Genomic DNA, 115,343 nt, shown 5'->3' on the forward strand with positions numbered 1-115,343 from the left:
AGATCCATTGGATTCTACTTCTCGTATCCTGTCTGCTGCTATCGTTGGTGATGCACACTATGATTGTGCTGAGCGTGTAAAACGTATCTTACAACGTTATAAAGAATTACAAGATATCATCGCGATCCTGGGTATGGATGAGCTGAGCGAAGAAGATAAACTGACTGTATCTCGTGCACGTCGTGTACAACGTTTCTTATCTCAACCGTTCCACGTAGCAGAGCAGTTTACCGGTCTGGCTGGTGTACTGGTTCCAATCGAAGAAACTATCCGTGGTTTCAACATGATCATGGACGGTGAAGTGGATGAGTATCCTGAAGCTGCATTCAACCTGGTAGGTACTATCGATGATGCAATCGCTAAAGGTAAAAAACTGTTAGAGCAAGCTAAAGCTTAATTGTACAGTAAAAGGTCATTGTAATATTGGCTTTTGAAATTTTAAACTTGATCAAATGCAATTAGACATATTAACGCCAGAGCAAAAAATCTATAGTGGTGAAGTGTACGGTGTACAACTTCCCGGCGTAGAAGGTTCTTTCGAAATTCTGGAAAACCACGCAGCAATGGTTGCCGCGCTGGGAGAAGGAAAAATGAAAATTCTGAAAGATAAAACGAATACAGAATTATATACGATCAAAGGCGGCTTTGTAGAAGTACTGAATAACAAAGCAACTGTTTTGGTGGAAGGTGCAGCTACTGCTTAATTTTCACTATCGTAAACAATACAAAGAGAGGAAATCCTGTTAAAGGATATCCTCTCTTTCTTTTTTTAAGGAAAATTAGCTTACTTACTAAGCAAAGTGCTGCATTATCCGTCTTTATTAATACGGGAGCAGGAAGCAGTCCCGATCCCATAATAGTAATCAAATCATGAAGAAAACAGGTATAATATTTTTATGTATAGCAACATCCTTACTTTCCTGTAGTAAGGATATGTTCCGGGACCCCGCAGCTATTATGCTGAGCGACGGGACTTATGTTGGTACTTTTCAGCGTCAGACATTAGCTTCAAGCTTACCGTCAGCAGTAAGCCTTACCTTATCCAATGGTAACTGGACCGGAAACGCTTCCATGGAGCGCTATCCTGCACTTTGCTCCGGTACGTATAGCATCGGCAACAACCAGGTACAATTTGAAGATACCTGCACATGGAGCGCCAATTTTGACTGGACATTGATCCTGGATGGGACTTATGAAATAACCCAGTATGATGATACCGTAGTGCTTACCCGCCAGCAGGGAAATAGTACTGTTGATATCTACAAATTGAAAAAGCAATAAACACCAAACCATATTGTCACACACATCTAAATAGTATCATCATGAAAATTTCTAAAAAAGTACTGGGAGCCCTGGTGGTTGGGCTGGCTGTACAAGCAAGCAGCAGTTCCTGCGACAAGGTGCAAACCAAGCCGGAAAAGGCGAAAAAGGTTGGGACTGAAAACCCCGCCAATCAACAGCCGGATACAGCATATAACTGCCCGGCCTGTGGAATGGGATAAAAAATTACTATGAGCAGAACGATTTTACCCACTATTGCTTGTAACCTGGATGCCGATATCTTGTCGGCATCCTTACCTTTATTAGAAGAGGGTGTAGTAGATGCATTGGAATGGTCTTTTGATGCCCTGTTCCGGCAAGATCATGTGATACCGGAATGGTTTCATGATCTGCTGACTGCATACAGCAATGAAGGCCGGCTTATTGGGCATGGGGTATTCTTTTCTCTGTTCTCCGGAAGACTGCTGCCGGAGCAGGCTGCATGGCTGCAGCGCTTGAAGCAGCTGAGCAGACAATATCGTTTTGATCATATTACAGAACATTTCGGTTTCATGACCGGCAGTGATTTTCATAAAGGAGCACCAATGAGTGTTCCCTATACCTCAGGCACAGTAGCCATAGGCCGCGATCGCCTGCAACGTATACAGGATGCCGCACAATGCCCGGTAGGGCTGGAGAATCTGGCATTTGCCTACAGCCTTGATGAGGTAAAGCGACAAGGAGCATTCCTGGAGCAGTTAATAGAACCCGTAAACGGATTCATTATCCTTGACCTCCACAATGTCTATTGCCAGTTACACAATTTCAATATACCATTTGAAGTCCTGATACAAGCCTATCCGCTGGATCGGGTCAGAGAAATCCATATCTCCGGAGGCAGCTGGGAAACCGCTGTGACCGACCAAAGTCGTAGCATACGCAGAGATACGCATGATGGCAGGGTGCCGGAATCAGTATTTGAGCTGCTGGAGCATACTTTGCCTTTGTGCCCGCAGGTAAAGTATGTGGTGATGGAGCAGCTGGGTACCGGCCTGCAAACTGAAGCAGCTAAGATCAGCTTCAGAAAGGATTTTCAGCAGATGCAAAAGATCACAGAACAATTCCTGGAGCACCATTCTCGAATGGATGCAGTACCTAATAATTTTCTGCCGGAATATAGTCTGCCTCCGGGACAAGTTATCGAAGATGAATACCTGTACGGAGAACAGCAGATCCTATCGTACATCCTCGAACACGCAGCAGGACATGCAGAGGCAATGGAGCAGCTGCAACATACCGCTTTACGCAACAGCGTTTGGGGTATAGAAAAATGGCAGCCCGATATGCTCGAAACTGCCATTCGTATAGCCCAGAAATGGAAATAATTAAAGCCTGGTCAGGATCACAAAATCAGCCAGTGGTTGATGTTCTGCTGGGGTATACTTATCTGCCCTGAAGCAGGAAATCGTGTATACTTTCTTCTTTTTATGCTGCTGGATTACCCGGTATGCAGTACCCAGGTAGCGGTCACTGTGAAAGCGCCCGTTCAGGTGCAGTACTACTTTATTTTTCATAGCACGGGTAATGGAATAAGACATGGTCGCATCCCATAAATTCTGAGATTGATACAATTGCATATTAGGCACCGTATGCCCACCCATTACTTCCAGGAACTGATCATAATAAGCACCCGTCAAAGTGTCTACAGGCATTGGTGGAAGGTATGCTTTTTGCGTAGCCTTAGGCAGCTGCAATAATGCCGTAAGCCCGTTACGGGTCACCATATTGGTATACCGTGCCGGAGCATTGGCACAGACTACCTGCAGATGCTTTTCCTGCGCATATTGTATCAGTGGACGGTAATCATTATAATTGTTCCATGACCTGCTTTCTTTTTTGAAATTCTTCTCACTGATCCATCCGGCCAGGTATTCATCCATAATGCCCTGTACATCGGTTTCGAACATCTCCAGCGATAAGGCCAGCTTATCTCCGTGCTGGAACTGCATGTGCTGCAACACATCCAGTTCCAGCATATGCCCGATACTGTCATTATGCTCTTCGCCAAACAGTACTGCATCTGCATTGCTCAATGATTGCATCATGTCAGCAAAGGAAACTTCCACACCCGTTTTAGTATTGAAGATTGTGTAGTTGGCCGTCGGGGCTTGAGCCTGTACCAGTGCACTAATGCTCAGCAGACAGGCAAATAATATATAACGAAGCATAGTATAATTGTTTGGATGCAAATATACTATGCCTTTTGTCAACACCCTGTAATATTCAGCAGCTATAAGGTATCCAATGCCTGTGATATCGTTTGGTAAATGTAACTGAGGTCCTCATTACTGATGCAGTACGGAGGCACCAGGTATAAGATATTGCCCAGTGGCCGTATCAGAATGCCCCGCTCCCAGAAATACCGGTACAGTGCAGCAGCAAACTGGTTAAAGTAAGAGGTATCCTCACCTGTATTCCATTCAATAGCCAGTATTGTGCCCGTATGTCTTAACGTTTTAACCTTCGGATGCTCTGTTATGCTTTGGGCAAATACAATGTGCTGCTCCGTGATGGATTGTATCCGTTGCAGTGTTTCTTCCTGTAACAGTAAGTCCATACTGGCCAGGGCCGCAGCACAAGCGAGCGGATTAGCTGTAAAAGAATGCCCGTGAAACAGCGCTTTATAGCGATCTTCAGACAGGAATGACTGGTATACCTGTTCTGTACAAGTAGTAATGCCCATAGGCATAGTGCCACCGGTCAACCCTTTGGAGAAGCACATAATATCCGGTTGGGTATGCAGGTGATTGGCTGCAAATAATTTGCCCGTTCTGCCAAAACCCACAAAGACCTCATCCTGTATTAAAGTAATGTTCAGCGCACGGCAGAAAGATAACAACTCATCCAACTCTTCGGCCCGGTGCATGAGCATACCCGCAGCGCCCTGTATCAGCGGTTCATATACAAAACAGGCAAGCTCCTGCGCATACTGACTGATCATATTCTTAATGGCCGGGAGATTATCTGCATTCGGCGGATCGATAAACAATACATCAAACAATTGGTCCTTAAACGGGGCGGTCCACACACTGCGGCCGCTTACCGACATAGCCCCGAAGGTATCGCCATGATACGCATCTGTGAACGCCAGTATCTTCGTTTTCGGCAGGCCTTTATTATATGACTGTTGCAGACACATCTTTAAGGCCACTTCTACCGCAGTAGAACCATTGTCAGAATAGAAAACCTTGCTTTGATTTTCGGGCAGTAGCTCCAATAACCGCTCCGATAATACTATGGCGGGTTCATGGGTAAAACCCGCAAAGATCACCTGCTCCAGCGTATGCAATTGCTCCGAAACTTTCCGGGCAATGTAGGGGTTTGCATGACCATGCAGGGTTACCCACCAGGAGGAAATCGCATCTATATAGCGATTTTCTTTATCATCATAGAGGTAAGCCCCCTCGCCACGAACAATAGGAACAGCCGCTGCCGCAGTCTGCATTTGCGTGTACGGGTGCCAGTTTACCTTCCGGTCCCGTTCACTTAATGTGCACATGTTGCCGCCTCTTTTTGCAGTGGTTTCAGACCCAGGTTTTGCAGCATGAGCATGTCTTCTGAAATGCCCGGATTGGGTGTAACCAGGAGCGTCTCTCTTTCACCCGTAAAGATAGAGTTGGCCCCGGCCATAAAGCACCATGCCTGCTCCGTTTCAGTCATTTCGATACGGCCGGCACTCAGTCTTACTGTTGCAGCTGGCATAATGATGCGGGCAGTTGCGATCATGCGCACCATTTCCCAGGTATCCACTTTAGGATTATCTTCCAGTGGGGTGCCTTTTACACGGGCCAGTGCATTTACCGGAACAGATTCAGGATGTTTAGGCATAGTAGCCAGGGTGAGCAGCATCGCAATACGGTCCTGGTGCGTTTCTCCCAGACCTATGATACCACCGGAGCATACGGTAATGCCTGCCTTGCGTACATTGTTAATCGTATTGATGCGGTTGTCGAAAGTACGGGTAGAGATGATTTCGTTATAATACGCTTCTGAGGTGTCAAGATTATGATTGTAAGCATGTAAGCCGGCTTCTTTCAATCTTTCTGCCTGGTCTTCTGTAAGCATACCCAGGGTACAGCATACTTCCATACCCATTTCATTTACCCCTTTTACCATATCAATAATGCGGTCAAAGTCCCGGTTGTTGCGCACTTCACGCCATGCAGCAGCCATACAGAAGCGGGTCGATCCGTTATCCTTCGCCTTTTGGGCATGCTCCAGTACTTTTTCCGTAGGCAGCAGTGCCTGTACTGTAATATCAGTATGATAACGGGCAGCTTGTCCGCAGTAAGAACAATCTTCTGGGCAGCCACCAGTTTTTACAGACAGCAGTGTACATACCTGTACGGCAGCTGCATCATGCCATTGACGGTGAACAGTTGCTGCCTGGTAGATCAGTTCCATCAGCGGTTGGTGATAGATAGCGTGGACTTCTTCTTTGGTCCAGTCGTTACGAATTGAGGTACTTTGTATCATGTTAGTTTAAAAGAATTTGATTTGTTGTGCAGCAGCAGCAATCGTTTCAGGATTGATGTCTGCCAGTTCTGGTATGTGAATCGCACGGGCACTCCGCGGCAGGTGCTTGTACAGGACCCTGAACGTATCGGGATCAAAATTGCCGTTGAATACCATATAGTCCAGCGGAATATTGCGCTGCTTCAGCGTTTCAATAGATAGTAAAGTATGGTTGATGCAACCCAGGTAATCCCTTGCCACCAGTGCCACCGGTGCATTGCATAATTGTATGAGGTCGATCATAAAATGATCATCGGACAATGGAACCCAGAGTCCACCAGCACCCTCGATCAGCAGTTGTTTCCGGCAATCCGGTACGGTAAAGTCCGAAAGCTTTATACTTATATTTTCCGCTGCAGCTGCATTATGTGGTGATGCTGCTTTTTGCAGGCGGTACCTTTCTGGATGTGTATGTATTTTGCCCGAACAAAGGGCGGATACCGTTATGCTGTCGGAGCAGTGCAGATCGCCTGCCTGTACCGGCTTCCAGTATTCCGCTTCAAAATGCAGGGCCAGTATCGCGGAGCAAATAGTCTTTCCTACGCCGGTACCGATACCACTGACGAATAAGGTCTCTCGTGTCATGTACATATTTTATAAGAAAGCTGACACCGTTGTAGCCAGCAGCTCAATTTCATGGGGTAGGTTATAGCTGTGCAGGCATATCCTTAATCGCTCAGTACCTACCTGCACCGTAGGGCTGCATACGGCATAGCAGTTTATTCCCTCTTTCTGTAATGTTTGTTTCATTTTTTTGACTTCCTGCACGCCGGGGCAGTTAATAGTTTGTATTGGTCCCACCTGGTTTTGAGCACTTAGCTGATACCCTTTCCAATGCAGTATATTATCTTGTAATTGTTGTTGTGCTATGGCATCCGAAGACAAGAATGCATAAGCAGCCTTTATCGCGAGCCACTGGCTGTCAGGCGCAGCAGTGGTATAGATCAGCGGACTGGCTTTGTTGATCAGGTATTGTTTCACCGGTTCGGGACACAATACCGCAGCACCATGACAGCCCATAGCCTTTCCATAAGTAATAGTAGTAGCCAGTACCCGCTCCTGTAAGGCAAGCTGGTGTACGAGTCCCAGGCCGAATATGCCCATCGCATGTGCCTCATCTACAAGCAGAGCAGCTCCATACCGGGTACATAACTCCGCTATGTCCTGCAAGGGAGCCAGATCGCCATCCATAGAATACAGGCTTTCGATACCTACAAAGCAATTACCGGAGGTCTTCTTAAGTTTGGATTCCAGGTCGTTGCAGTCATTATGCCGGAACTTCCATCGGGTGGCAGGTGAGAGGCGGCAGCCATCATGCACCGAACGGTGTATATACTCGTCCATGATAAGGGTGTCGCCCCGCTGCGGCAAGGCCGACCATAAGGCCAGGTTAGCCATATAGCCCGATGGAAATAATAATGCCGCAGCACTTTTGTGCTGCGCCGCAATGAAGGTCTCTGTATGCTCAGCCAGTAAAGAGTTGCCGCTGATCAGCCTGGAGCCTGTACTGCCGTAAAGTATTGCCGGGTTTGTTTGTATACATTGCACCAGCTGTTCGTGCAACTTGCTGTTCCGGGCAAAACCCAGGTAATCATTAGAGCAAAAATCTATACCCGTTGCCGGTTGCTGCAGGCTTCTTAATGTCTGCAGACTGGCCGCGGTATCAAGATATTGGTCTATATGCCGGAGAATATTATGCATATGCCGGTTTTACCTCCTGTTGCAGGCACTCTGTCCATTGATTGAACAGCGTCTGTTCTATAGCGGCAACCGCGGCTGCATGTTCCTCCCATACAGGAGAGAATCGCTGCAATTGCTGGATCATTTCTTCAAGATGCCCCGCTTCTTCCAGGATAATGGACTTTACCATTACCTTATGTCCTTGTTCAGTCAGTACCTGCTGGTAGACCGGATATAATTCATCTGCACGAACTTCTATGGCATAAGTCACAAACAGGTAAGCCGCATATTTAAGCGCTTTTCGGTCCAGTTGGAAATGTTGCAAGAGATATTTACAGGCCAGAATGTCTAGGCGATGCAGGTATTGGCGGGTAGCCACCGGAGCCAGTAAATGATCGGCATGATAGTCCGGGCAAAGTGCCGGATCTATCTTGTTAATCTGCTTTTTGAGATAATAAGCATGACGATGCTCTTCTGCAGCGTGTTTCAGCTGAATGATGTCTACCTCCGTTTCATGCTCACAGGCCGATATTTTACGCGCACCGGCATTCTCCATGAAGGAAAGCGTGTTCAGCCAACGTGCGTGTAACTCCGGATTTGACGTGATCTGTTGCAGCAGTTCATAAAAGCTCATAAGCGTATTTTGCGCCAAAAGTAGTATATTGCCGGTCTGTCTCGATGTGCCAGTTTTTATATTATGAGTAGTCCGGTTGAAATACCATATAAGAGTTTTATACAAATCGTTCGTGACCTGGAGACCCCGATCTATATGCAGGTGACCCATCAGTTGATACAGGCGATACAGCGGGGCTACCTGCCTGCCAACACCCGACTGCCGGGCACCAGGGCCCTGAGCGCTTTGCTGGATCTGCACCGGAATACCGTTGTGGCGGCTTATGAAGAACTGCTGACCCAGGGTTGGGTAGAGGCAAGACCCAATAAAGGAACCTTTGTTATAGGTATACCAGCCGGTAAGGGGCAGAAATTGTCCGGACTATCTGGTAGTGTCATTCCCTGGTCCGGATATCCACAGGAAACCGGCTTCACATTTCAGAAGACCAACCTGCTGGATAATCCTTTTGAGCATTCAGCATGCACCCATGTCTTTAATGATGGTATACCCGATATCCGTTTATCGCATATCGATCAGCACTCCCGCTGGTACAGCGCACAGTTAAAACGGAGAAGCACTAAGAAAATGCTGGGGCACTATAACCAGGACGGTAGTGAATTTTTTAAAAAGCATCTGGCCAATTACCTGAACCTGTCCAGGGGGCTGCATATCTCCCGTGAGAACCTGCTGATCACCCGCAGCACAGAAATGAGTATCTATATAGCTTCGGAAATATTGCTGAACAAAGGAGATATTGTACTGGTAGGGGAGTTGAGCTATTTTGCCAGCAATATGATTTTCCAAAAATCCGGTGCGGCGATCAAAACCGTATCCATAGATGAGGAAGGAATTGATGTGGCAGCAGTAAAAGCCATGTGTGAGCAATACCCTGTGCGTATGTTATACCTTACACCGCATCATCATTATCCCACGACGGTTACGCTTAGTGCTCAAAGGCGGCTTGCCTTGCTGGAGCTGGCTAAAACCTATGGCTTTATTATCCTGGAGGATGATTATGATTACGACTTCCACTATGATAAAAATCCGGTATTGCCGCTGGCCAGTGCTGATACACATGGCATGGTAATCTACGTAGGTTCGTTTGGTAAATCACTGGCACCGGGCTTTCGTACCGGTTTTATTGTAGCGCCGCAGAACCTGATGGTGGAGATGCGCAAACTGCTGGGCATTATAGACCGGCAGGGAGATATCGTGATGGAGCAGGCCCTGGGCGAAATGATTGCCGAAGGGGAGATACACCGCTATCTGAAGAAATCACTGAAGATATATGAGCAACGCCGTGATGATTGTGCTGCGCTGTTACAGCAGTATCTTGGAGGCCATATACGCTTTCAGAAGCCTTCCGGAGGCCTGGCGATCTGGGCTGAATGGGCCGCACCTGTCAACCTGAGCCATGTCAGTAAAATCTGTGCCCGCAGCGATTTATTTATTCCCAAAACGATATTGTACCAAAACCGTAATATTACCGCTATGAGGCTGGGTTTTGGAGACCTGAACGCGACCGAAATGGAAAAGGCAATCGCTATTCTGGCGAAGGCAGTAAGTGACCTGGCTCGATAGCTTATGGTTTTTTATCAATCCTGACATTTTAAAATCATTACCGTAATTGAATTATATGATCATTTTACCCCCACATTTTACCCGATTTCCTGATGTATCCCATGCCGACCCGGATGGTCTGCTCGCGATTGGCGGCAACCTGGAATGTGAAACCCTGAAAAAAGCCTATCAGCATGGGATATTTCCCTGGTATAGCGAAGGGGAGCCGATCTGCTGGTATGCTCCGCCCGAGCGTTGTGTGATTGTGCCGGAGCAGGTGAGGGTGAGTAAAAGTATGCAGAAATTGATCCGGAGTGGGCGTTTTCAGGTCACCTTTGACCAGGCCTTTGAGCAGGTGGTCAGCCAATGTGCGCAAATAGAGCGACCGGGACAGGATGGTACCTGGATCATACCGGAAATGCAGGCTGCATACCTCCGGCTGCACCAGGCTGGGCATGCGCATTCGGTAGAAGTATGGGAGCATGGATCGCTGGTAGGGGGCATGTATGGCGTGGTGGTTAAGAATGTTTTTTGTGGTGAAAGTATGTTTAGCAGTGTTAGCAATGCTTCCAAGATGGCATTGATCTGGCTCTGCCGGCAGGGGAAGTTTAGTTTGCTGGACTGCCAGATACCTAACGATCACCTGATGAGCCTTGGGGCCATTATGATACCACGGGACGAGTATAGACGATACCTGAAAAACTAAAGGCTGCTCCTGTGGGAGCAGCCTTTAGCAAATGAGGTACTATGTCTATTTTAATTCCAGCAGCACCACATTCTCTATATGGTGTGTATGCGGGAACATATCTACCGGCTGTATTTTGAGTACTGCATAAGCCTCATCCAGCAATTGCAGGTCACGGGCCTGTGTGGCAGGGTTACAACTTACATATACCACTCTTGGCGCGCGCATTTTCAGCAATTGCTGCACCAGCTTCTCATGCATACCGGCACGTGGAGGATCGGTAATGATCACATCCGGACGGCCATGTTCTGCAAAAAAGGCATCTGTAGCAATATCCGCCACATCACCGGCGAAGAAAGCGCAATGCTCCAGGTTGTTCCAGGCGGCATTGATCTTGGCATCTTCAATAGCATCCGCTACCACCTCAATACCCACTACTTTTTTCGCACCTTTAGAACAGAAGATACCGATACTTCCCGTACCGCAGTACAGGTCATACAACACCTCTTCTCCGGTCAGGCCGGCGAAATCGCGGGTGATCTGGTACAGTTTTTCTGCCTGTTTAGTATTGGTCTGGAAGAATGATTTCGGCGATATTTTGAAACGGAAGTCCTCCAGGTATTCCTCGATATAGGCCTTGCCATGATAATTGATCACTTCCAGGTCATAGATCGTATCGTTCTTTTTACCGTTAATAGTATAGTTCAGTGAGCTGATTTCCGGGAATTGATCCTTCAGCGCATCCAGCAGTATAAACAGCTCCGGGCGTTTATGGTGTACGATCAGGTTTACCATTACCTCTCCGGTAGTGGCTACCCTTACGATCATATTACGCAGCCAGCCTTCCTGTTTTTTGAAATCATAATAAGGAAGATCGTGCTCCTTCGCCAGCTGGCGCATCAGGTTTTTGATTTTATTAGAGGGCTCTGGTTGCAGATAGCAGGTTTCGATATCCACCACTTTATCAAACATACCCGGTGCGTGGAAACCAAGAGCTGGTTCCCGTTCGATCACCTCACCCTGGGCAGCATCAATCTGCTCCTGGGTCAGGTAATGCTGGGTAGAGAAAGTAAACTCCAGTTTATTGCGGTAAAATTCGGTGTGCTCACTACCACAGATGGTCATAATCTCCGGTAATTCTACATTGCCGATACGGCGCAGTTGATCGGCGACCTGTTGTTGTTTATATTCTGCCTGTTTATGATAAGGAAGCATTTGCCATTTACAGCCACCACATACTCCGAAATGCTTGCAAAAAGGCTCAACACGCTCCGTTGCAGGGCTTTCGATTTGCATCACTTTAGCCTCTGCATAACTTTTTTTATTTTTTAACACGATCAGCTTTACGGTGTCTCCCGGCACACCACCCTGTACCAGCAAGGTTTTCCCGTCTTCCAGGTGTGCTATGGATTTACCCTCGGCAGCATATCGTTCCAACCTTATGCCGCTGAGGATTGTCTTTTTATTTTTACGTCCCAATGTATATATTTGTAAGGTTAAACCTTTGCAAATTTAGGCTGATTTTTTCGATGGGAAAATTTAGTTTTTTAGATTTGAAGGATGTATGCTTAATACAGAAGACTCATAACAGTAATTTTCAACAATGAAGAAAATCTTATCCGTACTTACTGCCCTGGTGGCCATGACTGGCGCCGTTCAGGCACAAAAAAACGGTTATACCGTAAAAGTCAATTTTTCAGAACCGATCACTGACAAGTACGTTTACCTGGCACACTATTTCGGGAAAGGACTTCCTACCATTTATAAAACAGACTCCGCCCAGGTGCAGAATGGCACCAGTGCTACGTTTCAGCATAAAGATAGCATATTAGGCGGTATCTATGTGGTGATGTATAAAGAACGTGGGGCTTTCTTTCAGTTATTGCTGGACAATGGTTATGATGTAGAAGCTACCGTTGGAGCAGACCACAGAGCGCACTTTGCTAAAAACGAGATCAATAAAGATTTTGAAGCCCATGAAACCTTTATGGTAGGACAGGCGGCTAAGCGTAAAGCACTGCAGGATGAGGCCTCCAAAGCCAAAACAAAGGCCGATACCACTAAATTGCAGGAAAAGTATGAAAAGCTGAGCCAGGAAGATAAGGCCTACCGCAGAAAATACTTTGGCAGCCATCCGAAAAGCTTGCTGACACAGATCTTCAGAGCTATGGATGCTCCGGATATAGATAAGAAAAAGCACTACATGGCCGACGGTAAGACCGTAGATTCTATGTATGCACTGAATAATTACAAAGCCCACTTCTGGGATAATTTCGACTTTACTGATAACAGATTGGCCAAAACGCCTATTCTTGACGGCAGATTGAACGAATACTTCTCCCAGCTGGTATACCCGGTACCGGATACCATTAATATGGAGATGGACAAACTGCTGAAGAAGGCGGAACCCGCCCAGGAAGTATATAAATATATCCTGCACTGGCTGGGTAATTATACAGCCGAGAGCAAAATGATGGGTGTGGATGCCTCCTTTGTACACCTGGTAGAAAACTATTTTGGTAAAGGAAAGGCTTACTGGCTCGACACTGCCGGTGTAAACCGCTACCTGGACCGTGCGGCTAAAATTGCACCGAATGTATTGGGTAATCCGGCGCCGGATGTAACGCTGCAGGATTTGACAACCTTACAGGATGAGAGTATCCGTAGCGGAAGTTCACCGTATACCTTATTAATCTTCTGGTCTCCGCAATGCGGCCACTGTATGGAAGAGATGCCTAAGATCATTGACCTGTACAATACAGACCTGAAAAAATATGGTGTTCGCGTGGTATCTGTACCAACCGACGGCGATCGTTCTGAATTACTGAAGTTCAATGCAGATCATAAGATTACAGAATGGAAGACGCTGGTAGATGCAAAAAATAAGCTGGAATACAAACCACTTTATGATGTATACAGCACTCCGAAAATCTACCTGCTGGATAAGGATAAAAAACTGGTGGGCAAGAGCCTTTCGAGCGGTACTATCCTGAAAGTAGTAGAGTTTGAAGAGGAAAAGAAAGCCAGAGCAGCAAAAAAATCATAAACAATAAAAAAGCGAAGTCCACGGATTTCGCTTTTTATCGTTTATATAAGGTAAGATTACCTAAATTAGCACTGGATGAACTGGACATACTGGAAATATGGTTTAATAGCTACAGCAATGTGGTTGCTGTCGGTACCGGCAATGGGACAGAGTACCCTGGAGGCAGAGCGAAATGCACAGATGATGCTGAATAATAAAGAGTATGATAAAGCATTGCCCCTGCTAAAGGAGCTGTATGTATCCGCGCCTTTCGATAAACGATTCTACGACAATTACCTTTCTGCATTATTGCAGACGAAAAACTATGATACCGCAATAGCCCTGGGGCAATATATGAGCCGCATCCGCCGGGAAGACCTGAGTATTCTGGTCGATATCGGTAATGCATTTGAGTTGAAAGGAGATGCAAAATCGGCCCGACAGTATTACGAACAGAGCCTTACCATGCTGAATGGCAATGAGTTTCAGGCTACAGGTCTCGTGGGTGCTTTCCGGTTTTATAAGAATGCGGACTATGAGCTCAAAACAATGGAAGCCTTCCGGGACAAAGTGCGTAATCCATACATTTTTAGTTACGAACTGGCATTACTGTACGACCAGAAGGGAGAGACGGATAAGGCCGTGACACTGCTGCTGGAATCCATAGCAGCACAGCCATTCTCCATAGAAAATGCGAAGAACTCCATAGACCGTATCATACAGGGGAATCCTAAAAAGGTCAAAAAGTTTGAAACGGCTTTGTCGAAAAAGCTGAACCAGGAATCAAATAATTATTTGTGGAAAGAACTGTATACCTGGCTACAATCCGGTAAGGGAGATAAGTCTGAGCAGTTGAAAGAAATGATACAACTGGATGAAAACCAGCAAAGGCAGGGAGGACTGGTGATGAACTGGGCCAAAGAACAGTATCAGAAAGAGGAGCATGAGCTGGCACTCCAAGGTGTACGATATGTGATACAGCTGGGTAAGATCAGTCCGTCTTATATGCAGGCACGACAATTGTACCTGATCATTATGCAGGAAAAGCTGGAGCATAGCTATCCCATAAATACGGCCATGTTGCAGCAATTGCAGCAGGACTATAGCTCATTTATACAAGAGTATCCGCAGTACAGGAACAATGATCTTGTATTGGATTATACCGGAAACATGGCTTTATATGCCCATCAGCCAGAGGCCGCTATAGATACCCTGGAGCATATGCTGGAGCAGCCCTACCTGGCGCCCGATCTGCAGGGAAAGATGAAACTGGCCCTGGGCGATTATAACATCCTGACCGGCAAGATCTGGGATGCAGCACTGCTCTATGCACAGGTAGATAAAACCTTTAAAGAAGATTACCTCGGAGAGGAAGCCCGCTTTCGCAATGCCAAACTTTCTTATTACCGTGGAGACTTCGATTATGCGCAAGGGCAGTTATCTGTATTGAAAGCATCGACATCTGAACTCATTGCCAATGATGCCCTCTACCTTTCAGTGCTCATCACAGAGAATACACCGGAAGATAAAGATTTTACAGTGCTCAAACGCTTTGCCAAAGCAGATTTGCTGCTGTTTCAGCATAAATATGATGAGGCAGATGGATTGCTGGACAGCATTGCAAAAGCCTATCCCGATAATGACCTGCAGGATGATATAGCCATGCAAAGGGCTAAAATCGCTATGAAAAAACAGGATTATTACAAAGCAATCGACTATCTGCGCATCATACAGGATAAGTACAGTGATGATGTGCTGGGCGATGATGCCACGATGAAGCTGGCCGAGATATTTGAAGAACAGATAAAAGATAAGGGTAAAGCAAGGGAGCAATACGAGCACCTGATCACCACTTACCCGGGCAGTACCTACATACAACAGGCCCGCACCAGATATGATGCTTTGAAAGGCGATACACCTTAAACTAAACCATTGCGGTAAACATAGGTCTAAAAGGTCATATGAATGTTTGGAAGGAAAGAATGAAGAAAATACTGATCATTATTGTTTTGCTCCTTGGGTTTACGATCGGGGAAAGCAAGGCCCAAAATGTCTTTTGCGGCTTAAAGAACCGTGTTGTCAAATCCGGGGAGACGGTGAACTTTACGGTTTATTATAACCTGAGTGCGGTATGGGTGGCAGCAGCCAAAGCCAGCTTCAGTACCAAATTGGAGACCCTGGATGGACGTCCTGTTTTTCATGTAACCGGTCTGGGCAATACCATTAAGTCTTATGACTGGATATTCTCTGTAAAGGATAAATACGAGACCTATATTGACACGACAACTATGTTGCCGATGAAATTTGTCCGTGATATCCATGAAGATGGATACAAACTATACCAGTATGTACGGTTTAACCAGGCGCAGAAAAAGGCCTTTACACTTAATAATAAAGTCTTCGATGTGCCGGCCTGTGTCCAGGATGTACTCTCAGCGGTATATTATGCCCGTAATATAGATTACAGCCGTTATAAGCCCGGCGACAAGATTCCGTTTGATATGTTTCTTGACGATCAGGTATATCATCTGTATATCCGCTACATGGGTAAATTTCAGATCACAACAAAGTACGGAACCTTCAACACCATCAAGATTAAACCGTTGCTGGTAGAAGGTACGCTGTTCAAAGGTGGTGAGAAAATGGAGGTGTATGTAAGTGACGATGATAACCATATTCCGGTTCGGATCAGCAGTCCTATCCTGGTGGGTAGTATTAAGGTAGATATGATGAGCTACAGCGGACTGAAATATCCCTTATCCTCACTGGTGAAAAAGAAATAATAAAACAGTAAAGATTGGACGTAATAGACAAACATATTTTCGACAGGTATCCGATAGATCACTATGGCGCCATCTGGGACAAACTCGTTCCGGTGCATTTTAGCCGTAAGACTGTATTGCCTAAAGATATCCTGTGTTTCCTGCAGAAAGGTTTGATACGCAAAGCAATAGTGGATAGCACTTCAGATCCTGAAACGGATATTTCTGTTGATTTTTTTCTTGATGGAGATATTTTTACCGCAAAAGCCGATAATGAGGTCGAGCGCCAGTTTAGCTACCAACCGATCGGTAAGGGTATATTATGGTATGTTGCTATGGATGAAGTCCGTAAACTGTTTCTGGAATCGAAGTTGTGCAGTGCCACGCAAAAAGTATTTTTAGAAGAGCAGTTGCGGGCGAAAGTGCTTCGCGAAATCCAGTTGCTAAAATCAACTCCGGAGGAGATGTATCTGTTTCTCCTGAAACATAAGCCTCTTTTTGTACAATACGTCCCGCTTAAATACTTAGCCTCCTATATCGGTATAACGCCGCAGGCGCTGAGCCGCATTCGCAGGCGTATTTCTTAACCAGGGTTCATTGTTTGCTTATAGCATTTTACCGTTCTTCGTAGTAAAATCAGCTATATGAAAAAGCAGGAATTAATTGCGGTTTTTGTCGCGAATCATCAACAGGTAGTTCAATATATTGATGGCCTGGAGGACAGTAAATGCTCTTATCGCTATCAGGATAAATGGACAGCCGAGGAGCATTTAGTGCATATCTTACTGACCATAACCCCTTTTCCTAAGGTCTTATCCTCTAAAGAATTTATCAGCGCACAATTCGGGACGGTCGACCGGCAGACCTGGGATTATGAGACTGTTTTGCATCACTACGCACAAACCAGCTTAAAGGCACCAGAGGCATATCTGCCCAAAGGCGAGGTGCTGTATCAGCAAAAGGCAGCCATTATTTCGGGTATGCAGCAGCATCTTACCGATATAGAGAATCTGCTGGGCAATTATTCCGAAGAGGAACTGGATACCCTTAGTTTACCACATCCCCTGCTCGGAAAATTAACGATACGGGAAATGTTCTACCTAATGTCCTATCATCCAGTACATCACCAGAAGCAAATAGAACGAATACTGGAAATGTACTGATCCCTCAAATGCTAATTAGAGGGCATAGGCTTGATTTCGATTAAGGCGAAAAAGAAATAATCTATATCATTTCCTTTTGCGAAGGCTTATCTTTGCAGGATGGAAACTATTGTAAATAAAGTTGCCGAGAGTGGTATCCTTACCCTCAACCTGGAGCATTTATTACCTGCTGCAGATACACTGGCAATGTTTGATATAGCCCCTTATTTATTTAAAGGCATGATCCTGCGCGAAAAAGATTTCAGAACCGCATTGCAGGAAATGGATTGGGCTCCTTATGCTCATAAAAAAGTAGCTGTCTATTGCTCTGCAGAGGCCATTATACCTATGTGGGCTTATATGCTTATCTCCTCCTGGTTATACAAATGTGAGGCCGCGCCTTTTCATGGCAATGAAGCGCAGTTAAAAGAACAATTGCTGAACCAGGCCATTGATGCCCTGGACGTACAACCATATACTGATGGTCGTGTAGTCGTGAAAGGTTGTGGTGATGTACCCCTGCCGGAGAGTGCCTTCCTCAGAATAAGTGCACGCCTTTTGCCGGTGGTTAAAAGCCTTATGTATGGTGAGCCTTGCTCGACCGTACCCATTTACAAGAAAAAATAATTCAGCAGATTATACCGTTTTCAGCTTTCATGAAATATACATACCAGCATTTATACGATTTTGCTTATTCCGTATTTACAAAGATCGGTTGTCCGGAAGCCGATGCCCATACTGCAACCAAAGTATTACTCAGCGCCGATCTCAGGGGTGTAGACAGTCATGGCATTGCCCGGCTGATCGGGTATGTACGGCTTTGGGAAGTAGGCAGGGTAAATGCTACTCCAGAGATAAAGATCGTGCATGAAACACCCTCTACCGCAGTGGTAGACGGAGATCGGGGACTCGGTCTTGTTGTTGCACCATATGCCATGCAGGTTGCAATCGAAAAGTCGCGTAACGCCGGTACCGGATGGGTAGCGGTTAAGAACAGCAATCACTTTGGTATTGCCGGCATTCATGCAATGATGGCGCTGGAGCATCAGATGATCGGTATGGCTATGACCAATGCCAGTGCGCTGGTAGCCCCCACATTCTCTACAGAACGGATGCTGGGTACCAATCCTATCGCTTATGCGATTCCGGCAAAGGAACAGCCCCCTTTTGTAGCTGATTTTGCTACAACTACAGCGGCCAACGGCAAGCTGGAAATATTACAACGTAAGAAACAGGATACGCCTGCGGGCTGGGTGCAGGATGCAGATGGTAACCCTTCTGTAGATGCCAATATATTAAAACGACAGGGTGCATTATTACCCCTGGGCGGAGATCGGGTACATGGTAGTCATAAAGGTTATGCCCTGGGCAGTATTGTAGATATACTATCCGGTGTGCTGAGCGGCGCCTCTTATGGCCCCTGGGCACCACCATTCCCGGCCTATGTGCCTTTGCCGCAGCATATGCCCGGCGAGGGATTAGGACATTTCTTCGGCGCTATGCGCGTAGATGCATTCCGTCCTGAATCAGAATTCCTGGACCAGATGGATAACTGGATCAATCGTTTCCGTAATGCAGCAACCATACCGGGCGAAGAGCGGGTACTGATTCCCGGTGATCCGGAACGTGAAGCGGAAGCGGATCGACTGCAAAACGGTATACCTTTACATGAAGACGTAATCGCAGACCTGCAGCAGCTTTCAGATAAGTTTTCCGTAAGCATGATACAGGCCATATAAGCCTATTTATTCCAGCGTTTTAAGCCATAGACACTATGTTAACTGTTCAACAGAATATAAACTTACAAAGCCTGAACACCTTCGGGATGCCGGCGCATGCACCATTCTTTTCCGTGATCCGTTCTGCAGCAGATTGCGAGCAGATACAGCAGCTTATACCGGAAGGCTATCCTGTGCTGCCTTTGGGCGGTGGCAGTAATATGCTCTTTACACAAGATCCGCATGCTTTCATCCTCAAAAATGAGATTAAGGGCATAACGCTGGTTAAAGAAGATGAAGGATCAGTATGGCTGGAAGCCGGTGCCGGAGAGGTCTGGCATGACTTTGTATTGTACTGTGTGGAGCATGGCTATGCCGGTATAGAGAACCTGTCTTTAATACCGGGCACCGTAGGAGCCGCACCCATACAGAATATCGGTGCATATGGCGTAGAAGTAAAGCAGGTAATAGAATCTGTTACCTACTGGAACTTTGACAAGCAGGTGTTTGAAACCCTGAATAATGAAGCCTGTAATTTTGGTTACAGAGACAGTATATTTAAAGGAGCACTTAAGGGAAAATTCCTGGTTACAACAGTATTATTCCGTTTATCCAAGGTGCCGCACTTTAATATTTCATATGGTAATATAAAAGAAGAACTAGAACAGCAGGGCATTACAGACCTCAGTCTGAAGGCTGTTTCTGATGTGGTGATCCATATACGCCGTACCAAACTGCCCGATCCGGCAGTGATCGGTAATGCGGGTAGCTTCTTTAAAAATCCGGAAGTACCCAAAGCAACTTATGAAGCCCTGAAAGCCAATTATCCGGCGATTCCGGGATATGTAGTCTCTGATACAGTTACGAAAATACCGGCGGCCTGGCTCATTGAGCAATGCGGCTGGAAAGGCTTCCGCGAAGGTGATTATGGTGTACATCAGCGTCAGCCGCTGGTGCTGGTCAATTACGGACAGGCAAAGGGTGAGGATATTTACCGCTTATCTGAGCGCGTGATCGCATCAGTAAAAGATAAGTTTGGCATCAGCCTCGAGCGTGAGGTACAGATCATATAATATTCAGCATATCTGACAATAAATAAGGGGCTTCATATGAAGCCCCTTATTTATTATTGTTGGGTAGTCATTAATACTGCAATCTTGCAAAAGATAGTTTCTTGTTTGATTTTACAACCGGTATCACCAGTTCTTTATTGTCGGTCTGTACACTCATCTTAGGCAGCCACAGGCCATTTCCTTTCATGGTAGCAGCGATATCTTTTTCCTGTAGCTGGCCATCCATATCCAGTGCAGATACCTGCAACTTGATACTGTTGCGCTGAATGTCATTGTATGTAAATACCAGCTGGGCGCCACTGTTCAGCATATTGTAAGAAGAGTAGGTGCCGTAATCGTCAATTGTACGCTGCTGTTTGCTGATGGCATTATACCAGTTATTGACGAAGGTATTATTGAAATCCATGATCAGGATATCACCGTAATTGTATTCTGTATAGCTGGTGCTGGCCATGCCCATTCCTCCGAATCCCATACTGTAAAAACCACCGTTGTACATACCATTATTGGTGGTACGCGTAATGCTATAAGAGGCCTCTGCAGTGAGTATGCAGCCACCATCGTTTTTGATCACGATATCTTTAACGCGGTATTCATTCAGCAGGCGGCGGTCGCGGCCTTTGTAATTGCGCAGCATACTGGTATCAAATGCGGTCAATGTTGCCGATACCGCATCTGTGCCGGATTGCAGACCCACTGTACCCATATAGGTACCTTCAATCACGCCATTACTGTTGCTTTTATAAAAGCCGGCAAAGTACAGCTGATCGCTGTGCGCCAGGTCTTCTTTAAGAAATATGCCGCTCAGGAACTGGTTTTTAAGTTCAAATGGCTTGATGCTTACCTCGTTCTTTCCTTCATTTTTACGGATGGTATAGATTGCTGCGGAAGAGATAGACTGGTCGCGGCCCGAGCTCAGATCGCTTATGTTCAGTACTATGGTTCCGTTGTCCTGCAGCAGGATCTGCTCTATATCCATATTGTTTTTACATTCCGCTTTGCCCGAAAGGCTTTGTGTTGCCAGGTTCGGGTCAATGAGCATGATATGGTACTGCAATTTATTATCCCTTACCTGGTATCCTACAAGAGCCATTTTCTGCCGGTTCTCAGAAATTACAAACTGGTAGCGGGTTTTACTGACCCCGAAAAAGTTTTGTTGCTGCTCATCCAGGTTTTTAGGTTTGCCGATAAGGCGGGCCTGTCCGTCCAGCTGGGCGGCATAATAATGTTCAGTGCTTCCGGACATGGCACTGTATAACAGGATGATCTTATTCTCCAGGGGTACTACCGAGATCTGTTTCGGTTTTTCCGGCATAAAACTCAGCGAGACAATCGCCTTACGATTCATCTGCTCATCATACAGGTCAATGAATGATTCGTTCTTCTGCGTGTAAAAAATAGCCAGGCGGTCACCGCTCCATCCGCCGATTTCAAACAGGTCTTTAGCCACATTAAAATCCTGTGGGTTGGAGTAAAAAATAGTCTGTGCCTGAACCCCGTTGAGGGAGCCGATTAACCAAAAGCAAAGTGCTAATATTCTTTTCATAACCAATCTGTCGATTTAATTAAAAGTAATGAACTATTCACAAAAGTAATGATGTTGTTTAAATTAATCCCATGTCTATGACCATGCATATCCATTGATTTTGTTATTTTTACCCAAATATTCTCTTCATGGTACCTCAATTATTACAAGGGAAGAAAGGCATCATCTTCGGTGCACTGGATGAGCGTTCTATTGCCTGGCAGGTGGCGCTTAAAGCAGTGGCGCATGGAGCAGACATTGTTCTGACCAATGCCCCGATTGCCCTGCGCATGGGCAAAATCCATGAACTGGCTGCTTTATGTAACGATGCTCCGGTGATCGGTGCTGATGCAACCAGTACGGAAGACCTTACTGCACTGTATCAGCAGGCTGTGGACCATTTTGGAGGGAAAATTGATTTCGTGCTGCATTCTATAGGTATGTCTCCTAATGTGCGCAAAGGCTTTCCTTATGAAGCCACCAATTATGATAATTTTCTGAAGACACTTGATGTCTCCGCATTATCCTTTCATAAGCTGCTGCAATCGGCCCTGCAGCAGGATGCGATTAATGAATGGGGATCGGTGGTAGGATTGAGTTATATTGCCGCTCAGAGAGCATTTCCGGGGTATAACGATATGGCAGATGCCAAATCCATGCTGGAAAGCATTGCCCGCAGCTTTGGTTATATCTACGGTAAGCAGAAGAAAGTAAGGGTCAACACCATCTCTCAATCGCCAACGGTGACGACAGCCGGCAGCGGAGTGACTGGTTTTGATAAATTCTTTAATTATGCAGCAAAAATGGCACCTTTGGGTAATGCTACTGCTGATGCCTGTGCCGATTATTGTATTACCCTGTTCAGTGACCTTACCCGGTACGTAACCATGCAGAACCTGTTTCATGACGGCGGATTCTCCTTTACCGGTGTGAGTACCGATATTATTGATGCTTTGTATCCATAAATTTCAGCTTTTGTTTATCAGTCGGGCGTATACACTTTACAGCCTGTTTTTCGTTTCCTTATTATGAATATTAAATACTGTACATATATCTCTCTTGCCTTACTAACCGGACTGAGCACTGTTGAAGCCTCGGCCCAGGTAGTTGGAGGGGCGAGGGCATTTGAATTTTTGAATATGTCCAACAGTCCGCACGTCTCTGCATTAGGCGGTCTAGCGCCGGCCAATCCGGAGGCTGATGTCTCTCTGGCAATGCAGAATCCATCTTTGTACAGACCGGGTATTCACAACCAGCTGTCGGCAAATCATAACCTTTATTATGCAGATATCGGGATCACCAATCTGCAATACGCATATCATTCCCCTAAACTGCAGACCACCTTTGGGGTGGGGGTGCAGAGCATCAACTACGGCACCTTTCAGGCAACAGATATTTACGGAAGCTACCTGGGTACGGTGAGGGCCAGCGATTTTGCCTTAAATCTGTCTGCTGCCCGCCAGTATAAAGAGCACTGGCGTTATGGAGTTACCCTTAAATGGGCACATTCCACACTTGCCGACCGTTCGGCCAGTGCGCTGCTCGGAGATGTTGGGGTTACCTATTTTGATACAGCCAGAGGCATTACGCTGGGTATTGTGGCCAAAAATATGGGAGTTACCCTGAAACGGTACAATCCGAATAATCCGGCAGAACCATTGCCGTTTGATCTGCAAATAGGGCTGACCAAATCACTGAAAAATGTACCGCTGAGGCTATTTGTGGTTGCACACCACCTGTACCAGTGGGACATCCGTTATAACAACCCTGCAGATAAGAAAAGCAATATTTTCGGAGCAGATACCACTGCAGATAATAAAACATACTTTGCTGATAAACTGTTCCGCCATCTCACGATCGGCGGAGAGCTGACTATAGGTAAACGCCTGGGTATTTCCGTGGCTTATAACCACTTGCGCCGTAATGAACTGAGTACCCTGGAGACTAAGGGTCTTGCCGGTTTTTCTTTTGGTGCAGGGCTATACCTCAATAAATTTCAGGTGCATTATGCACGCTCCTTTATGGCTACCGCCGGAGCGTATAATGAGTTTGGCCTGAATATAGCTCTTGATAAACTGTTTAAGGTCGGTTCCAAAACAGAACCGTGGCACTGGAACAATGATTATCCTAATTGGTAATCATTTATTTTGATGGTGGTGTTAGATATTTGGCTATTTTTGGGCCCTAAAATCTTTATATGGCAGAAGGTAAAAAAAATAATGAGATTAAGATAGGCTTGCTGGCCCTGGGTGCCATTGTCGCATTATTCCTGGGTTTTAATTTTCTGAAAGGAAACAGCTTGTTTGCTAAAGATAAAGAATACTACGCCTATTACGAAAATGTAGAAGGATTGACTACCGGCAGTAAAGTGCTGGTAAATGGATATAAAATTGGCAAAATCTCAGATATTGAGATGACCGAAGATCAGAAATTCAAGATTAAAATTACCGTTACGGATGATTTTAAAGTTCCGGTTGGCTCCTTATTACAGGTGACTTCATCTGGCTTATTATCTGAGGTAAAAAACCTGGAACTGATTGCCGGCAAGAGTGCGCAGATAGCACCGGAAGGTGCCGTGCTGAAAACAATGGCTGGTTCTGGTATGATGGATCAGTTGTCTGAAAACATGCCTTCTGTAATCAGTAATGTAAACAGCGTAATGGCTAATGCAGATACCCTGATGGCCAACCTGAAAGGGGTGGTAACACCAAGTACAGGACAGCATATCGATCAGAGTGTAGCGGCACTGGAAATCACGATGAAGCAGCTGGAAGTATTGTCCAGAGCTTTATCTCAGCAATCCGGCAACATTACTGCGGTTATGGAGAATGCCAATATGACCATGAAAAATACCAATGCACTGACGGCTAATCTGGCTAATAATAATGCTAAGATCAATGCAATTCTGGAGAATGCACAGGTAGCAACGAATCAGTTATCGCAGGCCAAAATACAGCAGACCATTGATAACCTGGAGGCAACGACTAATAAGCTGAATGGCCTGATGACCAAACTGGATAACAAAGATGGTACTGTAGGCATGTTGCTGAATGACCCTAAACTGTATGAAAACGTGAACAAAACAGTTAAAGAATTGGGTGAACTGTCTGCAGATCTCAAGGCACATCCCTCACGCTATATCAACATTTCGGTATTCCCGTCAAAAGCAAGAAAAGACTAAACAACTTAATAATATAAACGAAAAGATCTCATACAGGCCTGTATGAGATCTTTTCGTTTATAAGCTGTTGTAAAATGCACTATTTTAGCAATTAAATTAAAACAGTATAACTATGAATGTGTACTCTATTGGCATCCTCTACGAAGAATTTGTAATGATCATCCTATCCATTGTGATCGGGTTGGCCATTGGTGCAGAGAGAGAGTATAAAGGCAAGTCTGCCGGCCTGCGTACATTTATACTGGTCTCTTTCGGGTCCTGTATGTTTACCATTCTGTCTATAAAGATAGGAGTGCAGAGCTATGATCGTATTGCGGCCAATGTCATAACCGGTATCGGTTTTCTGGGTGCGGGGGTAATCTTCAAAGAAGATAACAAGGTAGGCGGTATTACCACTGCAACTACTATCTGGGCTACAGCCTCTCTGGGTATGTGTGCCGGCTCCGGGCATTTGTACCTGGCCATCCTGGGTACGATCATTGTACTGGTGGTATTGGCATTCCTTTTTCCGTTACAAAGATTAATCGATGATCGTAATCGTGTGAGGCTGTATAAAATCAGTACTGCCAATCTTGATGATGTTGCCTATTGTCAGCAATTGTTTGAGCAGCATAAACTGCGCTATACGCTGGAAGGACAAAAAAATACTGAAAGTGTGCTTAACAGCAGCTGGACGGTAGCGGGTAAGCGCTCTGATCATGATGCCTTTACCCGGGAGCTGATCGTCAGTCCTAAAATCAAGGCATTTCAATTTTAAATATAAAAGGCGCTGTGCACAGCGCCTTTTTAGTGTGATTTGTATCTAATCTTTCTTTGCCTTCAGTTTTCTGGCCAGTTCTTCCTGGCATGGGAGCGTGTCGTCCAGCAGCTTTTTCATTTGTTCTGCGTCCAGGTTCTCGCCTATTACAGCCAGATCTTCGTATGAATACTTCTTTAATAAGCGTTCCAGTGTACAGTTACAATACTCCTTAGCCAGTTTTTCAGAAATTGTGCCTTCTTTTGTTGCAGAGTTGACACAGGCATTTATATAGGATTTTTTAAAGGCCTTTTCTTCTTTCCTATTCTGGGCAGACAAGGTAAAGGGTAGCAGGATCAGGGCTGATAATAAGATCTTTTTCATTTATAGCATTGTTTAGGTTTATGTAACAGGATGGCTTGATTTCAATGAAGCTTATTAATCTTTATTTTTTTTCAGCTTCTTGACCAGTTCATCCAGGCAGGGCTGTGTCGCTGCACGCATAATCGCTGCTGATTCTTCCTCGCCTTTCTCCGAAATGGCGGTTACTTCATCCATGGTGTACTTTTTAGACAGGAGCTCAAAAGAACAGGCACAGTATTCTTTTGCCATCTTTTCGGAAATATCACCACCTTCTGTGGCAGAACCGACGCAGGCATCCATGAATTCTTTTTTAAACTCTTCCGTGTATGTTTTTTGTTTATTCTGTGCCAATACCGAAAGGGGCAGAAGGGCTAAAGCGGAAAGTAGAATTATCTTCATAAAAAATGGTTGTGTTTAAGTGAATATGCAGAATGAAGGTACAAAAATTACAGTGTTTCTTGATAAAGGAGCGATGGATTTGCCTGATTTATATGTTTTTTGTATTATATATACCCGGATTGCATACAATTATTGCTAATAATTGGCTAAATCCCCTCTTGTCCCTTATGTAATATTTATTTTGCATACCTTTGCACAAATTTTCATTCACACCCATTAAATTTTTTATAAAAATGAGTAAAGTAAAAGTGGCCATCAATGGTTTCGGTCGTATCGGACGTTTAGCTTTCCGTCAAATCTTCAACCTGGAAGGTATTGAGGTAGTTGCCATCAACGATTTAACCAAACCAAATGTGTTGGCGCATTTATTAAAATACGACACTGCTCAGGGTCGTTTCAACCAGGACGTTACCAGCTCTGATAATGCAATTACAGTAAACGGTAATGAAATCAAAATATATGCAGAGAAAGATCCTGCAAATATTCCTTGGGGACAACATGAGGTAGATGTGGTATTAGAGTGTACCGGCTTCTTTACTGATGCTGATAAAGCTCAAGCTCACATTACTGCAGGTGCTAAAAAAGTAGTAATTTCTGCTCCTGCTACCGGTGATTTGAAAACTGTAGTATTCAACGTAAACCACGATATCCTGGATGGTTCTGAAACAGTAATCAGCTGTGCATCTTGTACAACTAACTGTCTGGCTCCAATGGCTAAAGCGCTGCACGATAACTTTGAAATCAAAGTTGGTCAGATGACTACCGTACACGCGTACACTAACGATCAGAACACACTGGATGCTCCTCACTCAAAAGGTGATCTGCGCCGTGCTCGTGCTGCTGCAGAAAACATCATCCCTAACTCTACAGGTGCTGCAAAAGCAATCGGTTTAGTATTACCTGCACTGAAAGGTTTACTGGATGGTGGTGCACAACGTGTTCCTACTGTTACAGGTTCTCTGACTGAATTAACTACCGTTGTGGGTAAAAAAGTAACTGCTGAAGAAGTAAATGCTGCAATGAAAGCTGCTGCTAACGAATCTTTCGGTTACAACGAAGATGAAATCGTTTCCAGCGATATCATCGGTACTTCTTACGGTTCTCTGTTCGATGCTACACAAACTAAAGTAGTAACTGTTGGCGATTACCAAATGGTAAAAACAGTTAGCTGGTATGATAACGAAATGAGCTATGTATCTCAACTGGTTCGTACCGTTAAATACTTCGCACAACTGATCTCTAAATAAGATTTAGTCTGACGATAAATGCAAAGGCCGGTTATAAAACCGGCCTTTGTCTTTTTATTACCCTAACTTTGCAGCAATAATTTTAATTTTTCCCCGATAAATACCCGATTAAGCATATATGAAGTTTGAACAATACCAGATAGCCACAGAACTGAAAAGAGGCCTTGAAGAACTGGGTTTCCGGAAACCGACTGATATTCAGTTTAAGACCATCGGACCAGTACTGCAGGGCAATGATGTGCTGGCAGTAGCGCAGACAGGTACCGGTAAGACGGCCGCTTTTGTGATACCGATATTGCACAAACTGATGTATGTAAAACATCCGCCACAGGAAAATGAAGCCAAATGCCTGGTAATGGTGCCTACGCGCGAACTGGCCATTCAGATTGCCAGCGTATTCCGCAGCATAGGAAAGTATACAAGGATGAAGACTACCGTCTTGCTGGGTGGGGTAGAGCAGGATCACCAGATCGAGCAATTGCAGAATGGTACCGATATCCTGATTGCTACTCCGGGTCGTATGTTTGACCTGATCTACCAGAAAAAACTGAACCTTAACCACACCGAGATACTGGTACTGGATGAGGCCGATCTGATGCTGGACTATGGCTTTATCAAAGATATACGTGATGTGATCAAGTTTCTGCCGGATTACCGTCAGACCCTGTTCTTCTCTGCAACGATCAATAGTGAGATCAAAGAGATTGCCTACAGCATTGTGCGCAACCCGATCCGTATACAGATCTCTCCGAAAGATCCTGTGTCGAAAAATGTTACCCACTTCGTGGCACATATAGAGAAGGATGATAAACGCTTCTTCCTGGAGCGACTGGTAAGAGAACACCCCGAAGCTAAAATATTGATTTTTGTGCGTACCAAAGTGCGTGCAGAGCGTGTTGCAGCAGCGATGGACCGGGTAGAGATCAAAACCCTGACCATGCACAGTGGCAAAGATCAGAAAGAACGTGCAGAGATTATGGATGCGTTTAAATCGGGTGAGGTAAAATTACTGATTACGACCGACCTGAATGCTCGTGGTGTAGATATTCCTAATGTGGATTATGTGGTCAATTATGACCTGCCGGATGAGTCTGAAAATTATGTACACCGTGTTGGACGTACCGGTCGTGGCATGGCTAAGGGGATCGCTTATACCTTCTGCAGCAAAGATGAGCTGGCTATACTGAAAGATATTGAGCAATACCTGGGTAAGAAGATCAACGAACTGGAGATCGATGCAGCTACCTATTCAGACACCATTGTATTTACAGAAGACGTAAAGGACAATAACTGGAAAGCACTGATGAAAGCCGAAGAGGAGTACCTGGAAAAGAAGAAAAAGAAGAAATAATATAGGTAAAAAGGAGGGCAGTCGCCCTCCTTTTTTTATGCTCTTTTATCAGGATTTTATAGTCCGAAACCAACACCCAGCTGGATGTGCTGCGTTCTCCAGCGTTCATCTACCGTAGTATTATTGCGGTCAGAAATGCCGAATGCATAGCGTGCCGATACGTTAAGATGCAGCGGCAGCCTTATTTTCAGGCCTACAACACCAGATACATAACTTTCTTTGTAAACATTCTTCACTTCAGTAAGGATATTATCCTTGTCACTCATGTCCACCACTTTGGTAAATTGTGGGCCAAACTCCAGCCAGGTAGCCGGGAATACTTTAACTCCCAACAATACCGGCACAGATAATTCTGTAAAATCAAATGCTGCATTGCGCACCTGCTCCTTGCCATTCTGGATATAGGCGTGGTAAATATCATTAAAGTTATCGCCGGTAATCATGCGCGTCTGGGTAAATAAACCTTCTGCCACCAGGCTCATTTTCTCGCCCCTGATGCCCAGGTATACCCCGCCGAACGGGAAAACCTTGTAGTTATTTTCAATTTGATCACCGGTTGTTCGGTAAACGTTGGCTCCGATTTTAATTCCGGCCATAGGCTCTTGTGCTATTGCCGTAAGCGACAGACAAGCGGCACCAACAGTGGCCAGGAATGTACTTATTTTCTGCATAGTTCTTATTTTTTTATTTTATCTAAGTAGTCCAGGGCCTCTCCAACTATGAAGAAGCTGCCGGTAATTAAAATAGTGTCTTCTTCCTGTGCATGGCTCAGTGCTGCAGCTACAGCTGCGGTTACTGTATCATATGCTGCACCCTGAAGATGCTGTTCTGCTGCGATTTGGGTAAGGGTTGCCGCAGGTAAGGCACGGGGTACCTGTGCCTGTGTGAAGTAGTACCTGGCTGTTGCGGGCATGATGGACAGGGCTTGTGGAACATCTTTATCTGCAACAAATCCGGTAACGATGTGTAAGTTACCACTTTTAAAGACAGCTTGCTCCAACTGGCCTATAATTGTATGAATACCATCGGGGTTATGGGCCACATCAAGAACAATATTCGGTCCTGTCTGAATCCAGTCCCAGCGGCCTCGTAAACCTGTCGATTTTTTTACGGATTGCAGTGCATCAATACAGATCTCTTCTGATACGTTCCAACCCTTTTGCTGCATCAGGCGGACAGCCGTTAGTGCTGTAATAATATTCTGTGCCTGGAAATTGCCCAGCAGATCGGTCTTCACGTTCAGGATACTCATCTGCGCCTTATCAACGATCTTCAGTTCCTGAGTACTGGCCGATCGGCCGGCGTATACGGCATCGAATAATTTGTCTGCAAATACAAGGCTGGTCTGGTTTAAGATCGCCACTTTAGAAAACACTGGTTCTGTTTCCGGTTGGCTCAATCCGATCACTACGGGTATGCCGGGTTTGATAATACCTGCTTTTTCGCCTGCAATTTTCGCCAGCGTATCGCCCAGTATCTGCGTATGGTCCAGGCTGATATTGGTAATGACCGATAGTTCCGGTATAATAATATTAGTACTGTCCCAGGTACCACCCAGTCCGGTTTCAATAATAGCAATGTCTACCGCTTCGTCGGCAAATACCTGGAAAGCCATAGCCACATTCAATTCGAAGTAGGAAGGTTTGATCTCTGTGATCAGCTCTGTATGGTCATTGATAAATGCAGCGAGTTGCGCCTCCGTAATGGGCATGCCATTGATGCGAATGCGCTCACGGATATCTATGAGGTGCGGAGAGGTATATAAACCGGTTTTATAACCTGCCTTTTGAAAGGTTGCTGCCAGGATATGGCTGGTACTGCCTTTCCCATTTGTACCGGCGATATGAATGCTTTTGAATTTTTGTTCCGGATGGTCAAGGTGGGCTACCAGAGCTTTAATCTTGTCCAGGCTTGGGTTTAAAGCCTTTTCGCCTATCTTGGAGAACATAGGCAATTGATCCATCATAAAGGATACCGCTTCGGTATATGATAATTGCTGCTTCAACGAAAATAATTATGAAGCACAAAAGTATTGTAACAAAACATGTTATGCGTCAAAATAAACAAATTGTAAAAAAAAATATTTTTTTATTAGCATTTTTTGTATAATTTCATCTTCTATAATTTAACCGATTATTAAAATAGCATTATTTAACTGTTAAAAAACACGTTGTTGAAAATGAAAAGAAGTTTACTTTTATTAGGTACATTCCTGACTTTAGCCGGAGTATCTAATGCGCAAAAATTAGCATTATACGAAGAGTTCTCTGGTGAAAACTGTGCTCCTTGTGCTGCTCTGAATCCTGCATTGATGACTTTAATCAATGCTAACCCTTCAAAAGTACTGTTACTGAAATATCAGTCTCCGATTCCTTCTGCGGGATCTATATACCTGACTAACACTGTATTTACCGATAACCGTATGGGCTATTATTCTGTACCGTTCGCGCCATATGGCCGTATCAACGGTAAAGTAGTAGGTACAGGTTCTAATGCAGGTAACATCAGCATGACTACACAGGCGATCATTGATGGTGCTGCTGCTGAGGCATCTAACTTTACTATTGCAGTAAGCAACCCTACTTACAATGCTGATGGTCAAACCTTCACTGCAACTGTAACAGTAACTGCTACTGCTGCTAATACTACCAATAACTTAAAATTACGTTTTGCATTAGCTGAAGAGCTGCAATATGCAACTGCTCCTGGTAGCAATGGTGAAACTCACTTCCAGAATGTAGTTCGTCAGATGTATCCTAACGCGGATGGTCAGACTGTAGATGCTGCATGGACTGCTGGTCAGGTAAGAACATACACTGTTACAGGTTCTATTCCTTCTTACGTAAGCGCTACAGCTCCTACACGTATGTTCGTTGCTTTCCTGCAAAACGAAACTACTAAAGAGGTGCTGCAAGCAGGTAAAACAGGCAACATCACGATCACTAAACCAGCGGCTGATGCATCAATCACTGCGGTAACTCCTGCTACTAATTTGTTATGTCAGGTGCCAGCAGCCTTGAATAATATTACTACAACCATCAAAAATACCGGTACAGCTACGCTTACTACCGCTACTGTTTACTACCGTGTAGGTACTTCAGGCGCATGGCAAACAGCTACTTGGAATGGTAACTTGGCTGCAGGTGCAACTGCTAACTTCACTTTACCTACTATCAATATCACTACTCCAGGTCAGATTGCTATCCAGGATTCTATTGCATTACCAAATGCTAAGATTGATCTGAATGATTATGATAATAAAGGTGCAGGTACATTAACTGTACTTGACGCAAATGCTGTTAATATTCCTCTGACAAATAGCTTTGAAACAGCTAATACTTCATGGGTTGCATATGCTCCGGCTAATGGTTATCCTTTTAATCGTGCCTCTAGTCAAGGTTTAGGTCGTAATGGATCAAACTATATGTTATACTATCCTTGTTTCAATCTGCCTGCTGGTGTTAGCGGATATCAAATATTCCCTAAAACAACTTTACCTGCTGGTGCTAAAGCTTTAGATTTCTATCTGAACTATGCACAGTATATTGATCAGAATGGTCAAACTTCAGGTGATAAACTGGAAGTAGTATATTCTACAGATTGTGGTACTTCTTGGACTTCTGTTTGGTCTCAACAAGAGGCTAACTTAGCTACTGCTGCTCCTACTGGTTCTAACTATTTACCTGCTGCTGATAAATGGCAACTGAGATCTATTGATATGACCAACGTTCCTACTGATGCTTATATCGCATTCAGAACAACATCTGGTTATGGTAACAACATTTTCGTCGATGATGTTAATTTGCGTGTAGGTGAACCAACTGCTATTGGTGATGTAGTTGCAGAAAACAGCATCAAAGTTTATCCTAATCCAGTGGTTAATGAACTGAATGTTGAAATGGAAATGACTAAAGCTACTAAAGTTACGTTCACTGTAATGAATGCTTTAGGCCAAGAAGTAATGGCTCCGGTTGCTCAGAACATGAGCAATGGTGTTCAAAGCACTAAACTGGATGTAACTGCTTTACCAGCGGGTATCTACTTCCTGAATATTGTGACTCCTAACGGAAAAACACAACAAAAATTTGTTAAAAAATAATATTTTTTAATATAAACACTACGAAAGGCCAATAAAATTTATTGGCCTTTCGTTTTTATATAGAATTTATACTTAAATTTGATAATAAGTTTTTAAAAAAATTGATATAATATTAAATTATGAAAAAAGTTTTTACACTGTTGTGCGCTGGTTTTGGGATAGGATTGACATCCGCTTCAGCTCAGGTTTTTGAATTGGCTCGTCCTACGATGACTGCCTCTACTCCAGGTTATGCTGGTTCCAATTGGGATGATGGTGCAGTGAAACTGATCAATTACGTAAGAAATCTTGGTGCTGCGCCAATCACAGATCTGAAATGGCAGATTGTGGAGAAAAATTTTCCGTTTGCCTGGACTTTATACACTTTCTGTGATAACGAAACCTGTCTGACAGAAGGCCAGATTCCACAGTACATTACTTCTCCTAAAACATTCCAGCCGATTGCGGTAGGAGATAGTTCTCTGTTTGAGCCTGCTTTCAAAATTCCTACTACTGCAGATAATGGTGTGGGAACCTTAAAAGTACGTGTATATAATAATGCGCAGTCTGATACTGGTATTTTCATCGTAACCAAAACACCAACCGGTATCAACACTATCAAGGTTAATGATAACCGAGTAACAGTTTATCCTAACCCTGCTGTTCAGGATGATGTTACAATCTTTGTAAACAAAGACCTGAAAGCAAAGTATACTAAAGTGTACAATGTAATCGGTGCTGAAGTTGCTGTTGCAAATATCAACGGCGAATTAGCTCAGATCAATACAGCTGCTTTTGCAAAAGGTACTTATATTGTACAGGTAGTTGCTGCTGACGGTTCACTGGTTGCAACCCGCAAACTGATCAAGAACTAATATTAGCAATACAAGATTAATATATAGAAAAGGGAATGCGTTTGACGCATTCCCTTTTCTATATATTGTAACAGAGCATTACTTTTGCAGTATTACTTTGAATTTTTCCTGTCCTGCCAGGATATAATAAGTACCGTTTGACAGATTGCTCAGGTTCAGGTTTGTTTGCTGAGCACCTTGCTCAGATGCAACCTGCTGTACCTGGCCCAGGTTATTATAAACATATACCTGCTCTGTATTGCTTAAGCCAATCAGGCTTATATTGCCGCTTGTCGGGTTAGGGTACGCCATAACAGTAGCTTTAGTAGCTTTACTACCTTCTACAGAAACGATAGCAGAATATTCATATGCTGCATTCATATCTATTTGCTTTAAACGATAGTATGCTTTTTTACCAGTATTCAGTTCAGCGTATTGATATGATAAAGCTTCTTTGCTATTACCTGCTACAGCTTGTGTTGCTACAAAACCAACCGTTGTCCATGATGTGGCATCATTGCTGCGCTCGATTTCAAAACCTTTATTGTTTTGCTCACTTAAGGTTTCCCAATACAGTACTGTATTCTGTCCTTTAGCAGCAACGGAGAATTTGCTTAACGTTACTGGCAATGGGGCAACAGCAGTAGGTGTTCCTGTAGCAGTTGTATTTACACCCGGTGCATTTACAGCCAGTTTTACGCCATCCACGATATCATTAATTACATCATTGTCTGTATAAAGACCTGTTCCGGTAACTTTTGAAGCTGTACCATTATTAGGACCATAAGAGGTCATGGTACCTGTACGGGTGTTCAACGGAATAGCAGAATTGCTTTGTGCACTCTGGAAATAGTTGTTGTTTTTGGCAAAAAATACCTGGTAAGAGTAAAATATGCCGTTGCTTCCGGGACCGGTAATGGTATTCGTGTACGACAGCTTGATATTGTACTGAAAGTTACCAGGTCCGTAATAGTTTACTACATCGATACCGGTGATTGTGATTTGTGTGTTTACCGTATACCCGTTAGTAGAAACGATCGGACTAATAGTGTACGCTACATCTGCACGTGCAGAGAGAGAGAAGGAAGTGATTGCCGTCAGGCATAATACAGCTCTTTTGAAAAACGATGTTTTCATGAATTTTGTTTGAGGGGATTAAACAAATGGTTAATAAATCTGGAGTACTCTTTGCTTTCATAGGGTTGGGTTGGTGTTTATAATTACATGCTTAATTCATTATTAAATGATTGTTATGTAATTATCAGGCCGCAAAAGTAATTGTATGTACAAATAAATTAAAGTAAAATATGCTATATAACATCACGTTAACTTCGGTTAACATAATCGCTATTACATATATTTATCAATAGTTTTTTTTCTATCATACTGCTTCTTTTACCTCTTTAAACCAAAATGGTTTTACCCAGACTTCAATTAATACTCAATATCTAAATCTGTAAAGATTGTTTGGGAGAGTATATGCCATAACCGTGCCAAAGGAAATACGTATTGATATTCAATTGATTACGCGTGTGTTTTTGATTTTTATGTTCCATTTTCCGGAAAGGCATTCTGGATGTTGGAATGATTTTCATCATTAGTGTATCATTACCCCAATAAATCACCAGAATAATGATCGTTACAGGAAGCTTAAAATAGGGGAGTATCAATATTAATTAATTGTTACCTTTTTATTTTTTCGTATATTTATATTGTGAATTGCTTATGGAAAACAGGATATCAATGGGCGTTAAGCTGTATGCTGCTACTGGCAGGCTATAGCAGTTATGCGCAGACTATTGATATTTACAAAGAAGCATTTCAGATTCCGGCCATTGAGGTTGATTATCCTCAGGTAAAAGGCCCTATTACTGCAGATAAGGTTGCTATGTATGCAGCTGCATTTGATAACAGTAGTTTCCGGCAGGTGGCCGCCGCATTAAATGAGTATAAAACAGCCCATCAGCTGAGCGACTGGATGTACTACCAGATGGTACGCAGAACAGCCAATTATTTCTATCACAAACCAGATAATTACGAAGGGTACACTTTACTGAAATGGTATCTTATGCGCGCATCAGGTTTTGATGTACGACTGGCTGTAATCGGAGAGCGGTTATTGTTTTATGTGCAGAGCAATGAGGAGGTGTATGATATACCTTTCTTTATGTACGAAAACAAAGCATATCTCTGTTTGAATAAACATGATTATAAAGATGTTGATTTTGAACATCAGCAATTATATAACGTGCCTTTACCGGCTAGTACAGTAGCATTAAAATCATTCTCTTATAAAATAAACCAGTTGCCCGATTTCACGGATAATAACTTTACCAATAAACTGATCGATTTTACATTTAATAATGTGGAGTACCAGTTTGACATTAAAGTAAACAAGTCTATTGATACCTTATTTGTCAACTATCCCGTACTGGATTATGATGCCTACTTCAATATTCCATTGAGCAACAATACGTATGCCACGCTGATTCCTAAACTGAAACAAGTGACTAAAAAAATGTCGCAAAGCCAGGGTGTAGAGTACCTGATGGAATTTGTGCGGAATGCTTTTCAGTATGAAAGTGATATTGTAGCTACAGGCAAAGAACAGCGCTTCTCTCCTGAGCTTACGCTGATCAATGACAAAAGCGATTGCGATGACCGCATAGCCTTATTCTATTTCCTGGTAAAAGAAATTTACAATTTGCCCATGGTTGTCGTGCGTTATCCCACACACGTAATGCTGGCGGTGAAGCTGGATAAAACGAAGGGTAAAACTGTGTCTTACAACAACCAGGAATATGTGATCTGCGAGCCTACACCACAGGCCCGCAACCTGAAGATAGGGCAGATGGCTGAAAAGTATAAAAACCAGCCATACGAAATTGCATATGCCTACCATCCTTAATAAGCATAAAAAATGGTGACAGAAGAATCTGCCACCCTAATACACCTACTATATGTAGAACAAAACGTCTTTATATTGGTACTGCTATTGCAGTACCATTTCATTTCTGTTATTTTTAGAACTTTTAGTACCGGTCTTTTCCGTTTCCGGGGTTTCTTCTTCCTCGCCTTTCTTACGTATTCTCAGTAGTCGGTTTACAGATCTTATTTTATACAGGTCATACACAATTACAAACAGCAGGAACAAGCTCACAATATAGAATACTTTAAACTTCAGGAAACTGTATCCCATACTCGATACAAGGGCTCCAGCCAGGTATGATGCAAAAATGCTTACGAGGAGTTTTGCCTTGTCTATAATATGCTGTTTGTTGCGGTACTCTTTATGGGTAAACATAGAGAATAGTATAGCCAGGTCTGTAGTAGCACCGGTAAGGTGGGTTGTCTTCACCGCGAAGTTGGAAATACTTGCAGTAAGGCCGTTTTGCAGTCCCATAGCAAAAAGCATGAGCAACAGCAGCACCTCAGTCTCCATAAGCGTATCCTTATAATAATAGCTGCCGTAGACACCTACAAATAATAAACAAGCCATCTCCAGTATGATGGGCATAGCATGCGCCAGGTAAGCATTACGCTTATTGAAGTGGATTACGATAAAGTTGGATAAAAAGCTTCCGAAAAAGAAGGAAGATATCCATATGGCCACCACTGCAAACTGATACAGGTTACCTTTGATCAGCTCCGACATCATTACCGCATAATATCCGGTTACATTAGAGCTAAAGGAAAAAAACAGCAGGAAGGAGGCTACATTCACCATGCCGGCTACGAAAGCCGTAAGGGTGCCCAGTTTGATGTTATCACTTAATGTTCTGCTATTGCTATATTTCCGTAACATAATTTCTTTCTTTAAGTCTTCTCAAAAATTAATTTTGCTGATTCTTTTACATGCATATCTGATAAGTAATTCAGTTCTATCTTGTCGTTTTCCACTGTAGAGATATCATAGTGCTCTGTCACAGAGCCATCGGTAATCTCCAGTACATTGCCCCTTCCTTTAAGCGACCACCTCATGGTTTTGATCGTATCGTCATGTTTGGTCAGTAGTAAAACACCGTTTTTTTTAAAATTCCAGGTTTCACCGGTATGGATGCGAACGTCTTCTTCATTGGCAGTGGCGATCCTGTTCTGTTTATCGGCCAGTTGGTGCAACAGGAAACGGTCTGCTTCTTTGTATTCCCAGGCGGCCTCTTTCCAGATACCTAAAAAGTTTTTCTCCGGAGTCTTCAGTTTTGTGAAGAGCAGGTATGCCGGACTCAACAGCAGCAAAAAGGCCAGGGTGTATATTACTTTTCTCAGTATCATAATGTGTTGTATTTAGCGGCTTAGGGCCACGTTATTGTTGAATAGGGAAGAGATATCTGCCGTATCTGCGTTCTTAGGAATTTCCTGTTCACAATTCAGTTTAGTGACCGGCGTTTCAGCCCTAAGTGCATATTTGGTGATGTCGAAACTCTTCTTGTTATGAGGTTTAAAGGTCAATTGTTCCGAAAGAATAATCTCATCGATCCTGTTACCGGTAAGGTAGTTTTCAAAAGCACTCTGGTTATGCCCGGTAAAAATGTCGATATGAACATTACGTAATTTGCTGTCGTACTTATTCTGCAGAATTTTCACAGCATCTTCAAAGTGCTCAATATTCAGCTCTTTCAGTATGCGGTATTTAGAGAAAAAAAGCAGGTCGCTTATAGAATCAGACAAGGTTTGGCCATGTACCAGTACAACATCCAATACTGCTTCCTTACTACTTTTCTGTAAATAATGCTTTAATACATTTAAGGATTCAATTGAGAAATCGGTTGGCAATAAAATCTTGTGCGCCATAATCGAACGTTTTTTTGATGTATAATGCAAAAGTAGTTCGGGCACATTAGAGGCTCCTAAGAGCCATGTAAGAATCAGATTAAAATAAAAGGGGTGAAATTAGAATCGGATTAGAATCCGTTTCTTAACAGTTCTGTAGCAGATTTTGCGTTTAATTATCATTTGCAATAGGCAGGTCTATCTGTACCGTAGTACCCTTGTTCTCCATAGCCCTTACGGTTATCTTGCCGGAGTGCATCCGTATAATATTGCGGGTGAGGGGCAGGCCTATACCATAACCCTCGTAGTTCTTCGTATTAGATGCGCGGAAGAACGGATCGTAGATATACTTCAGTTCATCATTAGGAATGCCGATGCCGGTATCTCTGATGATGATAAATACTTTTTCATTAGAAGACCCAATGGATACATGCACCATCTGGTTGTCGGAATATTTACAGCCATTACTGATGATATTGGTAAAGGCCAGGTGCAGCAATTGCTCATTGCCCACCACCCTTAGTTTCTTTGAATTTTCAGGTAAGAGGCTGGTATCGAAATACACCTTATTCTGCTGATCCAGTTTCTCGATTGTGGCAATACAATCCCATAACAACTGATCGATACGCAGTTTTTCAAACTTCTGTACTTTGCCGTCAAACCCGGTCTGGGCCAATGACAGCAGGGCTTTGGTCTTACGGTCCAGCTTGCCGGCTTCGTCAAGAATGATAGAAAGCGTCTCGATATATTCTTCCGTAGACCTGATCTTGGAGAGGCATACATCAGCCGTACCGATAATGCCCGTCAGGGGGGTACGCAGCTCATGTGATGCGTTGCTGATAAAGTTATTCTGCGTTTCGAAAGAGGTTTCGATACGGTTAAGCATATCATTAAACGTAGCGATAAGCTTATTCAGTTCATTGTTATACTTCTCCTCATCCAGGCGTAAGTGCAGGTTTTCGGAACTGATCTGTTTTACCCTGTTGGTAATCCTGTTGATGGGTTTAAATATATTTTTGGATACATATACAGAGGCGATCAGTGCAATCAGCGTAGCAATCGCAATGGACACCAGCAGGGTACGCTGCAGGTATTTTATCAGCTTGTTTTCGAAATAATTTTCGGCAGATGCGATTACATAATAAGTGCTGCCTCGATAGCGATACAAAACCCCTTTGTAAAGGATCTTGCCATGTGTATATTCCGCATCGCCTGTTTTGTACAAGGTAGTAAAGAAGTTCAGCGGAACGGCAACAGAGTCGGCCAGTTTCTTTTGTTGTGCTACAACAGGCTCTGATGCCTGGAAAACGTAATCGTTCTCATTTTTAAGTTTCTCCGCCACTTCTTTATGAATGGCATTGTAGCCCGATACGAACGCAGAGTCCTGGTGTGCCGCATCAATACTGATCTTTGCCACCGTATTGGCCCGGATCTTAAGGGTGTTGAAGAAATCATCATACATATAATTATTGATCGAGATATACACGATCACACCAAGAATAATGGTCAGGCCAATGATGGAGAAGAACAGCATCATGATTGCCTTGAATTGTATGTTGATTTTTGCCATGCGGGAAAATTAAACTGCTATTCACTCTTTAGTACATACCCCATACCGATAACGGTATGAATCAGTTTACCCTGATTGTATCCCTCGATTTTTTTACGCAGGTAATTGACATAAACGTCCACTACATTGGTAGACATATTGAAGTCTACATGCCAGACCTTCTCCAGTATCTCCATACGGGACAGAACCTTGTTTTTGTTTTGGAGAAAATACAAGAGCAGGCGGTATTCGGTGCTGGTCAGCTGTATGTCTATACCGTCGCGGGTTACCTTTTTAGTATAATCGTTAAGGATCAGGTCATCGATAGTATATATAGCCTCCTGCTCTTCGGGGTGCAGGTGCTCCTGATCATTATTGCCGGTGCGGCGCAGCAGGGTTTTGATACGGGCTACCAGTTCTATAAATTTAAAGGGCTTCACCAGGTAATCATCTGCTCCGGCCTCCAGGCCGATCACCACATTTTCTGAAGTGCCCAAAGCCGTAAGAAACAGGATCGGCACTTTGGTATTCTTTTTACGAATGGCTTTACATACTTCAAGACCATTCATTTCCGGGAGCATGATGTCCAGGATGATCAGGTCAAAACCATTCTGATCTGCCATAGACAAGCCCGTTTTGCCATCCAGTGCAACACTGACTTCATAACCATCCTCACTAAGTCCTTTTGTAATAAAAGAGACCACATGAGCTTCATCTTCTACCAGTAATATTCTGTTCATCTATTATAAATGTCTTGTGTATACCGTACTGCAGCAGCTGCAGACTGCAAACTCGAAGATAAGAAAATCTTGTATAAGCTTTTCCTTTTTAAGGATTTATGACCGAGTAACGACTTAAAATATACAGGCTGCCCTGAGGCAGCCTGTATATTTTAAGTCGTTTTATTTTTCTGGTATTCTTTCCAGATTTTAGCAAAATTCTTTTTCGGGAATACCGGTGTAACTCTCGATTCGCCCCACATCGGTGCAAACAGTTTTGTGAATACTTTATTCTTCATATTGCTGCTCGCCATATTCATCAGCGGACGATAGGAGACTCCGGTGCGGAACAGCTTCCAGCCCAACCGCTCTTTTACCTCACTGTTGCCCTCATCTACAAAAATACTACGGTTCTCCAGCAGCATCTCATGTATGTTGATCTTAACCGGGCATACCTCAGTACAGTTACCGCAAAGGCTGGAGGCAAAGCTCAGGTGACCGTTTTCCTGCATACTGGTCAGGTGTGGCGTAATCACCGCACCGATAGGTCCGCTGTAGGTTGTACCATAAGCATGGCCACCGATATTTTTATACACCGGGCAGGCATTCAGGCAAGAGCCGCAGCGGATGCAGTACATACTCTCCCTTACCTCTTTACGCAGCAGATTGGTACGTCCGTTGTCCAGCAGGATCACATACATCTCTTCCGGACCATCCATTTCATTGGCGGTCTTAGGTCCGAAAAACAAGGTGTTGTATACCGTTAATTTCTGACCTGTTCCAAACGTAGATAAGAGTGGCCAGAAATGAGCAATGTCTTTTAAAGAGGGGATGACCTTCTCAATGCCCACAATGGCAATATGCACCTTGGGTAAGGTAGTGGTCAGTCTGCCGTTACCCTCATTTTCAGTCAGGGCAATAGCACCGGCATCAGCAACAATAAAGTTGCCACCGGTAATACCGATATCAGCAGTTATAAATTTAGAGCGTAAGCGCTCCCTGGCAATAAGGGTCAGTTCTTTAGGACTCAGGTTAGGGGCCACGCCCAGTTTCTGGTGAAACAGTTCTGCGATATCCTCCTTGCTTTTGTGCATGGCAGGCGTCACAATATGGTACGGTGGCTCATCATCGAGCTGCTGTATATATTCACCCAGATCAGTCTCTACAGACTCCAGGCCCAGCTTCTCCAGGAATCGGTTCAGGTGTATTTCCTCCGTCACCATCGATTTGGATTTTACCACACTTTTCGCCTTCACCTTATCACAGATCTCAGCAATAGCGGCCAGTGCCTCATCTGCATCTTCTGCCCAGATTACTTTCCCGCCTTGCTCACAGAATTTCTTTTCGAAGGTTTCGAGGTGCCTGTCCAGTTCTTCAATAGCCTTCCATTTAATATTTTTGGCCCTTTTGCGCGCCATTTCCAGGTCTGCATACTGTTTCTTTCCGTTAACTACCGCCGTATTGTACTTGTCAATATTAAACGCAATGGTTTTGCGATGTTTGGCATCGTTAACCTTCTCCTTACTTTTCTCCAGGAATATATCTTTAATCTCACTCATAAGCAGTAATCCTTGCTATTCAGGCACTAAGATAAGGCGATTATGGTAAAATATGCCGACAAGCTTGTAGCAAGTGCCTAAAAAGGCGGGTCGATCTCAGATATAAGCAGAATATTTATGCTGTATTTTGTTGATATTCATTTGGTAGCAGTGGTTTGAGCATAAATTTAAAGAAAATGTGAAACTGCGTGCAAACAGGCAGGCATAAACGTTATTAATAGTATCTTTGACGATTAATCAATACCATATTTTTTTTAATGGAGTATTTCAAAAAGGTCAGAGAGAGAGATTGGACAGAACCTAAAGCACATTCCAGCTGGCAGATTTTTAAAATTATGGCCGAGTTTGTTGAAGGATTTGAAAAGCTTAATAAGATTGGTCCTTGTATTTCCATCTTCGGTTCGGCAAGAACGAAGCCAGAAGATAAATATTATAAATTAACGGTAGAGATCGCTCAGAAGTTGTCTGAGATCGGTTTCGGAATCATCAGTGGTGGTGGCCCGGGTATTATGGAAGCCGCTAATAAAGGTGCCTATGAGATCGGTGGTAAATCAGTGGGACTGAACATTTTTCTGCCACATGAGCAACACCATAACCCATATTTAGACATAGATAAGAACCTTAGTTTCGACTATTTCTTTATCCGTAAGCTGATGTTTACCAAATACGCCCAGGGCTTTATTATGATGCCGGGCGGATGGGGTACTATGGATGAATTTTTTGAAATTGCTACCCTGGTACAAACGCAGAAGTCTATCAACCTGCCCCTGATATGTGTAGGCAAGTCCTACTGGCAGGGCCTGTTTGACTGGATGAAGAGCACCATGCTGGAAACACACCATAATATCAGTGAGCAGGACCTGGACCTGATCAAGATATATGACACTGCAGATGAGGTGGTAGATTATATCAACGAATTTTATGCCAATAATAAACTGGTTCCTAATTTCTAAGCATGGAGGCACAATATCAGATCACATCAGAAGCGATCAATACATATGCAGAGCAGTATTCTACACCGGAAACACCGGTACTGAAGGCGCTTAATGAAACGACCGTGGCAGAGGTGAGGGGCGCACAAATGCTGTCCGGTGCCCTGCAAGGGTCGTTCCTCAGCATGATCAGCAAACTGATTCGGCCTAAAAATATACTGGAACTGGGTACCTATACCGGTTATTCTGCAATATGTCTGGCGCAGGGATTGCAGGATGGAGGGCAGCTGCATACTATCGATACAGATGATCAGCTGCAGACTATACGGGATAAGTACTGGAAAGAAGCAGGACTGGAGCAGACTATTGTACAACATATAGGACCGGCAGCAGAGGTATTACCACAAATCAATACAATCTTTGATTTGATCTTTATAGACGCCGATAAGAAAAACTACGGCGTATACTTTGATATGCTGATCGATCAGGTGCCTGTAGGTGCCTGTTTTATAGCCGATAATGTTCTGTTCCATAGCGAGGTGGTACAACCCCTGGAAAACCAGAGCAAGTCCGCTAAATATATGCACGAGTTCAATGAGAAAATAAAACATTCAGACCGTGTAGAGCAGGTGATATTACCTATCCGTGATGGGATTACCCTGATCCGTAAAATTAAATAAGTAACTAAAAACTAACTTAGAGTATGATGAGCAGACCATTTTACGGACTACTAGCTGCAGGCTTACTTTTGACTTGCGGCACCGTTAAGGCCCAAACTCAGAATAAAGACGTACTGGATTATATTGCAAAATATAATTCGGTGGCTATTGAAGAACAGCAGAGAACCGGTATCCCGGCAGCTATTACCCTGGCACAGGGTATACATGAGTCTGCCTGTGGTAAAAGCGAGCTGAGTCTCAATGCACATAATCATTTTGGTATTAAATGTAAAAACACCTGGACGGGTGAAACATATACCTATACCGATGATGCAAAGGATGAATGTTTCCGTAAATATGAAAGTGATATGCATTCCTATAAAGATCATTCCGATTTTCTGAAGGGGAATGCCCGTTATGCTGCTTTATTTGCACTGGAGCAAAGCGATTATAAAGGCTGGGCTTTCGGGCTGAAGAAATGTGGTTATGCAACCAATCCGCAGTATGCTATAAAACTGATCGACCTTATTGAACGGTATGATCTGCAGCAATACACCCTCGCTACTAATTACAAAGCAGTCAGTAGTACCGATGGTGCAATCGCCTCTACGGATAAGTACTTTGGAGTAAGCAGCAGTACACAGGATACCGTACCACGTAAGACCAGACGCCGTACCGATGATGGTAATGTGTTTGCCAATGTACCCGCTGAAGAAGATGCCGCACCGGCTGCAGCGAAATATACCATGGCTCCTGCACAGCAGGGCAGTACAGGATTTTATGAGCTCACTACCCGTAACGGACTGAAAGGTTTTTATGCCCCTAAAGGCGAACTCTTATTAAGTGCTGCTAATAAGTTTAATGTACGCTATGCCAAACTGCTGGACATCAATGACCTTGCAGATGCACCATTGCCGGAGGATATGTTTATCTACCTGAGCCGCAAAAATAAAACCGGTTATGAGCCTATGCATACCGTAAAATATGGTGAAACGGTAAGCATTATTGCACAGGATCAGGGTATACGTATGAAAGATTTGCTGGCATTCAATCAATTATTGCCGGGAGAAGAGCCTGCAGAGGGTAGTGTACTATACCTGCAGGGTATGGCTCCGCAAAAACCAGACCTGAGCCGTCAGCAATTTAATACTTCTAAATATAATACAATTGACCGTAGTACACCGGCATCAGGCCAGGAGTACATTGCGACAGGCAATAAGCCTAAATATACCAGCGAGCCGAATGATCCTAAAATGAAAGCATTGCAGGAACAGGAAATGCAGGCGCTGGATAAGCGTACCGCAGAAGCAGCAGCTACAGAAGAATTTAATATTGCCAATGAGCCAGCTGTAGAAGAACAGATCGCTGCAGAAAGAGGAGATGAGGAAGAAGTAGCTGCTCCAAAAGGAGCATCTGCCACTGCTAATACTGAACTGTCTTCTCTGGATAAGCTGAAAGCTAAATTGGACAGATCGGTATACGGAAATACCCCACCGGCTGAACAAAACGCAACTACACGACCTGCTGCAAAAAATAAACCAGGTGCGGTGGTAAATGCCAATCCGGAAGTGAATCCGGCGGCCTCTATTGATACCCGCAGCGCACATGCCAGTCTGAAAAGCAAAATAGATCAGCATCAGAAAGAGTTACAGGAACAGCCTGCACCGGTAGTTGAGCCATACAGAGCACCGCAGACTTCTGCCCCTGTACGTACTCCGGTTCCCAACGTGGCCAAAAGTAACAATGGCGTTCACATCGTGAAAAAGGGAGATACCGCATTCAGCATTGCCAAAAATTATGGCATCAGCCTGGATCAGCTGATCAAATGGAATAAATTACCATCAAGTGGTGCAGTGACTGTAGGTTCGAAGCTGAAAGTCAAATAAGAAACCAAAGAATTCATAACAAGAATGGGTGCCGCAACTAGCAGCACCCATTCTTTTGTTTTATAATTTTACTTAAGCCCTTCTGCCAAACAGCAGGCTTCCGATCCGCACCATATTAGCACCTTCATCAATCGCCAGCTGGTAGTCGCCGCTCATACCCATAGATAAGGTATCAAAGGTAGACTGGCCCAGGAAGGCACTGCCTTTCATGATTTCGAAAATCTGTTTCAGCTGACCGAACTCTGCCCTTACCAGTTCTGTATCTTCAGAAAAGCTGGCCATACCCATAAATCCGCGAATACGCACATGACTAAGGTTCGCTTTTTCGATTTCAAAATAATCACTGAAGCGGCTCAGGTCTGTTTCGTCAAAACCGAATTTAGTCTCTTCCTGCGCAATATGTACCTGCAGCAGGCAATCTATCACGCGGTTATTCTTTTTACCTTCCTTATTGACCTCTTCCAGTAACTTAATACTGTCAATGCCATGTATCAGGTGCACAAACGGAGCAATATATTTAACCTTATTGCGTTGGAGGTGCCCGATAAAATGCCATTGTATGTCTGCCGGTAATTCGCTTTGTTTTTGTACTAATTCCTGTACATAGTTCTCGCCAAAATCTCTCTGGCCCAGATCATACAATTCCCGGATATCGCTTGCAGGCTTGATCTTGGATACTGCAACAAGCGTAGTTTTTTTAGATTTTAATTCAGAAATAATTTCCTGGTAAGCAATCTTATTGACCATCCGTTGATTAGTATTGTTCTTTTTCGTTAGGGAAATCGCGACTCTTTACATCAGCAATATATTGTGCCGTCGCATTATGAATATCGTCTCTGAGATTGGCATAACGACGCAGGAATCTTGGAGAGAAATCCTTCGTAATGCCGAGCAGATCATGCATCACCAATACCTGGCCATCTACGTGCATACCCGCTCCGATACCGATAACCGGGATATGCAGCTCCTCGGCTACGCGTTTACCTAACTCTGCCGGAATTTTTTCCAGTACGAGTGCAAAGGCTCCCGCATCCTGTACCGCATGTGCATTTTTGATCAGTTCTTCTGCTTCCTCTTCTTCTTTGGCCCTTACCGTATAAGTCCCGAATTTGTAAATCGATTGCGGTGTAAGGCCCAGGTGACCCATTACCGGAATGCCCGAAGTGACAATACGCGTAATGGAATCGCAGATCTCAATACCGCCTTCCAGCTTTACCGCATGTGCACCGGCTTCCTTCATGATACGAATGGAAGAGTTCAGTGCTTCTTTACTATTGCCCTGGTAAGTACCGAAAGGCATATCGCATACCACAAAACAACGTTTGGCGCCACGCACCACAGAGCCCGCCATAAAGATCATCTGATCCAGGGTGATCGGCAATGTAGTCTCATGACCTACCATTACATTAGAGGCAGAGTCGCCCACCAGAAGAATATCTATGCCCGCTTCATCGAAAATACCTGCAAAGGCATAATCATATGCGGTGATCATAGATATTTTTTCCCCTTTCAATTTCATTTTCTGAAGGGTGTGGGTAGTTACTCTTTTGATTTCGCTATGTACTGACATCGTGGTTAATTTTAGAGAAATGATTTTTCAAAAGTAAGGCTTTATTTAAACTTGCGGATAATAATTGTCTATACATATTATGTTAGAAAAGCATGATTCCCCGGTGAAATATTGCATTTAATGTCTTTTGTTTTTATCTTTGGCTTTACTAATAGATGATATTGTATGTTGTTATAATATTATCATTAAGCTGTTACATGTTTGAGATTTAATTGATGTATAAAACAATTTGTTTATGCATTAAAATTTGCTTTATTAAATCAACAAAAAACACAAATATGAAACACGCTTTACACGCCATGTTCCTAGGTGCCTTAATTGCAGGTACTGTGCAGCAGGCCGCCGGACAGCAGTTGCTTACTGCCAAAGGAATCCTCCCGCTTCAATCCAGATCAGCTACACAATTTTTAAGTACCCGTACCATAGATTTCGGTACAAAAGAAAAGCAGTATGTGCTGCTGTCCTTCGATCATCTGCTGTCTGCCGAAGAGCGTTCCCGTATAGAAGCCGCAGGCATACAGCTGAAAGACTGGTACCCTGGCAATAGTTACATTGCCCAGGTCAGCAACTTGTCTCAGAATCTGGCAGCATTACAACAAATGGCCAACAATCGCCTGGTGCCCCTTACCGGAATCAATGACCTGCCGACTACTGTGAAAATAAGTACAGCCTTATCAGCGCTCAGCAACCTCAAAGGGCAGGAGATCACGGTTTCGGTTTATGATAAGACTGACATGCCCGCGCTGGTACAGTATCTGGGTACTGCAGGACTGAAATATACCAGAACCGATTATTGTGGAGATAATGAGATCGTACTTACCAGCATGAGCCATAATCAGCTAGAAACCCTTGCAGGACTGTCTTTTGTTGCTTCAGTTGATCTGTACGCAGGAGCACCGGAAGAGGAATGGGCTTTTAAAATGTATTCCAACCAGGTTTTGCCGGCCAACTATCAATATCTCTCCGGAGCGGCCGGAAATGGGGTCTATTTTGGTAATTATGAAACATTCGGCGTAGATACGCTGTATGATTTCAATATGAAAGGCCGACAGCATCCGCAATACTTCGGAACAGGTGTAAACGGTCACGGAACCTCCTGTGCCGAGATTGTGGGCAATGGCAATAATTATGATGAATATGAAGATCGGGGTATGGCACCTGGTATTACCTCATTGTATGTAGGATGGTATAATACTGCAGAAAATTATTACCTGAACAATAATGTCAAACCAATGGTGAGTAACCATTCCGTGGGTTGGGGAGATGGTCAGACAACCTATAATAATGATGCGCGGGAACTGGACCGCATAGCCCGCAGCCTGGGCGGATACCTGCACAGCTGCTCGGCAGGTAACAGCGGAGGTTCAGGACCTTTCCTGGGATATCCTGCCGGATGGGCCAATCTGACGGGGAATATTAAAGTAAACAAAAACAATTTTGTGGTACACTCTGCCAGTAAGCCGGGCGAGCACCACGACTGGACCAATAAAGGCCCAGCAGCAGACGGCCGACTGAAGCCGGATGTCTGCGCCGAAGGCGGGGAGGGCAGTTCCTATGCTTCGCCTGGGGTCATGGGACTGGCCGCACTGTTGTACGAAGTGTATAATACTACCTATGGAACCACAGTGCCACGCAGCGATGTGGTCAAGGCCGTTATCCTCAATACAGCTTATGATATCGACAAGAAAGGGATTGATTTTAAAACCGGCTTTGGCACCATAGATCCGTTGCGGGCAAAAAGAGCCATCGAACAGCAGCACCTGATGACCGGCAGCATGCCGCAGGGTGCCGGAGGTATGCTCTTCTACAACGTAGCCGTGCCGGCAGGAACAGCTGAAGCCAAGATTATGTTGTACTGGCACGATTACCAGGGTGCGGTAGGTGCAGCAAAGGCACTGGTCAATGATATGGACCTTTTTGTGATTACCCCGGTCGGAGATACCGTAAGGCCATGGGTGCTGAACCCTACGCCGGCAACCGTATACGATCTGCCACAGAGGAGAACAGATACGTTGAATAATGTGGAGCAGGTAACCATTGATAATCCTGTAGCGGGTAATTACAGTGTGTATGTAAGGGGTACAGCAGTGCCTCAGGGACCACAGAATTACGCACTGACCTACGATATGGTTCCTTACCAGATCGAGATCACCAGTCCGGTACCGGCTTACCATATGCCTAAAGGCAAAAGCCTGATGATGACCTGGAATATCAGTAATCCCTTAGCCATAACTGCAGATAGCCTTGATGTGTATCTGCAGCGTAACAGTGCCGAGTCATTTACCAAACTCGCAACTGTGGCATATAATAAACGATATTACGAGTATACGATACCCACCTCTTTTCCCAACAGTGCTACAGCGCGTATAGCCGTAACACAGCGTAATACCGGGCTCACCGACACGAGCGATAACTTTTATGTAATGGCTACGCCCGCAAATCTTGCTCTGACACGTATGTGTACCGATACCATAGGTCTGCGCTGGGATACAGTGGCCGCTAATGCCGGAGGTAAATATATAATCTACAGGCTCGGAAATAAATACATGGAGCCGATCGATAGTGTAATGCACCCGGCCAATAAAATTCTTTTGTCTGCCACGACAATACTGGGTGCAGGGCAGCAGTGGAACGAGACGCAGTACTTTGCGGTAGCTGCAAGACATAGCAGCGGTGCGCTTAGTGTGCGCACATTACCCATCAGTACTGTGCTTAACGATCCGCTGATTGCTAGCGCTACACCATCTGTTGCCACCCTCTGTTACGGAGAAGTCACAAAATTGAACTCCGGTGATATCGAGCATGATAGCCTGCAGTGGTTCCGTGCCAGTAACAATGCGTTCTTGTCCGGTGCCGATACCTTACCCAGAACCATGCAGGATACCGGTGCCTATTATTTCAAAGCCTACCTGAACGGATGTATTTATACCAGTCCTGTGTATACGGTCAATGCCGGTGCTGCAGATATTGCCGATACTGCACTCTGGGGCAATTCCCAATGGCTGATCTCTGCCTACAATGGTGGCAATACTTCGTCTACCCCTTATTACGGAGCCAATCCAAAGTATTACGGAAAGTTCAGTACAGACAGTCTTGGGTTTAACAGCAATGATTATTATGCATGGTATAGTTCAGGTCCCAGCAATGCTCCGGGTTATCAGGGCTGTGCATTTTCTTCCGCTTCTGATGCCACAACCGTGTACAAACGCAAAGGCTTTGCTCCCGGTACCTACCAGATCAACCTGCGCAGGGCAGCCGGCAAAATGAAAATGACCATTAATAATGGAACAACAACACAATATGTAAGTCCGAATAATGCATTTACCATAAACAATATCTGGACCGGAACATTGGATGCTAACAGTACCATAAGGGTAGAGGCTTATGGTTCGCATAATTATATTGAGCTTGTACCGATCTCGACCCCATTGCCGGTTACGTTTAAGGCGGTTAAAGCCACTGCTACAAAAGAAGGCACCGTGGTGCTGGATGTTGATATTGCTGTTTCTGAACACGGATCATCACTGTATGCGAGCCGTGCAGGTGATGCGCGCACATTTGATCATCCCTTACCCTCTGTCATCTTATCTCCAGAATATCATAACTACCGCATCACAGACGAATACCCGCTGAGCGGTACGAACTACTACCGTCTGTACTGGAAGAATGCAGATGGTAATGTGCAGTATAGCCCGGTAGTAAATGCTACGATCAGTGGAGACGCCTCCCTTAAAGTGTACCCAACAGTGACCGCAGATGGCCAGGTTAATGTACTGCTGGGCTCCGGTTGGGAAAACGCAAAGATTGATGTAATCAACCTTTTAGGTCAGCAGGTACCGGTACTTCAGAAAGGAGGAAGATCTGGCAGAACAATAGCCCTGAATGCCCTGACTCCGGGTACTTACCTGATCAGGATAAAAGACAAGGAACGTATGCAGACCTTTAAAGTAGTTTACCAGCCATAGTTCTATTATGCGCTTAAGTACATAAACTTTAACCCGGCAAGTCTGTATAATTATGTACTTTTGCGGGACAATTTTAATCGGTACACAAAATAAAACTTATATAAAAGTATAATCATGAGCAAAGGTCCTGTTTCTCAGTTTATAGAACATCATTACAGACACTTTAATGCTGCCGCACTGGTAGACGCAGCAAAGGGATATGAAACCCACCTGAACGAAGGCGGTAAAATGCTGGTATCTCTGGCTGGTGCGATGAGTACCGCAGAGTTAGGTATCTCTCTTGCCGAAATGATCCGTCAGGATAAAGTAGCTATTATTTCCTGTACCGGTGCAAACCTGGAAGAGGATGTAATGAACCTGGTAGCACACTCTCACTACAAACGTGTGCCTAATTATCGTGATCTGACACCTCAGGACGAATGGGATCTGCTGGAAAATCACTACAATCGTGTAACGGATACCTGTATTCCTGAAGAGGAAGCATTCCGTCGCCTGCAGAAGCACCTGGTAAAAGTATGGAAAGATGCTGAAGCCAAAGGCGAGCGTTATTTCCCTCACGAATTCCTGTATCAGGTAGTGAAAAGCGGAGAACTGGAGCAGTATTATGAAATTGATCCTAAAGATTCATGGATCGTTGCCGCTGCTGAAAAAAATATTCCGATCGTTGTACCAGGTTGGGAAGACAGTACTACCGGTAATATCTTTGCAAGCTATTGCATTAAAGGTGAATTACAGGTAAGCACTGTGAAAAATGGTATTGATTATATGATCTTCCTGACAGAGTGGTACCGTGCAAACAGCGGTGGCAAAGGTGTTGGCTTCTTCCAGATTGGTGGTGGTATTGCCGGCGATTTCCCGATCTGTGTTGTACCGATGATGTATCAGGATCTGGAATGGCATGATGTACCGTTCTGGTCTTATTTCTGCCAGATTTCTGACTCCACTACTTCTTACGGATCGTACTCCGGTGCTGTGCCTAATGAGAAAATTACCTGGGGTAAATTAGATATTCATACGCCTAAATTTATCGTAGAAAGCGATGCTACTATTGTTGCTCCGCTGATCTTCGCTTATATCTTAGGACATTAATACATTGCTTTTAAACAGAAAGAGCCGGAGTCATTTGATTCCGGCTCTTTCTGTTTAAAATTGTGCAACAATGATGAGAAAAAATATTTTCTGATTATGTTATTTCACTATATTTGACCCCCATAATCATCGCCTTTATAATTTTTTGTGGCAGCAAAACGTTTGGTTTGAGGATAACAAGACCAACATAAACACATGCCGTCTGTATACTGCTGATTGGACTATGAAATATCAAGAATTTGTATTACGCAAACTGAGCCTCACAGGAGCTATTGTATTAATTTTATGGGTATGCTGGTATAACCTGGGAGGAATGACGATCAGGTTATGGGACGAATCCCGCATGGCCATTAATGCATTGGAAATGTATGAAAGCCGCCATTACTGGGTAACGACTTTTGAACACCAGCCAGACCTGTGGAATACCAAACCCCCACTTATGATCTGGTTACAGGTTTTATCTCTGCATATTTTCGGAGTACACGACTGGGCATTGAGGATTCCGGCTGCACTGGCAGCAACAGCAACATTTACAGCCATATTTCATTTCTGTTACAGAAGGTTGAACAACTTCTGGCTGGGCATATTCAGTGTAGTTGTACTGGCAACGTCTGTTGGTTATGTTCGGGAGCACATTACCCGGACGGGCGACTTCGATCCTTTGCTGATCTTATGGCTGGTACTGGCCTCGCTTAATTTTTTTATTTTCCTGGAGCATAACCGTACACGTTCTTTATACGCCACTTTCATTTTCTTTGGCCTGGCGGTATGTACCAAAGGGGTTGCAGGATTAATTTTTGCACCGGGCGTATTACTCTATACTATTTACCGCAGGCAGTTAAAAAGATTGCTGACCAATCCGCATACCTACATAGGATTGCTGCTGTTCCTGGCTATTGCGCTGCCATATTATTTTATCAGAGAGCATTATAACCCCGGCTACCTGATGGCAGTAAGAGAAAATGAGCTTGGAGGAAGGTTTTTGAAAGCTAAAGAGGGGCACAATCATCCATGGTATTGGTACCTCAATCTTGTGGCCACTGAATTATATGTAGAATGGTGGCCTGTATTTTTCCTGGGCCTTGTTTTCTTGTGGATAGAAAGACGCTCTGATACCCTAATGAATAAGGGTGTCATTTATGCCGCAATATTGGCCATTTCTTATTTTACAATCATGTCAGCTGCCCAAACAAAGCTGGTATGGTATGTGGCACCAGTGTTCCCTTTTGCCGCAATTGTAGTCGCCTACACCATCTGTTTTATAGGAAGAAAAGTATACTTGGAAAGTGCAAAGATTTGGCGGATCGGACAGCCCGTGTTGCCCGTTTTTATACTTTTTGTGGTGGTGCATAATATCTATAATGAATTGTATCTGGCAGACAGGCATAATAATTTAAGTGATATCAATTATTATATCCGGGACAAGTTTATGGCTGAAAAGGATAAGCGCAATATGTTTGTATTGGCACCGGGTTATCAGCCGCACGTATGGTGGTATACACGTGTAGCTGCCAAACAGGGACAAAAAATAGTGCATGACTCTTCTGTAAAAATAAAAGCAGGAGACCGTGTCCTAGTCTCTAAGGGTGAATATATGGATACTGTTACCTCAAGGTATGAGGTAGATACCTTGTATCATACTAACTTTATTGGCGTGTTTGATATTAAGTGCAAGAAACAATTATAAAGTATGAACATAAGTATAGCCCTGTTGAGGGGCATCAATGTAGGCGGGAACAACATTATTAAAATGGAAACCCTTCGTAAAGTGCTGACAGATGCCGGTCTGGAAGAAGTAAATACTTACATACAAAGCGGCAATATTGTATTCCGGCATAAAAAGAGCCTGAAGGATACAGACTGTGCTGCATTGATCGCGGCTGTAATCAAAGAACATTTTGGGTTGAGCATACCCGTAATTGTACGAAGCGCCGCAGAGTGGGAGCAGATATTGCACTCCAATCCCTTCGCTAACAACGGTCGTACCGATGCTGAAAACTGGCATTATATGATGCTCAGCCAGGAACCAGCTGCAGACCTTATTCCTGCAATTGATAAAGCCCTTTATGAGCCCGACCTTTTTGATCGGGTTGGAAATAATGTATTCCTGCATATTCAAAAATTCGGAAATACTAAGCTGTCTAATACTTTGTTCGACAAGAAATGGAAAGTCATCTCTACCGTGCGCAATCATAAAACCATGCTGGCTATAGCAGCATTGGCAGACAAGCTGAAGTAAGAAAAATTCCTTTGACAGAGAATTTGTATCTTTGCGGATTTCCCCCTATTTACAAATTTATGTCACTCAAAACAGAAGCTAGAAATACTACTAAGCTGGCACTGCCTATCATATTTGGAGAGCTGGCACAAATGGTATTGCATATAATCGATACCGCAATGATCGGGGCTACAGGCCCGGATAGCTATAAGCAGGTGGCCGCAGCGGCCCTGGCATTAAGCGTGATCAACATTCCATTTGTATTGGGTATTGGCATCACGATATCCGTATCACAACTGGTATCCATGGCCAAAGGCCGCGGAGATGATAAGGCAATATCTCACTATTTATATAACGGATTCTGGATCTGTGCGATTAGCGCAGTGCTTATTTCATTAGGCATTGAGGGCGGGCAGAATATATTATTTCACCTGGGACAGGACGAGGAAGTAGCCCGTCTGGCCCTTCCTTTCCTTAGGATTATGGGCATCTCAATCGTACCGATGCTGCTGTTCATGACACTGAAACAATTTACCGATGGCCTTGAGTACACCCGTACAGCTATGGTATTGTCCCTGCTTGCCCTGCCGATCAATATTTTTATCAACTGGTTACTGGTTTTCGGCAATATGGGATTCCCCAGGATGGAAATGTTGGGTGCAGCATATGGTACACTGATCACCCGTACCCTTATTTTCGGAGTGCTGGCCTATGTAATCCTGACCCATCGTATCTATAAACCCTATATAGGTTTACGCAAAGAACAATGGAGCCTTAACCTGCAAAGCATTAAAGAGCTGTTGCGTATAGGCGTACCCAGTAGCCTGCAGATCGGTCTGGAGGCTGGAGTATTTGCTGTTTCGGGCATCATCGTTGGTACGATGGGCGGTGGCGGCAAGCAGCTCGCGGCACACCAGATTGCATTACAATGTGCCTCCTTTACCTTCATGGCTTCAATGGGACTGGCACAGGCAGGATCGATCCGCGTGAGTAATGCATTCGGGCAGGGCAGCTGGGCCAAGATCAGTGCGATCGGTAAAAGCACATTTTTATTAGCTTTGTTCTACGGAATCTTCTGTGCTATTTTGTTCATGTTGTTCCGGAATGTACTGCCAGAACTCTTCCTGCACAACCATTCCGAAGGCAATGCAGAAGTGATAACCATTGCAGCTAACCTATTGTTGCTGGCTGGTTTGTTCCAGATTTTCGACGCGACACAGGTAATCAGCGCTGGCTTGCTCCGGGGTATTAAGGATGTAAAGTTTCCTACAGTACTGGTTTTTATCGCCTATTGGGTGCTTGGCTTACCAATGGGTTACCTGCTGGCCGGTGCATTTGATATGCAGGCTTCCGGCATCTGGCTGGGCTTTATCATAGGACTGGCATTTTCTTCCATATCATTAACCAAACGATTTTTAAATAAACTGAAAAGACATGTATAAATATTCTAAAATACTGCTGAGTGTACTGAGTACCTTATGTATCGGACCCGTTTGGGCGCAGCATAATGTTGATGCCAATGCCATTATACCAACGGATACCCGCATTTCCGGCTGGGCAACCGGCTGTACCGTGCAGCGTGGCTGGATGGATATTGCAGACCATAGCCAGGGAGTGGTGACTTTTGGCGTAGAAGCAAATGCAACGGGTGCGCCAGGTGCAAGCACGCAGGTGATCAGTCTGGGAGACAGTGGGGTAGCAGTACTTACATTTGCCACACCGATCCAGAACCTTGATGGTCCTGACTTTGCAGTATTTGAGAATGGTTTCCTGGATCCGGAAAATCCGCAGAATGCATTCCTGGAGTTTGCTTTTGTAGAAGTCAGTTCTGACGGACAAAACTATTTCCGTTTCCCTGCCCAATATACCGGTGCAGATACTCCTCAGTGCGAGAACAGCACTTATGTTGATGGAACAAAATATCATAACCTGGCGGGTCGCTATATCAATGGTTATGGTACACCATTTGACCTGGAAGAGCTTAAAAATACAGCAGGATTGAATGTGAACAGTATTACCCATGTACGTCTTATAGATGTAGTAGGAAGCATTGATCCGCTGTACGGATCGGGAGATAAGGATGGTAAACTGGTTAATGATCCATATCCGAGTGCTTTTGCATCGGGCGGATTTGACCTTTCTGCAGTAGCGGTTTTAAATCATAGAAGTAATGGAATTAAAGATCTGAAAGGAGCGCAATTGTCGTATATAATACCAAACCCTGCTACAGATAACATTAAGATCGAAGGATTTGCAGATAAGAATTTTTACTATAGAATCGTTAATGTTTTAGGACAGGAAATGCTGTCCGGAAATACAACCGGTGCCGAGAATATAGACGTGTCAAGACTTACAGCCGGTAACTATTACATATGGATATCAGGTAACAGTGCAAGAGGTACATTGAGATTTATAAAGCACTAAACTTTTGGAAGACATTTTGCGTCTATATAAATAACAGTTTTATTGAACTTTTTTATTTAAGTTTGATTATTCTTAAGCAGAGCATTTATAGATAATTAAAAGGATAAGAACATGAAAGTTGCGTTAGAAATTAAGCCGGCCTTTATCATCATAACCCCGGAAGGGGCTGTGTTGAACAACGAGTTTGTAGCAGCGATAGAAAGTAAGACGAAAGAAGGGAGTGAGGCCAATTCCGGACAGTGCTATATTGTTGATTTGTCTTATGCTGAGTACATGGAGAATGAAGCCCTGGATGCCTTATTGAATATACATGAAAATGTATACGAAGATCAGGGGTCTATCGTCTTTACCAATCTCCAGGAGTCTGTAATGCAGAAAATGAAACAGGAACGCCTGCACTTAAGCATTAATATTGCGACCACCATGGCAGAAGCGGTTGACTTCATCAACCATGAGATCATGGAGCGTGGGCTATTGAACGAACTCTAATTTTGTAACATCTTGAAAGTAACCATACTGGGTAATAATTCTGCTATACCGGCACATGGTCGTAATCCTAGTGCCCAGATAGTGGAGGTGAAGGATCATCTTCTCCTGCTGGATTGCGGCGAAGGCACGCAAATGCAGTTTATAAAGTATGGCATCAAGAGAAGTAAAATACAGCATATATGTATCAGCCATTTACATGGCGATCACTACTTCGGCCTCATAGGGCTCATCAATAGCCTGGGTTTACTGGGCAGGACCGATCCTCTGCATATTTATTGCCCTGAAAAGCTACCCGCAATTATACAGTTGCAACTGGATGCCTGTGGCAGTATGATGCCTTACGAGATCATATTTCATACGATCAGCGATGAGGGAGAGTACAAGCTTATTGTAGATACGCCTTCTTATTCTATCAGTTGTTTTCCTGTCGATCATCGTATACCCACACACGGCTTCCTGGTTAGGGAGAAGAGCAGCGGTCGTAAGATAGTGCCGGAGGCATGCCGGGAATATCAGATTCCTCAATCGTATTATTACCGCTTAAAACAGGGAGAAGACTACCTCAGAAAAGACGGTACACTGGTGCAGAATGATTGGGTTACAGAAGTGGGTAAACCGGATAAGGTATATGCTTATTGTGCCGATACCCGCTATACAGAATCATTTGCAGAATACATTCTCGGAGCAGATATGGTTTACCATGAATCTACCTATCTGGATGCAGAGAATGACCTGGCTAATATGCGTTACCATAGTACCGCAAAGCAAGCAGCCCAGCTGGCTGTTGTAGCCGAAATAAAGCAATTGCTATTGGGACATTATTCCAGTCGTTATAAAAACATTGAAGAATTTGAAACAGAGGCGAAAACTTTGTTTGTCAATACCAGAGCGACTTTCGAAGGGATGTCGATTGAATTATAGAAAAAAGTTCAAGAAAAAATTTGGAAAATCCGGAAGTGAATCCTATCTTTGCACTCCGAAATGGAGGCTATAGCTCAGTTGGTTAGAGCGTCGGTTTGTGGTTCCGAAGGTCGTGGGTTCGAGACCCATTAGCCTCCCAAAAGGAAAGTCAGTATTGACTTTCCTTTTTTTATGTATATCAGTTTTCATCTGCTTTACAATTCAAGAATCTTCTCCTGGAGGCGCTTGGTGGTTTTGATACCAAACTGATCTTGCTCTGGGATTCCCTGTATATATACTTGCCTGAAAAAATGAAAGCTCTGACTGGAAAATCAAAGCTTTTAAAAACAAAACAAAATCCTGAAAAGGAGTTAATAAACATCCGTGGCTTCTTTGTTTGAAACAATGAAACCCTTCATCATCTTATACAATATTAGCATTAATCAGCTTTTGTAAATAACCTGTTCGGGAATCGTTTGTTGAGTATCAATAAACGATTTTTATTGACAGGATAAGTTGCTTAATAAAAGAACGATACCAATTGAGATTGATTTGCATATGATCCCACTTTTTGGTGACAGATGGGTGTTTTTTTAGCAAAGCCATATGCTGAAAAGTTCTTTGTGGAGTGAAATTAACTTTGGTTAACCTTTTTTAACATAAGATTTTCTGCAACAATGCTTTAACTATTGCGTAAATACTAATGTCTAAAATATTGAAATTGAATAATTATATATATAATTATTCGCGTTATTTCATAATTTGTCATTTCTTCAGGAAATAATTCCTTCGCGTATAACATTCTGTTATCATATTTTAATACGCGCTACCTTATTTTTACCATAGGTTGTACGGAGTTGGAAAGTTTAGAGTGTTGCCTTACAGCCTTTATATAGTTTGTATTTTTCATGTTTAATACAGATAATGAGACAGCTTTGTTGTATAAATGTATGTGTCATACAGAGCAAAGTAAGAGCGCAAAATATTCAACGGTTTAGCCTAAACTTGATTGATCTTATTGTTGTATTGAATGAATGTAAAAACGGCTCCTGTTCAGGGGTCGTTTTTCTTTATATCTACTGTTCATTATCCGGATGATTTCTTTTATATTTACAAGTTTCGATTCCTTACCTTTACACCCGTATTGTAAATTTTTAATGCAATGAAATACTTACCGATCGATTCAGGTTTATTTAAGAAGAACAGAGAACGTTTTGTGAAGGCGATGAAGTCTAATAGTATTGCTATATTCAATGCCAGCCCTGTAATAGCAGAAAATGGCGATGCTGTGTATAGCTATAAAGCCAACTCCAACATTACATGGCTTTCCGGTATTACACAGGAACAAACCATGGTGATTTTATATCCGGATAACAAAGACACATCTGCAAGAGAAGTGCTGGTCATTCAGCGTCCTGATGAGTTACTGGAGAAATGGAATGGCCATTTACTGCGTAAGCATGAGGCGACGGAATTGTCCGGTATTAAAAATGTACAATACGTAGATAGCATTGATGCCATGCTGCAGGTATGGATGCATCATGCAGAATATGTATACCTCGATACAAATGAGAATGACCGCAGAGGCACCGTACTCCGTACTGACCTGCAGTTTGTCAATAAGATACGCGAACAATATCCATTACATAAATATGAGCGTGCTGCTGTATTGATGAAGGAATTACGTGCTATCAAAACAAAAGAAGAAGTAGCCATAACACAAAAGGCCGTTGATATTACGCATCAGGCTTTCCTGAGGGTGATGAAGTTTATTCGCCCTGGTGTATTTGAGCATGAAATAGAAGCAGAAATTACACATGAGTTCATCCGCAACCGTGCGACCAGACATGCATATGGATGTATTCTGGCCAGTGGCGATCGCGCCCGTGTATTGCACTATGTAGACAATAACCAGGAGTGTAAAGACGGAGAGTTGATCCTGATGGATTTTGGAGCAGAGTATGGTAACTATTGCGCCGACCTGTCCCGTACGATCCCGGTAAATGGGAAGTTCTCCAAAAGACAGGCCGAAGTGTACAATGCCTGCCTCAATGTACATAACTACTGTGTATCTATCCTGAAGCCAAAGATCAATTACGCTGATTATATAGAGAAAGTAAATGCAGAGATGGAAAAGCAACTGATGAAAATCGGGCTGATCTCCAAAGCAGACATCAAAAATCAGGACCCTGCTAATCCTGCATACCGCAAATATTTTTATCATGGTATCGGTCACCACCTGGGGCTGGATGTACATGATCTCGGTATTCGTAATGAACCTGTAAAAGAAGGTATGCTCTTTACTATCGAGCCTGGTATCTATATTGAAGAAGAGCAGATGGGCATTCGTATAGAAAATAACTACTGGCTCACTAAAAATGGCAGTGTAAACCTCTTCAAAGGTATCCCGATCACTGTAGAGGAGATCGAGCGTTACATGAAGCGCAAATAATTTCAATATTCAATTAACAGCCTTTAGCATCTTATATGGATCAATACAATCCTTATGATATTAACAAGCCCCGTCAAAAGAAAGGGGCAGACAATGCAGTGATCGGATTGCTTACCGGACTGGCTTCGGCCCTGGTAGGTCTGGTGCTGGTATACTTCCTGATGTATAACAGTGTAGGCCTGAGCTTCTATCTGAATCTTTTTAAAGGACAACCAACTTTTGCAGCAGCATCCAAGCCTATAAGCCTGGCAATGATTGTAAACCTGGTTCCTTTTTACTACTTCCTGAACCGCAAAGCGTACCAGAGTACCAAAGGGGTAATCATTGCTACTGCTTTACTGGGCGTACTGTTCGTACTGTATAAATTTGTCTGGTAAACAGATATTTTTCTTCAAAAATATTTGGAAGTAAAAAAAACAGTTTGTACTTTTGCCATCCCAAACGGGAAAAGCGGATAGTTCTATGGTGTAAAGGTAGCACAACTGATTTTGGTTCAGTTAGTCTTGGTTCGAATCCAGGTAGAACTACTTCAACAGAAGGCACTCAATTGAGTGCCTTTTTTATTGCCTGTAAGTCCCGTCAGGCTTTGCTTTCAGGTATTTTTGAAAAAATACAGAAACAGATTTGGAAGTAAAAAAAACAGTTTGTACTTTTGCCATCCCAAACGGGAAAAGCGGATAGTTCTATGGTGTAAAGGTAGCACAACTGATTTTGGTTCAGTTAGTCTTGGTTCGAATCCAGGTAGAACTACAAAAAGAAAAAGCACTTGCAATATGCAAGTGCTTTTTCTTTTATACCTGTGCCCAGATAATTGTTTACCACACTTTCCTGATCGATTGCAGAAACTTATCTTTTCGCGATGCAGCAACCTCAACAATAATATTACCCGTTAATACTACCTGCCCCACACGTCCCTTGATATATTTCGTAACATGATTCATATTGATGACATGCGAATGGTGTACTCTGTAAAAAACCGTATCCGGCAGTAAAGCCTCACATTCTTTTAATCGCATACTCACCATAATTTTCCGGCCATCAGCCAGGTGAAAATTGCTGTAACTTCCCGAGGCTTCGCAGCGCAGGATATCGTTGTAATCAATAAATAAAAAACCTTCCAATGTAGGTAAGCTTACCTTAGTCTGTACAATAGGTGCAGTATACGCCTGTCGGAGTTGCCGTTGCTGCTGAATGAAATTTTCTGCTTTGGTGACAGCCTCCTGCAAGTGGCCAATTGTAATCGGCTTAAGCAGGTAGTCTATTGCCTGCGCACGAAAGGCCTCAATAGCATACTGGCTGTAAGCAGTCGTAAAAACGGTCTTGAAAAATACATTGGGAAACATTTTTAATAAATCAAATCCCGTATTCCCGTTCAGTTCAATATCCAGGAAGACGAGGTCAGGTTGATGGCGGTTGATTGCAATATATCCATTCTCAATGTCGGTGGCCGTATCCAGAATTTGTACAGAAGGGCAGAACTGTCCTAAAAGTTGCTGCAGGATTTCAATATTTACTTTCTTATCATCGATGATGATGGCATTTATTTTATTCATGGATAATACGTTTAGATTAATTCCGGTAACCATACAGTTACCCTGGTTCCTTGTGTATGCTCTTTTTTCAGATCTTCGATAAGGAGTCTTATCTCACCAGATTTTCTATTGATCAGGTTTAAAGTTTCAATACGCTGGTAAATTAAAGATAGCCCTTTGGACTGATGCGTGGATGCTTTCTTACGGCTATCTATGCCCGGGCCGTTGTCCTCTATGGTGCATACCAGTAACCCGGATGCAGCCCGGTGGATGTTTATGGACAAGATGCCGGGATCGCTGGCATGGCAGAGTCCATGTTTAATGGCGTTCTCTACCAGTGGTTGCAGGATCATATTTGGAAATAATGTCTTTGACTGATTTATCTGCGGATCAATGCTAATTGTGTATTGAAACGGTTCGTTTACTTGCAGGCGCTCCAGCTCAATATAATGTTGCAAATAACTGAGCTCTTCCTGCAGGCTGATGTGCACTTTAGGCGCATTGTCCAGTGTTTCCCGCACCAGGCCTGCAAATCGGGAGAGATAGTAGTTAGCTCCGCTGACGTCCTGCTTCAGAACATAATTCTGAATAGAATTCAGACAATTGAATATAAAATGAGGATTCATTTGTGCCCTTAAGGCCATTTGCTCCAGTTCAATCATTTTGTAATGAATGCTTCTTTGTTTTTCTTCCTTTTTCCGGATTTTCCGTATCCATATTTTCATTGCAAACCAAATGATCGATAAGCTGAAGAGTAGTACCAGGGCTATAAACCACCAGTATTCAAATATGGCCTTCTGCACCCGGAATTTTTTTTCAATAATGGGACTTTGATACCCTGAAGGATGAATGGCCTGTATCTGTACCGTGTAGGCGCCGGAGGGAAGAGATATCAGGTTGAGCAGGGGTTCCGAAATATACTGCCAGCTTGTGTCCAGGCCCAGTATACGGTATCGGTAACCGATATTGCTCAGGGAAAAAGAAATTGCAGAAAATTCAAATTTAATATGATTATTCTGATGAGGCAGAAGGATGTTCCCGCTGATATCAATGATGCTGTCCTGCACATATATCCCCGTAAATGCCAGATTTAACAAGGGTTTTTGAACAGACACGGGTTCCCGGAAGATATTGAGTCCTTTAGGTGTACCTACGTATAAGACTGTGTCTTTGATAAGCACCGAATTGATCAGGTTGCTGTTTAGCCCGTCCTGGGTAGTATATATGTATTCGAGGTCCAAAGTATTTGCCTGAATGCGGAATTTATGCAGCCCTTGGTCTGTTCCGATCCATAAAAAACGACCATCATTATAGATGCAGCGGCAAAGATTACTGCTCAGTTTGCTGTTATATATAGTGAAGCTATCCGTTTTCTGATTGTTCTGTACCCGGAAAAAACCCTTGTTATAAGTACCCACCCATAGCTCATCAGTTTTAGTTCCCCGGGCGAGACAACTGATATGCGCTTTGACCGGCTTGGCCACCGTTGCATATTGTTTATTCAATATCAGTAATTCTTCCAAAGTGCCCAGGCAGTAATATCCGTTACAGGTGATAGCAGTAGTGGTACGCCCGGTATATATCTTTTCTACCCATACCGACTGTCCCGTTTTGTTGTATAATGCAGCATCCCTGTGCGTAGCCAGTAACAGGCTGTCCTTATATACAAATACACTTTTGATATTGCCCACATTTCCCGGCAATTTTAGAATATTATTCCGCACACTCAATAATTGGTTTTGAGCATTTCTGATCAGATCAGCAAGGTTTAGCTGACTTTTCTTTTGCTGAAAGACAGGGGGGAAGTGGTCTTCAGAGGTTGTCGGACCAAGTTGCCATATCACATCCTGGTCATTTCCGGTATAGATGTATTTTCCTTTTTCAAAGATAAAATTCACGGGAGAAGGTGCACCTGTAGTAAAAGCGTATGTCAGTATCCGCAGTACCCCGAGTTTATATATGCCATTACCGTTGGTACAAAACCAGATATTGCGTTCAGCATCTTCGAATACACCATTGATCTGGTATTGTGGTAAAAATACCGCTGTGACCTTTTGGGTAGTTAGGTTATAAATGCAGGCCCCTCCAGAAGCATAAACTCCGAGTATATTACCATCCTTCATTACCCATCTGAGGCGCAATCCCTTTTCACTGATCCTGGAAAACCGGTTTTCTTTACTATTCCAGATAATACTATACCATTTGTCAAAAGTGAAGACCAGTATGTCCGGGGCGATCTTCAATACTTCAATGGCCCGTACGGCAGTCGTTCGGAAATGCTGCAATACAAATGCATACGTCTGCTCCGGTAATTGCAGCATACTGAAATTAATGCCACCGTTTACAGGCAAGGCCCGGTAATTCAGTTTAAACTGATTTTCGCTATAATGCTGCACCCTTTGCCCCTTAATGGTTATGGCTCTCCTTAAATCATCATTGATAATAATCAGCCCGGTCTGATCTTTGGATGCGTCTCGAAACTGACCCCGGAGTACGATCTTTCTGACCAGGGGATCATTGAACTTTTGATAGATCCTGCCATTTTTATAATAGGCAACCTCTTTAGAAAAGGACTGTATCCATATACGATGCAGGAAATCTTCTCTGGTCCCGAATACTTCATTAGAAGGTAAGCCGTCGTTCGTGGTGAAATTTCGGAAATGCACTCCATCAAACCGGCTCAGACCGGACTCTGTGCCAAACCATATAAAGCCATCCTGGCTTTGTGTGCCGGTATAGGTCGTTTCTCCGCTCAGGCCATCTTTTGTGGCATAATGCATATAGTTATATTCCTGGCTATAAGCCTTTACTGTGCATAACAAAAATAGCAGCAGTAGTAATCTTCTGTTCATTTACCGGAACCGGTTTAATATCTGTGGTGCTAAACTACAATTTTATCACAAAGGCGTGTGATTTTTTGCTGAGCTAAGTAGTGATGTTTGGCATGAATTATGGGATAAATCGACATGCCGGCAAACCCGTAGCACCAAATGGTGAACTGCATATTTTTTAGCAGAACAGGGAATTGTAAGTTACAGTGTATTTCGCGAATACAGCATCAGGATAAAAGCATCATATTCCGGGTGAAACTTAAAAGATGCCCGCTGAAAAGCCCTCTATGGTGGTTAAGACAAGAGTATGTACTAACTATTAATTAACCATTAAAAATCTAAGTATCATGAAAAAAGTAATGATTATTGCTGCTGCAGCATTGTGTTTTCTTACTGCCGGTTACTCCGTTTTTTCCAGCTCAACAAGCAATGCTGCACCTATTGGGCCTACCACTACTGATTGTCTGCCTGGCTATCAGCTGACCATGAGAATCAATATCTATGTGTACGGCACTTCTGTAAAGATTGACTCTTACATTAAAGGATTTCACAGTTCTGCAGATTTATGGACCTATGTAAGCAATTATAATGCAGGTAATACTACTACCATTATGGGTTTCGAAGAGATCTGCAGAATGGCTCCGGGACCTGTTTTATAGATCATGGTATTATACTCCCTGTGATGAAAGAACAAAAGTCTGTCTCCCTGAGAGACAGACTTTATTATTGTAACTAAGGTGTCATTGTATACTGTTATTATCCTTTCAGGAAAAAGATCCAGGACCAGCCATCGGGCTCCGTGCCACCGGCACTGGGTCTGTATAAAAACATCTTTACCTGTTCTGAGGGATGCTGCTGCAGGAACGATCTGACTACATCCAGTTTTTGTATGGCGAACCAGGCCGGGGTATAGTCATAAGTGTGCTGGTACGGATTACATACATCTGCAAAACCACTGATAGGGTATACCGTATCGGATACCGGCAGGTAGTTGAACTGGCTGGCAGGGCTAAGCTGCGGGTAATGTATTTCAACGGTGCCCATCCACATCAGGCTAGCGTCAAATACAGTGGTATTAAACTCTCTATAATATATCTTTACATAACCATTATCAATTGGCCAGTCAAATTCATTTTCCAGGGTAAATGTAGTGTCAGTATGTGTAAAGCTAAAGATATGCGCTCCCTGGAAGGCATTGGTCTGGTAATCGACTTTCAGCACCAGTAGCTTTTGCGGTGCAGCATAGTTAGGGCTGTTTGCGTTCTTCTTATTACAGGAAGCCCATAATAGCAGTACAGCACATAAAATAAAGATGTTTTTCATGAGTGGGAATTTTATTACAAAATAATTGAAAAAATGGAATAATAATACTTGATTATCTGCTTACAGGAAACAAAGATTTACCTTTTTTCCGAGTTCCTTTTATGGCTACCTTTTGCCTTGATGCCGGATTTATAAGGCCATTTTAAGCGATCTGTTCTGTACGGATCGCTTATTGTTTTCATCACAGCGATAGCCATTTTGGAGTGGAGATGCGATCGTTGAGCAGCGAATACATCTAACGTTAAGCTCAAACGATCAATGCACGCAACGGTACAAAATGGCGGTGCACTGCAATCGCCTTGATGAAAACAAAGGCACTTTTGGTCCTTTTGTTGCCGGACAAAAGGACGAATAAAAGAGTTGACTACAAGCGACTAGTTGGTTAATAATATTTGAACTTAAAGTAAAACACCTGCGTTTGCAGGTGTTTTATTTATTCTGGTTTAATCTTTATTTCCTCATATTGTTTTAAAGTAGACAAAAGCTCTGCTTTGTATGAATACAAATCATCTAAAGATGCAAGTTGCTTACGTTCTCCGTTATCTTTTCCGTTGTGAAATAATTCTATGTATTTATTTGTAGCGTTGAAATGTAGTCTGCACAACGGTTTTCGGTTATTGTCATCCAACAAAATGCCAAAATATGATTGTGTATCCCGGAATGCAATTCTTGAAGCAGGAAGAGACTCTCTGAGTATTGCCTTCACTATTTGAGAGCCTTCCATTTCCTCTTCTGTTGTAATGAATCTTGGAGCTTCCGTGTTTTCATGAATAGGCGTAATCTGCTCAAGCTCTTTAGAGGGAACGCTATCATTTATATGAAGTGCGTTTTTTAGCCTGAAGCTTATTGATTCATTGATGGAATTGGAGAATGCTTTTCTTGTATATTCTTTAAAAGTTGCTAAACGAGAAGAGGTGAGCGGTCGATCGAAAAAACGACTCACTAGAAGTTTGACCATTTCATCTGAAGGTTCCTGTAGTTCTTTCTCAAATTCATTCCTTATCGCTTTAATATATTTTAATGCTTCAGCAGAGTCAAGAATGCTTTCTAAGTTATATCCTTGTTTCGTAAAGTTCTCTAAAATCTTCAGGCTAGATGTTTTTAGATCAGATAAGTCTAATGTAAAGAAAGGTTTTTCATCCATAATGTTAGGCTTCTCCAGATCAGCATAGAAATTGTAGGTATGTCCGTTTGTGAGTACACCAAAGCGTGCCTTGGAAACATGATAATACCGATGCAATTGAGAATTGTGTGCATCTGCATGCTCTTTCCAGTGTTTGCATTCGATTATTAATATTGGCTCTCCATCTTTTTTAATTACATAATCAACCTTTTCTCCTTTTTTTGTGCCAATGTCGCAAATGAATTCTGGTATAACTTCCGTAGGGTTAAATATGTCATATCCTAATATCTGGATAAAGGGCATAACAAAAGCATTTTTAGTTGCTTCTTCAGTATTTATCTGATCTTTGAGTGCATCGACCCTTTTATGTAGCTGCTCTAGCTTTAATTTTAAATCTGCTTCCATTGTTTGTGATTTTTGACGATTTTAACACACAATTTAAAATTCTGATTACGCAAATAAAATGGGTGTTTTTCACCTTTTATTTAGGGTGTTATTTTCTTTTTAACACGATTGCTGGCTTAACTGAATGTCATTTCCTTATATTCGTCAAAACAACACCAATGAATACGCGCCATATTTACTCCTGGGGCTGGAAAGCATTACTGGTCGGTACTATCGGCTTCGCCTCCTGCAGTTATTATACACAGAAGCGACCGTTAAAGCTCTATAGCCAAACCATCGAGAAAGGGTTGAGTTATGATGCCGCCATCGTGCCCGGTTACCCATTCGACGGGCAGGCATGGGATACCCTGGTTAAGGCCAGGGTACTCTGGGCAGTGCATCTGTATCATAAAGGAATTGTGCGCAATATTATCTTTTCCGGCGGTGCGGTACATACACCTTATGTAGAAGCACAGGTGATGGGCCGGTATGCCGAGGCGCTGGGTATTCCCGCAAAGCATATCTATTACGAAACCCGTGCGGAGCATAGCACAGAGAATATATACTACAGCTACCTGCTGGCGCAGCAAGAAGGTTTCAAAAGTGTGGCACTCTGTACTGATCCTATACAAAGCATATTGCTGAAACGCTTTACCAGCCGCAGGTTTGGAACTCCTGTTGCACATCTCCCCTTTGTCAGAAGTGTTCTGGAATCTGTACATATTACGGACCCGAAAATTGATACAGCAGGCCTTAAAGTTGATAATTTTATACCGTTGAAATCCAGGGAAAGCCGCTGGCAATCTATCAGAGGTACTATGGGTAGTGGCATAGACTGGAACGGGCAGCGGGTATTACCTCCGCTCTGATATTTTTCTATGCTTATTAATTTATTAACAAGTATTCTTTCCGGTATAGGTTATCTTTAAAAGAAAAATGACTACAGAAAACCGACACATTGCATTAGTAACCGGGGCTACCGGCGGACTGGGAACGCATATCTGTAAACGCCTGAGCGATGATGGTTATATCGTTTGTGCCAATTACCGCTCTGAAGAAAAAGCTAAAGCCTGGAAAGAGAAGATGGCCGAAGAAGGTTATGATTTTCAGTTGTACAAAGCAGATGTATGCAGCTATGAAGAAGTAGGGCAGATGATACGGGCTATTGAAACCGATCTTGGTACTGTTGATATCCTGGTCAATAATGCGGGCATTACCCGTGACGGGGCATTCCGCAAAATGACCCCCGACCAGTGGCATGAAGTCATCGCCACGAACCTTACCAGTGTATTTAACTGCTGCAGCCATGTTATCAATCCTATGATTGGTCAGCAATATGGCCGCATTATAAATATCTCCTCTGTAAATGGTCAGAGAGCCCAGTTCGGGCAGGTAAACTATGCTGCTGCGAAAGCCGGTATGCATGGCATTACCAAAACACTGGCTATTGAAGTGGCGACAAAAGGCATTACGGTAAATACCATTTCTCCGGGTTATGTCGCTACCGATATGGTTATGGCCGTTGCAGCGCCGGTACGGGAGCAGATTGTATCTGGCATACCGGTAGGACGCCTGGGGGGTACAGGAGAGATTGCACACCTGGTATCTTTTCTGGCTGCACCGGACACGGCTTTTATCACCGGTGCCAACTATGCCATCAATGGCGGGCAGCACGTGTATTAAATCTTAATTCAAAATAAAAGAGCCGGCCGCTTCAAAGAAGCGGCCGGCTCTTTTATGTGCCCGCTGTTTTATTTTCTATCCTGCCCCATTTTTGCAGCCTTGCGCAACCACTCGCTGCGCTGGGTTTCTGTTGCTGTTTTGATAATGCCAAAGTAGGTTACTCCCACTGGCTTAATGCCACAAAATTCCAGGGTAGATCGTTTGAGCTGATTTACACTGGGTCTGCCGAATCGTAAACGGTAATACCATCCCGGTTGATCCAGTGTAGTAATGATGCGGGCGGTCTTTCCGGTCAGTAATTTATCCCACCATACAGAGTTGGGGCGATATTTAAACGCCTTTCCGGGAAGGAAAAGCCGGTCTATAAATCCTTTCAGTAAAGTCGGAAGCCCTCCCCACCAAACAGGATGCACCCATACCATATGCTCAGACCATTGTATCAGTTCCCAGGCCTTAACCAGGTCAGGCTCCCATTCCGTGCGCTGGCGATAACCATATTTAAGATTAGTATCGAAGTGCAGTTCATATAGGTTCAGCACCTGTACCGATGCACCGGAAGCGATAGCTCCGTCATAATACGCCTGTGCAAGGGCTGCATTAAATGATTGTGGATTGGGGTGTCCGTTTAGGATAAGAATACGCATACCTTTTTATTGTTGAGGGTACAAAGGTAGGGTTAGTGTATAGCCGGATAAAGGACAAATGTCTAAATCGCAATTTCTTTGCGGATGCGGCTGAGGTGCCGCTGACTGATGCCGAGATAGGAGGACAGATACTGCAGGGGAATCTTCTGCAGGTATTCCGGCTGCTGTTGCAGCAGGGTGGTATATCGCTTTACGGCATGATCTCTCTGTAGCTGTATATATCTGCGTTCCATTTCCAGAAACTGTTGTTCCGCAATGAAGCGTAGTAGCTGTACCCATTTCGGGTTGGTTGCGGCTTGCTCATCAACAGCCGATTTCGGTAAGGTCCAGATGCAGGCAGTGCTTATGGCCTGGATATATTCTACACTCGGATTGCCGGAAATGAAAGAAGAGTAGGCCGCAATAAAATCGTCCGGAAACCGGAAGCAATACGTAAACTCCCCTCCTTGCTCATCTGTATAGAAAGAACGGAAAATGCCGGATTCAATAAAGGCGATCTCTGTACAGGGCGCACCTTCCCGCACCAGGTACTCATCTTTCTGTAGGTTGCGGGGTGTAAACAACCCGGCAATGGCTATTGCCTCCGCTTCAGAAAAAATATGCAGTTGCTGCAAAAAATGAATAAGTGTGTTGGGCATGTGCATGCTTTAAAACAGATTGGCTGAATACGGGGGGTATTCAGCCAATATTGTTGAATATGATTATCATTATTTCAGTGCATTCAATGCGGCATCATAATTGGGTTCTGTAGTGATTTCCGGAACCTGCTCTGTATACACCACTTTACCTGTTTCGTCCAGTACAATAACTGCACGGCTCAGTAAGCCCTGTAGCGGAGTATCGGTCATCGTAACACCGTAGTCAGTGCCAAATGTACCGCGGAAGTCGGACAGGTTTTCTACATTATTTAAACCCTCAGATGCACAGAAACGGTTCAGCGCAAAAGGAAGATCTTTAGAAATATTAACTACTACGGTATTATCCAGGTTGCTGGCTTGCTCATTAAATTTACGTACAGATGTAGCGCAGATGCCGGTATCCACACTAGGGAAAATGTTCAGTACTACCTTCTTGCCCTGGTAGTCAGACAGACTCTTGTTTTCCAGGCTGGAAGAAGTCAGGGTAAATGGTTGTGCCGGGCTGCCCACTTCAGGAAGTGTACCGATAGTGTTAGCCGGATTGCCTTTAAATGCTATTTGTGCCATAATATATTTTGTTTATTCAGGTTAATTGAATCTCAAAGATAATGCATCGGACGCAGCAAATAAAACAGGTACAGAAAAGTTTACCATAGTTTTATATTTCACCGGTAATGCAAGCTGGGCCTGTTTTAGAAATATATAATCCTTGTATTGGGCTTATATATATGTGTGGAAAGTGAATGGCATCGCGTCCTATGAAATACAGGCCGATATTACGGTGTTTGCGTTAAATAATAGTTATTAAAAATAAAAAATCCAATGATCAAATATGTAATTTTGCTATTATTGCAAAGCAAAAGCATGAAAAAATACGTTTTATTTTCCCTTTTCGGGATTGGCGCAGCCATGTTATGGGCTTCCTGCGGGGGCAATACACAGCCTGCGGCCACTACAAGCAAGAGCACCGACACGCGCACATCTGGCAGTATCAATATTGCAGTAGATGAGAGCTACAAGCCGGTCATTACACAAGAAGTCAATGTGTTTGACTCTTCTTATCCCAATGCCAAGATCAATCCATCCTATCTGCCGGAGAGCGAGTGCTTTGCACAGCTGTTCAGCGGAAAGGTTCAGATGATTATGACTACAAGAGAACTGAGTCCGGAGGAGATAAAATCCTGCGAATCCAGGAATATCTATACCCGCTCTGTGGCTATTGCCCAGGATGCTATCGTTATAGTAGGTCATAAAGGCACCCAGGATTCGTTAATGACTGTGGGCCAGCTGAAAGCTATTCTGACCGGTGGTTTTGCCCGTAAGTATACAGTCGTTGTGGATAATAAAAACGGTAGTATTGCCCGTTATATTACAGACGTACTGATACCCGGACAAAAACTGTCTGCACAATTATTTGCGGCAAATAACAGCGAAGAGGTGATCCAGTACGTAGCGAAGACTCCTGATGCCATCGGACTGATCGGCATGAGCCACGCCTTCGATCCGGAGAGCAATGTCGGGTACGGAACTTTCCGAAGCGATGTAAAAGTTGTATCCTTGCAGAATGATACCTTACAGCGTTTCATTAAGCCTTACCAGGCGAGTGTAGCCCTGAAGGAATATCCGATGGTGCGTAAACTGTATTTCATTGTACGTCAGGATTCTGAACTGGGAGCAGGCTTTGCCAACTTCCTGACCAGCGAACCCGGACAGATGATTATCGGCAAGGCCATGATGCAACCTTTACAGGTACAATTAATCATTCGCGAAGCGGAGATTAAACCTTAGGCAGGTAAAATGCATCTATAGAGTATCAATTTTTAAGTAAACAAGTAAACGTAAACATAAACAATGAGAACATTCATCACAGTATTGGCGACTGCCGCTGCATCTGCAGTTGTGTACGACGTTAATGCGCAATCATTAGAGAACGGAAAGAAATTGCTGAGCTACGAACGCTATAGTAGTGCGCACACAGCCCTGGAGCCCCTGGCGGCTTCCAGCCCTGAGGCAAACTATTATTTCGGTCTGGTACAATTGGGAGAAGGTAATGTAGATGCAGCAAAAGCTACTTTTGCTAAGTTTCCTAAAGACTTCTACAATCAGGCTGGTACTGCACGTGTACTCTTCACAGAAGGGAAAGGCGATGACGCGATGAAGATTTTAAATGAAATCGTAGACGGAGCTAAAAAGAAAGACTGGGAAAAGTATAAAGTTGCAGCAGATGCGATTACCTACAGCAAAACAGCTGCACAGGTAGATCAGGCGGTAGCTTGGTACAGAATAGCAAAAGAAAAGAAAAATGATAATGCACAGTTACTGATCGCTATGGGTGATGCCCTGATGAAGCAGAATACCGGTGCATCTAACGGTGAAGCTACACAGGTATTTGACGAGGCTATTAAACTGGGTGGTGCAAACTCCCTGGCTTATTCCCGTAAAGGTCTGTTATGGTTGAATGCCCGTCAGTATAAAGAAGCCCTGGAAAACTATAGCCTGGCTAAAGATGCGGATAAAGAAAACCCATTGCCTTATGGTGACCTGGCTGAAGTATACTACAGAAGTGGTAAATACGAGCTGGCTAAGCAAAATATCGAAGAGTATCTGAAACTTTCTGATAAAACAGTTCAGGATCAGCTGCGTTATGGTAACATCCTGTATTTAACACAAAACTATAAAGAAGCATCTCAGAAATACCAGGAGCTGATCAACAAAGGTGAGGGTGAGAAAACACCAACCCTGTACAGAGGTCTGGCTTATGCGCAATATCAGGATAATAACTATGTTGATGCATTAGCTAGCTTCAACAAATACCGTAGTCTGGTAAAAGATGCTAAAGAGTTCACTTACGAAGATGATCTGTACTATGCATATGTAAACAATGCTATGGCTAGTCAGGACACTGCAAACAAAGCTAAGTATGCTGCTGTTGCAGAAGAATATTATGTGAAAGCACTGGAAAAGAATACTGAAGAAGATAAAACGGCATTATACCGTAAAATCGCAGACGGATACAAAGAGACTAAAAACTGGACTAAAGTATCTGACTGGTATACTAAACTGGTAACTGCATATCCTGAAGCATCTCCGCTGGATTACTTCAACTCTGGTTACTATGCTTACTTCGCTAAAGATTTTGCAAAAGCAAAAACACGCCTGGAAGCATTTAATGCGAAATATCCTCAGGAAACGATTGGTTACTTCTGGCTGGCGCGTACTGCTGCTGCACAGGATTCTGAAGCGAAACTGGGTACTGCTGTTGAGCCATTCAAAACATGGTTAAGCAAACCTTCTAAAGAAGGCGATACCCGTAAAAAAGAAGATGAAATCTTTGCATACGTATACCTGTCTCTGTATTACTACAACAGTAATGATGGTAAAACAGCCGTAGACTACGCTAAGAAAACAATTGCACTGGATGCCAATAACGAAACGGCAAATCAGATCATTAAATATTTTAAAGCAAAAGGCATTAATTAATGCTATATTGATCGAAAAAGAGAGGCTTAAAGGCCTCTCTTTTTTTGTTTGCATGAATGGGTGAAATGTATATGTGTTTGTCCCGGCAAACTTTGTTTTGGGGCTCACATTAAAAAATTGTAGCTTTTGTATTTTTTTAGGCATTCGTTCTTTAAAAAACTTGTTAAATCATAGCACTTATCTTATTTTTGTAGGTCAGTTTGCGGCATAAATAAGTGTACAAACAATCTTTTTATTCAAATCAACTGTCACGTATGTGTAATTTTTTGTGGCTTGCATCAACAGAAGGTATCGGATCCTATGCTCCGGTGCTCATTCAGCTGCTTATTGCCGGAGCAGTAGTATCGTTGCTGATGTTGCTGACCCATATATTAGGGCCTAAACGCAAAACCAAAGATAAACTCATCAACTTTGAGAGTGGTATCGAACAGATTGGTAATGCCCGTAAGCCAATGGGGGTTAAATACTTCATTGTAGCGATCCTCTTCGTGCTGTTTGATGTGGAAGTGATTTTCTTCTATCCTTACGCAGTAAACTTCAGAGAGCTGGGTACAGAAGGTTTCCTGGCGGTACTCATGTTCGTAGCACTGTTTGTCTGCGGCTTTGTGTATGTGATCAAGAAGGGTGCCCTTAAGTGGGAGGATTAGAAACGGATCTATGGCTGTGCCATACAATAATTAACTGTCAAATTAATGTCTTGTGAGACCAGTACAATATAATGAAAACAGTAAGGTAACGCTTGCCGAGATCCCGGAAGGGTATTGGGGCGAAGGCTTTATGACGACGATGTTTGATAAGGCGATCGGCGCGGCCAGGGCTAACTCTATGTGGCCTTTGCCATTCGCGACCTCCTGTTGTGGTATTGAATTTATGGCAACGATGGGTGCTAACTATGACCTGGCCCGTTTCGGGTCTGAGCGTATGGCCTTCACTCCGCGCCAGTGTGATATGTTACTGGTAGCCGGTACCATTTCTAAAAAACTTGCGCCGATATTGCGCCAGGTTTATCTGCAGATGGCAGAGCCGCGCTGGGTAATAGCAATCGGGGCTTGTGCCAGCAGTGGCGGTATATTTGACTCTTACTCTGTACTGCAGGGTATAGATCAGGTAATACCGGTAGATGTTTATGTACCAGGCTGTCCGCCAAGACCAGAAGGTATCCTGGACGGTGTGATGAAACTGCAGGAGATTGTGAAGAATGAAAGCCTGAGACGTAGAAACAGTCCGCAATACAAAGCCTTATTAAACGAATACGGAATACAGTAATCATTAGCCTCAACAGGCTGCTGAAGCATATAATTTATCATGACGAAAGAAATCATACAGGAACGATTGAACCAGGCCTTTTCCGGAGCAGCGCTACAATGGGCAGAACCATGGGGCATGCTTGAATGTACCATTCCTGCCGATCAGAATCTGGCTATTGTGACCTTCCTGTTCCAGGAGCTCGGGTTTCAGTTTCTGACCGATATTACCGGGATTCACTACCCGGAGCAAGAAGGTAAAGAACTGGGTATCATTACGCACCTGCACAATCTGAAAGATAATATCAGACTGCGCCTGAAAGCATTTGTACCTGTTGCGGCGCCGGATATACATTCACTGACCAGCGTTTTTTCCGGTGCAGACTGGATGGAGCGTGAGACATACGACTTCTACGGGATCAATTTTGTTGGTCACCACAATCTGAAGCGCATCCTCAATGTGGATGAGATGGATTACTTCCCTATGCGTAAGGAATATCAGATGGAGGATCCGACAAGACTCGATAAGGACGATGAAATGTTTGGTAGATAAAAGCCCGGTTAGGTATGCAGTACAGCATGCTTGATCCGGCTTTAATTTTATGTTGATTTAAAACAAAAATAAATTCAACTTTTATGGTTGAAAAACATATACAACTTGCGGAAAATTCTGTAGAAAAGGAAACGACGACCATTAACCTTGGTCCTACGCATCCGGCTACACATGGTATTTTCCAGAACATAATGGAGATTGACGGCGAGCGTGTGATCAAAACAGAAATGACGGTAGGGTATATCCACCGCGCATTTGAAAAGATCGCAGAACGCAGACCCTACAGCCAGATTACTCCGCTTACCGATCGGCTGAACTACTGTTCGGCACCGATCAATAATTTCGGCTGGCATATGACCATCGAAAAGCTGGTAGGTCTGGAAGTGCCTAAGCGTGTAGATTACCTGCGCGTTATCATTATGGAATTGGCCCGTATAGCAGATCACCTGGTATGTAACTCCGTAATCGGGGTAGATACCGGTGCCTTGACTCCGTTTACCTATGTATTCCAATGGCGCGAAAAGATATATGAGATCTACGAAGGCATCTGCGGCTCCCGCCTTACGACCAATATAGGTCGTATCGGAGGCTTTGAGCGCAACTTCCCAGACGATACCTGGAAAAAAATTCATGATTTCATGGACGGATTTCCTGCAGTGCTGAAAGAGTTTGAAACCCTGCTTACCCGTAACCGTATCTTCATGGATCGCTGTATCGGTGCAGGCGCTATCAGTGCAGAACGTGCATTGAACTGGAGCATGACTGGTCCTAACCTGCGTGCTACAGGAGTAGACTATGATGTGCGTGTACATAGCCCATACAGTTCATACAACGAATTTGATTTTAAAATTCCAGTGGGTAGTGCCGGTGATGTATATGATCGTTACCTGGTGCGCAATGGTGAGATGTGGGAGAGCTATCGCATCATTCAGCAGGCATTGGATAAACTGAAAGGAATGGACAGCAGCATTTTCCATGCTGATGCTCCTGAATTTTACCTGCCGGAAAAAGCGGATGTGTATACCAAAATGGAAGCACTGATTTATCACTTCAAAATTGTAATGGGTGAAACCGATCTGCCTCCGGGCGAGGTGTACCATTCGGTAGAAGGTGGTAATGGTGAGTTGGGATATTACCTGGTGAGCGATGGCGGTCGTACTCCGTACAGACTGCACTTCAGAAGACCATGCTTTATCTACTACCAGGCATTTAACGAAATGGTTGCCGGTGGTCTGTTCAGTGATGCCGTTGTAACGCTGAGCTCGATCAATGTAATTGCCGGTGAGCTGGATGCTTAATGGCTCCGCTATATAAAAAGAAACAGAATAATACTAAATTAGAGAAATGATACAGTTTTCTCCGGAAAAGATAAATAAAGTAAACGAGATCATAGCCCGCTATCCGGAAGGAAAGCAAAAAGGTGCCCTGATCCCATTATTACACCTGGCACAGGAAGAATTTGGTGGTTGGCTGGATGCGCCGGTAATGGACTATGTCGCTTCTCTGCTCGATATCAAACCGATTGAAGTATACGAGGTAGCTACATTCTACACCATGTTCAACATGAAACCGGTAGGGAAATATGTGCTGGAGGTATGTCAGACAGGACCTTGTATGTTGCGTGGCAGCGATCAGATCATTGATCATATCAAAAACAAACTGGGCATTAAAGCCGGTGAGACTACTGCTGACGGACTGTTTACCCTGAAGCCTGCAGAGTGCCTTGGCGCTTGCGGGTATGCTCCAATGATGCAACTGGGTAAATTCTATAAAGAAAATCTTACGATCGAAAAAGTGGACCAGCTGATTGAGGAACTACGTGCGGCAGCGGCTACTGCGAACTAAATTACAAACTGAACCCTTATGAAAAAGCTTTGTATCTTATTATTGGTCTTCGGTTCGGGCCTTTTTGCTGCGTGTGGAAATGAGGAATCCGGGAAAGAAGGTCATGCCGAACGGAAAACAATGACTACCGATAAACCAATGCTGGATGAGTCACTGGTAGGTACTTATGTAGGACAATTACCCTGCGCAACCTGTGAGGCCATGCTGACCAGCATTATACTGAGAGAAGATAACAGTTATGCGATCAGCACCAAAGCGGTAAATGATACCAATCTGATTGTACCTGCAGTAGACAGCGGAACATTTGTGATCCGTAATGAGATACTTGAGCTGACCGATGCCGGTGGTGAAAGAACAATGTACCGGATCAGTAAAGACCAGTTATGTCAACTGGGAGAAGACGGTACACAATTAACCGGTAACGGTAAACAAGATTATATATTTAAGAAGCAACATTAAAATACTAAAACAAACAATACTATGGAAGCTATCGTACCTTATCTGAATTTTAAAGGCACTGCAAAAGCTGCTTTTGACTTTTATGCAAAAGCCTTAAACGGGGAGATCCTGTTTGCGCAGACTTTTGGGGAAAGCCCGATGGAGGTTACAGAAGAAAATCGTGATAAGATCATGCACGCAACTTTGAAAGCAGGCGATCTGACTATTATGGCTTCTGATGTAATAGACGATAAATTTCCGGTAATCGAAGGTACGAACGTAAGCCTGTCCATGAACTTTACAAAAGTAGAAGACATTGATCGCGTATTTGCCGCAATGAGCGAAGGTTCTACTATTACCATGCCATTGCAGGATACATTCTGGGGTGCGAAATTCGGTATGCTGACCGATGCTTTCGGTATCAACTGGATGTTCAACCATGATTATGAGCAAAAGTAGTATCAGTCTTTACTTCTGGCTGTTCACTATCATTTTTTTTGGAGCGGGAGCAGTTGATGTTACGGCGCAAAATGGGGTACGGCTTGCATTTTATAAAGCACTGCCAAAAGGATCGGCTTCCGTTGTGGATAGCCAGAGTGGTACCCGGCTTTATTATAATCCTGAAGAAGCGATCATTACCAATAAGGATATCGCTTCCGCAACAGCCGGAAAAGATAAAAATTATGGCTGGCCGATCGTTGATCTCCGGTTGACGCCGGAAGGAACTAAGGCCTTTGCCAAAGCAACAGAGGAGAGTATAGGGAAAAGGATACTGATCATGGCCAATAAGCGGTTGCTATCAGCACCAGTGGTACAGGACAAGATTGAAGGCGGTAAGGTACAGATTACTGGTTCGCTTTCCGAGGCAGAGACAAGGGCTTTAGCAGACATGTTGTCCGCAGCGATCAAGGGCAATGGGGAAGAAGGACATTTTCCAATGGCTTATTTCGCATCACTGGACAATGCTATGCTGGATAAAGACCTGGAACGGTTAAAAGTGCTGGTACACCCTAAGGCAAGTATCGGCCATTCTAACGGATGGGTACAGAACAAAAACGCACTGATTGATGATCTGAAAACCGGCAAAGTCAGTTATCAGTCTATTGATCAGATCAGTATAGAAGAAATAGACATAGAGCAGGATTTTATCAGGGTGCGGCGCAAACTAAAAGTAGAAGGCCAATATGAACAACACCCTTTTGAGGTAATGCTATCTGTAATGGAAATATGGAAAAAACAGCCTGGCGGGCAGCTGCAATTGTGGAGCCGGCAGGCAGTAGCAATAAAAGACTAAGTAAATTAGAAAGTGGCGTGCATACATACACCTGCTTTTACATTTGAACTGTATAAGATGAAATTATTATTAGAAAAAGCACATATCGAAGGTATCCGTTACTATGATACTTATCGTAAAAACGGTGGGTACAGCAGTGTGGAGAAGGCATTGAAAATGTCTCCGGACGAGATCGTGGAAGAGGTGAAGAAGAGTGGTCTTCGTGGCCGTGGAGGAGCAGGGTTCCCTACCGGTATGAAATGGAGCTTCCTGGCCAAGCCGGAAGGCGTGCCGCGCCACCTGGTATGTAATGCCGATGAGTCTGAACCGGGAACATTCAAGGATCGTTACCTGATGGAGTTCTTACCCCATCTGTTTATAGAGGGTATGATTATCTCCAGCTATGCATTAGGATCTAATACATCTTACATTTACATCCGCGGGGAATATGCCTGGATTCCGGATATCCTGGAGCAGGCCATTGCAGAAGCAAAAGAAGCCGGCTGGCTGGGTAAAAATATTAAAGGCACAGGATTTGATTGTGAGATCTACGTACAACGTGGAGGCGGAGCCTATATCTGTGGAGAGGAGACTGCATTGATCGAATCGCTGGAAGGTAAACGGGGTAATCCGCGCATCAAACCACCGTTCCCTGCCGTGCAGGGCTTATGGATGAGACCTACCGTGGTAAACAATGTTGAAACCATTGCAGCCGTAGGACCGATCATTACTATGGGAGGCGATGAATATGCTAAACTGGGCGCTGGTCGCAGTACCGGTACCAAGCTGATCTCTGCCTGCGGTAACCTGAATAAGCCAGGTGTTTACGAAATCGATTTTAACCTGTCTGTAGAAGAGTTTATCTACAGCGATGAATATTGCGGAGGTATCCCGAATGGTAAAAAGCTGAAAGCTTGTATCCCGGGTGGTTCTTCCGTGCCTATCCTGCCTGCAAATCTTTTATTACATGAATCTAATGGTAATAAACGCCTGATGAACTATGAAAGTCTTTCTGAAGGTGGTTTCCAGACAGGTACCATGTTGGGTTCCGGCGGATTTATTGTACTGGATGAAGATCAGTGTGTGGTGCGCCATACCATGAGCCTGGCCCACTTCTATAATCATGAGAGTTGCGGACAATGTTCGCCTTGTCGTGAAGGAACCGGCTGGATGTACAAAATTTTGAAAAATATTGAATACGGAAAAGGTAAAATGGAAGACATCGATCTGTTATGGGACATCCAGCGCAGAATTGAGGGCAATACCATTTGCCCGCTGGGCGATGCCGCTGCATGGCCGGTAGCCGCCGCCATCAGACACTTCAGAGATGAGTTCGAATGGCACGTACTGCATCCGGAAGAGGCACAAACCCGTAACTATGGCCTGGCACATTATGCAGAGCCTAGAACGATTGTGGCAGCACAATAATTCAAAAGTAAAAAAAGCAAAACGCAGATGGAGTTTGAAGAGTTTGTGATGGAAGGAGGAGGAAAGCCTTTTAATATCAGGCAAAGATGTTTTTACTTTTCAAGAACAGTATTGGAATTTGTAAAAACAGCAACGTTTGATATGGTATTTGCTTCTGTATTTGACCAGCTGGTCAGGGCAACCACTTCTATTGGTGCCAATGTTATAGAAGGCAAAGCAGGCATCAACAAAAATGACTGGTTGAAGTATCTGGGTGTCGCACTGAAGTCTGCAAACGAAACAAAATACTGGCTTTGCTTAATAAGAGATACTTTTGAATGTAATAAAGAAGAGATTAACCAGATGGTGGCAGAAGCGGATGAGATTTCGAAGATCATCGCTTCAATAATTATAAATGCTAATAAATAGAAGAGTTTATAGTAAAGACGAAATGCGAAGTTTTTAATTTTCATTTTGCCTTTTAACTTTTTGACTTATATATATCATGTCAGAAAATTTTAAAGTAACAATAGACAACATCACCGTAGAGGTGGCTCCCGGAACAACCATTCTGGAAGCAGCACGTAAGGTTGGGGGAGCAGTAGCACCACCGACTATGTGTTATTACAGCAAACTGGAAGGTAGCGGTGGTAAATGCCGTACCTGCCTGGTAGAGGTAAGTAAGGGTTCTGAAAAAGATCCCCGCCCGATGCCTAAACTGGTTGCCAGCTGCCGTACAACCGTAATGGACGGGATGGAGGTGAAAAATATTACTTCTGAAAAAGTACCCGATGCCCGTGCAGGCGTTACAGAATTCTTACTGCTGAACCACCCGCTGGATTGTCCGGTGTGTGACCAGGCAGGAGAGTGTGACCTGCAGGACTTGGGATATGAGCATGGCAAGGAAGGTACCCGTACCGAATTCCCTCGCCGTACCTTTGCTCCGGAAGATATTGGTCCGTATATACAATTGCACATGAACCGTTGTATCCTGTGCTATCGTTGTGTATATACTGCCGAGCAACTGACAGAAAGAAGAGAGCATGGTGTACTGGATCGCGGAGATCATTCCCGTATCAGCACCTGTATCAAAAACTCGCTGGACAATGAATTCATCGGTAACGTTATTGACGTATGTCCGGTAGGGGCACTGACCGATAAAACATTCCGTTTTAAAAACCGTGTATGGTTTACCAAGCCTTTAGATGCACACCGTAACTGTAGCAACCCTAATTGTTGTGGTGAAGTACGTTTATGGATGCGTGGCGATGAAGTATACCGTGTAACGGCACGTAAAGACGAATGGGGTGAAGTGGCTACTGCCAGCAATGGTAAGACCGGTTGGATATGTAATGAATGTCGTTTTGACAAAAAAGATACCAAAGACTGGGTGATCGAAGGGCCGACGAATATCAACCGCCACTCTGTAATATCACAAGGGCACTATGCCGGTACTGAAGGTACTGCCGGTAAAGCAGAGAAGCTGATTGATAAAGTGATCGGACAGGAACCTAAGTATACACTGGATATACATAGTGTAAGTGAGGTGAATAAACCAAGTGTACATCTGGACCGCATTCCGGGGCCAGCACACTCCAACGATTTCAAATAAGCCGCAGACGCATCAAAACGATATAATTAAAATAAAAAGATGAGTATAGATACTTTCTTGATTTTAGAGAAAATAATTCTGGTGGTGATCATCATCGCCGCATCAATGGGTGTTGCAGCATATTCTACCTGGGCAGAGCGTAAAGTTGCAGCGGTAATGCAGGACCGGATCGGTCCGCTGAGAGCAGGGCCTTTCGGTTTATTACAACCGCTGGCCGATGGTGGTAAACTGTTTTTTAAAGAAGAGATCGTTCCCGATAATTCTACCAAATGGTTATTCATGCTGGCCCCGGCTATGTTTATCTTCACCTCCCTGATGACCAGTGCCATCATTCCATGGGGTCCTGATTTTGTCATCAACGGATCAGAAGGTGCGAGAACCGTTGCGTTACAGGTAGCAGATATCAATATAGGGATCTTATATGTGTTCGGTGTAGTGAGTATTGGTGTTTATGGTATTATGCTGGGTGGTTGGGCTTCCAACAATAAATTCTCCCTGCTGAGTGCGATCCGTGCGGCTTCACAGGCCATCAGCTATGAGCTGGCGCTGGGTTTAAGCCTGATCGCATTACTGATGCTGACCGGTACCTTAAGTTTAAGAACAATAGTAGAACAGCAACACGGATTCTGGGATGGTAACTACTTTACCTGGAATTTCTTTAAGCAACCTTTAGGCTTCGTTATCTTCCTGGTATGTTCTTTTGCAGAACTGAACCGTGCGCCTTTTGATATGCCGGAGAGTGAGAGTGAGCTGAATATGGGTTATCACCTGGAGTACTCTTCCATGAAACTGGGTATGTTCCTGTTTGCAGAGTACATCAATATGTTTATCTCCTCAGCAGTGCTGGCAACATTATTCTTCGGAGGGTATAACTTCCCGTGGATGGATCAAGTGCAGGCAGCAGTACCTTCGGGTATCTTCTCGCTGATCTGCGTGGGTGTACTGATGGCTAAAGTAGTAGGCTTTATCCTGTTCTTCATGTTTGTAAGATGGACCCTGCCTCGTTTCCGTTTCGATCAGCTGCTCAACCTCGGCTGGACTAAACTGATCCCGCTGGCCCTGTTCAATATGCTGGTGACCGGAGCGGTAATCCTGTTCTTTTTTAATAAAAAATAAGCAAGGCGCAAGCCGAATCAATATCAATGGAATCATTAACGAATAGAGCACAGTCGGTAGACCGAAGTCCGATGACCTTTGCAGAGAAGATATACATTCCTGCATTGATGAAGGGGCTGAGCATCACCCTGAGTCATATTTTTAAGAAGAAAGCAACCATTAACTACCCGGAAGAGACACGTCCGTTCAGCCCAGTTTTTCGTGGACTGCATGTACTGAACCGTGATGAAGAGGGTCGTGAAAAATGTACAGCCTGTGGCCTGTGTGCCCTGGCCTGCCCTGCAGAAGCCATCACTATGGAAGCTGCAGAACGCCTGCCGGGTGAGGAACACCTCTACCGTGAAGAAAAATACGCAGCAAAGTATGAGATCAATATGCTGCGTTGTATCTTCTGCGGATATTGTGAAGAGGCTTGTCCTAAAGATGCCATCTACCTGTCCGAAACGGTAATGCCGGCCAATTATCAGCGCGATTATTTTGTATACAAAAAGCAGGATATGCTGCTGACTGACGAGCAGGTAAAACAGAAACGTTTAAAATTACAGCAGAAAGGCTAATCCCATAATTGAAGATTATATGAGTTTACACGATATTATATTTTGGATTTTAAGTTTATGGGCTATTGTCTGTGCCATCTTTGTGGTGATCAGTCGTAACCCGGTAAACAGTGTACTGTTCCTGATTGCAACATTCTTTGCGATCAGTGGTCACTATATCCTGATGAATGCACAGTTCCTGGCTATCGTAAACATTATTGTTTATGCAGGAGCCATTATGGTACTCTTCCTGTTCGTAATCATGTTAATGAACCTGAACACGGATACAGAGCCGCAGAAAAGCCGACTGGTGCACTTTGCTGCATTGATTAGTGCCGGTTCCCTGCTGCTGGTTGTATTATCTGCTTTCCGTAAGGCAGAGCTGACACAGATTCCGGTTACAGATGCAGGAGATATTGGTCTGATCAAAGTACTGGGTAAAACCCTGTTTGACCATTATGTATTACCATTCGAATTAAGTTCCGTATTATTCCTGGCGGCTATGGTAGGCGCTATGGTGATCGGTAGAAAAGAAGTAGTAGAAGAGAAATCAACTAAGTAAGAACAATTTAAAACTATTTAAAGTGCCGATACAATCTTATTTATTTTTAAGTTTCAGCCTGTTCGCCATCGGTGTAATGGGCGTGCTGATGCGTAGAAATGCGATTGTCATTTTCATGTGTATCGAACTGATGCTGAATGCTGTGAACCTGTTATTGGTGGCATTCTCTAAAGTGCACGGAGATCCCGGTGCACAGGTATTCGTATTCTTTATCATGGTAGTGGCAGCAGCCGAAGTCGCGGTAGGACTGGCTATTATTGTAATGATGTTCCGTAAAGTGAACTCTGTCGATATTAATATCCTCAACCGCCTGAAAAACTAATCAGCATTCTAGCACAAGGCTTAAGCAAATAATTTATGACACAACTTGTATATTTAGTTCCATTATTTCCTTTGATCGGGTTCCTGTTAAACGGATTATTCTGGAAATCTATGCCTAAAAAGCTGGCCGGCATCATCGGCAGCACAGCCATCCTGGCTTCTTTTGCCGTGTCTTTAGGCATCTTTTTTGAAGTGAAAAACGGCGCTGCCGCAGGGCAGGGTATCGTTCACCTCTTTGATTTTATCACTGTTGGTAATTTCAAAATTCCTTTTGCCTTTATGGTAGATCAGCTCTCCGCAATGTTCTTGCTGATCATTACCGGTATCGGTTTCCTGATTCACCTGTACTCTACTTCGTACATGCACGATGATGAAGGCTTTACCAAATACTTCGCTTACCTGAACCTGTTCGTGTTCTTCATGTTACTGCTGGTATTAGGCGCTAACTATGTAGTCATGTTCATCGGATGGGAGGGTGTAGGTCTGGCCTCATACCTGCTGATCGGGTTCTGGTATAAGAATAAAGAATACACCAATGCCTCTAAGAAAGCGTTTGTCATGAACCGTATCGGGGACCTTGGTTTCCTGATAGGGATGATGCTGACGGTATATCATTTCGGAACACTTTCGTACAACGACTTCTTTGCACAATTGCAGGGAGGTATCGGAGCGCAGACACAGAATGGTTACATGATCGGCAGCGGTATGACCAATGCGATTGCGATCTGTTTCTTCATCGGTGCCATGGGTAAAAGTGCGCAGATTCCTTTATACACCTGGTTACCGGATGCGATGGCAGGTCCGACACCGGTTTCGGCCCTTATCCACGCAGCAACGATGGTTACTGCAGGTATCTATATGATCGCGCGCAGCAATGCCCTGTTCAACCTGGCCCCAATGGCGCAGAACATGATTGCGATCATTGGCCTGGCTACCGTATTGCTGGCAGCATCTATTGCACTGAAACAAAATGATATTAAAAAAGTACTGGCTTATTCAACAGTGAGTCAGTTAGGATATATGTTCCTGGCACTGGGTGTCGGTGCTTATGTGGGCAGCTTGTTCCATGTTATGACCCACGCCTTCTTCAAAGCCCTGTTATTCCTGGGTAGCGGTTCGGTTATTCACGCCATGAGCGGCGAGCAGGATATGCGCAAGATGGGTGGACTGGGTAAGTACATGCCGATCACTAAATTTACCTTCCTGATCGGTTGTCTGGCGATCTCCGGTTTCCCGTTCTTCTCCGGTTTCTTTTCTAAAGATGAGATCCTGGCTGCGGCTTATGCCAAGAACCCAATGTTCTACTATTTAGGTTTACTGGGTGCTATGATGACCACGTTCTATATGTTCCGTGCATACTTCTACACCTTCACGGGTAATTTCAGAGGCACAGAAGAGCAGAAGCATCACGTGCATGAAAGCCCGGCAACAATGACAATTCCTTTGATTATATTAGCCATATTATCTTTAGTTGGTGGTCTGGTAGGTTTACCGGAAGTGTTCTCACACCATCACCTGCTGAATGAATATTTAAGTCCTGTTGTACAGAACTTCGATATCCATCACCTCGATCATACTATGGAGCTGACCCTGATGGGTATTGCATCTGCAATTGTACTGATCATGATGTATGTAGCCAGAGTGATCACCCGTAAAGAACAGTTTGGCGAAGCCAAAGGCCTTGCTAAAGTTCTGGAGAACAAATGGTATGTAGATGAAATCTATGACTTCCTGATTGTACGTCCGCTGGCATGGAAAGCCCGAATCCTGAACAATATTGTAGAACAGAAGGGTATTGACGGTGGGGTAAACGGTCTGGGACAATTGGTACAGTGGGGTAGTACCCGCCTTAAAAACCTGCAGAGCGGACAGGTAGGTTCTTACCTGTTTGCAATGGTTATCGGTATCATTATCATATTTGCAATTGGTATCTTCGGATTGCTGTATATGTAAACAACAATAAAATAGTTATTGAATATAGCCTCGGCTATCAGAAATTATAAATCAAACAGATGTCACTTATTTTACTTTTAGTTATTCCTTTGATTACCGGACTGGCAAGTTTTGCCTTCCGTAAGGCACAAGCCGTAAAGGCATGGGCATTATTCGGAAGCCTGCTTACGCTGGTTGTTGCAGCCTTAAGTCTTTGCGGGATAAAAGAACAGACACATACGATCAGCTATACCTGGTTGCCTACACTGGGGGCTTCTTTTGCCCTGCAGGGATCGGTAACCGCATTACTGATGACTTTACTGACCGCAATCGTTTTTCCGCTGACCTTACTGGCACAATGGAATAAGGATATCGAACAGCCGCATCGCTTCTATGGTCTGATGTTGCTGGCACAGGCCGGTCTGATGGGCGTATTCCTGGCACATGATTTATTACTGTTCTACTTCTTCTGGGAGCTGGCGCTGATACCGGTATATTTCCTTGCCGGACAATGGGGTGATAAAGACCGCATCAAAAGTTCCTTCAAATTCTTTGTATACACTTTCCTGGGTAGCTTGCTGATGCTGGGTGGACTGATCTACCTTTATCTGCAAACACCAAACGGAAACTTTGACTATGACACAATCTTAGCGACAGGTGCCGCATTGCCAATGGCTGTGCAGAATACTTTATTCGTTTTATTCTTCATTGCCTTCGGTATCAAAATGCCGATCTTCCCTCTGCACTCCTGGCAGGCCGGAGCTTATGAGCAGACGCTGACTCCGGTAACGATTGTACTGAGTGCCCTGATGGTGAAGATGGGTTTATTCGGGGTCATCAAATGGTTGTATCCTGTATTCCCTAGTGGTACAGAGCAGTTCGGTAACATCATTATGATCCTGGCACTGATCGGTATTATATACGGTTCTATGCTGGCGATTGTTCAGAAAGATATTAAACGCCTGATCGCATACTCTTCTCTGGCCCACGTTGGCCTGATGATCATGGGTATTTTTGCCGACACGCATAATGCTTCTGTTGGGGTAGTAGCCCAAATGTTTAACCACGGTATTACCATCACCGGATTATGGCTGGTAGTAGACATGATCGAGCGCAGATATGGCACCAGAAATATGAATGAACTGGGAGGTCTGGCCGGTGCTGCACCGCAGATGACCATTGCCCTGGTTGTTATTACCTTCTCCAGTATCGCACTCCCATTAACCAATGGATTTGTCGGAGAGTTCCTTTTGTTCCTGGGTATTTTTGAGAGCACTAATCCTAACCATATTATTTACATGGCGATAGCCGGTCTGGGTATTATTCTCGGCGCCATCTACATGCTGAACATGGTACAGAAAGTAGCTTATGGCAATAAAAAAGAAATGGCGATTGCAGATATGAGCATGAATGAACGCCTCAGCATCTACCTGATCCTTGCCGTTATTATCATATTGGGCGTATATCCGAACCTGTTATTACAATTGCTGTAATACCGTTTGAAACCGAACAGAAGTACTAACATAAACAAATTGCTTATTGCCCTGCAATAAATTTTATACAGAAGAATGAAACCATTAATAGCTACCGCAGTCTTTGCCATCCTGATGATGTTTGCCGCATTGACTGTAAAAGAAAAGAAGAGTTTTACACACTTTGCCGCCATCCTGATGCTGGGCCTTGTAGGGCTTAACGTTTGGGAACTGGCAGACTATAATCGTCTGCTGGCCAGCGCACAGGCATCTCCCGATTTGTTCGGTAAGATGCTGCGTGTAGACAATTATGCCTTATGGTTTAATGTACTGATGAGCTCCTGCTCTTTCTTTTACATCCTGCTGGTAGGCCGCAGTATTGAAAAAGTGGGTGTGCACGTTGGTGAATATTACGCCCTGCACTTCTTCATCCTTTGCGGCGTATTCCTTCTGTCTACCTATAACAACTTATTGATCCTGTTCCTGGGTATTGAGATTCTTTCTATTCCTCAGTACATCCTTTCCGGATCTGATAAACGTAACCTGAAGAGCAGTGAGGCATCCCTGAAATATTTCCTGATGGGTGCTTTCTCTACCGGCATTCTGCTGATGGGTATTGTGTTACTGTATGGTGCAATGGGTACCTTTGATATACACGGATTTAATTTCTATGCTACCGGTACTTTGAATATAATGGGTGTAGTGGGTGTATTATTTATGCTGGTTGCTTTAGGATTTAAAGTGAGTGCGGCACCAATGCACTTCTGGACACCGGATGTATATGATGGTTCGCCGACACCATTCACTGCGTTTATGGCGACTATTGTAAAGGTCTCTGTATTCTTTGCATTCATGAGATTGTTTATGGAAGGCTTTGCCAACCTTGATCCTTACTGGAAAGTAACAGTACTGGGAACCATTACTGTGCTGACCTTGCTGATTGGTAATATTACCGCCGTATATCAGCAGAGCGTAAAACGTATGCTGGCATACTCTTCCATTGCTCAGGCAGGCTTTATGATGTTTGTGGTGATCGGTAGTAATGCAATGGCGATGAAAGGTATGATCATCTATGCGGTTGCCTATACACTGGCTACGGTAGGTATCTTCGGAGTATTACTGAAACTGAAAGATTATACATACGATGGCTTTAACGGGCTGGCTAAGAAGCATCCTTTCCTTGCACTGATTGCTTCTATCTGTCTGATGTCTCTTGCCGGTATTCCGCTGACAGCAGGCTTCTTCGCAAAATGGTTTGTGATTGCAGCAGCACTGGAGCAGCCGGGTACATTCTGGCTGGTGATCTTTGCCCTGGTAATGGCCGCCGTGAGCTTATATTACTATTTCAAAGTGATTATGGCAATGTACTTCAAAACAGGGGAGCCTGAATTGATTACACCGGTAACCACAATGGACAAGGTAGTGATGGCGATCATTGGTAGTGCGGTTATCGTTTTTGGTATAGCACCGGATATGCTGTTGGCATGGATTTAATAAAAATATAGCGTATAATAATAAACGGCAGCGGCATACCGCTGCCGTTCTTGTTTTCAGGCTTTACGCCCGGTTGTATAGGTATAGATCTGACTAGAAATTAAAATTAAGTTTGAGGTTGTAAGATGAAGTGTACAAGCCATCGCTGGTAAAATACGTAACGAAACAGAAGCCAGTATGAATACATGATCTGTGTTCTGCTCATCTCTGATACCTGTGATCTGCTTCAATGGCGATTGCCAAAATCATAATCCAAGCTACTGACAATGAGCAGCTTGGCATCGCGACCCAAAAGATCAGAAAGAAGTGTAGGATAATTATAGCTGCCTGAGTATATTTGTTGTTCTTTTTATTAATAAAACCTGCAATGTCTTTCGGGACCGCCATCAGTAAACCGGGCATGTTGTATTAAATATGTAGCCTGTAAATGGCTGAATGAGTATGAGGAGTAATTATCGGAGTATCTTTTTGCTATGCCTGTCCATGCTGACCGGCATAGGTAATATATTATGGGCCGGAAAGCATATTGATGATTTTCATATCCGGCATTTTACTACAGAAAACGGGTTGCCACAAAGCAGTGTAAAGGGAATTGCAGTAGGCAGAATTGGTTTTGTATGGCTGGCTACAGAAGCAGGCCTGGTCCGCTACGACGGGCAGCGCTTTATGGTCTTTAATAAGACCAATTCCAATATGGTGAATACGCGTATCATTACCTTTCAGCGTGCCACCACTGATAATTCGTTACAGGCTTTGATGGAAGAATCTACCTTCCTGCAGATCGTAAATGGCAGACCGACTACATTATGTTTTGATGAGCAAAAATTGTTTCCTGCTCTGAAAGGAACCCCAAAAGATTACCGCCTGTTACCATATATGTGGATACAGTCCAATGCTTCTGATGCATTTGGTTTCGGAAAAATCAAGCTGAGCCTGGACAGAGATAACGCACTATGTGTCGATTATCCGCAGCGCAAAATTCTCTGGTATAAGCAGAATAAACTTGCCCGGGAGTATGCTGTGCCTGTGTTACAGCAAGCCAGCCCTTTATTTTTTATTAATCAGAATGTATATATACCCATTATACGGCACCGGCAACTGCAAGCCATTCGGTTCAATGCAAACCACATGGATACCGTTAAGCTGAAGGGAGATATTTTAAAAGATCCCGATCACCTGAACAATATGGCACTGATCAATGAAGCCATGCAGCAGGTATTTCTGCGCACAGAAAAAGGACTATACCTGGTCAGCGCTTTACCGGATGGTACCCTGCAAACGACATTATTGCTGCAGGGGTTTGACTTTAAAGATAGTCAGATTACCGCGGTGTATTATGATGCACGTTATAATCGCATCTTCCTTGGCAGTGCATACGATGGGCTGTTCATATTATCGCCAAAGATGTTTAAAACCCTCACCAATGAACAGACGGCTTCTTCCATATCAGGCAATGTATACTACCATCATATCCCCCTCAATGACCATACAATTATTACAGGCAAGGGCATCGCTTTCAGTATAGAGCCGGAAGCAACCTTCAGGCTGCCATTACTTGAGAATATTAAGGATCGTACCAATTTCGGCAGCATGCTGTTCCGCGATCATGAAGACAGGGTTTGGTATGCTGGTGCCCGCGTCATCGGTTATGCAGATCCGGATATACAAAAGGTACAGAAGGAATGGTTCATAGAGGGCAGGCCTACAGCAATATTACCCATAAGCCCAGATCTGTACTGGATCGGAATGAGCAATGGTAAAATATATACCATCAACCCCAGGTTATCGACCCCTCCCGCGCTGCTGAGCGATGCCGGAGCGCATATCTATTGTATGCTGCAACAGGGTGATAATATCTGGATCGGTACCCGTAAAGACCTATTGTGCTACAACACGAAGACGAATACGCTTGAAGCAGTACCCAAACTAAAAGGAAAGGTAGTGCGTAACCTCTATGCAGAGCCCAACGGTGATATCTGGATCTGTACTTATGAGGGAGGTCTTTTCCTGTATCGTAACGGAGATTATGTCTCTTTTCCAAAAGACCGGCAGAAAGGGATGAATGCTATACATGCCATCGTTTCCGATAAGAATGGATTCTTCTGGTTAAGCACTAATGCCGGCTTATACCAGATACGCAAGCAAGACCTCATCGACTATGCAGACAAGAAAATGCGTACAATCTTCTTTCTGAAATATGATAAAACCAATGGCTTTAATACCAATGAGTTTAATGGTGGCGGCCATATGGTATCCTCACAACTGGAAAATGGTTATGCAACCTTTGCTTCAATGAATGGAATTGTGTTTTTTAAACCCGATTCTATACTGGCAGAGCAACCCGATGCTGATATCATATTCGACTATATAATGCTCGATAATGAAGTGCTGAATATTGCAGATACAGTCAACATCAGCAGGGACTTCTTTAATATGTCCGTAAACCTGGCTTCCCCTTATATGGGCAATCCTATAAACCTTCATATAGAATATCGTCTGGACAATGCCTCCTGGCTTCCGGTAGATAATATGCAAATCAGCTTCAACCAGCTCGCCGCCGGCAACCATACACTGGAGCTGCGCAAGCGCTCCGGTTTTGACCATAAGTATAATTACAGTAAGCGACTGGTGCTATACGTACCCCCAGCATATTATGAAACGCTGGCATTCAGGGTTGGTGTCATACTGGGTGTGTGTTTCCTGGTGGGGCTGGTCTTTTACCTGAGGATATTGTACCATACAAAGCGAAATAAAGAATTGGAGCAGGCGGTGACAGAACGCACGGCAGACCTGGAAAAATCTATAGGGGCATTACAGCAATCGGAGCTGAATATGACACAGCAATTACTGTTTCAGCAGCAGCTGTCCAATAATATTGCACATGATATCCGTACACCATTAAAGTACCTGATGATTGCTTCCCGGTATTTGTCTGATAAAGTACACCGGTCTGAAATGCCGGATAAGGAAGATGCATCAGGCTTATTCTTGTCTGCCGAGCGTATTTTTAATTATACCGACAGCCTTACACAGTACCTGAAAGCAAAATCCATGATTGGTCATGCTCCGCAACCGGTACATGTACACTCTCTGATAGAGCAGAAGAAGGAAACATTTGAGCTGGCCGCAAAAGAAAGGCGTATACAGATTCTGAATAAGGTATGTCCGAATTATGATCTGCATACCTATCCCGAGCTGTTCGATATTCTGCTGCATAACCTGATGGATAATGCAGTAAAGAATACTGTAAAGGGCTATATTGAGATAAAGAATGAGATGGCTGAGGAATATCCTATACTGGTAATAGAAGACAGTGGTGTAGGGATGTCTGCAGAGCAGATCCAGCACTACAACAGCTTTCTGCATTCTGATCACAGCGCTGCTGTGACCAGCTACGTAGGCTTCGGATTTTTATTTATGAAAGACGCACAGACCCTGCTGGATCTGAAAATAGAACTGGAGCCCGCTCATTACGGAGGGTTAAGGGTATTGCTACATCTGTATAACTGTACATCATAAAACAATAAGGGCCGGTGATCACCTGCCCTTATTGTTTGAATATTATATATCGGGGTTCTGATAAGTCCTGATCAGGTTAAGCAGATCGGCAATGTTGGAAATATTCAGCTTCTCAAACACCCGGTTTTTATAAGTACTTACAGTACTCGAGTGCAGATTCAGCGTATTGGAGATCTCCAGCATACCCAGTCCCTGAGACAATAGCAATGCTACTTCCATTTCCCTGTTGGATAATTGTTTGAGCGGATTATGCTCTACCCCTTTTTTATGAAGGCTTTTATCCAGGAAATAGTTCATCATATTCTGGCTCACAAATCGGCCTTTATCCAGCACATCTCTCAATGCCTTATGGATCACGTGCAGCTCAGCATCTTTATGCAGGTAACCATCTGCACCATCCTGTAACAGGCGTGGGGCATACAGTTCCTCAGCATAGGCAGAAAATACGAGTAGCTTGGCCGTACTGCTTTCTGCTTTTATTCTCTTTACCAGGTTCACATTATCACAGCCTGGCATATTGATATCAGAAATAATAAGATCTGGCTGGAAAGATTTAATAGTAGTCAGCATACTGCTGAAATCTACAGCCGTCAGGATTTCTGCATTTGGATACACGTTTCTCACTATCTGTCCTACTCCAAACCGTACAACAGAATGATCATCAGCAATAAGAATTTTCATTGGGTATTATTATAATTCTAGGATCGTAGAATACGAAGATATTGTTTTCTGGATATTACCGAAATGTAGAGTTAATAAAAAAAGCATAATTGAATCCTAGTGAATTGTTAATGTATTCGATTTAAATAGACATAAGCTTGTACTGTATAAAAAATGATAGTTACTGTAGTAAAAATACTACAGTTTTTGACAAGGCTTACTACAAATTTAAAGGAAAGAGGGTCATATCTTTGCACCCGCTAAAGCACAAAAAAGGTATATATAAGTCTGTTTAAATATGAGCTGTTTTGATAGCTATTATATGCCACTCAACCCTTAACCGAAACAACACTTAAGCATCACATTTTTAAATGTAATAATGCAGGTAATTCGGAAGTTTTCTATGATTGAAAACCATCGCATGAATTTATGTTATATGATTATGCTAAAGACTGAAGAGCTGTTCAGTACTTTACAATAAACATGTATAGCAAGTACCCATTATTATTTTTTCTCCTTGTGACAGGAGTATGTAGTTCTTGCCATAAACCGTACGGTATTTCAGTCATATATTAAATAACGCATTTAAATATGAGCTGTATATGAAGAGTACACTTATCTCAAAGGGATTCCTATGCCTATGCGCATCGTTAATGGGTCCCATCCTTGTTGCACAAACTCCCCTCACTGATGCAACCACCACTAGCACCGCTATCACACTCAGTTCCGGAACAAATGGAGCTAATGTTGTTGATAATGCAGTAAACACTTACATTAGCCTGAGCAGCAGCGGCACCTGTCGTATAGACCTGGGTAGTGCAAAAACGATCAAAGGTTATGCTTTGTCGAACACTACGGAAACCGGTTTTAACCCCTCAAGCTGGCGTATTGAAGCCTCAAACAGTGCTAACAGCGGTTATGTAACCTTAGACACCCGCTCCGGAAACAGCTGGGAACAGCAAGGATCCCGTAAATTTTTTAACCTGACAAATACTACAGCTTATCGCTATTATCGTATTGTCAATACTACATCATCCCAGAAAATGTACCTGGCTGAAGCAGAATTGTTTGAAGACTTTTCTATCAGCGGTAGTGTATTCCTGGACAATAACCTGAATAATAAAAAAGAAGTTACAGAACTGCCCGTAGTCGGTACCAAAGTATGGCTGAAATCGCTGTCCACCGCAGCCCCGGTTGCCACGCGCACTACAGGACTTACCGGTGCTTACCAGTTCAGCGGATCTGAGCTTGACGGCCTGGAAATCTTTACGGTAACAGCGAAGCCTTCTTTAAACCTGCAACCAAGAACAGAGCCGATGCCTCAGTCGGGCCTGAGCTTTCCTGCACTTGCTGCAGACGGTAGCTATCTTTTTTCTAATGTACTGGCAAATCAATATAGCATTGGTGGCGTGATCAATTTCGGATTTTTACCTCCGACTACCACCGCAGCAGCAGCACAGCTGTTGGAATATCCTAACCTGATTACCAATGCCGATAACGGAACATTTGGTGTGAGTGACACCAGTGATAATGCTTTCCTTAAAAATCATCCAAACACAAAATATTTCTCCTTAACCAATAGTCATCCGGAATTATATTCCAATGTAACAGGTTACACTACAGGTACAAATTATACCTATCAGAGTGGAAACTATGGTGGCAGCGGTTTTCTGTGGGATGAAGGTAAATATCTGGTAACCGATTTTCTGGGTACTGTATTCCTGGAAACAGCAGGACCAAATCTGGGCCTGAAAGGTATCCTGAATAATATGAGTTATGGTTGGCGCGTATCTACAGGTGCGACTACCGGAGCCTGGAACGACCGCTTCCTGGCAGTTAATGGTAGCGGCCAGCAGGATAGCAGCATGAATGCTGTAATATTTGCTGATACCGTTTCCCTGGCAGCAGGCAATACCTACTCCATGGGCTTCTTCGGGAAGTCTGCCAATAAATGGCAGCAGGGTGCAAGCGTTGCGAAACCTTCAGTAGTGAAGTACTTTGTAAAAAGATTATCTACCGGAGATACTGCAGCCTTGGGATCTATTACCGTAGAGCCGACTACGAGCGATGCTACAGACAGCATAAACTTTGGCTGGAACAAAGCATTTACGGATTTTATTGCACAGTATAATGGAGATTATGGGGTTTACTTTCTGGTAACTTCTTCTGATATTGCCGGTAATGATGCCTATTTTGATAACTTCTTCCTGAAGAAATCTTCTTATAAAATCAGCGGTAAGATTTTTAATGATGCCAATGGCTTGACCAATAACCTGGTAGATGGTACACTGATCAGTTCCTTAACCAATAGTCCGTTATATGCTTACCTGCTGGACCCATCAGACAATCATATCCTGGCACAGAGCCCTGTACAGGCAGATGGCAGCTATGTATTGTTTGCTCCGGAATACGGATCTTATAATGTTGCCGTAAGCACAAAAAAACAATTGAATGGTTCTGTATTCTCTGGGGCTACTGCTGACAACTGGTCTTTCACCGGAAGCAATACTGGAATAGGAAATTTATTAGGACAATTACTGAATACCCTTGCCAGTAAAGTAGGTGTTACGCCATTAAGCATCCTGACAGATATTACTGAAGTAAACTTCGGTTTTCAGAGATTACCGATGAGCTATAACCGTACTAAGAATATCAGCGGTGCACCAGTTAAGGGAACAAATTATAGTCTCTCTGATCTGCCATTACAGGGATCTGATATGGAAGATAATAATGGTGTGCAGGCCAACTGGAATAACCGTGCTGCGGTGATCAATACCTTACCTACAAACGGATTTATATTGAAGTATAATGGTAATGTAGTACAAGTTGGAGATACTGTATATAACTACAACCCGGCACTGCTGTCAGTAACACCAGGTAATAATACTCCTGCTGGTACCTTGCAGACAGTCTTTACATATTCTGCTGTAGATGCAGCGAAACAGTCAAGTACTGCACCGGCTACTTATACCGTAAACTTTACACAGCCATTACCGGTAGAGTTGATCTCATTTACTGCTACTGTAAATAATGAATGTGCAGTGACCCTGGAATGGGCATCTGCAGAGGAGAAAAACTTCAGACACTTTGTGGTAGAACGCAGTGAAAACGGACGTGACTTTACTGCCATTGCTACTGTAACCGCAACAGGATCTTACAGCGAGTATACATATAAAGATGCTACAGCTGCTTCCGGAAAATCATACTACAGATTAAAACTGGTTGATCATGATAACAGTATTGCTTACAGTGGTGTAAGAACTGCGGTATTGAGCTGTAACAACACACTGCAGGTATTCCCGACGCAAACAAATGATCTGGTACAGGTACAGGGCACACAAGCCGGATCTGTAATCCGTGTTATGGATATGAGCGGCCGTGTACTGATGCAGGAAACTGCCAAAGGTGCTACTGCTCAGATCAGTTTAGCCAGCCTGCCAGCGGCACAGTACCTGGTTGGTATTATCCGCGACGGACATGCCGAATGGGTAAAAGTAATCAAGCAATAAGAGACTCCTCTCAGGGGGTGATTTGTATAAATAGAGAGTGCGAGAGGTGCCGGTTTTCCGGCACCTATTTCGTTTTTAGAAATAATACTCAGCCGTTAATCCATAGGTGAAAATGAAATTTTCCCTTTTCGTGCGACTGATCTTATTATAGTTTGCTGTAGTAGTAAAATTGAGCCATCGCCATAGCTTTACATTCAGGCTGGCATTGGCATTGAGGATATAATCATTCCGGTACTCAAGTGAAGGCTGGTAGAATCCGACTCCTCTTATTTTGAATATTTCTTTATAATTATAATTGAATTGTATCCTGAGCGAATTACGTAAAGTGGCATAATTCAGTATACTGGAATCGGTCTGGATAATGCTGCTGGTTTCATAAATAATGCCATTACTGATGCTGACCCGGAAATGAGGTTTGTCCCACACACGATAGGCAATACCCAATCCGCCCTGGAGCTGATTCCTTATTTTTAAGGAATAGCTGGAGGTATGTGTCAGCAGGCCCCAGTAATAAAAATGAGGAAGCGTTTTATACAGGTTGAAGTCCACTGCGGTGTTCCAGTCATTGTTACTCAACTTAGCAGGTGTCTTACCATAGATCCAGCTACTATTGGCGTTCATCACAAAGCTGTTGAATTTCATGCCGCCCCTGATACTGTTATTAAACAGCATCGTAAGTCCGTCATTAGTCTTGTTAAAAGTGCCGCTGGCCTGTGCCCCGGTCATGTAATGCGTACTGTCATTGTATTGTGCATACGCCTGTGTTACCATACCTGAGAGGAGAAGACTACAGCATTGTAAAACCTTTATACCATTCATTATCATCAATATAGTTCAGTGCTGCAAAGATAACTCATTGATTGGCTTTGGGTTTTAATAAGGTTAATGCCTTGCCGTAATAGCTGATACAGTCAGCATTTCGGGTATATCTATGATGGAATAAGTATAATGCTTTTATATGGCTGGCCACATTGATATTACGATTCCAACATACTTTAGCCATACATTCCCAACAAAGCCATTGTGGTTGTGCATCACTCTCCTGTAAGGAATTGCTTCCGTTCATACAACAGGCATATTGTACACAATGAGTAATGCCGAGCATATGTCCTGTTTCATGAGCAGCAACCTGCATCGTACGCAGTAGTGATAGCGTATAGGCTGCTTTACTTTCCCGGTAGTTGCCAAAACATGCCATACTCCATACCCCAACTCCTTGATTCAGACTTGCTTGCCCGAAAACATAATTCCACCGATCATCGGGATACAGATCATACAGCGAAAATGCAATAACGGCATAGGCATCATCTGGTTTATGCACACTTAAAATACTGTCTAATATGTAATGAGTCTGTAGTTGTTTCCCATATTCATTTTGGCGGCTTGCTCCCGCTGGGATCTCTTGTACGGATATCGTTTTTAAAGTGTCAACTTCAATCTGGAAAAAACTTTGAAGGTATGCACGCACTATATGATAAATTTCGTTTCCGGTACGGTCAAAACTACCCAGTTTTACGGTGTATAGTTTTTGTCGCTTGCCATTTGCTCTGGGAGGCTTATCATAAATGTACGTTTTTACAGGAACCTGTAATTCCTCCGGATGCATAGCTTTCCATTCCCATTCCTGTGCCTTTGGTTTTATTGAAGATAATGGCTTTAGTGCATAACAGGAATCAAATAAACTGGGCTTATTACTTTCTGTAGTAGTGCTACAGGAAGTGTGCAGAACGAAGAAATATACAATCAGCAACCCGGGAAGAAATTTGAACATTGCTAATAAAGAGAATGGTTATTAATTATAACGATAGATGGAGCAATGATTAGTATATGTAAATTAAAACGCCCTTATCTACTATAAGGGCGTTTTGATTTTTAGGGTGCCGGCATAACTTCTTTGCCGATCTTACCTTTGATATATTTTATACCGCGGAAGTAGTGCAGATCATCCATGATCTTCTTCTTCTGCAGAATGGTTTTTAGTTTGGCCAAGCTGCCTGATACCGGGGAAAGAATAAAGATGGAAATAAATAAAACCACCTTAAATTTTTTCAACACCTTCTGCCTTGCAGGATCTCCCGGCAGGCCCAGCTTACGAGCATTTGCAGCCCAGTTAGGAAATAATCTGGCACCATTGCCTTCCATAACAATCAGGTTAGGACGTAGTTGTATAGCCCCCTCAGCCAGTAGTTGCGGTTGCAGTGCATCATCGGCCTGCTGTTCCTGCAGCCAGTAAAGGATTGTATTGCCAAAGCGTTTGCTGGCTTTAATATCCGCCATAGACACACCTGCTTCAGGAGACTTTTCAGTCGCTTCTTTCTGGCCCTTCAGCATCCAGCGTACGATAGAAAGCGTAGACGCAATATTAGGATGTTTGTCGTCCAGTGCGATATTGCCCACCAGTCTTGCATTCAGTTCCTGTAATCTGTTTTTGACACGCTCCTGTGCATTCAGCCACATATTGCGGCAACCGATTACTGTCACCACAGGCTTATCTTTCAGCACAGCAGACCATTCGCTATGCAGAAAACTGTTGAATGGAATAGACGGAGAGAGGAACCAGGGTTGGTAACCCAGGATCACCAGGTCATAGTCTTTCTCCATGATCTGCGGCATCGGATTTACCGGGAAGGTAATGCCCAGCACCGATTCCGGCATCGCATCAAAAAAAGTATCGTATTGTGCCCAGGGAAAAGGGTAGGGATTCACAAGTGATATTGGTGCGAAGTCGATCTGCGCTTTATCTTGTATATCTGCACATAAGCCGGACAGGATGTCTTTCATCTGTCCGCTTTGAGTAAAGTACAATACCAGTATTTTCTTCATACAGTTTGTTGTGGTTATACCACCGTAAGTTGGATATATGCGTAGATAAATCGTGCACTTTCAGGGATCATCATCAGTATCTTATCCCCTTTCTTCAATTTGTCTGAATGGAAGATTTCTTCCAGCATCAGGAAGGGAGAAGCAGAGCCTACATTGCCTACACGGTCGAGGTTCGTAAACCAGATTTCATCCGGGATTGCCAGCCCTTTAATCGCCAGTCCTTTGTGGATTTCCTGGCGGAAAAAGTTAGAGGACAGGTGGGGAAGGAAATGATGATATGAGGAAAGGTCAATACCTCTTTTGGCAATGATATCTTCCAGGAATCCTACACCTTTTGCAACAATAAACTGTCCCAGCAGTCGGGTATCCTGTTTTACCGCAAACACGCTCTGGGAGCGCCATTCGCGGGCATCCATATCTTTCCAGCTCACCACATTTCCATGCTCATCTTTATCGCTGCCTGCATACATACAAGTCTCCAGTTCATTGCTGTAGGAGGTCATATCTATCCAGTCAATACGCAGGGAAATGCCATCTGTATTTGCCTGGTCGGAAAGATAAGCCGCAGCTGCACCATCGGAGAGCATATAACGCAAGAAATCTTTTTCGAAAGCAATATATCCGTTCTGATCAATCGCATCTGTTCCGTCAAATTCTCCGTCAAATTTCGGAGCATCCATCATATTGGATAATTTTTCAGAACCGGTAGCAACAGCATTGTGCGCATCCCCACATTTGATCGACAGGAAAGCATGTTTCAGGCCCTGTATGCTGGAGCAACAGGCACCTGAAGGACTGTATATTTCAGTCGGATGCGTATTCAGTAAACCCAGCGTCATCGCCGCATGCGAAGGCAGGATCTGATCCGGGAAGGTTGTGCCGCAGGTCAGCAGATCAGTGTCTACGTGACCATCCGGAAACAGTTGCTTCACCGCCAGTGCCGTAAGTTCTGCATTGCTATGGGTTGATTTACCTTCTTTAAATGCATAGTGGCGGCTTTTGATACCGTTATTGCGCAAAACAATCGTTTTAGCACGTGACGGTTTGCCGTTGATATATCCTAATACTTCTTCAATATCGCTGTTCGGAATGGGATCGTTCGGTAGATACTTTGCCAGTCTGTTGATATAAACTTCTTGCATAAAATTCCTCTTTTCAAAATGGAGCCCAAATTACATAAATATGTGCAAAGATCACTATTTTATATTGCCAATAATAGATTTTTTGCATATGTAAAGGCTACTTTGCTCAGATACCTTTTTAAGTGGGCAGATAAGACTCAAAAAAAAACGAAAAAGTTTGTTAAAGACAAATATTTTAGTAATTTGGCAGAAATTTAGAATTTTTTATCTTAATAATAATTATGAAAAAAAGAATTGTACTATTATCTGCGTTAGCTGCAGGTATGTTTTTCGGAAGTTCAGCCTTTGCGCAACAAAATCCTGAAATGATTGCAGTATACCGTTGGTACAATCCTACGGATAAGACCTATGTGACTTTGGCAGATAATGAGTTCCAGGAAGGTCAGTTGTTAAACTGGAAATATAAAGATAAAACTTTACTATTCTATGCTTTTCGTGAGCCTGGCGTGAACAGAGTTGCAGTATACTCCTGGTTCAACCCAACCACTAAAGATCAGGTTTCTGTTACGGAAGATGAGTATACAGACGATCAGATGCTGAAAATGGGGTATAAAGAGAAAAGACTGCAATTCTATGCATCCAATACCCGTATGGCTAACCGTGTAGACGTTTACCGTTGGTATAATCCTAAGACAAGAGACTGGATTACAATGCCGGAAGAAGGAAATACTGATGTATACTTCAAGAAAGGATATAAAAGAAAATCTTTCCAGTTCTACGGTGTACGCCGTGTGTCTGATGAGTCTCTGTATAACGCAGAACTTTAATTCAGATCATGTGCATAAATATTACTTGTAAGTGCGCCCGCGAGGGTGCACTTTTTTTGGCTCTGCTAGGAAAGAATCGTAATTTTGTGCTTTATATAATATACTAATTTAGAATCTATGGCTTTAGAAGTAACGGGTAAATTAATTGTGAAACAGCCTACCCAGCAAATAAAGGAAAACTTCTCTAAAAGAGAATTTGTGATAGAAATCTCACAACAAACCAATACGGGCATGACTTTTACTAACTTTGCTTCTTTTCAGTTAGTGAACAATGCCTGTGCGATGATCGATCAGTTCCAATTAGGACAGGACGTTAAAGTAAGTTTCGATATCAGAGGTAACAAATGGGAAAAAGACGGTCAGGTGCGTTATATCACCAACCTGAATGCATGGAGAGTAGAGCCTGCTATGCAACAGCAGCAGCAAGGCGGCTATCAGCAACCACAACAGCAATATGGCGGTGGTATGCAGCAAGCACCTGCTCAGCCATCTTATACGCCTCCTCAGCAGCCTCAGGGTCCTTCTTTTGATCCGGGTGTTGGTGACGATCTTCCGTTCTAAGAAAACACAATATATTTATACAGTAGATATACTAATAAAGGCTTCCGATCGGAAGCCTTTATTGGTATTATTTATGAAGCATCATGCTTATTTCTTTTTCAGTTCATCGCGGATTTCCATCAACAGTTTATCTGTTGCACTTGGCTCTGCTGGGGCTGCAGGCGGCTCAGCTTTCTTCATTCTATTAAATGCTTTTACGATCAGAAACAGGGCAAAGGCAATAATAATAAATGAGATGATCTGAGAGATAAAGTTACCGTATTTGATGGCAGTACCCGGAACGGTAAGCTGGGCAAGGTCAGATAAGTTGGCCGCTTTCAGTGCCGGAGTCAGAATGGCCGGGGTAATGATATCATCAACCAGAGATTTAATAATGCTGCTAAAGGCACCACCGATAACTACACCGACTGCCAGATCAATAACATTGCCTTTTACGGCAAACTCCTTAAATTCTTTAATAAATCCCATAATTTTTGTTTTTTTCGAGTGAATGATCCGACAAATAAAATTATTCGGGCCTAATTACCCAACAGATATTTAATTGTTAACAGGGTTATAACATATTGTGTTTCAGTTCCAGCGCCAGAAAATGCCCGGTATGACTGCCTTTTTTCTTGGCAATCTGTTCCGGCGTACCTTTGGCAACAACCTGTCCGCCACCAATACCACCTTCAGGACCAATATCGATAATATAATCGGCAACTTTTACAATATCCAGATTGTGCTCAATTACGACTACCGTATTGCCACGATCTACCAGTTTGTTCAGCACAGACAGCAAATGATTGATATCTTCGAAATGCAGACCGGTAGAGGGCTCATCGAGGATATAAATCGTTTTACCGGTATCCTTCTTAGATAATTCTGTAGCCAGTTTTACCCTTTGTGCTTCACCTCCACTCAAGGTCACGGCACTCTGTCCAAGTGTAATATAGCCCAGGCCTACATCCTGCAGTGTTTTAACCTTACGGTGCAGGGAAGGCATATTTACAAAAAACTCAACCGCATCTTCAACGGTCATTTCCAGTACATCGTAGATCGATTTTCCTTTATAACGGATCTCCAGTGTTTCGCGGTTATAGCGCTTACCCTGGCACTTTTCGCAAGGCACGTATACATCCGGCAGGAAATTCATTTCAATCACCCGCATACCACCGCCCTGACATTCTTCACAACGGCCACCTTTCACATTGAAACTGAATCTTCCGGCATTATAACCGCGAATCTTTGCTTCCGGGATCATGGTAAATAACTGGCGAATATCGTTGAAGAAACCACAATAGGTAGCCGGGTTACTGCGTGGTGTACGGCCAATAGGACTCTGGTCGATCTCAATTACTTTATCTATATGCTCCAGCCCACTGATCGACTTGTACGGCATTGCCTGCATTTTGCTCTGCGGGTAGCAATGGCGCGACAGGATAGGGTAGAGCGTTTCATTGATCAGGGTTGACTTCCCACTGCCTGATACACCCGTTACACAGGTCAGTGTACCCAGTGGAATGTCCACACTAACATTCTGCAGGTTATTACCTGTAGCACCTTTGAGCTGTAGTTTATTTCCGTTGCCTTTTCTTCTTTCTTTAGGTACTGCAATCTCTTTCTTATGATTCAGGTATTGTGCGGTTACACTACCAGACTGTAAAACTTCCTGTGGCGTGCCCTGCGCGACGATACGGCCGCCATGTATACCCGCTGCGGGTCCTATATCAAACAAGTAATCAGAAGCCAGCATAATGTCTTTATCATGCTCTACAACCAATACTGAATTGCCTCCGTCCCGCAGATTTTGCAGGGCGGTGATCAATTGTTGGTTGTCTCTCTGGTGCAGACCGATAGAAGGCTCATCCAGGATATAGGTAATGCCCATCAGTTTAGAACCGATCTGTGTAGCCAGTCGTATACGCTGAGATTCGCCACCACTAAGGGTTTTGGTAGGACGGTTCAGGATAAGATAATGCAGACCCACTTCAATCAGGAAGCCCACACGATCCCTGATCTCCTTCAGGATATCCTTTGCAATGGTATTTTGTTTTTTATTCAGATGCGGCTCAACTGTTGAGAACCAGTCATGCAATGCACTTAAAGGCATGTTGGCCAGTTGTGCAATATTCTGGTCGTGAACCAGGTAAGAAAGACTCTCCTGTTTTAAGCGCTGACCTTTACATTCAGGGCATTTATCCAGTTGCATAAATTGCTCTGCCCAGTCCCGCACATAATCAGAAGGAGATTCATTAAACCAGCGCATCATCATATTCAGTACACCCTCATATTCTCCCGTCTCCAGGTAGCTGTAATTGCCCCCTTCTTCCGGTACATAAGTAATGGTACCTTCTTCATTGCCATACAGCATCAGGTTCAGTTCCCGTTCGGTAAGCTGGCCTACAGGCTTGTTGACATCAATTTTATTCTTTTTGGCAAACTTCGCAGCGATCTGGTAGCTCTGTGCTTCACGGGCTTCTTTCATAGGCGCAATACCACCACCGGCAATACTCTTCTCCGGATCAGGAGTAATGGTACTGCGGTCTATCGTATGTACGGTACCCAGACCCTTGCAGGACGGACATGCACCATATGGAGAGTTGAATGAAAAGGTATTCGGCGAAGGATCTTCGTAAGAAATACCACTTTCAATATCCATCAGGTGTTTGCTGTATTGCAGTATTTTATTGGTTTCATGCTGCTGTACAAAGAGCAGGCCTTTACCCAGGTGCAGGGCCTTCTGCAGGCTCTGGCTTAGGCGGGAACGGCTTTCTGCATCTACTTTCAGGCGATCTACCACCAGTTCGATGTCATGGATCTTATAACGGTCAACCTGCATTTTAGGCTTCAGGTCTACAATAACACCGTCCACACGCACTTTCAGGTATCCCTGCTTTTGCAGTTGCTCAAACAATTCGCGGTAATGCCCTTTACGGCCACGAACAATTGGTGCGAGCAATACGATTTTTTCGTCCGGAAGGTTATCGTATATATGTTGCAATATTTCCTCTTCAGAAAAGCGCGTCATAGCCTTGCCACTCATATAAGAGTAAGCAGTGCCTATACGCGCATACAAGAGGCGCATAAAATCGTATACTTCTGTAACCGTGCCCACAGTAGAGCGCGGATTACGGTTCGTTGTTTTTTGTTCGATGGAAATTACAGGAGACAAGCCTGTAATCTTATCTACATCAGGTCGCTCGAGGTCGCCCATAAACTGGCGGGCATAAGCCGAAAAGCTTTCCATATACCGGCGCTGACCCTCGGCAAAAATGGTATCAAATGCCAGTGAAGATTTACCACTGCCGCTCAACCCGGTAATAACAACCAATTTGTTTTTAGGAATGGAAACATCAATATTCTTCAGGTTATGTACCCTTGCTCCTAATACTTTTATATGTTCAGACATAAATATTTAATGCTACGAAAAACAAAGGTAACCCTAATTTGGCTGAAATAGAGATCAGGCATTTCTAAATGTATTCTAAAAAAGGAACGGCTGTAAACCCATCAAAAAAACTTAAAATAAGTCAGAGCCTTATGCCGCCATATTGCGTGAAAGATGTTAATAATTTTAAAAAAATAATCCTTAATTATTTGATAACTATATGTAAAACACATGACTATATCAATATTATTTATTTTGCGATAAGTTAAAGTGCTATTGTAAAAGACCGGATACGGCTACCTTTGTCGCTCTTTCTATTTATCAAGAAAATCTATTTATATTTTTGATGTTTAAGTATTATCTCAGGCTGTTGTGTTTTGCTTGTGGCGTAACTTCCGTACAAGCTCAGGCACAACAAGCCGCTACTCCATTTACGGATAGTGCTACACTGGATCAATGTATTGATTATGCCATGAAGCATAACCCGGTGTTGAAGCAATCTTTTCTCGATGCTTCTATTACAGAATCACAGGTACAGGGCAAGCTGGCAGACTGGTATCCGCAGATAGGCATCACTGCCAACTATCAGCGTAACTTCCAGTTGCAGACCTTGGCCAACTCCTCAGGGGTAGTCCGTATCGGACGTTATAACCAGTCCGCATTACAATTGGGACTTACCCAGAATGTATTTAACAGTGATGTCGTATTGGCTAGTCGCACAGCAGATGATGTGCGCACACAGGCACAGCAACAAATTGTATTAAGCAAGATCGATCTGCAATCCAGCCTCAGCAAGGCTTTTTATAATGTACTGCTAACAGAGTACCAGATGAAAGTGCTGGATGAGGATATTAACCGCCTGACTTTAAGTCTGAAGGTGGCCAGGGATCAGTATGATGCGGGTATTGTAGACAAGGTCGATTATTCCCGTGCTACCATTGCGCTGAATACCTCCAAGACCCAGAGAGCCAATGCTGTTGTATTGCTGGATGCCAAGTATGCCCGGTTAAAAGAACTGATGGGTTATCCCTCCAAAGAGCCACTGATACTGACTTCCGGACAGATTAACCTGGAGCAGGAAGCGCTGGTCGATACCCTTGTAGAGCCGGCACCACAGAAACGTGTAGAGTATCAGCAATTAGAGATCACGCAAAATCTGAATAAAGCCAATGTACAGTATCGTAAAATGGCTTTATATCCTACAGTATCCTTGTTTGCCAACTACAATGTCAACTTCCTGAACGATGAGCTGGTGCAATTATACAACCAGGGATACCCTAACTCCTTTGCAGGATTACAGGTAGGCTTCCCGATATTCCAGGGCGGTAAGCGCCGTCAGAATATCAAACAGGCAGAATTTCAGTATGAAAAGACTGGTTGGGCATTAGAGAACAGCCGCAATGTGATCAATACCGAATACCAGAATGCATTGTCCATTTACAAATCAGACTGGAATACCTACCAGATGCTGAAAGAGAACCTTGGGTTGGCAGAGGAAGTGTACCGCGTGCTGGATGCACAGTATAAAGCCGGGATCAAAAATTACCTTGAAGTAGTGGTTGCACAGACTGATCTGCAAAAAGCAGAGCTGAACTATGCCAATGCGGTATACCAGCTCCTGATCGATAAAATAGATGTATTAAAAGCCCTGGGCGATATTCAAACCAAATAGTATTTAAGCAATATTTCAAACATGAAGACCAATATATATATAACTACGCTGGCTGCCGCTACCATGAGCACTGCATTATGGTCCTGCGGTGGTAAAAAGGATGATGGTAAGGCTGCCGCTAATGCGCCTGCACCGGTGGCTACACTTTTGGTAGAACAGAGTCCGGCTGTATATTATGATGAATACCCGGCTACTGTAGTCGCACAGAAAGAAGTAATTCTTACACCACAGGCCAGTGGTACCGTTACCGGTATCTATTTCCAGGACGGACAGGTAGTACAGCAGGGGCAGCGATTATACAGTATTGATGTACCGGTGTACAATGCCAATTACGATAATGCAGTAGCCAATTACGAAGTGCAGAAAGCAAATCTGGTAAAAGCCGAAAAAGATGCGGCTCGTTACCACCAGCTGGATAAACAGGATGCGATCGCCAAGCAGCAGGTAGACTATGCCGATGCAGCACTGGCAGCGGCCCGTAAGCAGGTGCAGGCAGCACAGGCCAATATCAGCAGCATGAAGGCGAATGTAAACTTCGGTATCGTAGTAGCACCGTTTACCGGAACTATAGGTATCTCTAAAGTGCGTGTGGGCGCAGCTGTTGTAGCAGGCCAGACACAATTGAATACCGTATCTACAGACAATCCTATGGCTGTAGACATCAACATCAACCAGAGTGATGTGTTCCGTTTTGAACAATTAAAAAAACGCAATATTTCCGACCAGATATTTACACTGGTATTCGGAGCGGATGAATACCCTGTGTTCGGTAAGATCGATATCATCGACCGTGCGGTAGATCCTAATACCGGAACGGTAAAAGTGCGTATCGTATTTGATAATAAAGATAAAATACTGCGCTCGGGTATGACCGCCGTAATGCGGGTGAAAAATGATCATCCGGAACCACAGTTCATCATTCCTAACAAAGCACTGGTAGAGCAATTGGGAGAATTCTACGTGTATGCTGTAACCGATAGCAATACTGCTACGCAAAAGCATGTAATACCAGGCCGCCAGCTGGGTGATAAGATTATTATCAAAGAAGGACTGACACCAGGCACCAAAATCGTGATCGAAGGACAGCAGAAACTGAAAGAGGGTGCTAAAGTGAAATACTAAAACACACCACCGGATACACTTTACTATATTTCATTTTTATGATTGCAGAAACTTTTATTAAAAGACCGGTCACCGCGATTGTGGTATCTATCGTGATCGTACTTACAGGTTTAATAGCTTTGTTCAACTTGCCGATCGCGCAATATCCGGAGATCACACCACCTACGGTATCGATCAGTGCAAACTTTACCGGTGCTGATGCAGAGACGGTGGAACAGACAACGACTACCGCCATTGAATCGCAGATCAATGGTACTCCTGGTATGACCTACATGACCAGTAACAGTACGGGTAGCGGTAGCAGTAATATTACAGTAAACTTTGAAGTAGGTACTAATATTGATATTGCAACGCTGGATGTACAAAACCGTGCCAGTGTGGCTACGCCGGCATTACCGGATGCGATCAAGCGTCTTGGTGTTACGGTAAAAAAGAGAAACCCGAGTATGTTGATGGCGATCTCTTTGTATTCGCCTAAAAACACACATAACCCGGAGTTCATTAATAACTATACCAACATATTCGTAAAAGATGCCCTTTCCCGTGTTGCTGGGGTGGGCGATATCATGGCACGTGGTTCAGACTTTAGTATGAGGGTCTGGTTGCAGCCGGAGAAGCTTGCCGCGCTGAACCTGACAACCAAAGATGTCTCTAATGCGATTACAGAACAGAACTTACAGATTGCCGCCGGTTCTATTGGTGGTAGCCCGCAACCGGGCTCACAGGCATTTGAATATTCGGTACTGACCAATAGCCGACTCAATACGGTTTCTGAATTTGAAGATATCGTTGTGCGGGCCAATCCTGCAGATGGTAGCTTTGTGCGCCTGAAAGATGTGGCTAAGGTACAACTGGGTAGTTTTGATTACTCCAGTGGTGGCTATCGCCTCGAAAATCAGGCAGCCTTTATGCTGATCTATCAGTCTCCGGGATCTAATGCCCTGGATACCTATGACCGCATCCTGGCGAGAATGGAAGAGCTGAAAAAATCATTCCCTAAAGACCTGGACTACGCCGTAATGACCGAGAATGCTACGGTGGTAAAAGCCTCTATTGAAGAGGTGTTGCACACCTTCGTAGAAGCTCTGTTGCTGGTAGTATTAGTAGTATTCCTCTTTCTGCAAAACTGGAGAGCAACCCTCATTCCATTACTGGCTATTCCTGTATCTATCATCGGTACCTTCCTTGTCTTTATCCCGCTTGGCTTTACAGTCAATACACTTACCATGTTTGCCTTCGTACTGGCCATCGGTATTGTGGTGGATGATGCCATTGTGGTTGTCGAGGCGGTACAGCATAAGATAGACCATGATAAGATGAATGCGAAGGATGCAACGCGTCAGGCCATGAGTGAGATCTCCGGTCCGGTTATTGCCATTGCATTAATCCTTGCAGCAGTATTCATTCCGATCAGTTTCGTTCCGGGTATCTCTGGTAAAATGTACCAGCAGTTCGCCCTGACTATTGCTATATCAGTATTGTTATCTGCATTTGTGGCCCTGTCTCTGACCCCGGCCCTGTGTTCTATCATGCTGAAGCCAACACCGATCGGAGAGCGCCGCAGAAGCCTGATGAACCGCTTCTTTGACTGGTTCAATGCACGCTTCCTGAAACTGTCTGACCGCTATACCAATGGCGTATCCAAATGGATCAAGAAAACACCATACGTGGTTACCCTGATGCTGGTACTGACCTTTGGTCTGGCTTTACTGATGAAGGTAAAACCGACAGGATTCGTACCATTGGAAGATGAGGGCAAGTTATTCGTTTCTTATGAGATGCCGGAAGGCTCCTCTATAACCCGCAGCCGGGCTATGTTCCAGGATCTGGTTGGTCGTGTAAAAACGATTCCGGGTATCCGAGTAGTGGGTGGTCTGCCGGGATTCAATATCCTGAATGGCTCCGGTAAATCCAATGTGGGTACAATGTTCATCCTGCTAGAACCATGGGATAAGCGTAAAGGAAAAGAACTGCACGTGCAGTCTATCCTGAAAGAGATCGTCAAACGCACACAGGATATTAAAGAAGCAAATGTACGCGTTGTAGCCCCACCTGCTATTCCAGGTCTGGGACAGGCGAATGGTTTTACCCTGCAACTGTTGCAGACTGCAGGTGCTGATGATATCAAGACATTTGAGAAGATCGGACAGGACTTCCTGACTAAGTTGCGTAGCCGTCCGGAGATTGAAAATGCCTATACCTTCTTCAATACGAAAACACCGGCTTATAAAGTAGATGTGAATCGTGAAATGGCGAAGAAATTGGGCGTGAGTATCTCGGATGTATATTCCTCCATGTCGGGATTGCTGGGTAGCCAGTATGTCAATGACTTCAATATTTACGGACGTAACTTCCGTGTGGTAATGATGGCGGACAGCAGCTCCCGAACCAATACCAGCGACCTGAATAAATTCTATGTGAAGAATAATGAAGGTAATATGATCCCATTGGGAACGATGGTGACTACAAGACTGGTAGAAAACCCTTCGGTGATCCCGCACTTTAATATGAACCGCTCTATCGAGATCAACGGTACGCCTAAAGACGGGTATAGCTCAGGGCAAGCCCTGGAGGCTTTAAAAGAGGTGGCCGCAGAAGTATTACCAGCCGGGTATAGCTACGAATTCTCCGGGATGAGCCTTGAAGAGATCAAGGCAGGAGATAGTACTATTTATATCTTCGCTGCATCAATCATCTTCGTATTCCTGTTCCTGGCAGCACTCTATGAGAGCTGGAGTATTCCTTTCAGCGTATTATTTGCCGTTCCGGTAGGTCTGTTCGGATCTATGCTGACCTTATACTTTATTCCTAGCCTGACGAACAATATCTATGCACAGATTGGTATGATTACCCTGATCGGGCTTTCTGCCAAGAATGCGATCCTGATTGTAGAGTTTGCCAAAGAAGGCGTTGATAAAGGGCAGGAAGTAGTCGCGGCAACATTGCATTCGGTACGCCTGCGTTTACGCCCGATCGTGATGACCTCTATGGCCTTTATCCTGGGAGTGGTACCGCTGATGAGGGCATCAGGTGCGGCATCTGAGTCTCGTAATACCATGGGCTGGACCGTATTTGGGGGTATGATTGCAGCTACAACACTGGCCATCTTTATTGTACCGGTATTCTTTGTAGCAATTACCAAACTGACCCATAAGCGTGCTGCCCGTAAGGCACTGGCTAATGGTACAGAAACAACAACAGAATAAATAGTTTTATTACCATAATAAGAATCGGGCTGCATCTCAGATGCAGCCCGATTCTTATTATGGATAGCCGATAGATTATTGACCGGCTTTTACAGCGAATAATTTCATTGTATAATCAAGCAACGCCTTGCCTCCCCATTGTCCGTGACCAGGAATAATGAGCTGTACATCGGGGTAGGTAGATTTTACTTTTTGTACGGTCCCTGTCCAGGCCAGTGTGTCAGCATCGCCCAGGAAACCTTTGGTCGCATCGATTTCTTTGATCAGGCAACCGCCGAAGAGTACTTTATCTTTCGCGAAATAAGCCACTACATTATCTTTGGTGTGTCCCGGACCGTAATATGCTATGCTGACCTTTTCTTTGCCTACAGGCAATTCCAGTGTGCCGGTAAACGGATGATCGGGCAACGGAAATTTATTGTCCGGTTGCTGTTGCAGCAGGCTGATTGTTTGCTCGCTTGCATAAGACGGGATATGCTGATCCTGGAATGCTTTTAGTCCTCCTACACAATCTCCGTGAAAATGAGTAGCGACAACCGCTGTAGGCTTTATATGCTGTGCTTTCAGGTAATCGATCAGCTCTGTAGCACTGCTGTCGTTGGCCGGGGTATCAAAAATGGCTGCATCCGTTCCATCCACAACGACCATGCCGTTGCAGGGTACTTTCCCAAAATCATTCGTTTGCAGATAGGAAGTGTGTACATAAGTCTGCGGCGCGATGCGGGTAATGATCAGTTTGTCGGATTGATATACTACTGAATCTTTGCTAAAAGAAGACTCTTGCCCGGTAGCTGGCGATTGTTTCTTGCCTTCCGATGCACAGCCTGTACTATACAGGCTTATGGCTGCAAAGGCTGCAATAGTGAATATTGTTTTCATATCTGTACTCATTTTATAATAATTTAAGGTATTGAACAGGTACCTGCTCTGTGAGCCAGACACCATTTTCTGCACAATAGAATAGGTGTCCGTCCTGTTGCATCTGTTTTGTGTCTATAGACAATATAGATGGCTTACCATGTCTTTGGCCCACCTGGCGCGCGGTTTCGATATCCTTGCTCAGGTGCACATGATGCCTGGCGCCTTTTACTAAGCCCTGATGCTGGATGCTGTCCAGGTAATGCTGTGCCGTACCATGATACAGTACCTCAGGAGGCTGTTGGGGACTGTAGTTCAGCTGAACAGACACAGAATGCCCCTGATTGGCCCGGATTTTATCTTTGGTCTCATTAAACGCAAAGCGTTGTTTGGCATTGATCTCTACAATATGCTCCAGGAGTGTGCGATTCAGTTCCGGATTGGAGAGCTGCATTTTTTGCAGCAATACCGATACTTCTGTCCAGCCATTTTCATCCAGTACAATGCCCAGAGATTCAGGCTGGTGCCTTAATACAAGGCTTAGGTATTTGCTCAGGCGCGTTATTGTTTTAGGATCTGTCATGAGTCGAGTGAATAAATGCTTTAGCGATTATCTTTTAAAACGTGTAAAATGCTGCCTATTATTGTCCATGTTAGAATTATTATGACCGTTGGCGATTAGATTGTTTTCTTTTCAAAGCCTTTGCGAGTCATATCTCCCCATCCGTTCTTACCCTTTATCTTTTCCCAGTTACCTTTTAAGGCAGCGTATACCGTAACCGGGTGAAATATAATAGGCTCTATCAATGCTGCCAGCAAGAGTTTGCGTAGGTCTTTAAATGTGTTGTATCGCTTAAAAGTAGACTCCTCCACATAAATTGCCAGCAGGGAGAAACCTACTGCAAATATGTAGGAAAATATCAGGAGCAGGCCAAAGAAGGTCCAGTTTAATATGCCTGAGCAGGCAAAAATTATGGTAATGATCAGACCGATAAATTCGATAATTGGTGCCCAGTACTCATACAGCATCCAGTATGGATAGCTAAGCATACCCAGGATACCATACTTTGGGTTCATGAAAATTTTTCGGTGCAATAACAATGTTTCAAAAGTGCCTCTGGTCCAACGGCTTCTTTGTTTGATCAGGATCTTATAGCTTTCCGGGGCCTCTGTCCAGCATAATGGGTCGGGTATATACTGCACCGTATAGGGCTGCTTTTGTTCAATCATATAGCGGCGCATCCGCACAACCAGTTCCATATCCTCGCCCACTGTTTGGGTATTGTACCCTCCACAGGCGAGTACAATTTCCCGGTCAAACATGCCAAAAGCACCACTGATGAGGAGTAGTCCGTCCATTTTAGCCCAGGCCATTCTGCCCAGCATAAATGCACGTAAGTATTCAAGCACCTGTATTCTTGCCAGCAAGTTGTCAGGTGCGTGCACACTCACCAGCTTTCCCGATTTGATGACGCAAGAGTTAGCAATGCGTACCACACCACCTGTTGCAATCACTCTTTTACAGGAACTTTCCAGGAAGGGCTTTGCCAGTTTGAGCAGTACATCCTTATCCATGATGCAATCTACGTCAATACAGACTACATATGGATTGCGGGCTACATTAATGCCGGTATTAAGGGCATCAGCTTTGCCACCATTCTCTTTGTCGACCACGATAAGACG

Annotated in this window: 105 protein-coding genes and 3 tRNA genes (2 of these 108 cut by a window edge); 70 read left to right on the forward strand and 38 right to left on the reverse strand. The window is 43.8% G+C overall.

From position 1 onward, the window contains the following. The 5 genes from atpD to EMP01_RS06515 form a co-directional block, all read left to right on the forward strand. Positions 1-397: the 3' end of a F0F1 ATP synthase subunit beta gene (gene atpD, locus EMP01_RS06495; RefSeq protein ID WP_129020700.1), read on the forward strand. The gene continues 1,109 nt to the left of window position 1, outside the view; only the last 397 of its 1,506 coding nucleotides appear in the window; the start codon falls outside the window, past its left edge; its stop codon occupies positions 395-397. Between the two features lie 55 nt (positions 398-452). After that, on the forward strand, positions 453-704 hold the full coding sequence (gene atpC, locus EMP01_RS06500; protein WP_129020701.1) for an ATP synthase F1 subunit epsilon: 252 nt from the start codon (positions 453-455) through the stop codon (positions 702-704). A gap of 166 nt (positions 705-870) precedes the next feature. After that, entirely contained in the window at positions 871-1,281 is a 411-nt protein-coding gene (locus EMP01_RS06505; RefSeq protein ID WP_129020702.1) for a hypothetical protein, read from the forward strand. 41 nt (positions 1,282-1,322) lie between these two features. After that, positions 1,323-1,502, forward strand: a complete 180-nt coding sequence (locus tag EMP01_RS06510; protein ID WP_129020703.1) for a chryseobasin-related MNIO class RiPP peptide — start codon at positions 1,323-1,325, stop codon at positions 1,500-1,502. 9 nt (positions 1,503-1,511) lie between these two features. Further along, positions 1,512-2,645 (forward strand): multinuclear nonheme iron-dependent oxidase, encoded by a 1,134-nt coding sequence (locus EMP01_RS06515; RefSeq protein WP_129020704.1) that lies wholly within the window; start codon positions 1,512-1,514, stop codon positions 2,643-2,645. On the opposite strand, the gene EMP01_RS06520 is transcribed toward EMP01_RS06515, so the two are convergent. From EMP01_RS06520 to EMP01_RS06545, 6 genes are all read right to left on the reverse strand, one after another. Further along, on the reverse strand, positions 2,646-3,488 hold the full coding sequence (locus tag EMP01_RS06520) for a ChaN family lipoprotein (RefSeq protein WP_129020705.1): 843 nt from the start codon (positions 3,486-3,488) through the stop codon (positions 2,646-2,648). A gap of 62 nt (positions 3,489-3,550) precedes the next feature. Beyond that, on the reverse strand, positions 3,551-4,819 hold the full coding sequence (gene bioA / locus EMP01_RS06525; protein WP_129020706.1) for an adenosylmethionine--8-amino-7-oxononanoate transaminase: 1,269 nt from the start codon (positions 4,817-4,819) through the stop codon (positions 3,551-3,553). After that, positions 4,807-5,796: a biotin synthase BioB gene (gene bioB, locus EMP01_RS06530; protein ID WP_129020707.1), complete on the reverse strand. Its 990-nt coding sequence runs from the start codon at positions 5,794-5,796 to the stop codon at positions 4,807-4,809. Before bioB ends, bioA begins: the two co-directional genes overlap by 13 nt. A gap of 6 nt (positions 5,797-5,802) precedes the next feature. Then, on the reverse strand, positions 5,803-6,420 hold the full coding sequence (gene bioD, locus EMP01_RS06535; RefSeq protein WP_129020708.1) for a dethiobiotin synthase: 618 nt from the start codon (positions 6,418-6,420) through the stop codon (positions 5,803-5,805). A 9-nt stretch (positions 6,421-6,429) separates the two neighbouring features. Then, complete coding sequence (locus EMP01_RS06540; protein ID WP_129020709.1) at positions 6,430-7,536, reverse strand: aminotransferase class I/II-fold pyridoxal phosphate-dependent enzyme; 1,107 nt, start codon at positions 7,534-7,536, stop codon at positions 6,430-6,432. Beyond that, positions 7,529-8,149: a hypothetical protein gene (locus EMP01_RS06545; RefSeq protein ID WP_129020710.1), complete on the reverse strand. Its 621-nt coding sequence runs from the start codon at positions 8,147-8,149 to the stop codon at positions 7,529-7,531. The genes EMP01_RS06540 and EMP01_RS06545 overlap by 8 nt, the downstream gene beginning before the upstream one ends. A gap of 63 nt (positions 8,150-8,212) precedes the next feature. Between EMP01_RS06545 and EMP01_RS06550 the strand changes: the two genes are divergently transcribed. Continuing rightward, entirely contained in the window at positions 8,213-9,709 is a 1,497-nt protein-coding gene (locus EMP01_RS06550) for an aminotransferase-like domain-containing protein (RefSeq protein WP_129020711.1), read from the forward strand. A 55-nt stretch (positions 9,710-9,764) separates the two neighbouring features. Continuing rightward, positions 9,765-10,394 (forward strand): leucyl/phenylalanyl-tRNA--protein transferase, encoded by a 630-nt coding sequence (gene aat / locus EMP01_RS06555; RefSeq protein ID WP_129020712.1) that lies wholly within the window; start codon positions 9,765-9,767, stop codon positions 10,392-10,394. A 45-nt stretch (positions 10,395-10,439) separates the two neighbouring features. On the opposite strand, the gene rlmD is transcribed toward aat, so the two are convergent. Continuing rightward, entirely contained in the window at positions 10,440-11,852 is a 1,413-nt protein-coding gene (rlmD, locus tag EMP01_RS06560; RefSeq protein ID WP_129020713.1) for a 23S rRNA (uracil(1939)-C(5))-methyltransferase RlmD, read from the reverse strand. 124 nt (positions 11,853-11,976) lie between these two features. Between rlmD and EMP01_RS06565 the strand changes: the two genes are divergently transcribed. The 8 genes from EMP01_RS06565 to murB all read left to right on the forward strand — a co-directional run bounded on the left by EMP01_RS06565 (position 11,977) and on the right by murB (position 20,093). After that, a complete protein-coding gene (locus tag EMP01_RS06565) occupies positions 11,977-13,419 on the forward strand; it encodes a thioredoxin-like domain-containing protein (protein WP_129020714.1) in 1,443 nt (480 codons plus the stop codon). Positions 13,420-13,494: 75 nt separating this feature from the next. Next, positions 13,495-15,321 (forward strand): tetratricopeptide repeat protein, encoded by a 1,827-nt coding sequence (locus EMP01_RS06570; protein ID WP_129020715.1) that lies wholly within the window; start codon positions 13,495-13,497, stop codon positions 15,319-15,321. A 38-nt stretch (positions 15,322-15,359) separates the two neighbouring features. Continuing rightward, positions 15,360-16,181, forward strand: a complete 822-nt coding sequence (locus tag EMP01_RS06575) for a DUF3108 domain-containing protein (RefSeq protein ID WP_237559492.1) — start codon at positions 15,360-15,362, stop codon at positions 16,179-16,181. A 14-nt stretch (positions 16,182-16,195) separates the two neighbouring features. After that, positions 16,196-16,747, forward strand: a complete 552-nt coding sequence (locus EMP01_RS06580) for a Crp/Fnr family transcriptional regulator (protein ID WP_129020716.1) — start codon at positions 16,196-16,198, stop codon at positions 16,745-16,747. A 57-nt stretch (positions 16,748-16,804) separates the two neighbouring features. Further along, positions 16,805-17,323 (forward strand): DinB family protein, encoded by a 519-nt coding sequence (locus tag EMP01_RS06585; RefSeq protein WP_129020717.1) that lies wholly within the window; start codon positions 16,805-16,807, stop codon positions 17,321-17,323. 99 nt (positions 17,324-17,422) lie between these two features. Beyond that, entirely contained in the window at positions 17,423-17,929 is a 507-nt protein-coding gene (locus EMP01_RS06590; protein WP_129020718.1) for a DUF2480 family protein, read from the forward strand. Positions 17,930-17,958: 29 nt separating this feature from the next. Continuing rightward, entirely contained in the window at positions 17,959-19,041 is a 1,083-nt protein-coding gene (locus tag EMP01_RS06595) for an Ldh family oxidoreductase (RefSeq protein WP_129020719.1), read from the forward strand. A 35-nt stretch (positions 19,042-19,076) separates the two neighbouring features. Continuing rightward, positions 19,077-20,093, forward strand: a complete 1,017-nt coding sequence (murB, locus tag EMP01_RS06600) for a UDP-N-acetylmuramate dehydrogenase (protein ID WP_129020720.1) — start codon at positions 19,077-19,079, stop codon at positions 20,091-20,093. 70 nt (positions 20,094-20,163) lie between these two features. Here murB and EMP01_RS06605 read toward each other — a convergent pair whose 3' ends face one another. Next, the gene (locus EMP01_RS06605) at positions 20,164-21,639 is read right to left on the reverse strand and encodes a hypothetical protein (protein WP_129020721.1); all 1,476 of its coding nucleotides are present in this window, start codon (positions 21,637-21,639) and stop codon (positions 20,164-20,166) included. Positions 21,640-21,767: 128 nt separating this feature from the next. Between EMP01_RS06605 and EMP01_RS06610 the strand changes: the two genes are divergently transcribed. From EMP01_RS06610 to EMP01_RS06625, 4 genes are all read left to right on the forward strand, one after another. After that, positions 21,768-22,583 carry an enoyl-ACP reductase FabI gene (locus EMP01_RS06610; protein ID WP_129020722.1) on the forward strand — a complete coding sequence of 272 codons (816 nt, stop codon included), beginning with the start codon at positions 21,768-21,770 and terminating at the stop codon, positions 22,581-22,583. A 63-nt stretch (positions 22,584-22,646) separates the two neighbouring features. Beyond that, a complete protein-coding gene (gene porQ / locus EMP01_RS06615) occupies positions 22,647-23,756 on the forward strand; it encodes a type IX secretion system protein PorQ (RefSeq protein WP_129020723.1) in 1,110 nt (369 codons plus the stop codon). Positions 23,757-23,815: 59 nt separating this feature from the next. Beyond that, positions 23,816-24,799 (forward strand): MlaD family protein, encoded by a 984-nt coding sequence (locus EMP01_RS06620; protein ID WP_129020724.1) that lies wholly within the window; start codon positions 23,816-23,818, stop codon positions 24,797-24,799. A 112-nt stretch (positions 24,800-24,911) separates the two neighbouring features. Then, complete coding sequence (locus EMP01_RS06625) at positions 24,912-25,556, forward strand: MgtC/SapB family protein (RefSeq protein ID WP_129020725.1); 645 nt, start codon at positions 24,912-24,914, stop codon at positions 25,554-25,556. Between the two features lie 45 nt (positions 25,557-25,601). Here EMP01_RS06625 and EMP01_RS06630 read toward each other — a convergent pair whose 3' ends face one another. Then, positions 25,602-25,919 (reverse strand): hypothetical protein, encoded by a 318-nt coding sequence (locus EMP01_RS06630; protein WP_129020726.1) that lies wholly within the window; start codon positions 25,917-25,919, stop codon positions 25,602-25,604. Positions 25,920-25,973: 54 nt separating this feature from the next. Beyond that, on the reverse strand, positions 25,974-26,297 hold the full coding sequence (locus EMP01_RS06635) for a hypothetical protein (protein WP_129020727.1): 324 nt from the start codon (positions 26,295-26,297) through the stop codon (positions 25,974-25,976). A gap of 233 nt (positions 26,298-26,530) precedes the next feature. Between EMP01_RS06635 and gap the strand changes: the two genes are divergently transcribed. Beyond that, positions 26,531-27,544, forward strand: coding sequence for a type I glyceraldehyde-3-phosphate dehydrogenase (gene gap, locus EMP01_RS06640; protein WP_129020728.1), 1,014 nt, complete (start codon positions 26,531-26,533; stop codon positions 27,542-27,544). A gap of 118 nt (positions 27,545-27,662) precedes the next feature. After that, on the forward strand, positions 27,663-28,895 hold the full coding sequence (locus tag EMP01_RS06645; RefSeq protein ID WP_129020729.1) for a DEAD/DEAH box helicase: 1,233 nt from the start codon (positions 27,663-27,665) through the stop codon (positions 28,893-28,895). Positions 28,896-28,951: 56 nt separating this feature from the next. Here EMP01_RS06645 and EMP01_RS06650 read toward each other — a convergent pair whose 3' ends face one another. Further along, positions 28,952-29,566, reverse strand: a complete 615-nt coding sequence (locus tag EMP01_RS06650) for an outer membrane beta-barrel protein (protein WP_129020730.1) — start codon at positions 29,564-29,566, stop codon at positions 28,952-28,954. 5 nt (positions 29,567-29,571) lie between these two features. After that, positions 29,572-30,900, reverse strand: coding sequence for a bifunctional folylpolyglutamate synthase/dihydrofolate synthase (locus EMP01_RS06655; protein ID WP_202616016.1), 1,329 nt, complete (start codon positions 30,898-30,900; stop codon positions 29,572-29,574). A gap of 174 nt (positions 30,901-31,074) precedes the next feature. Here EMP01_RS06655 and EMP01_RS06660 point away from each other — a divergent pair, with 174 nt between their 5' ends. Next, on the forward strand, positions 31,075-32,994 hold the full coding sequence (locus EMP01_RS06660) for a T9SS type A sorting domain-containing protein (RefSeq protein ID WP_129020731.1): 1,920 nt from the start codon (positions 31,075-31,077) through the stop codon (positions 32,992-32,994). Between the two features lie 119 nt (positions 32,995-33,113). Next, complete coding sequence (locus tag EMP01_RS06665; RefSeq protein WP_129020732.1) at positions 33,114-33,848, forward strand: T9SS type A sorting domain-containing protein; 735 nt, start codon at positions 33,114-33,116, stop codon at positions 33,846-33,848. Between the two features lie 78 nt (positions 33,849-33,926). On the opposite strand, the gene EMP01_RS06670 is transcribed toward EMP01_RS06665, so the two are convergent. Next, positions 33,927-34,964 (reverse strand): T9SS type A sorting domain-containing protein, encoded by a 1,038-nt coding sequence (locus tag EMP01_RS06670; protein ID WP_129020733.1) that lies wholly within the window; start codon positions 34,962-34,964, stop codon positions 33,927-33,929. A gap of 622 nt (positions 34,965-35,586) precedes the next feature. Between EMP01_RS06670 and EMP01_RS06675 the strand changes: the two genes are divergently transcribed. Continuing rightward, positions 35,587-36,735, forward strand: a complete 1,149-nt coding sequence (locus EMP01_RS06675; RefSeq protein ID WP_129020734.1) for a hypothetical protein — start codon at positions 35,587-35,589, stop codon at positions 36,733-36,735. An 84-nt stretch (positions 36,736-36,819) separates the two neighbouring features. Here EMP01_RS06675 and EMP01_RS06680 read toward each other — a convergent pair whose 3' ends face one another. The 6 genes from EMP01_RS06680 to EMP01_RS06705 form a co-directional block, all read right to left on the reverse strand. Continuing rightward, positions 36,820-37,632: a YoaK family protein gene (locus EMP01_RS06680; RefSeq protein WP_129020735.1), complete on the reverse strand. Its 813-nt coding sequence runs from the start codon at positions 37,630-37,632 to the stop codon at positions 36,820-36,822. An 11-nt stretch (positions 37,633-37,643) separates the two neighbouring features. After that, positions 37,644-38,099, reverse strand: a complete 456-nt coding sequence (locus tag EMP01_RS06685; protein ID WP_129020736.1) for a hypothetical protein — start codon at positions 38,097-38,099, stop codon at positions 37,644-37,646. A 12-nt stretch (positions 38,100-38,111) separates the two neighbouring features. Then, complete coding sequence (locus EMP01_RS06690) at positions 38,112-38,618, reverse strand: hypothetical protein (protein ID WP_129020737.1); 507 nt, start codon at positions 38,616-38,618, stop codon at positions 38,112-38,114. Positions 38,619-38,769: 151 nt separating this feature from the next. Next, entirely contained in the window at positions 38,770-40,167 is a 1,398-nt protein-coding gene (locus tag EMP01_RS06695; RefSeq protein WP_129020738.1) for an ATP-binding protein, read from the reverse strand. Between the two features lie 17 nt (positions 40,168-40,184). Next, positions 40,185-40,886: a response regulator transcription factor gene (locus EMP01_RS06700; protein ID WP_129020739.1), complete on the reverse strand. Its 702-nt coding sequence runs from the start codon at positions 40,884-40,886 to the stop codon at positions 40,185-40,187. A 152-nt stretch (positions 40,887-41,038) separates the two neighbouring features. Beyond that, positions 41,039-42,424, reverse strand: coding sequence for a LutB/LldF family L-lactate oxidation iron-sulfur protein (locus EMP01_RS06705; RefSeq protein WP_129020740.1), 1,386 nt, complete (start codon positions 42,422-42,424; stop codon positions 41,039-41,041). Between the two features lie 257 nt (positions 42,425-42,681). On the opposite strand from EMP01_RS06705, the gene EMP01_RS06710 reads away from it, so the two are divergent. From EMP01_RS06710 to EMP01_RS06720, 3 genes are read left to right on the forward strand one after another with little or no spacing between them, the layout of a single operon-like run. Continuing rightward, positions 42,682-43,377 carry an LOG family protein gene (locus tag EMP01_RS06710; RefSeq protein ID WP_129020741.1) on the forward strand — a complete coding sequence of 232 codons (696 nt, stop codon included), beginning with the start codon at positions 42,682-42,684 and terminating at the stop codon, positions 43,375-43,377. Positions 43,378-43,379: 2 nt separating this feature from the next. Next, positions 43,380-44,036 carry an O-methyltransferase gene (locus EMP01_RS06715; RefSeq protein WP_129020742.1) on the forward strand — a complete coding sequence of 219 codons (657 nt, stop codon included), beginning with the start codon at positions 43,380-43,382 and terminating at the stop codon, positions 44,034-44,036. Positions 44,037-44,059: 23 nt separating this feature from the next. Further along, on the forward strand, positions 44,060-45,901 hold the full coding sequence (locus EMP01_RS06720; RefSeq protein WP_129020743.1) for a glucosaminidase domain-containing protein: 1,842 nt from the start codon (positions 44,060-44,062) through the stop codon (positions 45,899-45,901). A gap of 72 nt (positions 45,902-45,973) precedes the next feature. Here EMP01_RS06720 and EMP01_RS06725 read toward each other — a convergent pair whose 3' ends face one another. Further along, positions 45,974-46,648: a YggS family pyridoxal phosphate-dependent enzyme gene (locus tag EMP01_RS06725; RefSeq protein WP_129020744.1), complete on the reverse strand. Its 675-nt coding sequence runs from the start codon at positions 46,646-46,648 to the stop codon at positions 45,974-45,976. A 7-nt stretch (positions 46,649-46,655) separates the two neighbouring features. Beyond that, positions 46,656-47,471 (reverse strand): 3-methyl-2-oxobutanoate hydroxymethyltransferase, encoded by an 816-nt coding sequence (gene panB, locus EMP01_RS06730; RefSeq protein WP_129020745.1) that lies wholly within the window; start codon positions 47,469-47,471, stop codon positions 46,656-46,658. Positions 47,472-47,749: 278 nt separating this feature from the next. On the opposite strand from panB, the gene EMP01_RS06735 reads away from it, so the two are divergent. The 13 genes from EMP01_RS06735 to EMP01_RS06795 all read left to right on the forward strand — a co-directional run bounded on the left by EMP01_RS06735 (position 47,750) and on the right by EMP01_RS06795 (position 61,758). After that, complete coding sequence (locus EMP01_RS06735) at positions 47,750-51,436, forward strand: S8 family peptidase (RefSeq protein WP_161971239.1); 3,687 nt, start codon at positions 47,750-47,752, stop codon at positions 51,434-51,436. A gap of 114 nt (positions 51,437-51,550) precedes the next feature. Then, positions 51,551-52,525 carry a deoxyhypusine synthase family protein gene (locus tag EMP01_RS06740; RefSeq protein WP_129020747.1) on the forward strand — a complete coding sequence of 325 codons (975 nt, stop codon included), beginning with the start codon at positions 51,551-51,553 and terminating at the stop codon, positions 52,523-52,525. Between the two features lie 223 nt (positions 52,526-52,748). Then, the gene (locus tag EMP01_RS06745; protein ID WP_129020748.1) at positions 52,749-54,212 is read left to right on the forward strand and encodes an ArnT family glycosyltransferase; all 1,464 of its coding nucleotides are present in this window, start codon (positions 52,749-52,751) and stop codon (positions 54,210-54,212) included. Between the two features lie 3 nt (positions 54,213-54,215). Further along, the gene (locus EMP01_RS06750; protein ID WP_129020749.1) at positions 54,216-54,764 is read left to right on the forward strand and encodes a DUF1697 domain-containing protein; all 549 of its coding nucleotides are present in this window, start codon (positions 54,216-54,218) and stop codon (positions 54,762-54,764) included. A gap of 59 nt (positions 54,765-54,823) precedes the next feature. Continuing rightward, a complete protein-coding gene (locus EMP01_RS06755; protein ID WP_129020750.1) occupies positions 54,824-56,185 on the forward strand; it encodes an MATE family efflux transporter in 1,362 nt (453 codons plus the stop codon). After that, positions 56,178-57,167 carry a T9SS type A sorting domain-containing protein gene (locus tag EMP01_RS06760; RefSeq protein ID WP_129020751.1) on the forward strand — a complete coding sequence of 330 codons (990 nt, stop codon included), beginning with the start codon at positions 56,178-56,180 and terminating at the stop codon, positions 57,165-57,167. The genes EMP01_RS06755 and EMP01_RS06760 overlap by 8 nt, the downstream gene beginning before the upstream one ends. A gap of 111 nt (positions 57,168-57,278) precedes the next feature. Beyond that, a complete protein-coding gene (locus EMP01_RS06765) occupies positions 57,279-57,656 on the forward strand; it encodes an STAS domain-containing protein (RefSeq protein ID WP_129020752.1) in 378 nt (125 codons plus the stop codon). 12 nt (positions 57,657-57,668) lie between these two features. Further along, positions 57,669-58,577 carry a ribonuclease Z gene (locus tag EMP01_RS06770; RefSeq protein WP_237559493.1) on the forward strand — a complete coding sequence of 303 codons (909 nt, stop codon included), beginning with the start codon at positions 57,669-57,671 and terminating at the stop codon, positions 58,575-58,577. A 63-nt stretch (positions 58,578-58,640) separates the two neighbouring features. Next, a tRNA-His gene (locus EMP01_RS06775) sits at positions 58,641-58,714 on the forward strand. A gap of 1,004 nt (positions 58,715-59,718) precedes the next feature. After that, positions 59,719-61,008 carry an aminopeptidase P family protein gene (locus EMP01_RS06780; RefSeq protein ID WP_129020754.1) on the forward strand — a complete coding sequence of 430 codons (1,290 nt, stop codon included), beginning with the start codon at positions 59,719-59,721 and terminating at the stop codon, positions 61,006-61,008. A 35-nt stretch (positions 61,009-61,043) separates the two neighbouring features. After that, positions 61,044-61,385, forward strand: a complete 342-nt coding sequence (locus EMP01_RS06785; RefSeq protein WP_129020755.1) for a hypothetical protein — start codon at positions 61,044-61,046, stop codon at positions 61,383-61,385. Positions 61,386-61,464: 79 nt separating this feature from the next. Further along, positions 61,465-61,535, forward strand: a tRNA-Gln gene (locus EMP01_RS06790). 152 nt (positions 61,536-61,687) lie between these two features. After that, positions 61,688-61,758, forward strand: a tRNA-Gln gene (locus EMP01_RS06795). 65 nt (positions 61,759-61,823) lie between these two features. Here the strand turns inward: EMP01_RS06795 and EMP01_RS06800 are convergent. Further along, positions 61,824-62,561, reverse strand: coding sequence for a LytR/AlgR family response regulator transcription factor (locus EMP01_RS06800; protein WP_161971240.1), 738 nt, complete (start codon positions 62,559-62,561; stop codon positions 61,824-61,826). A gap of 11 nt (positions 62,562-62,572) precedes the next feature. Further along, a complete protein-coding gene (locus EMP01_RS06805; RefSeq protein ID WP_129020757.1) occupies positions 62,573-65,392 on the reverse strand; it encodes a sensor histidine kinase in 2,820 nt (939 codons plus the stop codon). 326 nt (positions 65,393-65,718) lie between these two features. On the opposite strand from EMP01_RS06805, the gene EMP01_RS06810 reads away from it, so the two are divergent. Beyond that, complete coding sequence (locus tag EMP01_RS06810) at positions 65,719-66,030, forward strand: hypothetical protein (RefSeq protein ID WP_129020758.1); 312 nt, start codon at positions 65,719-65,721, stop codon at positions 66,028-66,030. 97 nt (positions 66,031-66,127) lie between these two features. On the opposite strand, the gene EMP01_RS06815 is transcribed toward EMP01_RS06810, so the two are convergent. Next, positions 66,128-66,694 carry a hypothetical protein gene (locus EMP01_RS06815; RefSeq protein ID WP_129020759.1) on the reverse strand — a complete coding sequence of 189 codons (567 nt, stop codon included), beginning with the start codon at positions 66,692-66,694 and terminating at the stop codon, positions 66,128-66,130. Between the two features lie 433 nt (positions 66,695-67,127). Beyond that, the gene (locus EMP01_RS06820) at positions 67,128-68,222 is read right to left on the reverse strand and encodes a type I restriction endonuclease (RefSeq protein ID WP_129020760.1); all 1,095 of its coding nucleotides are present in this window, start codon (positions 68,220-68,222) and stop codon (positions 67,128-67,130) included. 158 nt (positions 68,223-68,380) lie between these two features. On the opposite strand from EMP01_RS06820, the gene EMP01_RS06825 reads away from it, so the two are divergent. Both EMP01_RS06825 and phbB read left to right on the forward strand, forming a co-directional pair. After that, positions 68,381-69,070, forward strand: coding sequence for a YdcF family protein (locus EMP01_RS06825; protein ID WP_129020761.1), 690 nt, complete (start codon positions 68,381-68,383; stop codon positions 69,068-69,070). Between the two features lie 67 nt (positions 69,071-69,137). Next, complete coding sequence (phbB, locus tag EMP01_RS06830; protein ID WP_129020762.1) at positions 69,138-69,884, forward strand: acetoacetyl-CoA reductase; 747 nt, start codon at positions 69,138-69,140, stop codon at positions 69,882-69,884. Between the two features lie 68 nt (positions 69,885-69,952). Here the strand turns inward: phbB and EMP01_RS06835 are convergent, their stop codons facing one another. The 3 genes from EMP01_RS06835 to tpx form a co-directional block, all read right to left on the reverse strand. After that, a complete protein-coding gene (locus EMP01_RS06835; RefSeq protein ID WP_129020763.1) occupies positions 69,953-70,528 on the reverse strand; it encodes an NAD(P)H-dependent oxidoreductase in 576 nt (191 codons plus the stop codon). A 62-nt stretch (positions 70,529-70,590) separates the two neighbouring features. Next, positions 70,591-71,166, reverse strand: coding sequence for a Crp/Fnr family transcriptional regulator (locus tag EMP01_RS06840; RefSeq protein ID WP_202616017.1), 576 nt, complete (start codon positions 71,164-71,166; stop codon positions 70,591-70,593). Between the two features lie 69 nt (positions 71,167-71,235). Beyond that, entirely contained in the window at positions 71,236-71,733 is a 498-nt protein-coding gene (gene tpx, locus EMP01_RS06845) for a thiol peroxidase (RefSeq protein WP_129020765.1), read from the reverse strand. Positions 71,734-72,030: 297 nt separating this feature from the next. Between tpx and EMP01_RS06850 the strand changes: the two genes are divergently transcribed. From EMP01_RS06850 to EMP01_RS06950, 21 genes are all read left to right on the forward strand, one after another. Further along, positions 72,031-72,954, forward strand: coding sequence for a PstS family phosphate ABC transporter substrate-binding protein (locus EMP01_RS06850; protein ID WP_161971241.1), 924 nt, complete (start codon positions 72,031-72,033; stop codon positions 72,952-72,954). A gap of 63 nt (positions 72,955-73,017) precedes the next feature. Beyond that, the gene (locus tag EMP01_RS06855) at positions 73,018-74,646 is read left to right on the forward strand and encodes a tetratricopeptide repeat protein (protein WP_129020767.1); all 1,629 of its coding nucleotides are present in this window, start codon (positions 73,018-73,020) and stop codon (positions 74,644-74,646) included. A gap of 254 nt (positions 74,647-74,900) precedes the next feature. Further along, a complete protein-coding gene (locus EMP01_RS06860; RefSeq protein ID WP_129020768.1) occupies positions 74,901-75,293 on the forward strand; it encodes an NADH-quinone oxidoreductase subunit A in 393 nt (130 codons plus the stop codon). Positions 75,294-75,345: 52 nt separating this feature from the next. After that, positions 75,346-75,912: an NADH-quinone oxidoreductase subunit B gene (locus tag EMP01_RS06865; protein ID WP_129020769.1), complete on the forward strand. Its 567-nt coding sequence runs from the start codon at positions 75,346-75,348 to the stop codon at positions 75,910-75,912. A 39-nt stretch (positions 75,913-75,951) separates the two neighbouring features. After that, positions 75,952-76,443 carry an NADH-quinone oxidoreductase subunit C gene (locus tag EMP01_RS06870; RefSeq protein ID WP_129020770.1) on the forward strand — a complete coding sequence of 164 codons (492 nt, stop codon included), beginning with the start codon at positions 75,952-75,954 and terminating at the stop codon, positions 76,441-76,443. An 83-nt stretch (positions 76,444-76,526) separates the two neighbouring features. Further along, positions 76,527-77,741 carry an NADH-quinone oxidoreductase subunit D gene (locus EMP01_RS06875; protein ID WP_129020771.1) on the forward strand — a complete coding sequence of 405 codons (1,215 nt, stop codon included), beginning with the start codon at positions 76,527-76,529 and terminating at the stop codon, positions 77,739-77,741. A gap of 46 nt (positions 77,742-77,787) precedes the next feature. After that, positions 77,788-78,288 (forward strand): NADH-quinone oxidoreductase subunit NuoE family protein, encoded by a 501-nt coding sequence (locus tag EMP01_RS06880; RefSeq protein WP_202616018.1) that lies wholly within the window; start codon positions 77,788-77,790, stop codon positions 78,286-78,288. An 18-nt stretch (positions 78,289-78,306) separates the two neighbouring features. Next, on the forward strand, positions 78,307-78,747 hold the full coding sequence (locus EMP01_RS06885) for a copper resistance protein NlpE N-terminal domain-containing protein (protein WP_129020773.1): 441 nt from the start codon (positions 78,307-78,309) through the stop codon (positions 78,745-78,747). 21 nt (positions 78,748-78,768) lie between these two features. Beyond that, positions 78,769-79,185, forward strand: a complete 417-nt coding sequence (locus EMP01_RS06890) for a VOC family protein (RefSeq protein WP_129020774.1) — start codon at positions 78,769-78,771, stop codon at positions 79,183-79,185. Next, positions 79,172-80,020 (forward strand): nuclear transport factor 2 family protein, encoded by an 849-nt coding sequence (locus EMP01_RS06895; RefSeq protein WP_161971242.1) that lies wholly within the window; start codon positions 79,172-79,174, stop codon positions 80,018-80,020. Before EMP01_RS06890 ends, EMP01_RS06895 begins: the two co-directional genes overlap by 14 nt. Before the next feature lie 57 nt (positions 80,021-80,077). Continuing rightward, positions 80,078-81,427: an NADH-quinone oxidoreductase subunit NuoF gene (gene nuoF, locus EMP01_RS06900; protein WP_129020776.1), complete on the forward strand. Its 1,350-nt coding sequence runs from the start codon at positions 80,078-80,080 to the stop codon at positions 81,425-81,427. 27 nt (positions 81,428-81,454) lie between these two features. Beyond that, positions 81,455-81,835 (forward strand): four helix bundle protein, encoded by a 381-nt coding sequence (locus EMP01_RS06905; RefSeq protein WP_129020777.1) that lies wholly within the window; start codon positions 81,455-81,457, stop codon positions 81,833-81,835. 76 nt (positions 81,836-81,911) lie between these two features. Next, positions 81,912-83,018, forward strand: a complete 1,107-nt coding sequence (locus tag EMP01_RS06910) for a 2Fe-2S iron-sulfur cluster-binding protein (protein ID WP_129020778.1) — start codon at positions 81,912-81,914, stop codon at positions 83,016-83,018. 39 nt (positions 83,019-83,057) lie between these two features. Continuing rightward, positions 83,058-84,134: an NADH-quinone oxidoreductase subunit NuoH gene (gene nuoH, locus EMP01_RS06915; RefSeq protein WP_202616019.1), complete on the forward strand. Its 1,077-nt coding sequence runs from the start codon at positions 83,058-83,060 to the stop codon at positions 84,132-84,134. A 26-nt stretch (positions 84,135-84,160) separates the two neighbouring features. Next, a complete protein-coding gene (nuoI, locus tag EMP01_RS06920) occupies positions 84,161-84,691 on the forward strand; it encodes an NADH-quinone oxidoreductase subunit NuoI (protein ID WP_129020779.1) in 531 nt (176 codons plus the stop codon). A gap of 19 nt (positions 84,692-84,710) precedes the next feature. Beyond that, positions 84,711-85,232 carry an NADH-quinone oxidoreductase subunit J family protein gene (locus EMP01_RS06925; RefSeq protein WP_129020780.1) on the forward strand — a complete coding sequence of 174 codons (522 nt, stop codon included), beginning with the start codon at positions 84,711-84,713 and terminating at the stop codon, positions 85,230-85,232. A gap of 22 nt (positions 85,233-85,254) precedes the next feature. Beyond that, positions 85,255-85,554, forward strand: a complete 300-nt coding sequence (nuoK, locus tag EMP01_RS06930; RefSeq protein WP_129020781.1) for an NADH-quinone oxidoreductase subunit NuoK — start codon at positions 85,255-85,257, stop codon at positions 85,552-85,554. Between the two features lie 35 nt (positions 85,555-85,589). After that, positions 85,590-87,506 carry an NADH-quinone oxidoreductase subunit L gene (gene nuoL / locus EMP01_RS06935; RefSeq protein WP_129020782.1) on the forward strand — a complete coding sequence of 639 codons (1,917 nt, stop codon included), beginning with the start codon at positions 85,590-85,592 and terminating at the stop codon, positions 87,504-87,506. A gap of 59 nt (positions 87,507-87,565) precedes the next feature. Continuing rightward, positions 87,566-88,978: a complex I subunit 4 family protein gene (locus EMP01_RS06940; RefSeq protein WP_129020783.1), complete on the forward strand. Its 1,413-nt coding sequence runs from the start codon at positions 87,566-87,568 to the stop codon at positions 88,976-88,978. A gap of 75 nt (positions 88,979-89,053) precedes the next feature. Beyond that, on the forward strand, positions 89,054-90,451 hold the full coding sequence (locus EMP01_RS06945; RefSeq protein ID WP_129020784.1) for an NADH-quinone oxidoreductase subunit N: 1,398 nt from the start codon (positions 89,054-89,056) through the stop codon (positions 90,449-90,451). 441 nt (positions 90,452-90,892) lie between these two features. Continuing rightward, positions 90,893-93,970, forward strand: coding sequence for a ligand-binding sensor domain-containing protein (locus tag EMP01_RS06950; RefSeq protein WP_161971243.1), 3,078 nt, complete (start codon positions 90,893-90,895; stop codon positions 93,968-93,970). Between the two features lie 42 nt (positions 93,971-94,012). Here EMP01_RS06950 and EMP01_RS06955 read toward each other — a convergent pair whose 3' ends face one another. Next, entirely contained in the window at positions 94,013-94,651 is a 639-nt protein-coding gene (locus EMP01_RS06955) for a response regulator transcription factor (protein WP_129020786.1), read from the reverse strand. A gap of 632 nt (positions 94,652-95,283) precedes the next feature. Between EMP01_RS06955 and EMP01_RS06960 the strand changes: the two genes are divergently transcribed. Further along, a complete protein-coding gene (locus EMP01_RS06960) occupies positions 95,284-98,139 on the forward strand; it encodes a T9SS type A sorting domain-containing protein (RefSeq protein ID WP_161971244.1) in 2,856 nt (951 codons plus the stop codon). A 75-nt stretch (positions 98,140-98,214) separates the two neighbouring features. On the opposite strand, the gene EMP01_RS06965 is transcribed toward EMP01_RS06960, so the two are convergent. The 4 genes from EMP01_RS06965 to EMP01_RS06980 all read right to left on the reverse strand — a co-directional run bounded on the left by EMP01_RS06965 (position 98,215) and on the right by EMP01_RS06980 (position 102,104). Continuing rightward, positions 98,215-98,910 carry a DUF481 domain-containing protein gene (locus tag EMP01_RS06965; protein WP_161971245.1) on the reverse strand — a complete coding sequence of 232 codons (696 nt, stop codon included), beginning with the start codon at positions 98,908-98,910 and terminating at the stop codon, positions 98,215-98,217. A gap of 82 nt (positions 98,911-98,992) precedes the next feature. Continuing rightward, positions 98,993-99,910 (reverse strand): archaemetzincin, encoded by a 918-nt coding sequence (locus EMP01_RS06970; protein WP_129020789.1) that lies wholly within the window; start codon positions 99,908-99,910, stop codon positions 98,993-98,995. A 101-nt stretch (positions 99,911-100,011) separates the two neighbouring features. After that, positions 100,012-100,962 carry a dialkylrecorsinol condensing enzyme DarA gene (locus EMP01_RS06975; protein WP_129020790.1) on the reverse strand — a complete coding sequence of 317 codons (951 nt, stop codon included), beginning with the start codon at positions 100,960-100,962 and terminating at the stop codon, positions 100,012-100,014. A gap of 14 nt (positions 100,963-100,976) precedes the next feature. Continuing rightward, complete coding sequence (locus tag EMP01_RS06980; RefSeq protein ID WP_129020791.1) at positions 100,977-102,104, reverse strand: beta-ketoacyl-ACP synthase III; 1,128 nt, start codon at positions 102,102-102,104, stop codon at positions 100,977-100,979. A 221-nt stretch (positions 102,105-102,325) separates the two neighbouring features. Between EMP01_RS06980 and EMP01_RS06985 the strand changes: the two genes are divergently transcribed. Both EMP01_RS06985 and EMP01_RS06990 read left to right on the forward strand, forming a co-directional pair. After that, the gene (locus EMP01_RS06985; protein ID WP_129020792.1) at positions 102,326-102,871 is read left to right on the forward strand and encodes a hypothetical protein; all 546 of its coding nucleotides are present in this window, start codon (positions 102,326-102,328) and stop codon (positions 102,869-102,871) included. Positions 102,872-102,988: 117 nt separating this feature from the next. Continuing rightward, a complete protein-coding gene (locus EMP01_RS06990; RefSeq protein ID WP_129020793.1) occupies positions 102,989-103,432 on the forward strand; it encodes a DUF3127 domain-containing protein in 444 nt (147 codons plus the stop codon). An 87-nt stretch (positions 103,433-103,519) separates the two neighbouring features. Here EMP01_RS06990 and mscL read toward each other — a convergent pair whose 3' ends face one another. Both mscL and uvrA read right to left on the reverse strand, forming a co-directional pair. Next, positions 103,520-103,900: a large conductance mechanosensitive channel protein MscL gene (gene mscL, locus EMP01_RS06995; protein ID WP_129020794.1), complete on the reverse strand. Its 381-nt coding sequence runs from the start codon at positions 103,898-103,900 to the stop codon at positions 103,520-103,522. Positions 103,901-103,985: 85 nt separating this feature from the next. Then, positions 103,986-106,823 (reverse strand): excinuclease ABC subunit UvrA, encoded by a 2,838-nt coding sequence (gene uvrA, locus EMP01_RS07000; protein ID WP_129020795.1) that lies wholly within the window; start codon positions 106,821-106,823, stop codon positions 103,986-103,988. 325 nt (positions 106,824-107,148) lie between these two features. Here uvrA and EMP01_RS07005 point away from each other — a divergent pair, with 325 nt between their 5' ends. Genes EMP01_RS07005 through EMP01_RS07015 form a run of 3 tightly spaced genes read left to right on the forward strand, consistent with a single transcriptional unit; the run spans position 107,149 to position 112,802 of the window. Continuing rightward, on the forward strand, positions 107,149-108,474 hold the full coding sequence (locus EMP01_RS07005; RefSeq protein ID WP_129020796.1) for a TolC family protein: 1,326 nt from the start codon (positions 107,149-107,151) through the stop codon (positions 108,472-108,474). Positions 108,475-108,495: 21 nt separating this feature from the next. Then, the gene (locus tag EMP01_RS07010) at positions 108,496-109,596 is read left to right on the forward strand and encodes an efflux RND transporter periplasmic adaptor subunit (RefSeq protein ID WP_129020797.1); all 1,101 of its coding nucleotides are present in this window, start codon (positions 108,496-108,498) and stop codon (positions 109,594-109,596) included. Positions 109,597-109,634: 38 nt separating this feature from the next. Further along, a complete protein-coding gene (locus tag EMP01_RS07015) occupies positions 109,635-112,802 on the forward strand; it encodes an efflux RND transporter permease subunit (RefSeq protein ID WP_129020798.1) in 3,168 nt (1,055 codons plus the stop codon). Positions 112,803-112,877: 75 nt separating this feature from the next. On the opposite strand, the gene bla is transcribed toward EMP01_RS07015, so the two are convergent. From bla to EMP01_RS07030, 3 genes are all read right to left on the reverse strand, one after another. Then, positions 112,878-113,681 (reverse strand): subclass B1 metallo-beta-lactamase, encoded by an 804-nt coding sequence (bla, locus tag EMP01_RS07020; RefSeq protein ID WP_161971246.1) that lies wholly within the window; start codon positions 113,679-113,681, stop codon positions 112,878-112,880. 13 nt (positions 113,682-113,694) lie between these two features. Beyond that, positions 113,695-114,243 carry an RNA 2'-phosphotransferase gene (locus EMP01_RS07025; protein WP_129020800.1) on the reverse strand — a complete coding sequence of 183 codons (549 nt, stop codon included), beginning with the start codon at positions 114,241-114,243 and terminating at the stop codon, positions 113,695-113,697. Between the two features lie 95 nt (positions 114,244-114,338). Then, on the reverse strand, positions 114,339-115,343 hold the 3' portion of the coding sequence (locus EMP01_RS07030) for a glycosyltransferase family 2 protein (protein WP_202616020.1). The gene runs 429 nt beyond the window's last position; only the last 1,005 of its 1,434 coding nucleotides appear in the window; its start codon lies beyond the right edge, outside the window; it ends in the stop codon at positions 114,339-114,341.

The organism is Edaphocola flava (assembly GCF_004118155.1).
GTDB classification, from domain to species: Bacteria; Bacteroidota; Bacteroidia; order Chitinophagales; family Chitinophagaceae; genus Edaphocola; species Edaphocola flava.

What these genes read in the sequence shown, in the direction of transcription:
- atpC (WP_129020701.1), top strand. Translation starts at nt 453, where the DNA reads ATGCAATTAGACATATTAACGCCAGAGCAAAAAATCTATAGTGGTGAA.
- EMP01_RS06505 (WP_129020702.1), top strand. Translation starts at nt 871, where the DNA reads ATGAAGAAAACAGGTATAATATTTTTATGTATAGCAACATCCTTACTT.
- EMP01_RS06510 (WP_129020703.1), top strand. Translation starts at nt 1,323, where the DNA reads ATGAAAATTTCTAAAAAAGTACTGGGAGCCCTGGTGGTTGGGCTGGCT.
- EMP01_RS06515 (WP_129020704.1), top strand. Translation starts at nt 1,512, where the DNA reads ATGAGCAGAACGATTTTACCCACTATTGCTTGTAACCTGGATGCCGAT.
- EMP01_RS06520 (WP_129020705.1), bottom strand. Translation starts at nt 3,488, where the DNA reads ATGCTTCGTTATATATTATTTGCCTGTCTGCTGAGCATTAGTGCACTG.
- bioA (WP_129020706.1), bottom strand. Translation starts at nt 4,819, where the DNA reads ATGTGCACATTAAGTGAACGGGACCGGAAGGTAAACTGGCACCCGTAC.
- bioB (WP_129020707.1), bottom strand. Translation starts at nt 5,796, where the DNA reads ATGATACAAAGTACCTCAATTCGTAACGACTGGACCAAAGAAGAAGTC.
- bioD (WP_129020708.1), bottom strand. Translation starts at nt 6,420, where the DNA reads ATGACACGAGAGACCTTATTCGTCAGTGGTATCGGTACCGGCGTAGGA.
- EMP01_RS06540 (WP_129020709.1), bottom strand. Translation starts at nt 7,536, where the DNA reads ATGCATAATATTCTCCGGCATATAGACCAATATCTTGATACCGCGGCC.
- EMP01_RS06545 (WP_129020710.1), bottom strand. Translation starts at nt 8,149, where the DNA reads ATGAGCTTTTATGAACTGCTGCAACAGATCACGTCAAATCCGGAGTTA.
- EMP01_RS06550 (WP_129020711.1), top strand. Translation starts at nt 8,213, where the DNA reads ATGAGTAGTCCGGTTGAAATACCATATAAGAGTTTTATACAAATCGTT.
- aat (WP_129020712.1), top strand. Translation starts at nt 9,765, where the DNA reads ATGATCATTTTACCCCCACATTTTACCCGATTTCCTGATGTATCCCAT.
- EMP01_RS06565 (WP_129020714.1), top strand. Translation starts at nt 11,977, where the DNA reads ATGAAGAAAATCTTATCCGTACTTACTGCCCTGGTGGCCATGACTGGC.
- EMP01_RS06570 (WP_129020715.1), top strand. Translation starts at nt 13,495, where the DNA reads ATGAACTGGACATACTGGAAATATGGTTTAATAGCTACAGCAATGTGG.
- EMP01_RS06575 (WP_237559492.1), top strand. Translation starts at nt 15,360, where the DNA reads ATGAATGTTTGGAAGGAAAGAATGAAGAAAATACTGATCATTATTGTT.
- EMP01_RS06585 (WP_129020717.1), top strand. Translation starts at nt 16,805, where the DNA reads ATGAAAAAGCAGGAATTAATTGCGGTTTTTGTCGCGAATCATCAACAG.
- EMP01_RS06590 (WP_129020718.1), top strand. Translation starts at nt 17,423, where the DNA reads ATGGAAACTATTGTAAATAAAGTTGCCGAGAGTGGTATCCTTACCCTC.
- EMP01_RS06595 (WP_129020719.1), top strand. Translation starts at nt 17,959, where the DNA reads ATGAAATATACATACCAGCATTTATACGATTTTGCTTATTCCGTATTT.
- murB (WP_129020720.1), top strand. Translation starts at nt 19,077, where the DNA reads ATGTTAACTGTTCAACAGAATATAAACTTACAAAGCCTGAACACCTTC.
- EMP01_RS06605 (WP_129020721.1), bottom strand. Translation starts at nt 21,639, where the DNA reads ATGAAAAGAATATTAGCACTTTGCTTTTGGTTAATCGGCTCCCTCAAC.
- EMP01_RS06610 (WP_129020722.1), top strand. Translation starts at nt 21,768, where the DNA reads ATGGTACCTCAATTATTACAAGGGAAGAAAGGCATCATCTTCGGTGCA.
- porQ (WP_129020723.1), top strand. Translation starts at nt 22,647, where the DNA reads ATGAATATTAAATACTGTACATATATCTCTCTTGCCTTACTAACCGGA.
- EMP01_RS06620 (WP_129020724.1), top strand. Translation starts at nt 23,816, where the DNA reads ATGGCAGAAGGTAAAAAAAATAATGAGATTAAGATAGGCTTGCTGGCC.
- EMP01_RS06625 (WP_129020725.1), top strand. Translation starts at nt 24,912, where the DNA reads ATGAATGTGTACTCTATTGGCATCCTCTACGAAGAATTTGTAATGATC.
- EMP01_RS06630 (WP_129020726.1), bottom strand. Translation starts at nt 25,919, where the DNA reads ATGAAAAAGATCTTATTATCAGCCCTGATCCTGCTACCCTTTACCTTG.
- EMP01_RS06635 (WP_129020727.1), bottom strand. Translation starts at nt 26,297, where the DNA reads ATGAAGATAATTCTACTTTCCGCTTTAGCCCTTCTGCCCCTTTCGGTA.
- gap (WP_129020728.1), top strand. Translation starts at nt 26,531, where the DNA reads ATGAGTAAAGTAAAAGTGGCCATCAATGGTTTCGGTCGTATCGGACGT.
- EMP01_RS06645 (WP_129020729.1), top strand. Translation starts at nt 27,663, where the DNA reads ATGAAGTTTGAACAATACCAGATAGCCACAGAACTGAAAAGAGGCCTT.
- EMP01_RS06650 (WP_129020730.1), bottom strand. Translation starts at nt 29,566, where the DNA reads ATGCAGAAAATAAGTACATTCCTGGCCACTGTTGGTGCCGCTTGTCTG.
- EMP01_RS06660 (WP_129020731.1), top strand. Translation starts at nt 31,075, where the DNA reads ATGAAAAGAAGTTTACTTTTATTAGGTACATTCCTGACTTTAGCCGGA.
- EMP01_RS06665 (WP_129020732.1), top strand. Translation starts at nt 33,114, where the DNA reads ATGAAAAAAGTTTTTACACTGTTGTGCGCTGGTTTTGGGATAGGATTG.
- EMP01_RS06670 (WP_129020733.1), bottom strand. Translation starts at nt 34,964, where the DNA reads ATGAAAACATCGTTTTTCAAAAGAGCTGTATTATGCCTGACGGCAATC.
- EMP01_RS06675 (WP_129020734.1), top strand. Translation starts at nt 35,587, where the DNA reads ATGCTGCTACTGGCAGGCTATAGCAGTTATGCGCAGACTATTGATATT.
- EMP01_RS06680 (WP_129020735.1), bottom strand. Translation starts at nt 37,632, where the DNA reads ATGTTACGGAAATATAGCAATAGCAGAACATTAAGTGATAACATCAAA.
- EMP01_RS06685 (WP_129020736.1), bottom strand. Translation starts at nt 38,099, where the DNA reads ATGATACTGAGAAAAGTAATATACACCCTGGCCTTTTTGCTGCTGTTG.
- EMP01_RS06690 (WP_129020737.1), bottom strand. Translation starts at nt 38,618, where the DNA reads ATGGCGCACAAGATTTTATTGCCAACCGATTTCTCAATTGAATCCTTA.
- EMP01_RS06695 (WP_129020738.1), bottom strand. Translation starts at nt 40,167, where the DNA reads ATGGCAAAAATCAACATACAATTCAAGGCAATCATGATGCTGTTCTTC.
- EMP01_RS06700 (WP_129020739.1), bottom strand. Translation starts at nt 40,886, where the DNA reads ATGAACAGAATATTACTGGTAGAAGATGAAGCTCATGTGGTCTCTTTT.
- EMP01_RS06705 (WP_129020740.1), bottom strand. Translation starts at nt 42,424, where the DNA reads ATGAGTGAGATTAAAGATATATTCCTGGAGAAAAGTAAGGAGAAGGTT.
- EMP01_RS06710 (WP_129020741.1), top strand. Translation starts at nt 42,682, where the DNA reads ATGGAGTATTTCAAAAAGGTCAGAGAGAGAGATTGGACAGAACCTAAA.
- EMP01_RS06715 (WP_129020742.1), top strand. Translation starts at nt 43,380, where the DNA reads ATGGAGGCACAATATCAGATCACATCAGAAGCGATCAATACATATGCA.
- EMP01_RS06720 (WP_129020743.1), top strand. Translation starts at nt 44,060, where the DNA reads ATGATGAGCAGACCATTTTACGGACTACTAGCTGCAGGCTTACTTTTG.
- EMP01_RS06725 (WP_129020744.1), bottom strand. Translation starts at nt 46,648, where the DNA reads ATGGTCAATAAGATTGCTTACCAGGAAATTATTTCTGAATTAAAATCT.
- panB (WP_129020745.1), bottom strand. Translation starts at nt 47,471, where the DNA reads ATGTCAGTACATAGCGAAATCAAAAGAGTAACTACCCACACCCTTCAG.
- EMP01_RS06735 (WP_161971239.1), top strand. Translation starts at nt 47,750, where the DNA reads ATGAAACACGCTTTACACGCCATGTTCCTAGGTGCCTTAATTGCAGGT.
- EMP01_RS06740 (WP_129020747.1), top strand. Translation starts at nt 51,551, where the DNA reads ATGAGCAAAGGTCCTGTTTCTCAGTTTATAGAACATCATTACAGACAC.
- EMP01_RS06745 (WP_129020748.1), top strand. Translation starts at nt 52,749, where the DNA reads ATGAAATATCAAGAATTTGTATTACGCAAACTGAGCCTCACAGGAGCT.
- EMP01_RS06750 (WP_129020749.1), top strand. Translation starts at nt 54,216, where the DNA reads ATGAACATAAGTATAGCCCTGTTGAGGGGCATCAATGTAGGCGGGAAC.
- EMP01_RS06755 (WP_129020750.1), top strand. Translation starts at nt 54,824, where the DNA reads ATGTCACTCAAAACAGAAGCTAGAAATACTACTAAGCTGGCACTGCCT.
- EMP01_RS06760 (WP_129020751.1), top strand. Translation starts at nt 56,178, where the DNA reads ATGTATAAATATTCTAAAATACTGCTGAGTGTACTGAGTACCTTATGT.
- EMP01_RS06765 (WP_129020752.1), top strand. Translation starts at nt 57,279, where the DNA reads ATGAAAGTTGCGTTAGAAATTAAGCCGGCCTTTATCATCATAACCCCG.
- EMP01_RS06780 (WP_129020754.1), top strand. Translation starts at nt 59,719, where the DNA reads ATGAAATACTTACCGATCGATTCAGGTTTATTTAAGAAGAACAGAGAA.
- EMP01_RS06785 (WP_129020755.1), top strand. Translation starts at nt 61,044, where the DNA reads ATGGATCAATACAATCCTTATGATATTAACAAGCCCCGTCAAAAGAAA.
- EMP01_RS06800 (WP_161971240.1), bottom strand. Translation starts at nt 62,561, where the DNA reads ATGAATAAAATAAATGCCATCATCATCGATGATAAGAAAGTAAATATT.
- EMP01_RS06805 (WP_129020757.1), bottom strand. Translation starts at nt 65,392, where the DNA reads ATGAACAGAAGATTACTACTGCTGCTATTTTTGTTATGCACAGTAAAG.
- EMP01_RS06810 (WP_129020758.1), top strand. Translation starts at nt 65,719, where the DNA reads ATGAAAAAAGTAATGATTATTGCTGCTGCAGCATTGTGTTTTCTTACT.
- EMP01_RS06815 (WP_129020759.1), bottom strand. Translation starts at nt 66,694, where the DNA reads ATGAAAAACATCTTTATTTTATGTGCTGTACTGCTATTATGGGCTTCC.
- EMP01_RS06820 (WP_129020760.1), bottom strand. Translation starts at nt 68,222, where the DNA reads ATGGAAGCAGATTTAAAATTAAAGCTAGAGCAGCTACATAAAAGGGTC.
- EMP01_RS06825 (WP_129020761.1), top strand. Translation starts at nt 68,381, where the DNA reads ATGAATACGCGCCATATTTACTCCTGGGGCTGGAAAGCATTACTGGTC.
- phbB (WP_129020762.1), top strand. Translation starts at nt 69,138, where the DNA reads ATGACTACAGAAAACCGACACATTGCATTAGTAACCGGGGCTACCGGC.
- EMP01_RS06835 (WP_129020763.1), bottom strand. Translation starts at nt 70,528, where the DNA reads ATGCGTATTCTTATCCTAAACGGACACCCCAATCCACAATCATTTAAT.
- EMP01_RS06840 (WP_202616017.1), bottom strand. Translation starts at nt 71,166, where the DNA reads ATGCCCAACACACTTATTCATTTTTTGCAGCAACTGCATATTTTTTCT.
- tpx (WP_129020765.1), bottom strand. Translation starts at nt 71,733, where the DNA reads ATGGCACAAATAGCATTTAAAGGCAATCCGGCTAACACTATCGGTACA.
- EMP01_RS06850 (WP_161971241.1), top strand. Translation starts at nt 72,031, where the DNA reads ATGAAAAAATACGTTTTATTTTCCCTTTTCGGGATTGGCGCAGCCATG.
- EMP01_RS06855 (WP_129020767.1), top strand. Translation starts at nt 73,018, where the DNA reads ATGAGAACATTCATCACAGTATTGGCGACTGCCGCTGCATCTGCAGTT.
- EMP01_RS06860 (WP_129020768.1), top strand. Translation starts at nt 74,901, where the DNA reads ATGTGTAATTTTTTGTGGCTTGCATCAACAGAAGGTATCGGATCCTAT.
- EMP01_RS06870 (WP_129020770.1), top strand. Translation starts at nt 75,952, where the DNA reads ATGACGAAAGAAATCATACAGGAACGATTGAACCAGGCCTTTTCCGGA.
- EMP01_RS06875 (WP_129020771.1), top strand. Translation starts at nt 76,527, where the DNA reads ATGGTTGAAAAACATATACAACTTGCGGAAAATTCTGTAGAAAAGGAA.
- EMP01_RS06880 (WP_202616018.1), top strand. Translation starts at nt 77,788, where the DNA reads ATGATACAGTTTTCTCCGGAAAAGATAAATAAAGTAAACGAGATCATA.
- EMP01_RS06885 (WP_129020773.1), top strand. Translation starts at nt 78,307, where the DNA reads ATGAAAAAGCTTTGTATCTTATTATTGGTCTTCGGTTCGGGCCTTTTT.
- EMP01_RS06890 (WP_129020774.1), top strand. Translation starts at nt 78,769, where the DNA reads ATGGAAGCTATCGTACCTTATCTGAATTTTAAAGGCACTGCAAAAGCT.
- EMP01_RS06895 (WP_161971242.1), top strand. Translation starts at nt 79,172, where the DNA reads ATGAGCAAAAGTAGTATCAGTCTTTACTTCTGGCTGTTCACTATCATT.
- nuoF (WP_129020776.1), top strand. Translation starts at nt 80,078, where the DNA reads ATGAAATTATTATTAGAAAAAGCACATATCGAAGGTATCCGTTACTAT.
- EMP01_RS06905 (WP_129020777.1), top strand. Translation starts at nt 81,455, where the DNA reads ATGGAGTTTGAAGAGTTTGTGATGGAAGGAGGAGGAAAGCCTTTTAAT.
- EMP01_RS06910 (WP_129020778.1), top strand. Translation starts at nt 81,912, where the DNA reads ATGTCAGAAAATTTTAAAGTAACAATAGACAACATCACCGTAGAGGTG.
- nuoH (WP_202616019.1), top strand. Translation starts at nt 83,058, where the DNA reads ATGAGTATAGATACTTTCTTGATTTTAGAGAAAATAATTCTGGTGGTG.
- nuoI (WP_129020779.1), top strand. Translation starts at nt 84,161, where the DNA reads ATGGAATCATTAACGAATAGAGCACAGTCGGTAGACCGAAGTCCGATG.
- EMP01_RS06925 (WP_129020780.1), top strand. Translation starts at nt 84,711, where the DNA reads ATGAGTTTACACGATATTATATTTTGGATTTTAAGTTTATGGGCTATT.
- nuoL (WP_129020782.1), top strand. Translation starts at nt 85,590, where the DNA reads ATGACACAACTTGTATATTTAGTTCCATTATTTCCTTTGATCGGGTTC.
- EMP01_RS06940 (WP_129020783.1), top strand. Translation starts at nt 87,566, where the DNA reads ATGTCACTTATTTTACTTTTAGTTATTCCTTTGATTACCGGACTGGCA.
- EMP01_RS06945 (WP_129020784.1), top strand. Translation starts at nt 89,054, where the DNA reads ATGAAACCATTAATAGCTACCGCAGTCTTTGCCATCCTGATGATGTTT.
- EMP01_RS06950 (WP_161971243.1), top strand. Translation starts at nt 90,893, where the DNA reads ATGAGGAGTAATTATCGGAGTATCTTTTTGCTATGCCTGTCCATGCTG.
- EMP01_RS06955 (WP_129020786.1), bottom strand. Translation starts at nt 94,651, where the DNA reads ATGAAAATTCTTATTGCTGATGATCATTCTGTTGTACGGTTTGGAGTA.
- EMP01_RS06960 (WP_161971244.1), top strand. Translation starts at nt 95,284, where the DNA reads ATGGGTCCCATCCTTGTTGCACAAACTCCCCTCACTGATGCAACCACC.
- EMP01_RS06965 (WP_161971245.1), bottom strand. Translation starts at nt 98,910, where the DNA reads ATGGTAACACAGGCGTATGCACAATACAATGACAGTACGCATTACATG.
- EMP01_RS06970 (WP_129020789.1), bottom strand. Translation starts at nt 99,910, where the DNA reads ATGTTCAAATTTCTTCCCGGGTTGCTGATTGTATATTTCTTCGTTCTG.
- EMP01_RS06975 (WP_129020790.1), bottom strand. Translation starts at nt 100,962, where the DNA reads ATGAAGAAAATACTGGTATTGTACTTTACTCAAAGCGGACAGATGAAA.
- EMP01_RS06980 (WP_129020791.1), bottom strand. Translation starts at nt 102,104, where the DNA reads ATGCAAGAAGTTTATATCAACAGACTGGCAAAGTATCTACCGAACGAT.
- EMP01_RS06985 (WP_129020792.1), top strand. Translation starts at nt 102,326, where the DNA reads ATGAAAAAAAGAATTGTACTATTATCTGCGTTAGCTGCAGGTATGTTT.
- EMP01_RS06990 (WP_129020793.1), top strand. Translation starts at nt 102,989, where the DNA reads ATGGCTTTAGAAGTAACGGGTAAATTAATTGTGAAACAGCCTACCCAG.
- mscL (WP_129020794.1), bottom strand. Translation starts at nt 103,900, where the DNA reads ATGGGATTTATTAAAGAATTTAAGGAGTTTGCCGTAAAAGGCAATGTT.
- uvrA (WP_129020795.1), bottom strand. Translation starts at nt 106,823, where the DNA reads ATGTCTGAACATATAAAAGTATTAGGAGCAAGGGTACATAACCTGAAG.
- EMP01_RS07005 (WP_129020796.1), top strand. Translation starts at nt 107,149, where the DNA reads ATGTTTAAGTATTATCTCAGGCTGTTGTGTTTTGCTTGTGGCGTAACT.
- EMP01_RS07010 (WP_129020797.1), top strand. Translation starts at nt 108,496, where the DNA reads ATGAAGACCAATATATATATAACTACGCTGGCTGCCGCTACCATGAGC.
- EMP01_RS07015 (WP_129020798.1), top strand. Translation starts at nt 109,635, where the DNA reads ATGATTGCAGAAACTTTTATTAAAAGACCGGTCACCGCGATTGTGGTA.
- bla (WP_161971246.1), bottom strand. Translation starts at nt 113,681, where the DNA reads ATGAAAACAATATTCACTATTGCAGCCTTTGCAGCCATAAGCCTGTAT.
- EMP01_RS07025 (WP_129020800.1), bottom strand. Translation starts at nt 114,243, where the DNA reads ATGACAGATCCTAAAACAATAACGCGCCTGAGCAAATACCTAAGCCTT.